At 74.3% G+C, this 113,907-nt stretch carries 98 protein-coding genes and 4 pseudogenes (2 of these 102 cut by a window edge); 66 read left to right on the forward strand and 36 right to left on the reverse strand.

The features are described from left to right. The 4 genes from BS72_RS29970 to BS72_RS29985 form a co-directional block, all read left to right on the forward strand. On the forward strand, positions 1-1,820 hold the 3' portion of the coding sequence (locus BS72_RS29970; RefSeq protein ID WP_037914987.1) for a CBM35 domain-containing protein. It extends 319 nt beyond the left edge of the window; 1,820 of the gene's 2,139 nt are visible here — the last part of the coding sequence; its start codon lies beyond the left edge, outside the window; it ends in the stop codon at positions 1,818-1,820. 491 nt (positions 1,821-2,311) lie between these two features. Continuing rightward, positions 2,312-4,225 (forward strand): alpha-galactosidase, encoded by a 1,914-nt coding sequence (locus tag BS72_RS29975; RefSeq protein WP_232792575.1) that lies wholly within the window; start codon positions 2,312-2,314, stop codon positions 4,223-4,225. 737 nt (positions 4,226-4,962) lie between these two features. After that, positions 4,963-5,199, forward strand: coding sequence for a DUF397 domain-containing protein (locus BS72_RS29980; RefSeq protein WP_037914988.1), 237 nt, complete (start codon positions 4,963-4,965; stop codon positions 5,197-5,199). Between the two features lie 111 nt (positions 5,200-5,310). Beyond that, positions 5,311-6,213 (forward strand): helix-turn-helix domain-containing protein, encoded by a 903-nt coding sequence (locus BS72_RS29985; RefSeq protein WP_063836168.1) that lies wholly within the window; start codon positions 5,311-5,313, stop codon positions 6,211-6,213. 90 nt (positions 6,214-6,303) lie between these two features. On the opposite strand, the gene BS72_RS29990 is transcribed toward BS72_RS29985, so the two are convergent. Then, entirely contained in the window at positions 6,304-7,677 is a 1,374-nt protein-coding gene (locus BS72_RS29990; protein WP_078901747.1) for a Dyp-type peroxidase, read from the reverse strand. Beyond that, a complete protein-coding gene (locus tag BS72_RS29995; RefSeq protein WP_051951830.1) occupies positions 7,674-8,873 on the reverse strand; it encodes an EfeM/EfeO family lipoprotein in 1,200 nt (399 codons plus the stop codon). Before BS72_RS29995 ends, BS72_RS29990 begins: the two co-directional genes overlap by 4 nt. A gap of 431 nt (positions 8,874-9,304) precedes the next feature. Here BS72_RS29995 and BS72_RS30000 point away from each other — a divergent pair, with 431 nt between their 5' ends. Beyond that, positions 9,305-10,189 (forward strand): alkaline phosphatase family protein, encoded by an 885-nt coding sequence (locus BS72_RS30000; protein ID WP_078901748.1) that lies wholly within the window; start codon positions 9,305-9,307, stop codon positions 10,187-10,189. 128 nt (positions 10,190-10,317) lie between these two features. Here the strand turns inward: BS72_RS30000 and BS72_RS30005 are convergent, their stop codons facing one another. The 4 genes from BS72_RS30005 to BS72_RS30020 form a co-directional block, all read right to left on the reverse strand. After that, the gene (locus BS72_RS30005; protein WP_037914990.1) at positions 10,318-11,133 is read right to left on the reverse strand and encodes an SAM-dependent methyltransferase; all 816 of its coding nucleotides are present in this window, start codon (positions 11,131-11,133) and stop codon (positions 10,318-10,320) included. Between the two features lie 140 nt (positions 11,134-11,273). Further along, positions 11,274-12,131, reverse strand: coding sequence for an LmeA family phospholipid-binding protein (locus BS72_RS30010; protein ID WP_037914991.1), 858 nt, complete (start codon positions 12,129-12,131; stop codon positions 11,274-11,276). A gap of 617 nt (positions 12,132-12,748) precedes the next feature. After that, positions 12,749-14,305 carry a hypothetical protein gene (locus BS72_RS30015; RefSeq protein ID WP_051951831.1) on the reverse strand — a complete coding sequence of 519 codons (1,557 nt, stop codon included), beginning with the start codon at positions 14,303-14,305 and terminating at the stop codon, positions 12,749-12,751. 715 nt (positions 14,306-15,020) lie between these two features. After that, positions 15,021-18,410 carry an ALF repeat-containing protein gene (locus BS72_RS30020; protein WP_051951832.1) on the reverse strand — a complete coding sequence of 1,130 codons (3,390 nt, stop codon included), beginning with the start codon at positions 18,408-18,410 and terminating at the stop codon, positions 15,021-15,023. Positions 18,411-19,011: 601 nt separating this feature from the next. On the opposite strand from BS72_RS30020, the gene BS72_RS30025 reads away from it, so the two are divergent. Together BS72_RS30025 and BS72_RS30030 are read left to right on the forward strand one after the other, a co-directional pair. Beyond that, positions 19,012-19,518: a hypothetical protein gene (locus tag BS72_RS30025; protein ID WP_051951833.1), complete on the forward strand. Its 507-nt coding sequence runs from the start codon at positions 19,012-19,014 to the stop codon at positions 19,516-19,518. Positions 19,519-19,573: 55 nt separating this feature from the next. Beyond that, positions 19,574-21,475: a trypsin-like serine protease gene (locus BS72_RS30030; RefSeq protein ID WP_232792576.1), complete on the forward strand. Its 1,902-nt coding sequence runs from the start codon at positions 19,574-19,576 to the stop codon at positions 21,473-21,475. 131 nt (positions 21,476-21,606) lie between these two features. On the opposite strand, the gene BS72_RS30035 is transcribed toward BS72_RS30030, so the two are convergent. The 4 genes from BS72_RS30035 to rhaI form a co-directional block, all read right to left on the reverse strand. Beyond that, positions 21,607-21,837 carry a hypothetical protein gene (locus BS72_RS30035; RefSeq protein ID WP_037914993.1) on the reverse strand — a complete coding sequence of 77 codons (231 nt, stop codon included), beginning with the start codon at positions 21,835-21,837 and terminating at the stop codon, positions 21,607-21,609. A 207-nt stretch (positions 21,838-22,044) separates the two neighbouring features. After that, positions 22,045-23,532, reverse strand: a complete 1,488-nt coding sequence (locus BS72_RS30040; RefSeq protein ID WP_037914995.1) for a rhamnulokinase — start codon at positions 23,530-23,532, stop codon at positions 22,045-22,047. A 182-nt stretch (positions 23,533-23,714) separates the two neighbouring features. Beyond that, on the reverse strand, positions 23,715-25,787 hold the full coding sequence (locus BS72_RS30045) for a bifunctional rhamnulose-1-phosphate aldolase/short-chain dehydrogenase (protein WP_051951834.1): 2,073 nt from the start codon (positions 25,785-25,787) through the stop codon (positions 23,715-23,717). A 224-nt stretch (positions 25,788-26,011) separates the two neighbouring features. Then, positions 26,012-27,178, reverse strand: coding sequence for an L-rhamnose isomerase (gene rhaI / locus BS72_RS30050; protein ID WP_037914996.1), 1,167 nt, complete (start codon positions 27,176-27,178; stop codon positions 26,012-26,014). A 318-nt stretch (positions 27,179-27,496) separates the two neighbouring features. Between rhaI and BS72_RS30055 the strand changes: the two genes are divergently transcribed. From BS72_RS30055 to BS72_RS30075, 5 genes and pseudogenes are all read left to right on the forward strand, one after another. Next, complete coding sequence (locus BS72_RS30055; protein ID WP_037914998.1) at positions 27,497-29,017, forward strand: sugar ABC transporter ATP-binding protein; 1,521 nt, start codon at positions 27,497-27,499, stop codon at positions 29,015-29,017. Next, positions 29,014-30,066 carry an ABC transporter permease gene (locus BS72_RS30060; protein WP_037915000.1) on the forward strand — a complete coding sequence of 351 codons (1,053 nt, stop codon included), beginning with the start codon at positions 29,014-29,016 and terminating at the stop codon, positions 30,064-30,066. Before BS72_RS30055 ends, BS72_RS30060 begins: the two co-directional genes overlap by 4 nt. Further along, positions 30,059-31,114, forward strand: coding sequence for an ABC transporter permease (locus BS72_RS30065; RefSeq protein ID WP_051951835.1), 1,056 nt, complete (start codon positions 30,059-30,061; stop codon positions 31,112-31,114). Before BS72_RS30060 ends, BS72_RS30065 begins: the two co-directional genes overlap by 8 nt. Before the next feature lie 197 nt (positions 31,115-31,311). Continuing rightward, a pseudogene (gene rhaS, locus BS72_RS30070) lies at positions 31,312-32,420 on the forward strand (rhamnose ABC transporter substrate-binding protein). A 172-nt stretch (positions 32,421-32,592) separates the two neighbouring features. Continuing rightward, positions 32,593-33,609, forward strand: coding sequence for a LacI family DNA-binding transcriptional regulator (locus BS72_RS30075; protein WP_107498916.1), 1,017 nt, complete (start codon positions 32,593-32,595; stop codon positions 33,607-33,609). Between the two features lie 73 nt (positions 33,610-33,682). Here the strand turns inward: BS72_RS30075 and BS72_RS30080 are convergent, their stop codons facing one another. Further along, complete coding sequence (locus BS72_RS30080; protein ID WP_037915004.1) at positions 33,683-34,492, reverse strand: helix-turn-helix transcriptional regulator; 810 nt, start codon at positions 34,490-34,492, stop codon at positions 33,683-33,685. A gap of 89 nt (positions 34,493-34,581) precedes the next feature. On the opposite strand from BS72_RS30080, the gene BS72_RS30085 reads away from it, so the two are divergent. Next, entirely contained in the window at positions 34,582-35,295 is a 714-nt protein-coding gene (locus BS72_RS30085; protein ID WP_037915005.1) for an SDR family oxidoreductase, read from the forward strand. A gap of 129 nt (positions 35,296-35,424) precedes the next feature. On the opposite strand, the gene BS72_RS38970 is transcribed toward BS72_RS30085, so the two are convergent. From BS72_RS38970 to BS72_RS30095, 3 genes and pseudogenes are all read right to left on the reverse strand, one after another. Further along, positions 35,425-35,688 carry an NUDIX domain-containing protein gene (locus BS72_RS38970; protein ID WP_232792577.1) on the reverse strand — a complete coding sequence of 88 codons (264 nt, stop codon included), beginning with the start codon at positions 35,686-35,688 and terminating at the stop codon, positions 35,425-35,427. Positions 35,689-35,761: 73 nt separating this feature from the next. Then, a pseudogene (locus BS72_RS39675) lies at positions 35,762-35,920 on the reverse strand (hypothetical protein); the annotation flags it as partial. Between the two features lie 45 nt (positions 35,921-35,965). Continuing rightward, on the reverse strand, positions 35,966-37,051 hold the full coding sequence (locus BS72_RS30095) for a hypothetical protein (protein ID WP_063836169.1): 1,086 nt from the start codon (positions 37,049-37,051) through the stop codon (positions 35,966-35,968). 373 nt (positions 37,052-37,424) lie between these two features. Between BS72_RS30095 and BS72_RS30100 the strand changes: the two genes are divergently transcribed. Together BS72_RS30100 and BS72_RS34905 are read left to right on the forward strand one after the other, a co-directional pair. Then, on the forward strand, positions 37,425-37,997 hold the full coding sequence (locus BS72_RS30100) for an NADPH-dependent FMN reductase (RefSeq protein ID WP_037915006.1): 573 nt from the start codon (positions 37,425-37,427) through the stop codon (positions 37,995-37,997). A gap of 204 nt (positions 37,998-38,201) precedes the next feature. After that, positions 38,202-39,100, forward strand: a protein-coding gene (locus tag BS72_RS34905; RefSeq protein ID WP_107498862.1) for an IS5 family transposase whose coding sequence is annotated in 2 segments (ribosomal slippage) — positions 38,202-38,556 and positions 38,556-39,100 — 900 coding nt in all. Because the reading frame shifts where the segments join, the coding sequence is not laid out codon by codon here. Here the strand turns inward: BS72_RS34905 and BS72_RS30110 are convergent. From BS72_RS30110 to BS72_RS30120, 3 genes are all read right to left on the reverse strand, one after another. Beyond that, entirely contained in the window at positions 39,097-39,579 is a 483-nt protein-coding gene (locus tag BS72_RS30110) for a hypothetical protein (RefSeq protein WP_037913361.1), read from the reverse strand. The genes BS72_RS34905 and BS72_RS30110 overlap by 4 nt on opposite strands. 284 nt (positions 39,580-39,863) lie before the next feature. Beyond that, on the reverse strand, positions 39,864-40,922 hold the full coding sequence (locus tag BS72_RS30115) for an RICIN domain-containing protein (protein ID WP_157856357.1): 1,059 nt from the start codon (positions 40,920-40,922) through the stop codon (positions 39,864-39,866). 223 nt (positions 40,923-41,145) lie between these two features. Continuing rightward, the gene (locus tag BS72_RS30120; RefSeq protein WP_051952072.1) at positions 41,146-42,231 is read right to left on the reverse strand and encodes an alpha/beta hydrolase; all 1,086 of its coding nucleotides are present in this window, start codon (positions 42,229-42,231) and stop codon (positions 41,146-41,148) included. A gap of 197 nt (positions 42,232-42,428) precedes the next feature. On the opposite strand from BS72_RS30120, the gene BS72_RS39345 reads away from it, so the two are divergent. From BS72_RS39345 to BS72_RS30160, 8 genes are all read left to right on the forward strand, one after another. Next, positions 42,429-43,394, forward strand: a complete 966-nt coding sequence (locus BS72_RS39345) for a hypothetical protein (protein WP_051951836.1) — start codon at positions 42,429-42,431, stop codon at positions 43,392-43,394. Between the two features lie 212 nt (positions 43,395-43,606). Then, positions 43,607-44,521 carry a hypothetical protein gene (locus BS72_RS30130; protein WP_157856359.1) on the forward strand — a complete coding sequence of 305 codons (915 nt, stop codon included), beginning with the start codon at positions 43,607-43,609 and terminating at the stop codon, positions 44,519-44,521. Further along, a complete protein-coding gene (locus tag BS72_RS30135) occupies positions 44,518-45,279 on the forward strand; it encodes a hypothetical protein (protein ID WP_037915012.1) in 762 nt (253 codons plus the stop codon). Before BS72_RS30130 ends, BS72_RS30135 begins: the two co-directional genes overlap by 4 nt. Positions 45,280-46,033: 754 nt before the next feature. Beyond that, complete coding sequence (locus tag BS72_RS30140) at positions 46,034-46,354, forward strand: DMT family transporter (RefSeq protein ID WP_037915014.1); 321 nt, start codon at positions 46,034-46,036, stop codon at positions 46,352-46,354. A 68-nt stretch (positions 46,355-46,422) separates the two neighbouring features. Continuing rightward, complete coding sequence (locus tag BS72_RS30145) at positions 46,423-46,890, forward strand: low molecular weight protein-tyrosine-phosphatase (RefSeq protein ID WP_037918344.1); 468 nt, start codon at positions 46,423-46,425, stop codon at positions 46,888-46,890. Beyond that, the gene (locus BS72_RS30150; protein ID WP_078901751.1) at positions 46,887-47,786 is read left to right on the forward strand and encodes a fructosamine kinase family protein; all 900 of its coding nucleotides are present in this window, start codon (positions 46,887-46,889) and stop codon (positions 47,784-47,786) included. The genes BS72_RS30145 and BS72_RS30150 overlap by 4 nt, the downstream gene beginning before the upstream one ends. Positions 47,787-48,011: 225 nt before the next feature. Continuing rightward, the gene (locus tag BS72_RS30155) at positions 48,012-48,263 is read left to right on the forward strand and encodes a DUF6400 family protein (RefSeq protein ID WP_037918350.1); all 252 of its coding nucleotides are present in this window, start codon (positions 48,012-48,014) and stop codon (positions 48,261-48,263) included. After that, complete coding sequence (locus tag BS72_RS30160; RefSeq protein WP_037915015.1) at positions 48,247-48,495, forward strand: hypothetical protein; 249 nt, start codon at positions 48,247-48,249, stop codon at positions 48,493-48,495. The genes BS72_RS30155 and BS72_RS30160 overlap by 17 nt, the downstream gene beginning before the upstream one ends. A gap of 44 nt (positions 48,496-48,539) precedes the next feature. Here BS72_RS30160 and BS72_RS30165 read toward each other — a convergent pair whose 3' ends face one another. Then, on the reverse strand, positions 48,540-48,968 hold the full coding sequence (locus BS72_RS30165; RefSeq protein WP_037918353.1) for a DUF2000 domain-containing protein: 429 nt from the start codon (positions 48,966-48,968) through the stop codon (positions 48,540-48,542). A gap of 212 nt (positions 48,969-49,180) precedes the next feature. On the opposite strand from BS72_RS30165, the gene BS72_RS30170 reads away from it, so the two are divergent. Continuing rightward, positions 49,181-49,987: a helix-turn-helix transcriptional regulator gene (locus tag BS72_RS30170; protein WP_037915017.1), complete on the forward strand. Its 807-nt coding sequence runs from the start codon at positions 49,181-49,183 to the stop codon at positions 49,985-49,987. Positions 49,988-49,997: 10 nt separating this feature from the next. Here the strand turns inward: BS72_RS30170 and BS72_RS30175 are convergent, their stop codons facing one another. The 3 genes from BS72_RS30175 to BS72_RS30185 form a co-directional block, all read right to left on the reverse strand. After that, the gene (locus BS72_RS30175; RefSeq protein WP_051951838.1) at positions 49,998-50,768 is read right to left on the reverse strand and encodes an SDR family oxidoreductase; all 771 of its coding nucleotides are present in this window, start codon (positions 50,766-50,768) and stop codon (positions 49,998-50,000) included. A 239-nt stretch (positions 50,769-51,007) separates the two neighbouring features. Continuing rightward, positions 51,008-51,751, reverse strand: a complete 744-nt coding sequence (locus tag BS72_RS30180; protein ID WP_157856360.1) for a hypothetical protein — start codon at positions 51,749-51,751, stop codon at positions 51,008-51,010. A 172-nt stretch (positions 51,752-51,923) separates the two neighbouring features. Beyond that, a complete protein-coding gene (locus BS72_RS30185; protein WP_037918355.1) occupies positions 51,924-53,222 on the reverse strand; it encodes a geranylgeranyl reductase family protein in 1,299 nt (432 codons plus the stop codon). A gap of 323 nt (positions 53,223-53,545) precedes the next feature. On the opposite strand from BS72_RS30185, the gene BS72_RS30190 reads away from it, so the two are divergent. The 3 genes and pseudogenes from BS72_RS30190 to BS72_RS34910 form a co-directional block, all read left to right on the forward strand. Continuing rightward, positions 53,546-54,256 carry an SDR family NAD(P)-dependent oxidoreductase gene (locus tag BS72_RS30190; protein ID WP_232792578.1) on the forward strand — a complete coding sequence of 237 codons (711 nt, stop codon included), beginning with the start codon at positions 53,546-53,548 and terminating at the stop codon, positions 54,254-54,256. 154 nt (positions 54,257-54,410) lie between these two features. Continuing rightward, positions 54,411-55,163, forward strand: a complete 753-nt coding sequence (locus tag BS72_RS30195; protein ID WP_051951839.1) for a FadR/GntR family transcriptional regulator — start codon at positions 54,411-54,413, stop codon at positions 55,161-55,163. Continuing rightward, positions 55,160-55,537 (forward strand): annotated as a pseudogene (locus tag BS72_RS34910) (galactonate dehydratase); the annotation flags it as partial. The gene BS72_RS30195 and the pseudogene BS72_RS34910, both read left to right, overlap by 4 nt. Before the next feature lie 137 nt (positions 55,538-55,674). On the opposite strand, the gene BS72_RS30200 reads toward BS72_RS34910, so the two are convergent. Further along, positions 55,675-56,214, reverse strand: a complete 540-nt coding sequence (locus BS72_RS30200) for a TetR/AcrR family transcriptional regulator (RefSeq protein WP_078901754.1) — start codon at positions 56,212-56,214, stop codon at positions 55,675-55,677. Between the two features lie 334 nt (positions 56,215-56,548). Between BS72_RS30200 and BS72_RS30205 the strand changes: the two genes are divergently transcribed. The 7 genes from BS72_RS30205 (at position 56,549) to BS72_RS39350 (ending at position 62,734) form a co-directional block, all read left to right on the forward strand. After that, entirely contained in the window at positions 56,549-57,574 is a 1,026-nt protein-coding gene (locus tag BS72_RS30205) for an aldo/keto reductase (RefSeq protein ID WP_037915023.1), read from the forward strand. A 29-nt stretch (positions 57,575-57,603) separates the two neighbouring features. Continuing rightward, positions 57,604-58,839, forward strand: a complete 1,236-nt coding sequence (locus BS72_RS30210) for an MFS transporter (protein ID WP_051951840.1) — start codon at positions 57,604-57,606, stop codon at positions 58,837-58,839. 309 nt (positions 58,840-59,148) lie between these two features. Beyond that, positions 59,149-60,426, forward strand: coding sequence for an inorganic phosphate transporter (locus tag BS72_RS30215; RefSeq protein WP_037915024.1), 1,278 nt, complete (start codon positions 59,149-59,151; stop codon positions 60,424-60,426). A gap of 198 nt (positions 60,427-60,624) precedes the next feature. Then, the gene (locus tag BS72_RS30220; RefSeq protein WP_037915025.1) at positions 60,625-60,855 is read left to right on the forward strand and encodes a hypothetical protein; all 231 of its coding nucleotides are present in this window, start codon (positions 60,625-60,627) and stop codon (positions 60,853-60,855) included. A gap of 236 nt (positions 60,856-61,091) precedes the next feature. Then, positions 61,092-61,799 carry an SDR family NAD(P)-dependent oxidoreductase gene (locus tag BS72_RS30225; protein WP_037915027.1) on the forward strand — a complete coding sequence of 236 codons (708 nt, stop codon included), beginning with the start codon at positions 61,092-61,094 and terminating at the stop codon, positions 61,797-61,799. A gap of 74 nt (positions 61,800-61,873) precedes the next feature. Continuing rightward, positions 61,874-62,518 carry a TetR family transcriptional regulator gene (locus BS72_RS30230; RefSeq protein ID WP_051951841.1) on the forward strand — a complete coding sequence of 215 codons (645 nt, stop codon included), beginning with the start codon at positions 61,874-61,876 and terminating at the stop codon, positions 62,516-62,518. A gap of 93 nt (positions 62,519-62,611) precedes the next feature. Beyond that, positions 62,612-62,734: a hypothetical protein gene (locus BS72_RS39350; RefSeq protein WP_265736814.1), complete on the forward strand. Its 123-nt coding sequence runs from the start codon at positions 62,612-62,614 to the stop codon at positions 62,732-62,734. 173 nt (positions 62,735-62,907) lie between these two features. Here BS72_RS39350 and BS72_RS30235 read toward each other — a convergent pair whose 3' ends face one another. Further along, a complete protein-coding gene (locus BS72_RS30235) occupies positions 62,908-63,831 on the reverse strand; it encodes an NADP-dependent oxidoreductase (protein ID WP_037915028.1) in 924 nt (307 codons plus the stop codon). 86 nt (positions 63,832-63,917) lie between these two features. Here BS72_RS30235 and BS72_RS30240 point away from each other — a divergent pair, with 86 nt between their 5' ends. Continuing rightward, positions 63,918-64,502, forward strand: a complete 585-nt coding sequence (locus BS72_RS30240) for a TetR/AcrR family transcriptional regulator (RefSeq protein WP_037915030.1) — start codon at positions 63,918-63,920, stop codon at positions 64,500-64,502. 220 nt (positions 64,503-64,722) lie between these two features. Further along, a complete protein-coding gene (locus BS72_RS30245; protein ID WP_037915031.1) occupies positions 64,723-65,487 on the forward strand; it encodes a dienelactone hydrolase family protein in 765 nt (254 codons plus the stop codon). 124 nt (positions 65,488-65,611) lie between these two features. Here BS72_RS30245 and BS72_RS30250 read toward each other — a convergent pair whose 3' ends face one another. Then, positions 65,612-65,974, reverse strand: coding sequence for a beta/gamma crystallin domain-containing protein (locus tag BS72_RS30250; protein WP_037915033.1), 363 nt, complete (start codon positions 65,972-65,974; stop codon positions 65,612-65,614). Between the two features lie 609 nt (positions 65,975-66,583). Here BS72_RS30250 and BS72_RS30255 point away from each other — a divergent pair. Further along, on the forward strand, positions 66,584-67,039 hold the full coding sequence (locus BS72_RS30255; protein WP_037915035.1) for a GNAT family N-acetyltransferase: 456 nt from the start codon (positions 66,584-66,586) through the stop codon (positions 67,037-67,039). A gap of 192 nt (positions 67,040-67,231) precedes the next feature. On the opposite strand, the gene BS72_RS30260 is transcribed toward BS72_RS30255, so the two are convergent. After that, positions 67,232-68,083, reverse strand: a complete 852-nt coding sequence (locus BS72_RS30260; RefSeq protein WP_051951842.1) for a sulfurtransferase — start codon at positions 68,081-68,083, stop codon at positions 67,232-67,234. A 94-nt stretch (positions 68,084-68,177) separates the two neighbouring features. Further along, positions 68,178-68,738 carry a GNAT family N-acetyltransferase gene (locus BS72_RS30265; RefSeq protein ID WP_037915036.1) on the reverse strand — a complete coding sequence of 187 codons (561 nt, stop codon included), beginning with the start codon at positions 68,736-68,738 and terminating at the stop codon, positions 68,178-68,180. 477 nt (positions 68,739-69,215) lie between these two features. Here BS72_RS30265 and BS72_RS32905 point away from each other — a divergent pair, with 477 nt between their 5' ends. From BS72_RS32905 to BS72_RS30330, 13 genes and pseudogenes are all read left to right on the forward strand, one after another. Beyond that, on the forward strand, positions 69,216-71,165 hold the full coding sequence (locus tag BS72_RS32905; RefSeq protein ID WP_078901755.1) for an amidase: 1,950 nt from the start codon (positions 69,216-69,218) through the stop codon (positions 71,163-71,165). Next, a complete protein-coding gene (locus BS72_RS30275; protein WP_037915038.1) occupies positions 71,162-71,341 on the forward strand; it encodes a hypothetical protein in 180 nt (59 codons plus the stop codon). The genes BS72_RS32905 and BS72_RS30275 overlap by 4 nt, the downstream gene beginning before the upstream one ends. Continuing rightward, a complete protein-coding gene (locus BS72_RS36870; protein WP_037915039.1) occupies positions 71,338-74,079 on the forward strand; it encodes an alpha/beta hydrolase in 2,742 nt (913 codons plus the stop codon). The genes BS72_RS30275 and BS72_RS36870 overlap by 4 nt, the downstream gene beginning before the upstream one ends. A gap of 292 nt (positions 74,080-74,371) precedes the next feature. Further along, positions 74,372-75,415, forward strand: a complete 1,044-nt coding sequence (locus tag BS72_RS30285; protein ID WP_037915041.1) for an NAD(+)/NADH kinase — start codon at positions 74,372-74,374, stop codon at positions 75,413-75,415. A 499-nt stretch (positions 75,416-75,914) separates the two neighbouring features. After that, on the forward strand, positions 75,915-76,262 hold the full coding sequence (locus BS72_RS30290; protein ID WP_051951843.1) for a PH domain-containing protein: 348 nt from the start codon (positions 75,915-75,917) through the stop codon (positions 76,260-76,262). Between the two features lie 194 nt (positions 76,263-76,456). Further along, positions 76,457-77,509, forward strand: a complete 1,053-nt coding sequence (locus BS72_RS30295) for a P1 family peptidase (RefSeq protein ID WP_063836217.1) — start codon at positions 76,457-76,459, stop codon at positions 77,507-77,509. Between the two features lie 937 nt (positions 77,510-78,446). Continuing rightward, on the forward strand, positions 78,447-79,709 hold the full coding sequence (locus BS72_RS30305; RefSeq protein ID WP_037915046.1) for an NAD(P)/FAD-dependent oxidoreductase: 1,263 nt from the start codon (positions 78,447-78,449) through the stop codon (positions 79,707-79,709). Positions 79,710-79,797: 88 nt separating this feature from the next. Beyond that, positions 79,798-80,511, forward strand: a pseudogene (locus tag BS72_RS30310) (DUF1365 domain-containing protein); the annotation flags it as partial. Between the two features lie 214 nt (positions 80,512-80,725). Continuing rightward, positions 80,726-81,964, forward strand: coding sequence for an SAM-dependent methyltransferase (locus BS72_RS30315; RefSeq protein ID WP_051951844.1), 1,239 nt, complete (start codon positions 80,726-80,728; stop codon positions 81,962-81,964). A 61-nt stretch (positions 81,965-82,025) separates the two neighbouring features. Beyond that, the gene (locus BS72_RS30320; RefSeq protein ID WP_037915049.1) at positions 82,026-82,829 is read left to right on the forward strand and encodes a DUF1295 domain-containing protein; all 804 of its coding nucleotides are present in this window, start codon (positions 82,026-82,028) and stop codon (positions 82,827-82,829) included. 416 nt (positions 82,830-83,245) lie between these two features. Next, positions 83,246-84,382, forward strand: a complete 1,137-nt coding sequence (locus BS72_RS30325) for an endo-1,4-beta-xylanase (protein WP_232792580.1) — start codon at positions 83,246-83,248, stop codon at positions 84,380-84,382. A gap of 525 nt (positions 84,383-84,907) precedes the next feature. Then, positions 84,908-85,036 carry a hypothetical protein gene (locus tag BS72_RS39355; protein ID WP_265736815.1) on the forward strand — a complete coding sequence of 43 codons (129 nt, stop codon included), beginning with the start codon at positions 84,908-84,910 and terminating at the stop codon, positions 85,034-85,036. Between the two features lie 104 nt (positions 85,037-85,140). Continuing rightward, positions 85,141-86,481 (forward strand): dicarboxylate/amino acid:cation symporter, encoded by a 1,341-nt coding sequence (locus tag BS72_RS30330; protein ID WP_037915051.1) that lies wholly within the window; start codon positions 85,141-85,143, stop codon positions 86,479-86,481. 114 nt (positions 86,482-86,595) lie between these two features. On the opposite strand, the gene BS72_RS30335 is transcribed toward BS72_RS30330, so the two are convergent. Continuing rightward, the gene (locus tag BS72_RS30335) at positions 86,596-87,564 is read right to left on the reverse strand and encodes an acetylxylan esterase (protein ID WP_322942547.1); all 969 of its coding nucleotides are present in this window, start codon (positions 87,562-87,564) and stop codon (positions 86,596-86,598) included. Positions 87,565-87,798: 234 nt separating this feature from the next. Next, positions 87,799-88,398 (reverse strand): TetR/AcrR family transcriptional regulator, encoded by a 600-nt coding sequence (locus tag BS72_RS30340; RefSeq protein WP_037915052.1) that lies wholly within the window; start codon positions 88,396-88,398, stop codon positions 87,799-87,801. An 85-nt stretch (positions 88,399-88,483) separates the two neighbouring features. Between BS72_RS30340 and BS72_RS30345 the strand changes: the two genes are divergently transcribed. Continuing rightward, on the forward strand, positions 88,484-89,311 hold the full coding sequence (locus BS72_RS30345; RefSeq protein WP_037915054.1) for a class I SAM-dependent methyltransferase: 828 nt from the start codon (positions 88,484-88,486) through the stop codon (positions 89,309-89,311). 10 nt (positions 89,312-89,321) lie between these two features. Here the strand turns inward: BS72_RS30345 and BS72_RS30350 are convergent, their stop codons facing one another. Together BS72_RS30350 and BS72_RS30355 are read right to left on the reverse strand one after the other, a co-directional pair. Next, complete coding sequence (locus BS72_RS30350; protein WP_078901758.1) at positions 89,322-90,170, reverse strand: SDR family NAD(P)-dependent oxidoreductase; 849 nt, start codon at positions 90,168-90,170, stop codon at positions 89,322-89,324. 358 nt (positions 90,171-90,528) lie between these two features. Beyond that, entirely contained in the window at positions 90,529-91,170 is a 642-nt protein-coding gene (locus BS72_RS30355) for a ScbR family autoregulator-binding transcription factor (protein ID WP_037915055.1), read from the reverse strand. 123 nt (positions 91,171-91,293) lie between these two features. Here BS72_RS30355 and BS72_RS30360 point away from each other — a divergent pair, with 123 nt between their 5' ends. Then, complete coding sequence (locus tag BS72_RS30360; protein WP_063836170.1) at positions 91,294-92,214, forward strand: ScbA/BarX family gamma-butyrolactone biosynthesis protein; 921 nt, start codon at positions 91,294-91,296, stop codon at positions 92,212-92,214. A 30-nt stretch (positions 92,215-92,244) separates the two neighbouring features. Here BS72_RS30360 and BS72_RS30365 read toward each other — a convergent pair whose 3' ends face one another. After that, the gene (locus BS72_RS30365; protein WP_037915057.1) at positions 92,245-93,231 is read right to left on the reverse strand and encodes a phosphotransferase; all 987 of its coding nucleotides are present in this window, start codon (positions 93,229-93,231) and stop codon (positions 92,245-92,247) included. Between the two features lie 517 nt (positions 93,232-93,748). Here BS72_RS30365 and BS72_RS30370 point away from each other — a divergent pair. Further along, on the forward strand, positions 93,749-94,444 hold the full coding sequence (locus tag BS72_RS30370) for an HAD family hydrolase (RefSeq protein ID WP_037915059.1): 696 nt from the start codon (positions 93,749-93,751) through the stop codon (positions 94,442-94,444). A 658-nt stretch (positions 94,445-95,102) separates the two neighbouring features. Here the strand turns inward: BS72_RS30370 and BS72_RS40105 are convergent. Next, the gene (locus BS72_RS40105; RefSeq protein WP_078901948.1) at positions 95,103-96,173 is read right to left on the reverse strand and encodes a DAK2 domain-containing protein; all 1,071 of its coding nucleotides are present in this window, start codon (positions 96,171-96,173) and stop codon (positions 95,103-95,105) included. Positions 96,174-96,274: 101 nt separating this feature from the next. After that, positions 96,275-97,300, reverse strand: a complete 1,026-nt coding sequence (locus BS72_RS30385; RefSeq protein WP_051951847.1) for a dihydroxyacetone kinase subunit DhaK — start codon at positions 97,298-97,300, stop codon at positions 96,275-96,277. Between the two features lie 493 nt (positions 97,301-97,793). Between BS72_RS30385 and BS72_RS30390 the strand changes: the two genes are divergently transcribed. Continuing rightward, complete coding sequence (locus tag BS72_RS30390; protein ID WP_037915062.1) at positions 97,794-98,447, forward strand: FMN-dependent NADH-azoreductase; 654 nt, start codon at positions 97,794-97,796, stop codon at positions 98,445-98,447. A 225-nt stretch (positions 98,448-98,672) separates the two neighbouring features. Here BS72_RS30390 and BS72_RS30395 read toward each other — a convergent pair whose 3' ends face one another. Together BS72_RS30395 and BS72_RS30400 are read right to left on the reverse strand one after the other, a co-directional pair. Then, positions 98,673-98,996: a hypothetical protein gene (locus tag BS72_RS30395; protein ID WP_037915064.1), complete on the reverse strand. Its 324-nt coding sequence runs from the start codon at positions 98,994-98,996 to the stop codon at positions 98,673-98,675. A gap of 335 nt (positions 98,997-99,331) precedes the next feature. Then, positions 99,332-102,769, reverse strand: coding sequence for a GH92 family glycosyl hydrolase (locus BS72_RS30400; RefSeq protein ID WP_037915067.1), 3,438 nt, complete (start codon positions 102,767-102,769; stop codon positions 99,332-99,334). A gap of 266 nt (positions 102,770-103,035) precedes the next feature. Here BS72_RS30400 and BS72_RS30405 point away from each other — a divergent pair, with 266 nt between their 5' ends. Continuing rightward, a complete protein-coding gene (locus tag BS72_RS30405; protein ID WP_037915070.1) occupies positions 103,036-103,536 on the forward strand; it encodes a DUF1990 family protein in 501 nt (166 codons plus the stop codon). A 125-nt stretch (positions 103,537-103,661) separates the two neighbouring features. On the opposite strand, the gene BS72_RS39680 is transcribed toward BS72_RS30405, so the two are convergent. After that, entirely contained in the window at positions 103,662-104,018 is a 357-nt protein-coding gene (locus BS72_RS39680; protein WP_322942550.1) for a transglycosylase SLT domain-containing protein, read from the reverse strand. 935 nt (positions 104,019-104,953) lie between these two features. Here BS72_RS39680 and BS72_RS30415 point away from each other — a divergent pair. From BS72_RS30415 to BS72_RS30465, 11 genes are all read left to right on the forward strand, one after another. Beyond that, a complete protein-coding gene (locus tag BS72_RS30415; protein WP_037915073.1) occupies positions 104,954-105,409 on the forward strand; it encodes a MarR family winged helix-turn-helix transcriptional regulator in 456 nt (151 codons plus the stop codon). Positions 105,410-105,466: 57 nt separating this feature from the next. Beyond that, on the forward strand, positions 105,467-106,036 hold the full coding sequence (locus BS72_RS30420) for an isochorismatase family cysteine hydrolase (protein ID WP_037915075.1): 570 nt from the start codon (positions 105,467-105,469) through the stop codon (positions 106,034-106,036). A gap of 168 nt (positions 106,037-106,204) precedes the next feature. Continuing rightward, complete coding sequence (locus tag BS72_RS30425; RefSeq protein WP_051951848.1) at positions 106,205-106,498, forward strand: hypothetical protein; 294 nt, start codon at positions 106,205-106,207, stop codon at positions 106,496-106,498. A gap of 259 nt (positions 106,499-106,757) precedes the next feature. Continuing rightward, positions 106,758-107,882, forward strand: a complete 1,125-nt coding sequence (locus BS72_RS30430) for an aromatic ring-hydroxylating oxygenase subunit alpha (RefSeq protein WP_051952074.1) — start codon at positions 106,758-106,760, stop codon at positions 107,880-107,882. A gap of 394 nt (positions 107,883-108,276) precedes the next feature. Then, positions 108,277-108,726, forward strand: coding sequence for a hypothetical protein (locus BS72_RS32910; protein ID WP_157856361.1), 450 nt, complete (start codon positions 108,277-108,279; stop codon positions 108,724-108,726). Positions 108,727-108,761: 35 nt separating this feature from the next. Next, on the forward strand, positions 108,762-109,415 hold the full coding sequence (locus BS72_RS36875) for a hypothetical protein (protein ID WP_157856363.1): 654 nt from the start codon (positions 108,762-108,764) through the stop codon (positions 109,413-109,415). Positions 109,416-110,212: 797 nt separating this feature from the next. Beyond that, the gene (locus tag BS72_RS30445) at positions 110,213-110,656 is read left to right on the forward strand and encodes a hypothetical protein (RefSeq protein WP_037915078.1); all 444 of its coding nucleotides are present in this window, start codon (positions 110,213-110,215) and stop codon (positions 110,654-110,656) included. 17 nt (positions 110,657-110,673) lie between these two features. Further along, positions 110,674-111,411, forward strand: a complete 738-nt coding sequence (locus BS72_RS30450; RefSeq protein WP_037918399.1) for a hypothetical protein — start codon at positions 110,674-110,676, stop codon at positions 111,409-111,411. 74 nt (positions 111,412-111,485) lie between these two features. Next, positions 111,486-111,878 (forward strand): roadblock/LC7 domain-containing protein, encoded by a 393-nt coding sequence (locus BS72_RS30455; protein ID WP_037915080.1) that lies wholly within the window; start codon positions 111,486-111,488, stop codon positions 111,876-111,878. Positions 111,879-112,266: 388 nt separating this feature from the next. Then, positions 112,267-112,641: a hypothetical protein gene (locus tag BS72_RS30460; protein ID WP_037915083.1), complete on the forward strand. Its 375-nt coding sequence runs from the start codon at positions 112,267-112,269 to the stop codon at positions 112,639-112,641. Positions 112,642-112,913: 272 nt separating this feature from the next. Next, positions 112,914-113,907, forward strand: the 5' portion of a protein-coding gene (locus BS72_RS30465) for an alcohol dehydrogenase catalytic domain-containing protein (protein ID WP_037915086.1). It continues 41 nt past the right edge of the window; only the first 994 of its 1,035 coding nucleotides appear in the window; it begins with the start codon at positions 112,914-112,916; its stop codon lies beyond the right edge, outside the window.

Genomic DNA, 113,907 nt, shown 5'->3' on the forward strand with positions numbered 1-113,907 from the left:
CGGACGTCCTCTCCGCCAAGCTCAAGCAGCACGGCTACGACTACGTCAACGTGGACGCGGGCTGGAACGTCGACAACGGCACCACCGTCTCCGACGCCTACGCCCGGCCCACCGCCGACACCAAGAAGTTCCCGCACGGCATGAAGTACCTCGGCGACCAACTCCACAAGAAGGGGCTGAAGTTCGGCGTCTACCTGGCCGTCGGCCTCTACCAGGACGCCTACAACGACGGGCGGACGCCGATCTACGGCGCCCCCGGCTGCACCACCAAGGACATCGTCTACCCCGACCTGCGCAAGACCAGCGGCTGGGACGACGTCTCCTACCAGCTGGACTTCTCCAGCCCGTGCACAGTCAAGTACATCGACTCGGAGGCCGACGAACTCGCCTCCTGGGGAGTGGACTTCCTCAAGATCGACGGGGTCGGACCCGGCTCCGGCCAGGGCGACGCCGCCCACGACAACGTCCCCGACATCAACGCCTGGCACGCGGCCCTGCAGGCCACCGGGCGCCCGATCCAGCTCACCCTGTCCTGGTCGCTCAGCCACACCCAGGCCGCCACGTGGCAGGCCGACGCCGACGGCTGGCGCGTCGACACCGACGTCGAGTGCTACTGCGACACCCTCGTCACCTGGGACAACTCGGTCAAGGGCCGCTGGGACGACGTCGTGCCCTGGATCGACGACGCCGGACCCGGGAACTGGAACAACCTCGACTCCCTCGACGTCGGCGTCGGGCCGATGGACGGCCTGACCGACGTCGAACGGCAGAGCTACGAGACGCTGTGGGCCATCGAGTCCGCGCCGCTCTACACCGGCGACGACCTCACCAAGCTCGACTCCTACGGCCTGAAGCTGCTCACCGACGACGAGGTCATCGCCGTCGACCAGGCCGGCCGCCCGGCCCGCCCGGTCAGCCAGGCCACCGACCAGCAGACCTGGTACACCCGCAACCCCGACGGCAGCTACACCGTCGCCCTGTTCAACCTCGGCGCCGGCTACAGCGACGTCACCGCCGACTTCTCCGACCTCGGCATCACCGGCCGGGCGGCCGTCCGCGACCTGTGGAGCCGCAAGGACCTCGGCACCGTGTCCGGCCACCTGACGGAGCAGCTGCCGCCGCACGGCTCCCGGCTGTTCACCTTCACCCCGGCCGCGCACGGCGACGCCCCCGGCACCCCGCTGGGCGTCCACGGCACCGCCTCCACGCCCGGCAGCGTCTCCCTGGCCTGGCAGCCCGTCAACACCGGCAGTGCCACGACCGGGTACACCGTCTACTCCGGCGGCCGGGCCGTCGCCACCACCAGCGGCACCACCGCCACCGTCGGCGGGCTCGCCCCCGCCACCGGCCACACGTTCACCGTCGTCGCCCATGACGCCAAGGGGCGCGCCTCCCAGCCGAGCGCGGCCGTCCCCGTCACCACCCCGGCCGCCGGCGGGCCCACCGCCTACGAGGCCGAGGCACCCGGCAACACCCTCGCCGGCTCCGCCGGTGTCGCGGGCTGCTCCGGCTGCTCCGGCGGCAAGAAGGTCGGCAACCTCGGCGGCAGCGGCGACTCCGTGACGATCAGCGACGTCACCGCCCCGGCCGACGGCACCTACCTGCTGCGGCTGGACTACGTCGACGGCGACTCCAGCCGCGTCGCCGTGCTCACCGTCGACGGCACCGCGGTCCAGGTCCCGGTGGCCGGCAGCAACGACAACGACTGGAGCACCGCCCAGTCCATGACCGTGGCCGTCCACCTCGACGCGGGCGTCAACACCGTTTCGGTCGGCAACCCGGGCGGCAACGCCCCCGATCTCGACCGAATCACCGTCTGACCTGGTACGGCCGGCCCGGCCGCCGGTCCGATCGCTGACGGGGTCGGCAAAGTTACTCGAATCCGCCGCCCTCGGAACGGTACGTTCCGAGGGCGGCGAACCCGCGAGCCGGCGCCGTCGCAGTTGCTTCCGCCTGGGCACCCCCGCCCGGGCCGCACCACGCTCCGGTCCGCTCGACGCGACCGTTGTGAAAGGGAGGACTCCCTCATGCCCACCACCTCCGCCCGAACCGTCAGCCTGCGGGCGGGCGGTACCTGCTTCGCCGTCGAACTGGCCGAGCCGGTGCCCCGAGTCCTGCACTGGGGAGCCGACCTCGGCGACCTCACCGACGCCGACCTCGCCGCGCTCGCCCGCACCGCCGACCCGGCCGTGCTCAACAACGCCCCCGACATGGCCCGCCGGTTCACCGTCTGGCCCACCGAGTCCGACGGCTGGTCCGGCACCCCCGGCCACCACGGCCACCTCGACGGCACCGCCGCCGCCCCCGCCCGGTGCTCACCCGCGCCGGCCACGAGACCGCCCCCGAGGGCGGCGGCCGGATCACCATCGAGCTGGCCGAGGACGGCGCCGGCCTGGACATCACCCTCACCTACACCCTCGACCCGCACGGGGTGCTCACCGCCGAGGCCGTCCTCACCCGCCGGCCGGACGCCGACCCGGGCCCCTACGACCTGGCCGGGGCGGCCCTGCTGCTGCCGCTGCCCCGCCGCGCCACCGAACTGCTGGACTTCACCGGCAAGTGGAGCCGAGAGCGCAGCCCGCAGCGCACCACCCTGTTCCACGGCACCCACGCCCGCGAGGTGCGCCGCGGCAAGCCCGGCGCCGGCTCGCCCTACCTGCTCGCCGCCGGCCGGCCCGGATTCGGCTTCCGCGACGGCGAGGTGTGGGCCGTCCACGTGGCCTGGAGCGGCGACCAGCGCTACCTCGCCGAGCAACTGCCCGAGGGCGCCGGGGTGCACGCCGCCGTCCTCGGCGGCGGGGAGCTGCTGCGGGCCGGCGAGATCCGGCTCGCGCCGGGGGAGTCGTACCGCACCCCGCGGGTCCACTTCGTGTGGTCCGCCGACGGCCTGGACGGTGCCGCCGACCGCTTCCACCAGCACCTGCGCGCCCGTCCCGGCCACCCGGCCGGCCCCCGCCCGCTGATCCTCAACAGCTGGGAGGCGGTCTACTTCGACCACGACCTCGACCGGCTGCTGGAGCTGGCCGAACGCGCGGCCCGGGTGGGCGTCGAGCGGTTCGTCCTGGACGACGGCTGGTTCTCCGGCCGCCGCGACGACACCAAGGGCCTGGGCGACTGGACCGTCGACCCGAAGGTGTGGCCCCGGGGCCTGGGCCCGCTCGCCGACCGGGTCCGGGACCTCGGCATGGACTTCGGCCTGTGGGTGGAGCCGGAGATGGTCAACCTCGACTCCGAGCTGGCCCGCGCGCACCCCGACTGGGTGCTGGCCCCGGCCGCCGGCCCCGGCTTCCCCTCCCGCCACCAGCACGTGCTGGACCTGGCCAACCCCGAGGTGTCCGGCTACCTGCTGGGCGCCCTGGACGACCTGCTCACCGCCTACCCGATCGCGTACCTGAAGTGGGACCACAACCGGGAGCTGCACGAGGCCGTGCACGGCCCGGCCGACCGGCCCGCCTCGCACGCCCAGGTCGAGGCCCTCTACCGGCTGCTGGACGCCCTCAAGGAGCGGCACCCGGCGCTGGAGATCGAGAGCTGCGCGAGCGGCGGCGGCCGGGTCGACCTCGGCATCCTCGCGCGGACCGACCGGGTGTGGGCCTCGGACTGCAACGACCCCGTCGAGCGCCAGGCGATCCAGCGCTGGACCGGCCAGCTGCTGCCGCCCGAACTCTCCGGCAGCCACGTCGGCGGCGCCCGCAGCCACACCACCGCCCGCGTCACCGTCGACACCTTCCGGCTGGCCACGGCGCTGTTCGGGCACGCCGGCGTCGAGCAGGACCTCACCGCCTGCTCCGAGGAGGAGCTGGAGCGGCTGACCGCCTGGGGCGCGCTCTACCGCGAGCTGCGGCCGCTGCTGCACACCGGCCGGACCGTGCGCGCCGACCTGGAGGACGAGGCGCGGCTGCTGCACGGGGTCGTCGCCCAGGACGGTTCGGCGGCGCTGTACTGCTGGGCCAGGACGGTCACCTCGGCCGAGGCGCAGTCCGGCCGGGTGACGCTGCCCGGACTGGACCCGGACGCCCGCTACCGGTTGCGGGTGCGCCGCGACTTCGGCCTGCCCTCGTTCCACCAGGCCGCGCACCCGAGCTGGCTGCCGTCGGCCCTGGAGGGCTGGACCGAGCTGCCCGGCGCGGTGCTGGCGACGGCCGGGCTGCCGATGCCCTCCCTCAACCCGCAGCAGGCGATCCTGGTCGAGGTGGAGCGGGTCGCGGCGGTCCACGCGGGCTGAACCGGGTGAACCGGCGGCCGGGCGGGCGTCCACTGCCCGCCCGACCGCCTTGCGCCGCCGGGACACGGCGGCCGGCCGGTGATCCAGCCCCCTGAGCCGGACCACCGGCCGTCCCGTCTGCGGCGGCCGGGCCGCCTGCCACCGGTCCCGATCGGCCGGCGCCCACAGGAACCGCGAACGCCCCTCTCCCGCAGCGCCGTTGGCCGGAAGTGGGACCAACGCCCCTGCGCGCGAGCGCCGTCGGCGGCAGGCGGACGGTGCAATTGCCGGCGGGCGACCGGGTGCTCGGGACACCGCTGGTCCGGCCGAAGCCGGGAGCGCCGCCCTTCTGCCGGTGCGCCCCGAGGGCCTCCGGCCGAACGCTTCCGGCCGAGGCCCGCGGGGGAACCCGCCCTTCGGGTACCCGGCCGCCGTGCGTCACACGTGCGGTGACGCCCCGTCCGACCAGGGCTTCTCCTGCCTGACGGTGGGGCGGTCAGCCAGGTGGTTCCCTCGTACGACGGGTGCCGACGCGTGGTGTCCGGACCCGGCACCTGAGGGAGCGCCAGGCCCGACGGGACCCGTGGTGCCCGTCAGGTCACGTCGCCACGACAGTACCGCCTCCGGAGTCTGCGCGTTGCAATTGCATGGGAAATTGCAGCAGCAAGTGCGCGGAGGGCGGCTGTGTCTCTATCGTGAATGGTGCGACGCAAGCGGAAGCTGGCGTTCAAGAGACACCCAATGAGGAGTGATCCCCCATGCAGCAGTTCGACAACGGCGTGCAGGCCAGTGCTATCCAGGGCGTCCGGTGGACCAAGAGCGGTCGCAGCAACCAGAGCGGCAACTGCGTCGAGGTCGCGCAACTGCCCAACGGAGACGTCGCGGTGCGCAACTCCCGTTTTCCGGACGGTCCGGCGCTCGTCTACACCAAGGCCGAGATCACCGCGTTCGTCGGAGGCGCCAAGGACGGGGACTTCGACCCGTTCACCGGCTGACGGCCCTGGGGTCTACGGAACGTGAAGTAGGCCCATAAACAACGTCGTTGGGCAGCCAATGCGGGCTCTCGGGTGCAATACTGACCCGTCCAGATTTTTTCGGGAGCCCGCATGTCCGCGTCGCCGCAGCTCATCTCACCCATACAGCTACTCGAACGCCGCCCGGACATGGGTGCGAAGGCCATGTCCAGGGTGCTCGGCAACTATCTGCGGGCGCTGCGCGAGAACCGCGGCCTGGTGCCCGTGGAAGCCGGCCGCCACATCAGGGCGCACGCGTCAAAGATCAGCCGCATGGAGACCGCGAACGTCACGCTCAAACCGCGTGACGTGGCGGACCTGCTGGAGCTCTACAAGGTCGACCCGCGTGAGCGCGAGGAGATCGTCGGCATGGCCGAGCGGTCGGCCCGGCCGGACTGGTGGCATCCCTACGGCGAGGTGGTGCCGGACTGGCTGCAGAACCTGATCGGCCTGGAGCGCGACGCCCATGTGGTCCGCACCTACGAGACCCAGTTCGTGCCCGGTCTGCTCCAGACCGAGGCGTACGCGCGCGCGGTGGTCCAGAGCGGCCACCGGCTGGCACCGCCCGCGGAGATCGAACAGCGCGTCGCCCTGCGCCAGGAGCGGCAGAGCCGGATGAGCGGGCCGGGAGCCCCGGTGCTCTGGGCGCTCATCGACGAGGGCGTGCTGCACCGCCCGGTCGGCGGCCGCGAGGTGATGCACGATCAGCTCGTCTACCTGATCGACGTCCTCCGCCGGCCCGGCGTGCGGCTGCAGATCGCCTCCTACACGGCCAGTGCCGCCGCCACCCCGGGCACGGCCGTCAGCTACCTGCGGTTCGCCCAGGGCTTCCTGCCCGACGTGGTCTACCTGGAGCACATGACCAGCGCCGTCTACCTCGACCGGCTGGACGACGTGGACCGCTACCGTGCCGCGCTGGACGAGCTCAGCGCGCTGGCCGCCACCCCGGCCGAGAGCCGCGCGATGCTGGAGGAGACGCTCAAGCGGTACACGTGACCGGTACGCCGCGCGGCGCGGCCCCGCCCGTGCCGGCGGTACGGCGCCGTGCGGCTGCCCCGCCGGTGACGCCGCCCCAGCCGCGCGTGCTCAGGCGAGCAGCCCGGAACCGAGGAAGTCCGCCCCCGGCCCGAACCCCGGCAGGGCGAAGAAGTAGCCGCCGCCGACCGGCGAGACGTAGTCCACCAGCGGCTCCCCGGCCAGCCGCTCCTGCGCGGCCTGGAACTGCCGCCGCACGTTGCGCTGGTAGCAGCAGAACAGCAGCCCGACGTCGAGGTTGCCGTCGGTGTCGAGCCCCCGGTCGTACGTGTAGCTGCGGCGCAGCAGGCGCTGGGCCTCGGTGGCGGCGGTGCGCGGGTTGGCCAGCCGGATGTGCGCGTCGAGCGAGGTGATCCGCCCCTCGGGGTCCTTGCCGTACGCCGGCTGGTCGGTCTCGCGGCGGCCGTCGAGCGGGGCGCCCGAGTCGCGGCGGCGCCCGATCATCACCTCCTGCTCGTGCAGCGAGACCCGGTCCCAGAACTCGACCAGGGTGCGGATGATCCGCACCACCTGGTAGGAGCCGCCGCTGGTCCAGCCGGGCTCGCCGCCGGTGCCGCCGGCGGTCCAGACCAGCTCGTCCGCCACCCGCTGGTCGGCCACGTCCGGGTTGGCGGTGCCGTCCTTGAAGCCCAGTGTGTTGCGGGGAGAGCCGGCCGGGCGGGCCTCCGGCCGGAAGCCGTCCGCCTTCCACAGCGGCACCATGCCGTCCCGGGTGTGCTTTGCGATGTCCCGCAGCGCGTGCATCACGGTGTCCCGGGAGTCCGCGCAGATCTGCAGGCCGAGGTCGCCGTGGAGCTCGGTGGAGCCGGCCACGTCGTCGTCGGGGAAGACCGGCATGGCCGTGAGCCGGGCGGGGCGGCGGGCGGCCAGCCCGTAGCGCGCGTCGAAGAGGGACGCGCCGACCGAGACGGTGACGGTCAGACCGTCGGAGGGCGCCGACGGGCCGAGGGTGGAGCTGTCGGCCGGGGGCGAGGCCAGGTCGGTGGCGGGCACCGGCCCGCCGGCGGTCAGTGCCCTGATCCGGCCGGTCAGGGTGCGCAGCAGCGCCTCCAGCGCGGCCCGGTCCGCAGCGGTGCAGGTCAGGGCGACGAAGGTGGCCGCGCTCTGCTGGGGGGTGGTGATCCCGGCCTGGTGCGGCCCCTCGCACGGGATGCGCCGGTCACGGCGGGCGCCGCCGGGCGACGCGGCCACGGCGGTGGCTGGAACGGCCAGCGCGGCGGCGCCGCCCGCGCCGGCCGCCGCGCCGCGCAGGAAGGAGCGGCGGCCGACGGGCCGCGCTCCGGCGGGTGCCGTCCTGCTGGGCGCGCCCGCGTCGGGCGAGCCTTCGACGGGGGCGTTCGCGTCGGACGGGCCCTCGGCGGAGGGGCTTCCGGGAGAGGGGTTCCCGGCAGGCGGGGTGGCGGCTGGCTCGGAGCCGGTCGTCATGCGGAGCTCCTGGAGGCGAGGAGGTCGGGGACTCTGGCGAGTTGTTCGAGGAGCCCGTCCAGCCGCGCTTCGAGCCCCGCGCGCTCGGCGGTGGGCAGCGCGGCGGGTGCGGGCCAGCCGCCGGCGCGGGCGCGGTCGGCGGCCAGCGCGGACCGCAGGGCGGTCAGCCCGGAGCGGGACCGTGCCAGCAGGCCCGGATCGCGCGGGGTGATGAGCGGGGCGAGGACGGCGAGCACCTCGCCGGTGCCCTGGGCGTTGGCGTCGAGGGTGGCCAGCACCGTGTGGCTGCCGAAGTCGCGGCGGCCGCTGAGCTGGAACTCCAGGGCGTTCTCCAGGATCTCGTGGGTGCGCAGCGGCAGGTTCCCCGGGTCGATGTCCTCGCTGGGGAAGTCCTTGGCCAGGGCTTCGGCGTCGCTGACCAGGCGCCGGCCGAGCGGCCGCAGCCCGGCGGCGGACTGGCCGTGCCACAGTCCGTACTCGATGCGCAGGAACCCGGTCCAGGACGGGTCGGCGGTGCCCTTCGGCAGCCCGCCCGGCGCCCCGTCCAGCGCGCCGTCGAAGTCGCCGAAGGAGCCGTAGGCGGCGCCGAGCCGCTCGTAGTCGAGGTGGGCCGGGAGCCAGTCGGCGCGGGCGGCCCGGAGGTCGCCGCGGTCCAGGTCGGCCGAGAGCGTCCGGGCCGCCCGCACCAGGCCGGGCAGCGCCGCGTCGACCCAGGCGCGGTACCGCTGCACCGCGGGCGTCAACTGGAGGTCCGGCAGGGGCCGGTAGCCGCGCAGCGCGCCCGTGGTGCGGCCGGTGACCTGGAAGGGCCGCGAGGTGCGGACGGTCCCGTCGCTGAGCACGCACCGCACCGCGTAGCGGCCGGCGCCGAGGGTGCCGGTCAGCGGCAGCGTGTGCGCCGACGCCAGCCACGGGATCTCGGCGTAGGCCAGCGCGCCGTCCTGGCTGACCAGGTAGACCTGCGCGAACCCGGGCGCCCGGTCGGTGACCTCGAACGCCACCGGACCCGCCGCCAGGTGCCGGGCCGGACTGCCGCAGGCCGAAGCGGTGACGGTCAGCGGGCCGCCGTGGCTGCCGCCGCCCTGGCCGAGGACGGTGGAGCCGGTGACCGACAGCAGTCCGGCCAGGACGGCGGCGAGGCCGCCCAGCAGCAGCCGGACGCGCCGGGTGGCGGGGCGGCGCGGGAAGGGGCGCATGGCGACTCCGGTGCGGGCGGGCGGGCGCGGACGGTCGGACGGGGCGGCGGTCGGACGGGGCCGCCGGGGGTCGGACGGGCGGCGGGCGGCGGGTGATCGTTCGGAGCCGGGCGGGGTGCGGGGTGCGGGGTGCGGGGTGCGGGGTGTCAGCCGCACGGTGCGGGTTCAGAACCGCCAGGCGATGGCGTGTCCATGACTCGCCGGTGAACAGGATGTGAGCCTTGCCGAATGCCGCTCCAACCCCGCTCACCAGGACGTTATTTGACCATCCCTTGACTGGCTGGCCCTTCCCGCGACCCCTTGGGCCGCCACACTTTGACCGCTCCACGCGGCACCCAGCACCACCTCCAACGGCCTTCCCGGCGAAGGCCGGCGAGTCCCCCGGGGGCCCGCCTTCCGGGCGCCCCCCTTCCCCCGAAGGACGAGGAACCATGGCAGTACGCAAACGCTGGTCCCTGCCCGCCGCGGCCGCCGCACTGGCGCTGACCGGCGCCGCGGTGGCGGCTGGTGTCGGGTTCGGCGGGTCCGAATCCGCGCAGGCGGCGACGACCGTGCCGACCCCCTCGCACGTCGTGGTGGTGATGGAGGAGAACCACTCCTACGCCGACATCATCGGCAACACCTCCAGCGCCCCCTACTTCAACAGCCTGGCAAGCCAGGGTGCCCTGCTCACCGGCTCGTTCGGCGTCACGCACCCCAGCGAGCCCAACTACATGGCCCTGTTCGGCGGCAGCACCGAGGGGCTCAGCGCCGACACCTGCCCGGTCAGCGAGGGCAACGCGGCCAACCTCGGCTCCGAACTCATCGCCGCGGGCAAGACGTTCACCGGCTACTCGGAGGGCCTGCCCTCGGCCGGCTCCACCACCTGCACCTCGGGCAAGTACGCGCGCAAGCACTCCCCGTGGGTCAACTTCAGCAACATCCCGGCCGCCGACCAGCAGCCGATGACCGCCTTCCCGACGGACTACTCCAAGCTGCCGACGCTGTCGTTCGTCATCCCCAACCTCAACGACGACATGCACGACGGCACCATCCCGGCGGCCGACACCTGGCTCAACTCGCACCTGTCCGCCTACGCCACCTGGGCCAAGGCCAACAACAGCCTGCTGGTGGTCACCTGGGACGAGGACGACTACACCGAGAACAACCAGATCCCCACCATCATCGTCGGCCAGGGCGTGAAGACCGGCCACTACAGCGAGACCGTCAACCACTACAACCTGCTCGCCACCCTTGAGTCCATGTACGGCCTCCAGGCCGTCGGCAAGAGCGCCGGCCTCGCCCCGATCAGCGACATCTGGAGCACCACCTCCTGAACGCGTCCGCCGGGCGGGTGGTACGCCCACCCGCCCGGCCGCGTCCGCCGGGGCGAACGGCCCGCCAGGACCCCTGGCGGGCCGTTGGCCCCGGCCCGTGCGGTGACGCCGTATCGCCGCCGCCGGTGTCAGACGATGCGGCCGACGCCGCCGAACTCGATCCACTCGTAACTGGGCTGCTCCAGCGCCAGATCGCTGTTCTGCTGCCAGGTGGAGACCTCCACCAGACCCGGTTCGAGCAGTTCGGTGCCCCGCAGGTAGTGGGCGACGTCGCTCTCCCGCCGCACCTGGCCCCAGTGGTCCCCGGTCTCCTGCGCCATGAACTCGGTGACCTGCCGGCGGACGTCGGGGTCCTCGCTGACGAGCTGGCAGACCACCAGGAAGCTCCCGGGCCGCAGCCGGTCGCGCACCCGCTGGATGACGGCGTCCGGGGCGTCGGCGTCCTTGATGCAGTGCAGCACCGACACGAACAGCGCCGCCACCGGCTCGTCGGGGTTGATGAGCCGCTTGACCTCGGGGCTCTCCCATATGCTCTTGGTGTCGCGGAAGTCGGCCTGCAGTACGGCGGTGTTCTCGTTCTGCTCCAGCAGGGCGCGGCCGTGCGCCAGCACGATCGGGTCGATGTCGGTGTAGACGACACGGGCGTCCGGGTGGACGCGCTGCGCGATCTCGTGCACGTTGTCCTGCGTGGGCAGGCCGGAGCCGTGGTCCACGAACTGCTTGATGCCGTACTCCTCGGCGAGCACCCTTACCACACGGCGCAGGAATTGGCGGTTGTTGAGCGCCAGCACCTTCATGCTCGGTACTGTCAGGAGCAGTTCCTCGGTCGCGGAGCGGTCGGCCGGGTAGTTGTCCTTCCCGTCCAGAAGGTAGTCGTACATGCGGGCCACGCTGGGCACCGTCACGTCGATCTTGTCGGTCAGCGATGCGTCCCCGTTCGGCATGGGCCCCTCTGGATATCTCGACTGCGCTTGATTCTGCGACTGTTGGACGCCCTTCATCCTAGGCAGCGGCAATCCCCTGGTCGAGACGGCTGTTCGATGTCGTTATGCAGGGGAGATCAGCTGACGGGTTGTCATGATCGTTATGCTGGGCACCCGTTGCTGCCGGAGTGAGCCGTGGTCCGGGCCATCGTCAGCGTCAGGTCGAGTCCGTCGGCCCCCGCCCGCGCGCCGGTGAGCGTCACACCGGAGGGCAGCGGCGGCACCTGGACGGTACGGGGGGCCAGCCGGCCGGCCAGCCCCTTGGTCAGCTCGTGCGAGGCCAGGGCCGCGACGGGGAAGTCCGAGCCGAACACGCTCACGTCGACGGGGGTCACGGTGACCGTGCCGGCGGCGGTGGTGATCCTCGTGCGCACCGTGACCGGCAGCGGCACCCCGGCGGCGGTACCGGTCAGGACCAGGTTGCCCTGGCCGTCCCCCGAGGGGCGCAGCCCGGCCGCCGCCGCGCCCATCCGGGAACGCAGGTCCGCGTAGGGCACGGTGGCCGTTGCGGTGCCGCCGCTCACGGCGCCCTTGGTGGTGACGCCGCGCAGGTCGACCGCCACCGCGATGTCCATGCCCTGACGGCGTACGTCGGCGGCCTCGATGTGCACCGACCCGACCCGCCCGGTCAGCAGCCGCAGCCCGGCAAGGTCACCCGACAGGCTCGCCCGCACCGGCCCGGACGGCCGCAGCCGGCAGGCCGCGGCCTGCGCGATCCGGTGCCGGGCGGTGTGCTCCAGCGCCACGTCGGCGACCAGCGCGAGCACGGTGGCCGCGGCGACCGCGCCGACCGCGACCACCAGGGGCCGGCGCCGGCACGGGAACGGCCGGCGCGCCGACCTGTCCGGGCCGCCTCCGCAGGCCCCGTCGACCGGGGTTTCGGCGAGGGCGTCGGCGGTGTCGGCGGGGGTGTCGACGGGGGTTTCGGCGGTGTCGGCGGTGTCGCCCGGGACGTCCACGGGGGCCCGCGCGGAACCGTCCTCGGGCGCGGGCCCGTGCGGAGGTATGGAGCGCGGGCGGTCGGGGCGCCGGTTCACCGAGCCGGTACCGGGGTGCGCGGGACGTCGGACATGCGCACAGCCTAGGCGCCCGAGGCCGCGGGGCCGCGCCCGCCCGCGCACGGCCCTGGTCGTGGCGGCTTCCCCGCGGCGGTGTGCGGGCGCCGGGAGCCGCCGACGCGGGGTCAGGCTGCCGTTTGCCCCCGCCTCCGTATGGCCGTCCGCGCCCGCCCACGCCCGCCCACGCCCGCCCACGCCCGCCCACGCCCGTCCGCGGCCGGTACCGGCGCCGGTGGCCGAAGCTGCCGCAGCGCGGGACGGGGCCGGCCCGCGCGGTGCCCCCTCGCATCCTTGGGCCACGGGTCAACCGGATGCATTCCGCGCCACGTTCGCCGGCACGGTGCCGGCGCCCGGGACGAGCCTGCCGTGGTCGTCGACCACGTGGTCGATCACGCTGTCCCCGTCGAGGGAGACGGCCAGCAGGTCGTGGAAGACCCCCCGGGCCGTTCCGGCGCCTCGAAGGAACGGGCGGTGCGGATCGGGGGATCGGTGCCGGAGCGGCAGAACGAGCCGAGGCCCTACGCCTCGTGGTGCCGCGCGTCCGCGCCCAGCGCGCCCACCGTCCACCCGGCCGTGCCGTCGGGGCGCCGGTACGCGGCCCGGTCCGGCGGATCGCAGGGCGGCTCGTTCCGGAACACCACGGTGCGGCCGCTCTCTCCGTTCCCCACCACGTCGTGCTGCTGGAAGTGCTCCGCGGACAGTCCGGTGGCCAGCACGCCGGCGCCGTGGACCACCACGCCGTCGGCCGCCGTGCCGACTGCCCGGCCCGCTCGGGCGCCGCGGTCGGCCCGCCACGCCCGGACGTGGTCGAGCAGGACGTTGTCGCTGTTGACCACCAGCGCCGCCGCCGTCAGGCCGGCGTCCGCGCCGCCCATCCGGAAGAACACGTCCTGCACCGAGGCCGGTTCGCGCGGATCGACGCGCCCGCCGCACCGGTCGCCGACCTCCAGCAGCGCCCGCGACCCGCACGGCCCGGCGTCGAAGAGCAGCCCCGCGATCCGCACCCCGCGCGCGTCGGCGACCGTCATCGCCACCACCCCGTCCTGCGGGACCAGCGTCGCGTAGCCGAGCCCCAGCACCACCGTGCCCGCCCACTTGACCCGGATGGTGTCGGCCAGCCGGTACACGCCCGGGGTGAGCAGCAGGTGCCTGCCCTGCGCCAGCGCCCGGTTGACGGCGCGTGCCGAGTCCTCCGGCCGCGCCACGAAGAACCGCTCCAGCGGCACCGACGTCCCCTCGGGCGGGCCGGCCGCCCACGTCGGCCCCACCCCGTCGCGGTGCGGCGCCGGCAGGAACACCCGGTAGGCGCCCGCGCCGTCCACGTACAGGAACGGCTTCTCGCGGCTGAGCGGGCTGGTGGGCAGCGTGCCGCACGGCGGGGCCGGGAGAGACCGCGCCGGCGCCTCCTCGACACCGGCGAAGACCTGGCCGACCGTCGCGTCGGGTTGGCCCGCCGCCGTGGTCGACCAATTCGCCACCGAGCTGTCCCGGAACAGCCACCGCTGCCCTGCCGCGTCGACGACCGGACCGTCCACCACCGAGTCCGCGACGAACCCGGCGCCGTCGCGGCCGCCCTCGCCGGGGGAGAGGCAAAGCCGCCCGCGGACGTGCACCCGGCGCAGCGGCGCCCCTTGCGAGGCCGCCCACAGGTGGTCGCCGCCGGCGGGCACCACCGCCAGGTTCTCGGCCGACCGCCAGGGGTTCGCCGGCGCTTCGTCCCCGTCGCCGGGCCGGTCCCGCCCCGCCGCCCGCACGGCGCCGTTGACGGTCACGTCGTCCGGGTGCGTGCCGAGCCCCGCCACCGAGGTGTAACAGCCGAGCCGGACGTCCACGTCGTAGCTGCCGGGCTTGAAGAGGAACGCGTACCGGCCGGTGCCGAACTCGGCGCCCGCCTGTTCGGCCGCGGCGTCCAGGGCCGCCTGGATCTCCTCGGCCGGGGTCCGAGGGTCGAACACCCTGACGTTCGGGCCGAGGTCCGGCTGCGCGGCCCGCCGGGCCCGGACGGGGGCGTCCGCATCCGCGGGGGCGGCCGCCCCGGCCGCGGGCACCGTGGTGGCCAGCGCGGCGGCGGTCATGGACCTCCGCCGGCAGAGCGCGCTCTGCGACCGGGCCGCGGGCGCGCCGCCCGGCTCCCGTGCTGCGGTGCCTGCGGCCCTGCTTGAAGACATGGCGGATGACCAACCTCTGTACGGACGGCACGGGCGTGCCACGGTGCGGGCGGGCGCTCGCGGGTGCGGCCGGGCGGTGCGTTCCCACTGCGCCGGAAGGCCGGTGGGGACCCGCTGAGAGCGCTCTCTGCGACGTACCCTGGGCTGCTCGGGGCTGCGTGTCAAGGCCCGGAGGGCAGCTGGTGAGAGCGCTCTCTTCCGGTTGGCGCGGCAGCGCTGGGCGGGGCTGGCGTGGCGGATGAGGTCACGGCGGGGTGACGCCCCGGTCAAGGCGAGGACGCGGCGGCGGGACCGGAGCCGCCGCTCCGCGCGCCGTACCGGTCCTGGCCGGAGCGGCGCCCAACGGGTTCTGGCCGGACAGGCGTTGTACCGGTCCTGGCCGAACGGCGCCCGGCCCGGTCGTCGGAGAAGGCCGGTCCCGGCGCTCGGACGGTGCGGGCGCCCGGTGCCGCACCGGTGCGGTCGCGGGAGGGACCGGCGAAGGGCTCCGGCCTGCTTGAGCGGTTGATCCCGGTGCGGCAGGCGTGTGCGGGTCCCATGGGACGCGGACGCGGGGGCCCGCGCGGAACGCGTTCCGCGCGGGCCCCCGGCTACAGCGGGGACGACCGGTCCCCGCGGCGTGTCACCAGTGCCAGCCGCCCGACAGCAGGTGGACGCTCGTGGACGCGAGGGTGTGCAGGCCGGACACGACCTTCGTGCCCACCGGAGCGACGTCCTTGAAGGCGTTTTCCACCGCCCGGCCCTGGCCGAAGGTGATCAGCGACAGGGCGGTCAACCCGGCGGAGTGGGCGAACTCGCTGCTGGTCACCCCGTACCCGATCCCGGTGAATATGGTGCTGGTGATGTCGCCCGCCACGGACGCCTCGTCCAGCACCTCCGCCGCTCCCACCAGCAGGAGGGCCCCTGGTTCGTCGCCGGTGAGGGCGGAGTAGCCGGCCATGCCGTAGCAGCCGAGGGCGCTGAGCGAGCCCGCCAGCGCGAGCGACTCCGACACGTCGGCGAACTCCCGTGAGTCCTCCTGCCACCAGGGCAGCTCGTCGGCGCTGGTCCCGTTCTCGTTGACCTGGTCGTTGACGGCGTTGTCGGCGGGGTTGGTGCCGTCCTGCCGGGCCTTCTGCGCCGCCGCCGCTGCCGCCCGCGCGGCCGCGGCCGCCTCGGCCTTCCGCTTGTCGGCGGCGGTGCGGCGGGCTGCGGTGGCCGCCGCCGCGGCGGTCTGCGCGTCCTGCCCCGCGGTGAGCGCGGACTGGCGTGCGCTGGACGCCGACGCCTGGGCGCCGGCGGCGGAGCTCTGGGCGCTGCGGGCCGAGTCGACCGCCTTGTTGGCCGAGTAGTTCGCCGAGCGGGCGGCGCCCTGCGCGGTGGCCGCCGCGGCCAGGGCCAGGTCCGCCGAAGCCTGCGAGGCCGCGGCGGACGTGTCCGCGTCATCCGCGTTCTGCCTCGCCTGCGTGGCGTACTGGGCCGCCTGGTTCGCCGACGCCTGCGCCTTGCTGGCCCAGTCGGCGGCCTCGGCCGCGTCGTCGCGGGCCTCCGCGGCCGCCTGCGACGCCAGCGCCGCGTCCTGCTGCGCGAGTTGGGCGACCTTCGCGGCGCCGGTGGTCGCGGCGGTGATCGCCGCGTTGTGGGCCGCGAAGTCGTGGTCGAGCTGTGCGGACTTGTGCTGGACCTGCTGGACGAAGTTCCGCCGCATCCACGTCGGGCCCTCCATCGCCACCGTGGCGAAGGCCTTGGTGTAGGGCCCGCCGGTGTTCAGGAGCTGAGCGGTGGCGACGCCGTCGTCGCCGCGGACGGCCACGGCGTAGTCGGTCGCGAAGAAGTCGTGCAGCGCCTGCGCGGTGGCCGCGTCGAGGGCGGACCGTGCCGCCGCCGTGACGGCCGTTCCGGGGCCGGCGGAGAGGACCTGCGCGATGCCGACGCGGTTGTCGTCCGCGGCGGCCTCGATCACTCCGGTGGTGAGGAAGGCCCCCACCGCCGCCGGATCGTCGCTCGACAGCGCGACCTGTGCGGCCTGGGCGACGTCGGGGGTCGAGACCTGTGCGAGGTAGAGCGCGGACTCCGCGTCGTCCTGGCCCTGGGCGATGGCCCGGTCGGCGCCTATCCAGGCGTGGAGGTCGCTGTCCGAGCCGGACAGGGCGAACTGGGCGGCCTGCCGCGTCCAGGAGCCCGGCGCCTCCAGGAGGCCGACGGCGGCCTTGCGGCCCAGCGCCGTCGCCGAATCCGGGTCGTTGCCCGCCAGCGCCTGTTCGGCCTGGGCGATCAGGTCCAGCAGAGCCTGCGAGGTCTGCTGTGCCTGGGTGCGGTTGGTCTCGTACGCCGCCTGCTGGTCCGCCTCGATCCTGGCCAGTTCCGCGGCCTCGCTCAGACCCTGCTGCTTGTCCGCCTCCACCCGCGCCAGCTCCGCGTCCAGCGCCGCCTGGGCCACCGTCATCGCGTTCTCGACGGCCTGGGTGGCGGTGTCGGCGGCCGCCAGGGCCGCGGTGGCGTGGGCGGTGGACTGGTTCGCGTAGTCGCGTGCCTGGCCGGCGTACTCCGCCGCCTCCTCGGCGGCGTCCGCCGCGGCGTCCGCGTGGTCCGCCGCGTCGTTGGCGGCGTCGCGCGCGGTGCGCGCGGCCGTCGCCGCCGTGTCGGCCTGGGACTGCGCGGCGGCCGCGGCGGTCGTGGCCTGGCTGGCGGCGGCGTCGGCGGTGGCGGCCTCGCGCCTGGCCACGGCCGCGTCCTCCTGGGCCGCGCCCGAGGCCGCGGCTGCCTGGGCGGAGGCGTCGGCGGCCGCGGCGGCGTCGCGGGCCGCGGCGGCGGCGGCCGAGCCGGCACCGGCGGCCTGCGCGGAGGCGGTCGCGGCGTAGTCGGCGGCCTGCGCGGCCGACCGGGCCTTCGCGGCGGCGTCGCGGGCGGCGACCGCGGCGTCCTTCGCGTCGTCGGCCTTGGAGGCGTCCTTGGACGCGGCGATGGCCGAGTTGTACGCCTTCGCGGCGGCGCCGCCGGCGGCCGCGGCCGCGTGCGAGGCGGAGTTGGCGGCGGTGGCGGCACGGCGGGAGGCGGCCACGGCGGAGGTGGAGGCCTTGATGGCGTTCCGGGCGGCGTTCGCCGCGCCCTTCGCGGCGGCGGCCGCCTTGCGGGCGGCCGCCCCGGACTTCTCGACGTCCTGCTCCGCCTCCTGTGCCTCAGCGGCCGCCGCCTCGGCGGCGGCCCTGGCCTCCGTCGCGGCGGTCGCGGCCCGGTCGGACGCCTCGACGGCGAGGACGGTCTGCGCCTGGGCGTACTTGCCCTCCCGGTCCACGACCTCGATCAGCTCGTCGATCGTCGCCAACTCCTGGTCACGGGCGCGGGCGATGTGCTGGCCGGTGTCGAGGAACCACTCGAACTCCTCCACGGTGTCGGCGGTGAGGGCCCGGCCCGCGTACTTCCTCACCTCGGGTCCGGCGCTGACCAGCAACTGGCTGATCTGCACCCGCATGTCGGACTGGCGGGCGGAGTACTGGCTGGTCAGGAGGAAGCCCTCGAAGGCCTCCTGGGTGTCGGTGCTGAGAGCGGCCGTGGCCGCCTTGGTGACGGACGTGCCCCCGGTGCTGGCGACGTTGACGGTGGCCACCCGCAGGTCCTCCACCACGGCGGACCGGTACCCGCCGGCGAGGAAGGCGGCCACGTCACCGTCGCTTCCGCCCAGGGCGTCGGTCGACGCCCGGCGCAGTCCCGTGCCCGCGACGGCGAGGTAGGCGAGAACGGCGCTGCGGTTGTCCTGCGCGGTCGCCTGCGGAAGGCCGGCGGCGAGGAAGGACCGGACGTCGGCGTCGGTGCCGTAGAGGGCGTCGGCCGCGGCGGCTCTGACGCCCTGTCCGCCCGCGGTCCAGGCCCGGACCGCCCGGGCCCGGTCGGTGTCCGGCAGCGGATCGGCCGTCCCGGCGTCCGTACCGTCCGCGCGGGCCACGGGCGCCAGCGCCAGAGGGGAGGCCGCGGCGGCCGTGACCGCCGCCATGGCGCCGAGGAACCGGCGCCGGCTCCAGAAGGTGGTCTGCATAAGCGTGTTGTCCCTGTCCTCGTCATGAAGGCCGGCGGGCGAGTCGGCGACCGGTGGCACAACTGTCGCCGGCACAACCGCCTGTTGGCGGACGGTTGAATTCCGCATTGCCGTTTGTTGAATCGGCTGTTCGAAGTGGCAGGGGATGCTCGCAGGGCCGATTCGGCAAGGTCAACGGGGTCGTTCGCTTTCCGCGTTTCCTGTTGTCGGTTCGAGCCAATTTCCTCCGGCCGGCTGATCCACCAGTTGGGATTTCCGCCCCCGGATGTGACATCCCGTGACGGCGGGACAGGAGATGGGGCGACTATGCCGATCCTTGGGAAAAAGTTGACGTTGTTCCGGTATCGCATGTGCCGGCGGCGGATTGGTGGTGCCTGTGTGGCAGGTGTGGCATGTGGTGCGGTCCGCGCCACCCGGACGGTCGACCGGCAGGCTGCCTCCGCCGGATTCCGGTGGCGCGGGTGGAGTGCTTCCGTGCGAGGGGGATCTGGCGGGTTTCCGATCTCCGGTGGTTGCCCGGCCGGGGGGCGTGTGCGAATTTCGCGTCTTTGAGAGGCCGGTGAGCCGTTCGCCCACCGGTGAGGCGAAGAACAGGACACTCATGAGATTTCTGACTCGTGCGCTGCTCACGGGCCTGGCCGCCGGCGCTGTCGCGCTCGGGACCGTGTTCGGCGCGGCGCATCGCCCGGGGGACGGTCCGGCCGTCGCACCGGCGGCGGCGGACGCTCCGGCGTACGCGGTGGAGGACTACGCGTATCCGCACGCGGACCAGGTCCTCGCGGAGCAGGGGATCGTGCTCAAGCGGGGCAACGGGCGCATCCTGCTGGCGGACTGCGGCAGCGAGACCGGACTGATGGAGGTCTGGTCCCGCGACCTGGCCCAGGAGGAGGTGTGTTTCCGGGTGACGCCCGGGCCGGGCTACCTGAGCCTGGAGGTCCCCTCGGTCTACCTCGTCAAGGGCGCGGGCGACACCTCCGGCACGGTCACGATGACCTATGACGGGGAGCAGAGCGCGTACGACGTTCCGCAGGACACCTATACGGCGGTCGGTGAGGGCGCCGACCCGGGGCACGAGTACGAGCTGCTGGAGATCGTCACCAGTGGCTGACCGGCCACCACGTCACCGACCCTCACCCCGTTCACTCACCGATAAGGAACCGGTTTTGAGAGCCGTACGCAAGGCCCGATCCGCCGCCGTGGCCGTCCTGACCGCGGTACTGGTGGCGGCGCCATCGACCTTCTTCGCCCTGCCCGCCCAGGCCGTCACGGGCACCGCGCAGCCGGACGACTCCTACGCGTTCACCGCGCAGCTGGCCGTCGGCCACTACCAGCACGGCTGCTCGGCCGTCCTGGTGGACCGGGACTGGCTGCTCACCGCGGCCGGCTGCTTCGCCGACGATCCGGCGGCGAGCCTGGCGGTGCCCGCGGGCAAGCCCGCGCAGCCGACCGTGGCCACCATCGGCCGCACCGACCTCACCGGCACCGGCGGCGAGGTGCGCGACGTGGTCGAACTCGTGCCGTACTCCGGCCGGGACGTCGTGCTGGCCAAGCTGTCCGCCCCGGTCCTGGACATCGCCCCCGCGGTACTCGGCGGCACGGCCCCCGTCGCGGGTGAGCAGCTGGTGACCGCCGGGTACGGCCGTACCGCGGACGAGTTGTCCCCGACGAAGCTGCACAGCGGCGTCTTCACCGTCGACGCGGTGAACGGGAGCGACGTGCGGGTCAGCGGCCAGGACGGCGCCACCGTGTGCACCGGTGACGCCGGCGGTCCGGTCCTGCGGACCACCGGCGGCAGGACCGAGCTGGTCGCCCTGGACAGCCGCTCCTACCAGGTGGGCTGCTACGGGGTGGATACCGCCGACGGCACTCCGGACAGCGCCGTCGACACCCGCGTGGACGACCTGGCCTCCTGGATCACCGGACAGACCGGGACCCCTCGCGCCAACGACTTCAACGGCGACGGCAGGTCCGACGTCTCCTACCTGTACGACTACGGCGCGCTCAGCGACGGTTCGCTGCACTCCGCGCTGTGGGTGCACTCCTCGAACGGCGCCGGCTTCGACGCTCCCGTCAAGGTGTGGGACACGGGTACCACGAGTTGGAACTGGGACCGTACCAAGATGGTCTCCGGTGACTTCAACGGTGATGGCAGGTCGGATGTCGGGGCCTTGTACAACTACGGTGCCAATGCGGATGGTTCGTTGCATTCGGCGTTGTGGACGTTCACTTCGACCGGTTCTGGTTTCAATGCTCCGGTGAAGGTGTGGGATACGGGTACCACGAGTTGGAACTGGGATCGCACCATGCTGGTTGCCGGTGACTTCAACGGTGATGGCAGGTCGGATGTCGGGGCCTTGTACAACTACGGTGCCAATGCGGATGGTTCGTTGCATTCGGCGTTGTGGACGTTCACTTCGACCGGTTCTGGTTTCAATGCTCCGGTGAAGGTGTGGGATACGGGTACCACGAGTTGGAACTGGGATCGCACCATGCTGGTTGCCGGTGACTTCAACGGCGACGGCAGGTCCGACGTCGGGGCCTTGTACAACTACGGTGCCAACGCGGACGGTTCGCTGCACTCCGCGTTGTGGACCTTCACCTCGACGGGGTCCGGCTTCAACCCGCCCGTCAGGCTGTGGGATACGGGTACCACCAGTTGGAACTGGGACCGTACCAAGCTGGTCGCCGGTGACTTCAACGGCGACGGCAGGTCGGATGTCGGGGCCTTGTACAACTACGGTGCCAACGCGGACGGTTCGCTGCACTCCGCGTTGTGGACCTTCACCTCGACGGGGTCTGGCTTCAACCCGCCCGTCAGGCTGTGGGACACGGGTACCACCAGTTGGAACTGGGACCGTACCAAGCTGGTCGCCGGTGACTTCAACGGCGACGGCAAGTCCGACGTCGGCGCGATGTACGACTACGGCGTCAAGGCGGACGGCACCACCAGCCGTTCCGGGCTGTGGACCTTCACCTCGACCGGTGCCGGATTCAACGCTCCCGTCCAGGTCTGGGACTCCGGCGCGGCGAGCTTCGCGTGGAGCGGGATGGCCATGGTGGTCTGACCTGAGCGCACGGGCGGCGGAGGCAGCCGGCGGCCTCCGCCGCCCGCCCGCCCCGGTCCGCGGGCGTCATCGGTGCCGGGCGGGCCGGGCGGGCCGGGTGGGCCGGGCGGACTGGGGTCGGGACGGTCCGGTCAGCCGCCGTCGGTCCAGGTGAGCTCCTTGAGCGCCATCCGGGCGGCGGGGGAGCTGTCCGGGAGCGTGGACCAGTAGGGGTGGGCGCTGATCCGGACGGACAGCCGCACCAGCCGGCGGCGCAGCGCGGTCGTACGGGAACCCGGGCCGCCGCCCGCGGCCAGCTCGCGGTAGGTGGTGTACCAGTCGCGCTGGGCCTGGACCAGGTCGTGGGGGAAGGAGTGGGGCATGGCTGGATTCTGGCATAGACTCGAACGTGTGTGCGATGAGGGTTCGCCGGGCGGGCGGCGACGGGGTTCGGGGCGCGCGGTGCCAGGGCCCTGACCGCACCCCTGCCGACCGGGCCCTGACCGGGGCCCGACCGGTCTTGACCGGCCCCGACCCGTTCGCGGGCCTGGCCGGGTACCCGCTGGCACGCGGCTGCGCGGCGGTCGGCGTCAGCTCGCGGTGAGGCGGGACTCGGCCGCGTCCCACGCGCGCGGGTCGCCCTGGGGGGTGAAGTGCCGCAGCGGCTGGGTGTCGGCGACCAGCCGCCGCATGCCCGCCAGGTCGCCGACCAGCCCGTGCGCCCGGGCCTGGACGAGGATGTTGCCGAGCGCGGTCGCCTCGGCCGGGCCGGCCGCGACCGGCAGCCCGGTGGCGTCCGCGGTGAGCTGGCACAGCAGGTCGTTGCGGCTGCCGCCGCCGACCAGGTGGACGCGCGTGATGTCGCGCCCGGCGAGCTCGGCGGCCTGCCGCAGCACCCGCCGATGGGCCAGCGCCAGGCTCTCCAGGACCGCGCGCACCAGCGCCGCCTGGCCGTCGGGCGGTCGCTGCCCGGTGCGGGCGCAGGCGGCGGCGATGGCGGCCGGCATGTCGTCGGGGGCGAGCAGGCCGGGCGTGTCGGGGTCGAAGACGGCGGCGAACGGCCGGGCGCGGGCCGCCTCGTCGAGCAGCCGCGGCAGCTCGGCCGGCAGCCCGCGCCCGGCCCACACCCGGCGGCACTCCTCCAGCAGCCACATGCCCATGATGTTGCGCAGGTAGCGGACGGTGCCGTCGATGCCGCGCTCGTTGGTGAAGTTGGCCGCCCGGGACGCCTCGGTGAGGACCGGCGCGTCCAGTTCGAGCCCGGCCAGCGACCAGGTGCCGCAGGAGATGTACGCGAATCCCGGCCCGGTCGCGGGCACGGCGGCCACCGCGGAGGCGGTGTCGTGCGAGGCGACGGTGGTGACCGGCGTGGACGCGGGCAGCCCGGTCGCGGCGGCCACGTGCGGCAGCAGGGTGCCCGCCGGGGAGCCGGGTTCGCGCAGCGGCGGCAGCAGGGCCGGGTCCACGCCGAACCGCTCGGCCAGGCCGGTGGCCCAGGTGCCGGTGCGGGCGTCGAGCAGGCCGGTGGTGGAGGCGTTGGTGGTCTCGGCGCCGAGGGTGCCGGTCAGCCAGTAGGCGAGCAGGTCGGGCACCAGCAGCAGGGCGCGGGCCGCGCCGAGCGCCGCCGAACCGCGGGCGGCGGCCAGCTGGAAGACGGTGTTGAACGGCAGGTGCTGCACCCCGTTGACCTGGTACAGCTCCCGTGCCCCGACGGCGTCCCGCTCCCGCTCGGCGATGCCCGCCGTCCGCGGGTCGCGGTAGTGGTGCGGCAGGCCGAGCAGGTGGCCGTCGGCGTCGAGCAGGCCGTAGTCCACGGCCCAGCTGTCGATGCCGACCGAGGCCGCGCCGCCGGCCCGCGCCGCCCTCCGCAGGCCGGCGAGGACCTCGCCGTACAGCCCGAGCAGGTCCCAGTGCAGGCCGCCGGGGAGCCGGACCGGGCGGTTGGCGAAGCGGTGCAGCTCGGCCAGGTCGAGCCGGCCGGGCCCGAGGTGGCCGAGGATCACCCGGCCACTGGTCGCGCCGAGGTCCGCGGCGGCGAACGCGGCGGTGGCGGCGGGCTGCGGGGCGGTGCTGGTCACGGTGGGGCGTCCTCGGCGGGGGAGGGGCGGCGCGCCGGGCGCCGCCGGGTACGGGCTCGTCCCGCCCGCCGGTCCGGCCCGGGGCACGGACCGGCGGGCGGGACGGCGGGGTGGGACACGGCGGTCGGGACCGCGGTCGGGACACGGCGGTCGGGACGGGTTGGGCGGGGCCGCCGCGGGCGTCAGCGCAGGAAGGCGGCGGCCACGCCCGCGTCCACCGGCACGTGCAGGCCGGTGGTGTGGGTGAGGTCGCCGCCGGTCAGCGCGAAGACGGCGTTGGCGACGTGCTCGGGCAGCACCTCCCGCTTGAGCAGGGTGCGCTGGGCGTAGAACTCGCCGAGCTTCTCCTCCGGCACCCCGTAGACCGCGGCGCGCTTGGCGCCCCAGCCGCCGGCGAAGATGCCCGAGCCGCGCACCACCCCGTCGGGGTTGACGCCGTTGACGCGGATGCCGTGCTCGCCCAGTTCGGCGGCCAGCAGCCGCACCTGGTGGGCCTGGTCGGCCTTGGTGGCGGAGTACGCGATGTTGTTGGGGCCGGCGAAGACCGCGTTCTTCGAGGCGATGTACACGATGTCCCCGCCCATGCCCTGCTCGGCCATCACCCGCGCTGCCTCCCGGGAGACCAGGAAGGAGCCGCGGGCCATGATCGAGTGCTGGAGGTCCCAGTCGCGGGCGGTGGTCTCCAGCAGCGGCTTGGAGATCGAGATGCCCGCGTTGTTGACGACCAGGTCGACGCCGCCGAAGGCGAGTGCCGCGTCCCTGAACGCCTCGGCGATCTGCTCCTCGCTGGTGACGTCGACGGAGACCGCGACGGCCCGGTCCGGCCCGCCGATCTCCTCCGCGACGGTCCGCGCTCCCTCGGCGTTCAGGTCGGCGACGACCACGCAGGCGCCCTCGGCGGCGAGCCGATGCGCGATGGCCCGGCCGATGCCGGACCCGGCCCCGGTGACCAGCGCGATCCTGGTGGCCAGCGGCTTGGGCGCGGGCATCCGGCGCAGCTTGGCCTCCTCCAGCTCCCAGTACTCGATGCGGAACTTCTCCGCCTCCTCGATCGGCTGGTACCGGGAGACCGCCTCCGCGCCGCGCATCACGTTGACGGCGTTGACGTAGAACTCGCCGGCCACCCGGGCGGTCTGCTTGTCCTTGCCGTAGGTGAACATGCCGACGCCCGGGATCAGGAAGACCGCCGGGTCGGCGCCGCGCATCGCGGGGGAGCCGGGCTCGGCGTGCCGCCGGTAGTAGGCCGCGTACTCCTCGCGGTACTCGGCGTGCAGCTCGCGCAGCCGCGCCGCGGCCTCCTCCAGCGGCGCGGTGGCCGGCAGGTCCAGGACCAGCGGGCGGACCTTGGTGCGCAGGAAGTGGTCGGGGCAGGAGGTGCCCAGGGCTGCCAGCCGCGGGTGCTCGGCGCGGCAGAGGAAGTCCAGTACCTCGTCGCCGTCGGCGAAGTGTCCCACCTGCGGGCGGTCGGTGGAGGCCAGGCCGCGCAGCAGCGGGGCCAGCGCGGCCGCCCGCTCGCGCCGTTCCGCCTCGGGCAGCGGCTCGTAGCCGGGCAGCACCGGGCCGAACGGCTCGGCCCTGCCGCGTTCGCGCAGGAACGCCTCGGCGGTGCGGATGACGTACAGCGAGTTGGCTTCGCACTCCTCGCTGGTGGCGCCCCACGCCGTGATGCCGTGCCCGCCCAGGACGCACCCGACGGCCTGCGGGTTGGCGGCCTTGACCGCGGCGATGTCCAGGCCGAGCTGGAAGCCGGGCCGGCGCCAGTCCACCCAGACCACGCGGTCGCCGAAGCACTCCTTCGTCAGCGCCGCGCCGTCGGCCGCGCAGGCCAGTGCGATGCCGGAGTCGGGATGCAGGTGGTCGACGTGGGCGGCGTCGACCAGGCCGTGCATCGCGGTGTCGATGGACGGCGCCGCGCCGCCCCGGCCGTGCAGGCAGTAGTCGAAGGCGGCCACCATCTCGTCCTCGCGGTCCACCCCCGGGTAGACGTCCGCCAGCGCGCGCAGCCGGTCCAGCCGCAGTACGGCCAGGCCCGGCCCGGTGAGGGTGCCGAGGTCCCCGCCCGAGCCCTTGACCCACATCAGCTCGGTGTCCGCGCCGGTGACGGGGTCGGGCGCCAGGCCCTTGGCGGAGGTGTTGCCGCCGGCGTAGTTGGTGTTGCGGGGGTCGGCGCCCAGCCGGTGCGAGCGCTCCAGCAGCGCTGCGACGGCCGGGTGCTGCTGGTCCTGGTGCTGGTCCTGGTGCGGGGTGGAGGCCATCGAGGTGTCCTTCGCGGGAGCGGTTCTACGGCGGCGGGTGCGGCGTGGGCGGCGGGATCGGGAGCGGGTGGCGGCGGGGAGCGGGTACGGGTGAGCGGTACGCGGAGACCCCCTCCGCGCAACGGGCGTGACCGACCTGGCGGCGGGCGCCCGGCCGGGGCGGGGCGGCCGGGCGGGAGAGCACGGGGGCGGGGCCCGAGCGGGGGCGGGGCCGGCCGGGTGGCTCAGGCGCCCCAGCCGGCCTGCTGCCCGCCGACCCGCTCCGCCCTGATCCGCTCGCCGTAGCCGGTGGCCCGGTAGGCCGCGACCGGATCGGCGGCGAGCCCCTGCTCCTCGCGGACCTCGGCCAGCAGCGGGCGGACGTCGGTGTTGTAGGCGTCCATCAGCACCGCGTTGGCGCCGAGCACGTCGCCGGAGGTCTGCGCGGCGCGCAGCGCGTCCTGGTCGACCAGCAGCGCCTTGGCGGTGGCCTCCTGGACGTTCATCACCGAGCGGACCACCGCCGGGATCTTCTCCTCGATGTTGTGGCACTGGTCCAGCAGGAAGGCCACTTCGGTCTCCTCCCGCAGGCCGCCGTTCTTGGCCACCTCGTGCATGATCCGGAAGAGCTGGAACGGGTCGGCGGCCCCGGCCATCAGGTCGTCGTCGGCGTAGAAGCGGGAGTTGAAGTCGAACCCGCCGAGCTTGCCCTCGCGCAGCAGCAGCGCGACGATGAACTCGATGTTGGTGCCCGGCGCGTGGTGCCCGGTGTCCACCACCACCTGCGCCTTCGGGCCCAGCCGGGCGCAGTGCAGGTAGGCGGTGCCCCAGTCCGGCACGTCCATGGTGTAGAAGGACGGCTCGAAGAGCTTGTACTCCAGCAGCATCCGCTGGCCTTCGCCCAGCCGCTCGTACACCGCGGACAGCGCCTCGGTCAGCCGTCCCTGACGTGCCGTCACGTCGTCCTGGCCGGGGTAGTTGGTGCCGTCGGAGAACCACAGCTTGAGGTCGCGCGAGCCGGTGGCGTCCATGATGTCGACGCACTCCAGCAGGTGCGCCAGGGCCTTGGCGCGCACCGCCGGGTCGGGGTGGGTGACGGAGCCGAGCTTGAAGTCGTCGTCCTGGAAGACGTTGGAGTTGATCGCGCCGACCGCCACGCCCTGCTCCTTGGCGTACGCCGCCAGGGCCGCGTAGTCGTCGACCCGGTCCCACGGGATGTGCAGCGACACCAGGGGCGCCGCGCCGGTGGTCGCGTGCACCTGCGCCGCGTCGGCCAGCTTCTCGTACGGGTCGCGCGGCACCCCGGCCTGCGCGAACACCTTGAACCGGGTGCCCGAGTTGCCGTAGCCCCAGGACGGGGTCTCGATCCGCTGGGCCTTCAGCGCCGCCTTCACGGCCGACAGGTCTGTCATGGCAACCTCTGTGAATCGTTTCATTTAGCGCGAACCCTATGGCGGGGGTTGTGCGCTGTCAATGTCCCCGGCGCGCGAGTGCGGCCGGGGCGCGGGGGCTGTTATTGAATCGTGTCATCGCCGCTCCAGGCAACCCTCAAGCACCTTTGAGTGAAGGGAAAATCCTCGGGTTGACGGGTTCGAGGCCAGTTCGGAGCGGTGCCGGGCCGGACCGGGCGTGCCGGAAGTCTTGACGGGCCGACGGGGCAGGGCTAACGTCCCGGCAAATCAATTGAAACATTTCACGGCTGATGCACACCGGGAGACCCAGGAGTGGCCATGACCGACCCCGCACCGGAACGGACTCCGGTCCTCGCGCTGGAGGGGGTGAGCAAGTCCTTCGGCGCGGTACGAGCCCTGCGCGACGTCTCCCTGCGGCTGTACGCGGGCGAGGCGCACGCCCTGGCGGGCGAGAACGGCGCCGGCAAGTCGACGCTGATCAAGACGCTGGCCGGGGTGCACCGGCCGGACAGCGGCAGCGTCCTGATCGACGGTCACCCCGTGGTCCTCCACGGGCCGGCCGACGCCCGCGACGCGGGAGTCGCGGTGATCTACCAGGAACCCACGCTCTTCCCCGACCTGTCGGTCGCCGAGAACATCTTCGTCGGCCGCCAGCCCCGCCGCTCCCTCGGCCGGGTGGACCACCGGGCCGTCCGCGAGGCCGCCGCCGCGCTGTTCGCCCGCCTCGGCGTCGACCTCGACCCCGAACAGCCCGCCCGCGGCCTGTCCATCGCCGACCAGCAGCTGGTCGAGATCGCCAAGGCGCTCTCCTTCGACGCCCGGGTGCTCATCATGGACGAGCCCACCGCCGCCCTCACCGGCAGCGAGGTCTCCCGGCTCTTCGGCGTGGTGCGGGCGCTGCGCGAGGCCGGCGCCGCGGTGCTGTTCATCTCGCACCGCCTGGAGGAGGTCTTCGCGCTGTGCCAGCGCGTCACCACCCTGCGGGACGGCGCCTGGATAGCCACCGAGCCCGTCGACGGCCTCACCGAGGACGACCTGGTGCGCCGCATGGTCGGCCGCGACCTCGACGAGCTGTACCCCAAGCAGGAGGCGCGCATCGGGGACGTCGCCCTCGGGGTGCGCAGGCTCACCCGCGAGGGCGTCTTCACCGACGTCTCCTTCGAGGTCCGGCACGGCGAGATCGTCGCGCTGGCCGGACTGGTCGGCGCCGGCCGCAGCGAGGTCGCCCGCGCGGTGTTCGGCGTGGACCGCTGGGACGCCGGCGAGGTGGAGGTCGACGGCCGCCGCCTGAAGCCCGGCGCGCCCAGTCTCGCCATGGCCGCCGGGCTGGCCCTGGTGCCCGAGGACCGCCGCGCCCAGGGCCTGGTGATGGAGATGTCCATCGCCCGGAACATCAACCTCACCGGTCTGCGCGCCACCAGCCGGGCCGGCGTCATGGACCGCGGCGCCGAACGCAGCCGCGCGGTGGACTGGGCGCTGCGCCTCCAGGTCAAGTACGCCCGGCTGGCCGACCTGGTGGGCACCCTCTCCGGCGGCAACCAGCAGAAGGTGGTGCTGGCCAAGTGGCTGGCCACCAGCCCCCGGGTGCTCATCGTCGACGAGCCCACCCGCGGCATCGACGTCGGCACCAAGGCCGAGGTGCACCGGCTGCTGTCCCAACTGGCCGCCGACGGACTGGCCGTCCTGATGATCTCCTCCGACCTGCCGGAGGTCCTGGGCATGGCCGACCGGGTGCTGGTGATGCACGAGGGCCGGCTCACCGCGGAGATCGCGCGCGCCGACGCCACCGAGGAGACGGTCATGGCCGCGGCCACCGGCCGGGCGAGGAGCGCAGCATGACCATGACCGCCAAGCCGGCCGCGGCGCCGGCCGGCCCCGCCACCGCCGGCCGCGGCCTCCTCGACCGGGTGCTCAAGGTCCGCGAACTGGCCATCCTCGTCGTCCTGGTGCTGATGCTGCTGGCCACCCAGCTGGACAACAGCGCCTTCCTGTCCGAGCAGGGCATCAAGGACCTGCTGCTCAACGCCACCATCCTGGTCCTGGTCGGCGTCGGCCAGTCGATGGTGGTGATCACCCGCAACGTCGACCTGTCGGTGGGCTCCACCCTCGGCGTCACCGCCTTCGCCGCGGGCGAGTTCCTGCGCGGCGGCGGCAACCCGGTGCTCGCGATCGTCATCGCCGTCGCCATCGGCGCCGGCTTCGGCCTCGTCAACGGCCTGCTGGTGAGCCTGGGCCAGGTGCCCGCCCTCGTCGTCACCCTCGGCACCCTCTACATCATCCGCGGCCTGGACTCCGTCTGGTTCGGCTCCCGCCAGATCACCGCCGCCGACCTGCCCTCGGGCTTCGTCGGGTTCGGCCACGACGGCCTCGGCGCCGTCCCCTACCTCGCCCTGCTCACCGCGGCCGTGCTCGTCGTCGCGGCCTCCTACCTGCGCGGCTACCGCAGCGGGCGCGACCTGTACGCGCTCGGCTCCAGCCCCGAGGCCGCGCGGCTGGCCGGCGTGGCCGTCCGCAAGCGGCTGCTGACCGCCTACGTCGCCTGCGGCGCCCTGGCCGGACTGGCCGGCGCCCTGTACCTCGCCCGGTTCGGCAACGTCGACTCCGGCACCGGCAACGGCTACGAACTGACCGTCGTCAGCGCGGTCGTGGTCGGCGGCGTCGCCTTCACCGGCGGTTCCGGCAGCGTCTACGGGGCCGCCCTCGGCGCCCTGCTGCTCACCTCGATCAACAGCGTGCTGCCCTCCATCGGCGTCAGCTCGGTGTGGGTGCAGGCCATCGACGGCGTCCTGCTGCTGCTGGCCATCGCCGTGGACCGGGTGGTCGCGCTGCGGGTCGCCGCACTGCTCCGCAAGAGGGCCGCACAGACAAGGAGTGCCCACCATGGCTGACCCGACCCCCGCGCCGGACGCCGGCCGGCACGGCTTCCACCTGCGGGACGCCGTCCGCTGGGACACCGCCGTCGGCGTGCTGCTCGTCGTCCTGCTGCTGTGCTCCTTCACCTTCGTGGACAACTTCGGCAACGCGCTCAACCTGTCGTTCCTCATCGGCAACACGCTGCCCATCGCACTGATCGCGCTGCCCATGACGATGCTGGTCGTCTCCGGCGAGATCGACCTGTCGGTCGGCTCCACCGTGGGGCTGTCCGGCGCGGTGATGGGCAAGCTGTGGAACGAGGGGATGTCGATCGAGACGATCATCCCGCTGTGCGTGCTGCTCGGCGTGGTCTGCGGCCTGGTCAACGGCCTGCTGGTGACCCGTCTCGGGCTGCCCTCGCTGGCCGTCACCATCGGCACCCTGGCCGCCTACCGCGGCATCGCGCAGATCGTGCTCGGCTCCAACTCCGTCACCGACTTCCCGCAGCAGTACCTCACCTTCTCCTCCGACCGGATCGGCGGCACCTTCGTCCCGCAGGCCGCGGTGCCGTGGGCGGTGCTGCTGGCCGTCGCCGTCCTGGTGCTGCACGCCACCCCGGTGGGACGCTCGCTGTTCGCGGTCGGCGCCTCCGAGGAGGCCGCGCGGTTCGCCGGGGTGCGGGTGAAGCGGCTGAAGCTGTCGATGTTCGTCGCCACCGGCACCGTCTCCGCCCTCACCGGCGTCTTCTGGGCCCTGCACTACGCCAGCGCCCGATACGACAACGCCACCGGACTCGAACTGTCCGTCATCGCCGCGGTGCTGCTGGGCGGCATCGACTTCGACGGCGGCCGGGGCACCCTCGGCGGCGCCGTCGCCGGGGTGTTCCTGCTCGGCGCGCTCCAGAACGTGATGAGCCTGGTCAACGTCTCCGCCCAGTCCCAGACCGTGGTCACCGGCGTGCTGCTGGTCGTCTCCGTCCTCGCGCCGCGGGTCGCCCGCCGGATCGGCGCCGCCCGCGCCCGCCGCACCACCGCCGCCTCCACTGCCCCGCCCGGCGCGACCCCGGTGCCCGCCGCCGGCTGACACCGCACCCGCTCCGCCCGCCCCGCCCCGCCCTGTTCTGTTCCGCTCCACGCTCCTCAGCTCCATCCCTTCACCGCCCGGGCCGGCCTCCCGGCCCCGGCGGCCTCCTCGCCCGGGCCGACCCGCCCGCCCGCGACCCTCCGAACCTCCACCGGCCCGACGGCCACCCTGCCGTGCGGCAGCGAAAGGAACCCCGCATGTCCGTCACACCCACGACCGCCCGCCGTACCCGCGCCCTCGCCGCGGTCGCCGTCGTCTCCCTGGTGGCGCTGGGCGCCACCGCGTGCGGCGGGACGACCAAGAAGTCCACCGACGCGGACAACGCGGCGGGCGGCGGCACCTCGGCGGCCGCTTCGGCGACCGCCGACCCGGGCGCCGCGCTGAAGAAGGGCCTGACCATCGCCTACCTGCCCAAGCAGGTCAACAACCCGTACTTCACCAGCTCCGACAGCGGCGGCAAGACGGCCGTGGAGGCGCTGGGCGAGAAGTACAAGGAGGTCGGCACCAGCAGCGGCACCGACACCGCCGGCCAGGTCTCGTACGTCAACACCCTCACCCAGCAGCAGGTCAGCGCCATCGCGGTGTCCGCGCAGGACCCGGGGGCGCTGTGCACCGCGCTCAACCAGGCGCGCAAGAACGGCGTCAAGGTCGTCACCTACGACTCCGACACCAACACCAACTGCCGCGACCTGTTCGTCTCCCAGGCCAGCGCCGAGGACCTCGGCCGCACCGAGGTGCAGCTGATGGCCAAGCAGATCGGGAACAAGGGCCAGATCGCGATCCTGTCGGCCGCCCAGACGGCCACCAACCAGAACACCTGGATCGGCTACATGAAGGACGAGCTGAAGAAGCCCGAGTACAAGGACATCAAGCTCGTCAAGATCGCCTACGGCAACGACGACCCGCAGGCGTCCTTCCAGCAGACGCAGGGGCTGCTCCAGCAGTACCCGGACCTGAAGGGGATCATCTCCCCGACCACCGTCGGCATCAAGGCCGCCGCGCAGTACCTGGCCGGCTCGAAGTACAAGGGCAAGGTCCAGCTCACCGGCCTCGGCACGCCCAACGACATGCGCGCGTACGTGACCAACGGCACCGTCCAGTCCTTCGAACTGTGGGACCCGGCCAAGCTCGGCGCGCTCGCCGGGTACGCCGCCGTCGCGCTCGCCTCCGGGCAGATCACCGGGCGCCCGGGCAGACCTTCACGGCCGGCGACATGGGCTCGTTCACCATCGGCCAGGACAGCGTCGTCAACCTCGGCAAGCCGACCGTCTTCGACAAGTCCGACATCGGCCAGTACCACTTCTGAACCCCCCCCGCGGAGCCGTCCCCGGCCCCTCCGGCTGGTGCGCGGCCCGCGCCCGGCCGGCCCGTGCTCCGGCCTGCGTCGATGTGAATCGATTCACGCCGGAGTGCGGAGATCATCGGGCACTGTGATTGAATACGTTCAATAAGCCCCGCTTCGGGCGGGTGGGACGAAAGTGGAGTCCATGGTCGGCATCAAGGACGTCGCCCAGCAGGCCGGCGTGTCGGTGGGCACCGTGTCCAACGTGATCAACCGCCCGGACCTGGTGTCGGAGGAGACCCGCACCCGGGTGCAGTCCGTCATCAACAAGCTCGGCTACATCCGCAGCGAGTCCGCGCGCCAACTGCGGGCCGGCGCCAGCCGGATCGTCGGGCTGCTGGTGCTCGACATGGGCAACCCGTTCTTCGTCGACGTGGCCAAGGGCGCCGAGCGGGCCGCCCGCCAGGCCGGCCTGGGCGTCATGGTCTGCAACAGCGCGCAGAGCACCGGCGAGGAGGCGGAGTACCTGTCGCTCTTCGCCGAGCAGCGGGTGCGCGGGGCGCTGGTCACCCCTGTCGACGCCAGCGGGCGCAGCCTGGACGCGCTGCGCCGCCAGAAGATCCCCTTCGTCCTGGTCGACCGCGTCTCGCAGGACGCCGCCGGCTGCTCGGTGTCGGTGGACGACGTGGTCGGCGGCCGGCTCGCCGTCCAGCACCTGCTCTCCGTCGGCCACCGCTCGATCGTGTACGTCGGCGGCCCCGGCGAACTCCAGCAGGTCCGCGACCGCCGGGCCGGTGCGCTGACCGCGCTGGCCGAGGCCGGCCTGCCCGCCGAGGCGCTCACCGAGGTGTCCGCCGAACGCCTCGACGTGGCGGCCGGCCGGGACGCCGGGGCCCGGCTGCTGGGCCTGTCCCCGCGCCCCACCGCCGTCTTCTGCGCCAACGACCTGCTCGCCCTGGGTGTGCTCCAGGCCCTGTTCGCGGCGCGGGTCAGCGTCCCCGAGCAGATGGCCATCGTCGGCTACGACGACATCGAGTTCGCCGCGGCGGCGGCCGTCCCGCTCACCTCGGTCCGGCAGCCCGCGGTGGCGATGGGGCGGCTCGCGGCGGAGCTGCTGCTGGAGGAGACCTCGGCGGCGGAGGGGCACGAGCACCGGCAGGTCGTCCTCCAGCCGGAACTGGTCGTCCGCGGCTCCAGCCTGCCGCCGCGCTGAACAGGGGCCGGGGAGCGGGGCGGGCGAGCGGGACGTCGAGCGGGCCGGGGAGCGGGGCGGGGGGTCGGCCTCGTCAGGCCCCCGCGAGGCGGCGGAAGGCCCGCTCCGCCGCCGAGCCGCGCTCGGCGGTGATGAAGACGACCTGCTGGTCGTCCTCGGGCAGCGGCAGCACGTCGCACTCGACCCGCAGCGGCCCCACTCCGGGGTGGTCCAGCGTCTTCACCCGGTGGCCGGGCGCGCGCACCGGGCGGGCCTCCCACAGCGACGCGAACTCACCGCTGCCCGAACGCAGTTCGGCCACCAGCCCGGCCAGCCGTGGATCGTCCGGGTACCGTTCGACGGACGTTCGGAGCCGGGCCACCGCGTAGCCGCCGAACTCCTCGGCATCGTCCGCCGGTTCGCGGGTCTGCCGGCCGCCGCCGCCCAGGAAGCGGCGCCGGGCCAGGTTCGGATGCCGGGCCAGGCCGCCCAGAAGGGCCTCCGCCAGCTGGTTGTAGGCCACCACGTCGTAGGCCGCGTCCGTGACCACCGCCCCGGTCCACGGCAGCCGCCGCAGCAGGTCCGCCACGTACGGCCGCACCTGCCGCGGCGGTCCCGGCGGGGGCGGCGGCACGACCCCCGCCAGCCGGAACAGGTGGGCCCGCTCGGCGGCGTCCAGCCGCAGCGCCCCCGCCAGCCCGGCCAGCACCCGCGCCGAGGGACGCGGACCGCGGGCCTGCTCCAGCCGCGCGTAGTGCTCCACGGACAGGTGGGCGAGCCCCGCCACCTCCTCGCGGCGCAGGCCCGGCGTGCGCCGCCGGCCGCCCGGGGGCAGCCCCGACTCGGCGGGCCGCATCCCCTCACGCCGCTCCCGCAGGAAACGGGCCAGCTCCTGCCGTGGCATCGCGCCACCTCCTCGCCCCCCGCCGCCGCACACAGCCGGGTACAGGTTGTGCCTGGCTGCCCCCGGCCGGCGGGGGCATCGTCGACACCATGAACACTTCCACAGCCCTGGTCACCGGCGCCAACACCGGCATCGGCAAGGAGATCGCCCGGCAGCTCGCCGAGGCGGGCCTGACCGTCCTGGTCGGCGCGCGCGACCCCGAGCGCGGCCGGCGGGCCGCCGCGGAGATCGGCCACGGCGCCCGCCCGCTGCTTGTCGACGTCACCGACGCGGCCGGCGTCGAGCGGGCCGCCGCCGAGGTGGAACGGCTCGACGTCCTGGTCAACAACGCGGGCGTGATGCTCGACGACGGCGCGCCCGGGGAGAGCACCCCGGACCTCTTCCGCCGCACCTACGAGGTGAACCTCTTCGGCGTGCTGGCCGTCACCAACGCCTTCCTGCCCGCGCTGCGCCGCTCGACCGCGCCCCGGATCGTCAACATCTCCAGCGGTACCGGCTCCCTGGGACGGAGCACCGGCCCCGACCCGGTCTTCGACGCGAACGGTCGGGGCGCCGCCTACCGCTCCTCCAAGGCCGCGCTCAACGCCCTGACCGTCTTCTACGCGCAGTCCCTGGCCGCGGAGGGCTTCAAGGTGAACGCCCTGGCTCCCGGCCTGCGCCGCACCGGCCTGAACCCGCGGGCCGCCGCGGCTGACGGGGACCCCGCCGAGGGCGCGGCCGGCGCCGTGCGGCTGGCCCTGCTCCCCGAGGACGGCCCCACCGCCGGCTTCTTCGACTGGGACGGCACCCCGGTCCCCTGGTGAGCCGGTCCCCTTGAGCGGGTCCCGGGGTGAGCCTGGCGCCGGACCGGGACGCGCCCGTGTCCGGCGGCGGGCTCTCGCGGTGGGCGGGTCCGGCGGCTGCTCGCTGTCGTCGGCCGGGCCTGCCCGCGGTCAGTCCGCGGCCAGCAGTCCGAGCGCGTCGGCGGTCGGCGGGGAGAGCAGGTCAGAGGCCAGCTCCGCCACGGGCGTCCAGGCGGCTTCGGCCGTCGTCCCGTCGCGTTCCTGCACGGAGAGTGGTCCCGGTGCCGGGCGCACCCGGTAGAACAGCGCCACGACGTGCCACTCGACCCCGCCGCGTACCTCCACGTAGCTGCGGGCGTCGGCCAGCCGGGCCTCTGCCACCTGGAGTCCGGTCTCCTCGCGCAGGTCGCGCACGAGCGCGTCCGCGGGCTGCTCGCTCGCCCGGGTCCACCCCGCCGCCGGGCAGGTGCCACAGGCCCGGCGCGAAGACGGTCGAGGCCGAGGACAAGCGGGTCAGTAGCAGCCGCCCCTCGTCCACGGCGACCGCGTACGCCGACACCCGCGAGCGCTGCTCCAGACCGCTGCCACCCACTCCGAACCGTTCACCGTCCACTGGTCCGCACCCTCCCGGAGGTGCCCGGAGCACCGCCCTTCGACAGCCGGGCCGTACGGCCCGGCCCGCCCGCCGACCCTACCGACGGGGGCCGTGGGGCCGGTGCCGCGGCTTGTCGGGGCCCGGACGGCTGCCCTCCCCGTCCCGGGGTCCGCCTGCGCGGACGTCGCGTCCGACGGGCCCGCCGCCGTACGAGTCGTCGTACGGATCGCCGTCGGGGTCTTCGCGCGGGTCGTCGGCGGCGCCGGGGCGGTCGTGCGGGCCGCCGTCCCGGCCGCCGAGGAGGCGGGCCAGCGGGGGCTCGGTGGCGAGGACCGCGCCCGCGGTGATGGTGAAGGTCAGCGCCGCACACACCGCGATCAGCCAGGACAGCACCGCGAACACCGCGCCGAGCGGACCGTACGTGGCCAGGCTGCGGTTGAGGGCGGTCGGCATGTAGACGCTGGCGGTGACCGAGGCCGCGGTCATCGCCGCGGCGGTGAGCACCGAGCCCGGCAGCAGCGGCAGCCAGCGCATCCGGCCGCCCAGCAGCAGGTGCTGCGTCCACCACCACACCAGGACGTCGGTGAGGAAGATCAGCGGAACGCCGAGCCACGGCCCCGCCCCGACGCCGCCGCGCAGCGGCCCCTGGAGCACCAGGACCGCCACCCACGCCAGAATCCAGACGAACCACCGCCACGCCACCAGCCGGGCGGACGCCCGGGGCAGCCGCCAGGCCCGCTCGCAGACCCGCGCCACCGCCCGGCTGGTCGCGGTCGCCGCCAGCAGCGCGGTGAGCAGTCCGATCCAGCCGGTGGCCTGCCGGACCGTCGCGGTGTCGGCGCCGCCCGCCTGGTAGACCTCGCGGAACTGCGTGGCGGAGGCCCCGCTCAGCCCGAACAGGTCCTGCGCGGAGTCGGCCAGGTGGGAGCGGACGTACTGGGGCGCGAAGGCCGCGGTGACCACGATGAACGGAACGGCCGTGAGGAACAGCTGGGCCGCCAGCCGGGTGGCGGCGTCCAGCACGTTCACCGACAGCAGCCGCGCGGTCAGCTCGGTGATCACCGGGAAGCGCCGCTCGGCGGTGTGCCGCGCCTCCTCCGCCCGGCTCCGCAACCGCCGCACCCGCCGCACCCGCCCACGGTCCGGCCTCCGCCCGTCGCCGGGCGGCACCGCTGTGGCCATGGGGACCTCCGCCGCGGACGAGGACACCGGGAAACGACACCGTTCACGGCATTATGCGGCGATGATCCCCGTCCGGTGGTGATTGTCCGCCTCGCCGCGCCTCACGGTGTCGCCGGCGCCGGCCGGCTTCCGGCCCGTCCTTCCCGGCAGCCCTCCCGTCCGCCTTCCGCCTTCCGCCTGCCGTCCCTTCGTCCGCGCCTCGTCCGGAGGCCGCGGGGGCCTCTGAGGCGGGCGGGAGCACTCGGTTATCCTGAGCGCGCCCGGGCTGGCCGGGCGTCCTGCCGTTTACGCCGTCAGGGCTTCACAGGCCCTGCGCGGTGCCGTTGGCCGCCGCCGGAACGCCGGGCAGGGCGGCCGCAGAAGGAGTGCGCGAATGTCGAAGCTCGGGATCATAGTGGCGAGCACGCGGCCCGGTCGGATCGGCCTGCCGATCGCCCAGTGGTTCGAGGGGGATGCCCGCGCCCACGGGGGCTTCGACGAGGTGCGGCTGATCGACCTCGCCGAGGTGGCACTGCCGTTCATGGACGAGCCGAACCACCCGCGCCTGGGCCAGTACACCAAGCAGCACACCAGGGACTGGAGCGCCCGGATCGCCGGCGTCGACGCCCTCGTGTTCGTGATGCCGGAGTACAACTACGGCTACAACGCCGAGCTGAAGAACGCCATCGACTTCCTGCACAACGAGTGGCTCTACAAGCCGGTCGGCTTCCTCAGCTACGGCGGGGTGTCCGCCGGCACCCGCGCGGTGCAGGCGATCAAGCAGGTCGTCACCACGCTGAAGATGACCCCGCTCGTGGAGGCCGTCAGCATCCCCTTCGTCCACCAGATGATCGACGACGAGGCGCAGTTCCAGCCCAACGAGGTGGTCGCCGCCGCCTCGAAGACCATGCTCGACGAGCTGGTCCGGGTCGAGGCGGCACTGCGTCCGCTGCGCCAGGGCGCCTAGCCGCTACCGCCGACCGGGCCCTACCGCAGCCCGGCCGTGCCCCCTTCGCGCCGCGGCCGGTCGCACCACCGGACGGGGGTCCGCGACCGGACGGGGGTCCGCGACGCCGACGCATCCCGCGGGGCGTGTCCCGGCGCCTTCCGGTCCCGGCCTCGTGAGGCCGGGACCGGAAGGCGCCGCTAGGCCGTGTCTGATAATGATCTTGTGACGGGTCGAGGCGAGCTGACGGATACAGCGTGGGAGCGGATAGAGCCGCTGCTTCCGGGCGCGGACGGGTGTGGACGCCCGTGGCGGGATCATCGGCAGGTGGTCAACGGGGTGCTGTGGCGACTGCGGACGGGTGCGCCGTGGCGTGATCTGCCGGAGCGGTATGGGCCGTGGCAGACGGTCTATGAGCGGTTCGCCCGCTGGGATGCGGACGGTACCTGGGCGAAGCTGCTGGAGCACATCCAGGTCCGTGATGACGCGGTGGGCGCGGTGGAGTGGACGGTTTCGGTGGACTCCACGATCAATCGCGCCCATCAACATGCGGCAGGCGCCCGCAAAAAGGGGAGGCCGACGGGGACAAACTGGAAGATCCGGAACGCTCGGCGGCACGGCAGGCCCTCGGCCGGTCCCGGGGCGGCCTGACCACCAAGGTCCACCTGGCGGTTGATGGCCGCGGCCTGCCGCTGTCGCTCGTGCTCACGCCCGGCAACGTCAACGACTCCACCCTGTTCGAAGCGGTACTGGACGCCGTCCGTGTCCCGCGCGCCGGGCGGGGAAGGCCACGCACCCGCCCGGACCGGGTCCTGGCGGACAAGGCCTATTCGTCCCGGGCGATCCGCGCCTGGTGCAGGCGTCATGGCATCGCCGTTACGATCCCTGAACGCTCTGACCAGGTCGCCAACCGGCTCCGTCGGGCCTCCCAAGGCGGCCGGCCTCCCGTCTTCGACGCAGAAGCGTACAAGCACCGCAACGTCGTCGAGAGGTGCTTCAACCGGCTCAAGCAGTTCCGCGCGGTAGCAACCCGCTTCGACAAGCTCGCGGACCGCTACCAGGCCGGACTCCGCCTCGCCTCGCTGATCCTCTGGCTCCGCGAGCCCGCGTCGGCACGCGTTTAGCGCGCGGGTGGCAGCACGGCGAGCACACCCGATGGGATCCCCAGCTGACCCAATCGGGACAGGAGCGCTGCTTCCTGTTCCTGCGTGACCTCAACCCACAGGGCCGTTCCCGAGTCGCTGGCGCTGAAGACCAGCCGGCCGTCCCGCCAGCCTTCGGCGTGGATTGTGTAGGGAGCCAAGTCCGACAGCACCCTGAAGTGCCCGTCGTCTCGGACATCAAGGTCGATCCCCATCCCAGGATCGGAGCGCCTGGACCGGGTACCGCTCACGACATCCTGCCGAGCCAGCGATAGCGCACGCTCATACGAGTGCAGGACTTCGACCGGCCAGAGGTCACCGCTATAGGCGTCGATGTGGGCTGCGTCGATGCTCGAACGCAGCACATGAAGCGCTTCGCGATGAACACGCGCAACGTCCGCAGGGCGAAACCCGTCCACGAGTACGAACTCGCGGACCCGGACACCATCCTGCCTGATCACATGCTGGATCCTCCCACAGGCAGCCAGCCCACTCCGCAGAGAAAGCCGCCACAACCTGGTCATTGTCAGACACGACCTAGGGCGTGTCTGACACATCCTGTCGGGTGGGCGGTGCCTGGCACGCACGCTTGCCGCGTTGCCGGTCGTCGGCGCAGCCCGCCGGGCTCCCTCCCCCTGGGCCTGGCGGCCCGGGAGGTACCCCCACTCTCCGCTGTGCCATCGCACGCACCAGGCACCGCCCACCCCGCCTATACGGGCGGACGACATCATGTGTCAGACAGGGCCTAGGCGGAGCAGGAGGTGAACGTCGGGCTGGTGCGGGCGACGTAGATGCTGGCCGCGCCGCTCGGGTCGGTGGTGAGCGGCACCGTGACGGTGTCGTCGGCGGTCCAGGGGAAGCCCTGGGTGTCGAACGTCCAGTCGCCGGTGATCTGCGTCGCCAGCTCCGACAGGGCCACCCATCCGTACTGGGCCGTCGGTACCGTCAGGGTCAGGCTGTTGCCGAGGGTCTGACTGATGTTCAGGGTCGTCGAACCGCTGACGGTGGTGCTGACCTTCGCCTGCAGGGCCGCGGCGGTGCCGGCGGTCAGCTCCGACGTCAGGCTGAAGCCGATGGTGCTCGCCCAGCCCGTGGTGTTGTTGATCGAGAAGGTCCAGGGCACGGGCGCGGAGGTGGCGTTGTACCAGACGGGCGAGACGCACACGGTCGGCAGCGGGGCGGCCGGGGACTGGGCCGTGGCCGTCCACGAGCAGGAGGACGGGGTGCCCTGGCACTGGGTGGCGGCGTGGTCCACGGCCAGGTTCCACGCCGACTGGTACGCCGTGGCGGGCAGCACCCACTGCTGCGCCGTCGAGCCGTTGCATCCGTAGCTGTCGGTCCACGCGTCGTCGTACTGTGCGTTGTACCACAGGTCCAGGCAGTTGCTGTCGCCCTCGTGCCGGATCATGAAGGCGTGCTGCGCGGACCCGGCGATCGGCTGGAAGTACCACAGTTCGCTCGCCCGGCCGTCGCACGGCTGCTGCCGGAGCGGGAGGCCGGAGTCGACGCACTCGCCGGTGGTGTTGTTGACGACGGTGAAGGACGCGTCGGACCCCTCGGCGCCGACGTGCCAGGACTCGTCGTAGCCGGGCGCCGAGTTGGTGACGAGGATGGAGCCGGCGCCCGGTGTTCCGTTCTGGACGTCCAGGGCGCGGCCGTTGCTGACGGACTGCAAGGTGATCTGGCCGAGGGTGGAGACGTCGGCCGCCTGCCGGGGCACCGCGGTGGCGGTGGAGGCCGCGAGCCCCAGCACGACGCAGGCCGCCGCGACCAGGACGGCGAGCACTCTCCTGGAGATCGTCACGTGCTTCCTCTTCCTTGAGGCGGGCATGGGAGGTCCCTTCATCGGGTTCCGGCTCGACGCCGGTGGCGGTGGCGGTGGCGGTGGTGGTGCGTGGCGCCGGGGCGCGGGGCCTCGGCCCTCCGTACGGCCGCGGACGGCTCTTGCGTCGGCGGCGCGTCGGCGTCCCCGGAGCTGCCCGCGCCGCTCGGGGCGGGGTGGCTCGGGCGGGGTGGCGATGTGCGGCTCAGGCGGCGGCGAACGCCTGCTCCAGGCGGGGTACGTAGTCCACGAGGTCCTGGGCCCAGCAGCCGGCGTCGTGGCCTCCGTCGCACTGGCTGCCCCAGGTGGAGCCGTCCCCGTAGTCCACGTAGCGGTAGGGCATGCCGAGGGCGTCCAGGTGCTCCTTGGCGTGGGTGTTCGCCCCCTCGACCCAGAACTCCAGGGAGGTGGGGTCGCCGCCGCCGTCGCCGGTGTAGATCGTGATGCCGACGCCGGACAGCCTGTCCATGTGGGTGGACGGGTCGGCGTCGTTCCACAGCCGGTCCGCGTCGAACACCGGGTAGGGCGACCCGAAGAGGGCATCACTCGACACCGCGGGGGTGTAGAGGCCGGTGCAGTCGCCGGAGCCGGAGAGCGGGGTCGAACCGCAGAAGCCGCCGACCGCGTTGGTCAGGGAGGCCACCACGGCCAGGCGCAGGTCCATGGAGTCCACCGACAGGTCGATGTCCCCCGACAGCGAGGCGACCTGGCCGAACAGGTCGGGGCGGTCCTGGGCGTAGTGCAGCGCGCCGAAGCCGCCCATCGACACGCCGGCGACGGCGCGGCCCTGCTTGGCGGCGATGGTGCGGAGGTTGGCGTCGATGAAGGGGACCACCTGGTCGAGGTGGAAGGTCTCCCAGTTCTGCGCACCGGCGGCGGTGTCCTGGTCGCGCCAGTCGGCATACCAGCCTCTCGGCCCGCCGTCCGGGATGACGGTGATCATCGAGTCGGTGCTCAGGGCCGGGTAGTTCTGGTAGACGGGGTCGTCGGGTGAGCCGTGCAGGAAGTACAGCACCGGGTAGCGCCTGGTCGGATCGGACCAGTAGCCGCTCGGCAGGATGATCTTGATGTGGTGCTCCTTGGCGACCTGGGGCGTGTCCACGGTGATCACGAAGTCGGTGGACGTGCCGGTGGCGTCGCCGACCTGGGTCAGGCCGAAGCCGTCCACCAGGGTCGGCGGGACCGAGGGGTCGGCGTGCGCGAGCGGGGCCGCCAGCAGGAGCGCGACCGTGGCGAGGGCGGCCGCCACCGCCTTCACCCGCGGGCGCACACCGGGCAGGAGAGAGCTCATCACGGTTCCTCTGGAGTCGGGATGGCGGACGGCGCGCACCGGTGCCGCGAACCGGGCGGTGACCATCTGACCCCAACAGCCCCGGTGGACGACAGCGTTCCGTCCCGGCCCAGTTGTGCCACGGCCCACACAGGCCACATACTCCCCAGGATGGGCGGGTCGAGCTGACCGGAGTCACCACGTCGATGGGGGTTGCCGTGCCCGGCGCGTTGGACCCCGACTCCGACGGCGGACGCGTGTACCGGGCCCTGGTGGAGCACCCGAACTCCCCGGCCGGCGCGCTGGCGGACCTGACCGGGCTGCCCCCGCGGAGGGTCCGGGCCGCGCTGGAGGAACTCGCCGCCGAGGAGGCGGTCGTCGCGGTGGGTGATGCCGACCGCACCTGGGACGCCCTGCCGCCGCCGCTGGTGGTCGAGGAGCTCCTGCGGTGCGACGCCGCCCGTCACGCCCGGCTGCGCCGTGCCGGGGCCGAGCTCGAACGCCTCTACCGCTCGGCCAGGCAGGACACCGGCCGCTACGGTGCCCTGGAGGTCGTCGCCGACGTGCCGCGTTTCCTCGCCGCCGCACGGCAGTTGCAGAGTTCCGCCCGGCACCAGGTACGGGTCATCGACATGCCGCCGTACTCCGGATCGCCGTCCTACCAGCTCACCCAGGAGGCGCTGCAGCGCGAGCGGATGGCCGCCGGCGTGGTCTACCGCACGATCTACTACGAGACCGCGTTCGACGATCCCGTCGCCGGGCCGGGCATGGCGCGCATGATCGAGGCGGGTGAGCACGCGCGGACCCTGGACGAGCTGCCGCTGAAGCTCGTCATCGGGGACGGCGACCTGGCGATCGTGACCCTCGACGCGGACGACCGCCCGGGGATCGTCAGCCTGCTGATCCGCCCGTCGAGCCTGCTCAGGGCTCTTTCGAACGTGTTCGAGATCGTGTGGCGGTTCGCCGTTCCGGTGTCGCCGGCGGGCGGCATGGCGCACGTCGAGGGCCGAGACCGGCAGATCCTCTCCCTGATGGCCAGCGGCGCCACCGACGACGCCATCGCCCGACGGCTGGGCGTCGGCAGGCGGACCGTCGTCCGCCGGGTCGCCGTCCTGCAGGCGATGCTGGGAGCCACCACCCGCTTCCAGGCTGGCGTCCAGGCGGCGCGACGCGGCTGGCTGTGAACAGGTCCCCGGGGACGGGTCCGTCGGGACGTCGGGCTCGGCCCCGATGAGGCCCCGGCCGGTCCGGCGATCCTGAGCGGCGCGCGTCGGCGCCGGGGCCGGTGCGCGGGCCTGGCCATCGAGGCCGGTGGTCCGGCACCCGGCCGTCGGGTCCTGCCCGGTGGCGGGCAGGACGCCGCGCGCGTCGTCACCCGCTGTGCTGTACTGGCCAGGTGGATCGCAAGCACAGAGGTTCCTCTGTCCTGCACCCCGGGCGCACCGGCGGCGCGGGAGCCGACGCCATCCGCCCGGCGCAGCTGGACGAGGTGCGTACCCGAGTGCGGCTGATGATCGAGATCACCGCCCGCGCGGGGGAGTACCGGAAGGGGCTGGTGGCCGCGGCCGAGGGCCTCACCCCCGAGGAGGCGGTGATCCTGGCCGACCTTGAGGGGCACGGACTCCAGGTTCCGCAGCTGCACGACGTCCTGTGCGGCGGCCATGTGCTGGTGGACGACCCGCGGCTGTACGACAGCTGGCGCTTCGACAAGGTCAGCTACCCGCGGCTGTCCAGCCACCACCACGACATCGACAAGAAGCGCTACCCCGACATCGGGATGCGCGGGCAGGTGGTGCGGGAGAAACTGCACGGGCGGACCCGACAGGGCACCTGGGTACAGCTGGAGAAGACCCCGGCGGCCTTCGGCAAGCGCAAGATGCCCAGCATGAGCGACGTCCGGCACCTCATGGACTACGTGGTGTACCGGGTCACCCGCAGCAACGTCGGCCCCTGGGGCCTGTCGCGGATGACCGAGCGGCGCCCGATGTACCTGTCGCCCAACGTGGCCGTCCCGACCTCGCTGACGCCCCCGGTGGCACGGTCGCTGACCGAGGCCCTGCGCAGGATCGAGGAGAACGACGACACGACGGCCGTCTCCCAGGACCTGGCGGCCAGGTTCCCGCCGCCCGACCGGGAGGACCTGTCCGGCGAGCTGGGCCAGGCGATGTCGGACGACCGAGCCGGGCGGGGCCTGTTCGGCAACTCCGAGGTGTGGGTCACCGAAACGCCGTCGCGCGGCGCGGCCCTGGTGCTCAGCGAGAGCGCGGAGCCGCCCGCGGTGGAGATGAAGCGGACGGGAGGTTCGCAGTGAGCGACGACCAGGGCAACGCACCCGGGCCCGCGCCCCAGAGCCCCGGCGAGGCGGCCGTACCCTCCGGTCTGGTCACCGCCGTGGTGGACCTGGTGAACACCGGGCCGGTACTGCTCGGCGCCTACACCATCGCCGAACTCACCGCCGTTGACGCGATCGTGGACTTCCTGGAGGCCCGGGTGTCCGACGAGGTGCTCGCGGAGGCCGTCCGCTCGCTGGCCGCCCGCCAGTTGCTGCTGGCGGGCTCCGACGGCGAGCAGGTCCAGGTGCGGGGGGACCTGGGCATCGCGGTCGCGTTCCAGCAGCGGGCCCGCATGGTGCTCGACGCCCGCGCGACCGGGACGGTGGCGGGGGAGCCGTGGCGCATCCTGCTGCTTCCCCAGCCCGAGCAGATCTGCATGATGGTCCGCATCGACGCGCTCGGCGTCCACCAGATCGGCCTGTACAAGCTCGACGATGCCCTGGACATGCTCGCCGAGTGGCTGCCGCGGGGCTCCTCGGCCGATCCGGACCGGGCGGTGGACACCGACGCGGTGCTCACCGACGCGGAGCGTTCGGCGCTGGTCACCGTGACCCAGTACACCGCCCAGGGCTCGGCCGAGATCGCCGGCGTCAGCACCGACCTGGTCCTCGCCCGCCACGACGGACGGTTGCACGTCCTCTCCCGCGACCCGGACGACCGGGACCGGCTGGTGCCGAGCCGGAACAGGGGCAGGGACGGGGTCCGCGACCGGCTCGACGACCTGCTGGCCGCCTGAGGGGTTCGCGCCGGGGGCACCGGGCGCCGGCTGGCGCGGAACGTTCGCCCGCCGCCGCCTGTCCTCGGGCGGACTCCGCCGTCGTCGTCCCCCCGGCCGGGGGGCGGGTTCGCGAGTGTGAACACCTGTGCCCGTGACGGCGGGCCGAGGATCGGGCCCGGGGCGCCGCGCCGGGGCCCGGCGGGGGAGGGCGGCGGAGCGATGGCGGCCGCCGGGGTTGAGGGCGCGAGAGACGGGTAGGAATGAACGTCCCGCACGAGTGGGCGGGTCCGGCGCTCCAGCGCCGGGGCTCCGACCGCTTCGCGGTGGGAGGTTCATCGTGTGATGTCCGGTTCCGGCGGCCGGACAGCCCCCTCCGCCGTCCGGCCGACGGACATCTATCCGGCCCGTATGCGAGGATGCTAAGGACAGTGCGTTGACGCTGTCAACATCTCATCTGATTTCCAAATGACTGCCATTTGACCTGTGTGCACGACCCCGTATCGGGGTCTGTCACGTTCAACTCCAGCCAATATGGCACCAGTTGAGCGCGCGAATGATCCGGTGGAGTGCTTCTGGAATCGCCGTGGGTCCTTACCGGGTCCGTCAAGCCGCCGTATGTGGCCGGTTCTGACCACGGCCCTGGAGAGAATCCGCCACGCGTTTCGCCGCAAAAAGACTGTTTGCTACCCTCCTCGCAACCCGACGAGCGCGCCGTACCGGGACCCTGCGAAGACGGTGCACCCCGTATCCCGAGAACTGCGGAGGTGCCGTCATGGCATGGGTCCTGATCGTCGTCGCCGGCCTGCTGGAGGTCGCCTGGTCGGTGGGCATCAAGTACACCGACGGCTTCACCCGGCCGCTGCCGAGCGTGCTCACCGGCGCCGCCGTGGTGGCGAGCATGCTGCTGCTCTCCCGCGCCGCCACCACCCTCCCGATCGGCACCGCCTACGGTGTGTGGGTCGGCATCGGCGCCGCCGGTGCCGCCGTGGTGGGCATGGCCGTACTCGGCGAACCCGTCTCGACCGCGCGGATATTCTTCGTCTCCCTGCTGGTCGTGGCGGTCGTCGGCCTCAAGGCCACCTCGGGCCGGTGAGGCGGCCCGCCGAGAACCGGTTCCGGCGGCCTGGTCCCCCGGGCGGAGGCGGGTCGTAGGCTGTGCTCGTGCACCTGTGCTTCGTCTGCAGCGGGAACATCTGCCGCTCGCCCTCGGCCGCCATCGTGGTCCGCGAACACCTGCGGCGGGCCGGCCTCGCCGACCGGGTCCGGGTCACCAGTGCCGGTATCGGCGACTGGCACGCGGGCGATCCGATCGACCGCCGGTCGGGCGAGGTGCTGAGGCGCCACGGGTACCCGGTCGAGCACACCGCCGCGCAGGTGGGCGCCGAGCACCTGGACGCCGACCTGTTCCTGGCCATGGACCGCGGCCACGAACGGGCCCTGCGTGCCCTCGTCGACGACCCCGCCCGGGTGCGGCTGATGCGCTCCTTCGACCCCGGGGCCGCCCCGGACGCCCCCGACGTGCCCGACCCGTACTACGGCGGCCCCGACGGGTTCGAGGAGGTCCTGGCCATGGTGGAGGCGGCCACCCCCGGCCTGCTCGACTGGGTACGCGACCACCTCGCCCCGTGACTCCGCCGCCGGGCGCCGGACCCGCCGGACCCGAGGGCGCGGAGGAGCCCGAGGCTGCCGCGGCCCGGCTGACCGGGCGGGCGGTGGGCGGCGCGCGGGCACTGGCCGGGACGGTCACCGCCGCCGAGTTCGACGACGGCACCGCCGTGGTGGTCAAGCGCGGCGAGGGTCCCGGCTCGGTCCGGGCGGAGGCCGCGGGGCTGCGCTGGCTGGCCGCGGCACGCGCGGTGGCCGTGCCCGAGGTGTACGGACACGACGAGCGGTGGCTGGTCACCGGCCGCGTCCGCGAGGGCCGCTCCGCCCCCGACGCCGCCGACCGGTTCGGCCGCGCCCTGGCCGCCCTGCACGCCGCCGGCGCCCCCGCCTTCGGGGCACCGCCGCCCGGCGGCCCCGAGGACGCCTGCATCGGGCTCGCGCCCATGCGCGACACCCCGGGTGCGGAGTGGCCGCGCTGGTACGCCGAGTACCGGGTGCTGCCGTACCTGCGCGCGGCGGTCGACGCCGGCACCCTCACGCGGGCGGAGGCCGCCGTGGTGGAAGAGGTCTGCGCGCGGCTGCCGGAGCTGGCCGGGCCGGCCGAACCGCCCGCGCGGCTGCACGGCGACCTGTGGAGCGGCAACGTCCTGTGGGGCGCCGACGGGCACGTGTGGCTGATCGACCCGGCCGCGCACGGCGGCCACCGTGAGACCGACCTGGCCATGCTCCGCCTCTTCGGCTGCCCCCACCTGGAACGGATCCTCGGTGCGTACCGGGAGGTCGCGCCGCCGGCCGAGGGCTGGACCGACCGCGTCCCCCTCCACCAGCTCTTCCCGCTGCTGGTGCACGCCGTCCTCTTCGGCCGCGGGTACGCCGCGCAAGCCCTGGCGGCGGCCCGATCGGCGCTGTCCGCCGGCTGACCCCGGCGTGAGACGCGCCACAGCGCCCCGGCGGACGCACGCGTCCGGACCGGGGCGCGGTACCGGCAACGGCCCACCCCCACCGGCCGAACCGGGGGCGAGCGGGCACCGGGCCGGACCGCGCGCCGACCACGGTCCGGGCCGGGCAACTTAGGTCACCCTTCCCTGTCACCGGAGCGCCTGGTACAGATGGTGGGGTTCCGCCACCACATCGGAAGTCTCGCCATGAACCAGGACGACACCCCCCATCTCGTGCCCTTCGCCATCGACCTGACCTTCGAGGAGGCCCGGCGCCGGGCCGAGGTCCTCGCCGCGCTCGGGCCCGACTGGGACCCGGTGGCCGCCCTCACGGGCGAGCAGGAGGCGTACGCCCTCCTCTACTCGAACCTGGACGCCGAGCAGCAGCGCACGTACGACCTGCTGGTGGCGGCCGGTGTGCTGCCGGGTGAGGAGCCGGGCCGTGCGGCTGCCCATTGACCCGCGGGCGGACGACGCCCGCCGCGCCTGGGTGGAGTGCCCCGTCTGCGACGACGCCCGCCACTGCGCGGCCTGCGCCGACGGCCGCAACTGCGCCGAGCACTGGCGGTACCTGATCTCCAACGACGGCCCGGTGGTCCACCTCCAGTGCCCGCGGTGCGCGCACCTGTGGTCGCTGAACACCCGGCCCGGGGTCGGCCCCCGCCCCGGCGGCTGCGGCCCCTGGGCGTAGCCGGCCAGGACCTCCGCGTCCCGCTCCGGAGGGGAGCGTCGGCCTCACGGATGCATCCGCGCGCCCTTGAGCACCTTGTCCACCGCGTTGCGCGGCCCGTAGACGGCCAGCCCCACCAGGTCGAGGTCGTCGCGGCGCACCGCCCGTACCGCCGCGCGGTTGTCGCGGTCGTTGCCGGTGCCGAACAGGTCCGCGGTGAACACCGACCGCGGCAGCGCCCGGGACAGCGCCTTGCCGTGCGCGGCGGTGAGGGTCGCGGCGCCGGCCTCGAAGACGAGCACCGGCTGCCGGAACATCGGCAGGTACGCCGTGTCGTCGGCGTCCGCGTACGGCTCTCCGACCACCTCGGGGCACACCGTGCCCAGGCCGCTGACCAGGAACGCCGTCACGTTCAGCCGCTGCCACGGCTGGAGGTCGTCGCGCAGCAGCACGGCGATCTTCGTGTCGAACCGGACCGGCGCGAGGGCGTCCAGGGTGCCCGCCTCCCCGTCGGGCGCGGCCCCGGCGCCGCCCGTCGTGCCCCCGGCGGTTCCGGCGGCGGCCGCCAGGGCGGTCCCGGCCGTGGTCCCGTCGGCGACGGTCCTGTCCACGGCGGTGCTGTTCACAACGGTCTCGTTCACTTCGGTGGTGGTCATGCCGCTCACCCTCGCTCCCGGCGGCGGCCGCGGTCTTGTACGTTTCTTGCATGACCAGCGCGCAGGAGACCACCGCCTGGCGGCCGCCGGTCACGGGCGTGACGGAGGTCTTCCACGCCCGGTTCACCGACCACGCCTACCCCATGCACGTGCACGACGCGTGGACGCTGCTCATCGTCGACGACGGCGCGGTCCGCTACGACCTGGAACGGCACGTACGCGGCACGCCGCAGGACACGGTGAGCCTGCTGCCGCCGCACGTGCCCCACAACGGCTCGCCCGCCACACCGCACGGGTTCCGCAAACGGGTCGTCTACCTGGACACCACGCGCCTCGACGCCAGCCTCATCGGGCCGGCCGTGGACGGCCCCGACCTCGCCGACCCGCTGCTGCGCCACCGGGTGGGGCTGCTGCACACCGCGCTGGCCCGGCGCGGCGAGGAGCTGGAGGCGGAGAGCCGGCTCGCGCTGGTGGTGGAGCGGCTGCGCGGCCACCTCGCCCGGCGCCCCGCCGCCGAACCCGACCCCGGCCCCGCTCCTCGTACGGCCCGTGACCTGCGGGACCTGCTCGACGCGCACCTGGGCGACGCCCCCACCCTCGACCAGGCCGCCCGCGTGCTGCACGTCCACCCGGCCCACCTCGTGCGGGCCTTCCGCGCCGCCTACGGGATTCCGCCGCACCAGTACGTGACGGCCCGCCGGGTCGACCTCGCCCGCCGCCTGCTGCTGGACGGCCTCGCGCCGGCCGCCGCGGCCACCGCGGCGGGCTTCTACGACCAGCCGCACCTGACCCGGCACTTCAAGCGGGTGGTGGGGGTCACGCCGGCGCGGTACGCCCGAGGCGCGCACCGCCGCTGACCGCACGGCGTCAGCCGGGGAGGAGCTGCTGGCCGCCGTCGATGTCGTAGACGGCGCCGGTGAGGGCGTCGTTGGCCATGATGTGCAGCGCCAGGGCCGCGACATCGGCAGGGCCGACGACACGGCGGATCGGCAGCGACTGCCGCAGCTCCTCGCGGCGGGCTTCGAGCCGGTCGCCGAGGAGCGACGCGGACAGCGGCGTGTCCACGAACCCGGCCGCGATGAGGTTCACCCGGACCGGGGCGATCTCCAGCGCCAGGTTGGCGGTGAGCGCGGGCAGCGCCGCCGTGACCGCGGCCGTGACGGACATCCCGACCGCGGGCCGCCGGCCCCCCGTACCGCCGACGAACAGCAGGGTCCCGCCCGCCCTGACCTTCTCGCGGCCCGCCCGGGCCACCGCCAGCGTCGTCGCGACCCGCCGCCCGAAGTCGTGCCCGGCCTCGGCCAGGTCCATCTCGGCCAGCGGCGTGTAGGAGGGGCTGCCCGCCGTGACCAGCACGTGGTCGACCGGCCCGGGCAGGTCACGGAAGAAGCGCTCCAGCGACGCGGTGTCCTGGGCGTCGAACGCGGCCGTGCCCAGCGGACGCACCTCCTCCGCCGCCCGCTCCAGCCGCTCGGCGTCGCGGGCCACCAGCACCACCTCACCGCCGGCCGCCCGAACCTGCCGCGCCGTCTCCAACCCGATCCCGGCGCTGCCCCCGAGCACCACGACCGTCTGCCCGGCCAGCACCGCGCCCGCGCGCCCGCGGCTGCGCCCTCGGCGCCGCTCACGCCGCGCCACCGCAGCGCACCAGCCGCCTCCGCGGCCACTCCGCCCTCGCCTTCTCGTTCGTCTGCTCCCTCGAATCCTTCGAACGGCAGCGCATGATCGCCTCCGTGCGTCGGTTGCTCCCCCTCCCGCCATTGTGGTGCCGCACCCACCGTCCCGCCTTCCGACGCCGACCGGCCTTTACCGCGACGGTCCCTGCGACGGCAGCCGCCTACGCCCCGGCCCGGCCGCCGAGGAAGCACGCGGACCGGTCAGGGCCGGGCTTCCCGCCGGTGGCCGCCGCGCAGCACGAACCCGGGCACGGCGTCGCCGTAGGCCCCGCAGGCCGACGCGGCCCAGGGCGAGAACTGGCGCGGCACGGCGAGGTAGGGCACCAGCACCGGCGCCGTACGCCGGCGTGAGACGCGCACCCGGACCAGCGCGGGCAGCACGTCCGGGGGCCGGCCCGCCAGCAGGTCGCGGTGGCAGGACTCGCACGCCGGCCACCGTTCTGCCGCCGCCTCCCGGGGGCCGAACCGGGCACGGCGCCCGCGGCGGCCGTCCTGCTTCTGCTCGCGCCGGGCCGGGGCGTGCAGCGGGTTGTAGGAGCAGCGCCGCTTCGCGGCGGGCGGCCGCTGCCCGGCCAGCCGCGCGTGCGCCGCCTCCAGCCGCTCCACCGCCCGCTCGGCCAGTACCACCGCGGCGGCCAGGTCGGGCAGGTCCGCCGCGTCGTCGAGCAGCCGGCCCGCCGCCTCGTACGCCTCCAGGGCCCACAGGTAGTCGCGCTCGGCGTGGCTGCCCGGCGGCGGTGCCAGCTCGCCGGCGCGCAGCGCGTCGCCGGCGTCGGCCACCCGCGCCGTGGCGACCCGCCGCAACTGCTCCAGCAGCGCCGCCCACTCGCGAAGGACCAGCTCCTGCCGCTCCTTCGCCATCGGGCCCGCCCGCAGGCGGCCGCGCGAGCCGGCCGGCCCTGCCTGCGGGCGCCGCAGCAGCGCCGCCCACCACCAGCGACCCACGTCCACGACCTCCTCCGGCGCCGTCCCCCGCGGGCCTCGTGCGCCCGCGGCGATGTCCTCGGGCGCCGATTCTCCCGTGCCCGGGCGCTGTTGTCCCGAAGGGGCCCGGTCTGCCGCCGGCCGGTGCCCTCCGAGCGGGGCGACGGACGGCGCGGGGCCGGTGGGCGGGCTCTCAGCGGGCCGGGACCAGGCGGATCAGGGTGTTCAGTACGGTGTCGATGCCGTCCTGTGACGGCTCGTCGGTGAGCTGGGTGAGCAGCCGGGCCATCGCGGCCAGCAGCAGCGGACTGTCCATCACCCGGTCGTGCAGCAGCGGGCCGTAGCCGACCCGGCCCAGGACCTGCGCTGCCACGAGGTTGCCCAGCCGGTAGTAGCGGCCCCAGCGGCGGCCGATCTCGTCGGGGTAGCGGCGCAGGGCCTGCTCCCGGCGCGGGCCGTGGGGGCGGGTGAGCGCCATCGCGACGGTCTCGGCGGCGATCTCGCCGGCCTCCAGCGCCTGGGCGATGCCCTCGCCGTTCCACGGGCTGATCATGCCGGCGCTGTCACCGACCAGGAGCAGCCCCCGGCCGTACTGGGGGCGGCGGTTGAAGCCCATCGGCAGCGCGGCGCCGCGCAGCGGGGAGTCGGCGTTCTCCTCGGTGATGCCCCACTCCTCGGGCAGCCGGGCCAGCCATCGCTCCAGCGTGCCGCGCAGGTCGACCGCGCCGTGCCGGCGGTGCGGCAGCGCGCCCAGGCCGACGTTCACCCGTCCGTCGCCCAGCGGGAAGATCCAGCCGTAGCCGGGCAGGTCGCGGTCGGTGCGCGAGCAGCGCAGGTCCGCCCACAGCTCCAGGTACGGGTCGTCGGCGCGGGCCGGGCTGCGGTAGTAGCGGCGGGCCGCGGTGGCCATCGGCCTCCGGGTGTCGCGCTCCAGCCCCATCGCCAGCGCGGTGCGGGCCGAGGCGCCCTCGGCGGCCACCACGAGCGGCGCGCGGAACACCGCGGGCCGCCCCTGCGGACCCACCTCCGCGTGCACGCCGGTGATCCGGCCGGAGCGGTCGAGCAGCGGCGCGGTGGCCTTGACGCCGGTGCGCAGCCGGGCGCCCGCGGCGGTGGCGTGCTCGGCGAGGAGCTGGTCGAAGTCGTAGCGGCTGCGGGTCAGCCCGAAGTCCGGGTAGCGGCCCAGCGACGGCCACTCGATGAGCACCTCACGGCCCCGGCACACCCAGCGCATGCCGCGCTGGCGCGTCCAGCCGGGCGCGTCGATGTCCACGCCCATCCGCACCAGCTGGTGGACGCCGCGCGGGGTCAGTCCGTCGCCGCAGACCTTCTCGCGGGGGAAGCCGCCCTTCTCCAGCAGCAGTACGTCCACGCCCGCCCGGGCCAGGTGGAGCGCGGTGGCCGATCCGGCCGGACCGGCCCCGACCACCACCACCTGGGCGTCCTCGCCGGCTCCGGTCTCCTCCTGGGACGGGGACGGGGACGGCCGCACGCTCTTCCCGCGCTCCCCGGACGGTGGGCCGCCCGCCGGCCGCGACGGTCCCGGGACGTTCTCGGACACGCCCTGCCTCCTCTTTCCCACGGCTGCGATCCGTCACTACAACCTCCCCAGCCCATCTGGACCGCACACCTGGGCACCGCCGGGACGGCCCCAACGGACCCTAGTTTTAGTTTATTAGGAATATTCGTTGACAGCCTCGACCGCCGCCCGCACAGTCTTCGGCGAGGCGAGGGCGCGGCGCCCCACCCCCCGAGGACGGCGCGCGCCCGGCACCCGTCTGACGCCCCGTCATTCCCAACTCCCGGGAGACCCACGTGACCCCACACCGTTCCCGTGCCGTGCGCGGGCGCCCGGCGGCCACCGCGGCCGCGCTCGTCGTCCTGGCCGCCGCCGCGCTGCCGGCCACCGCCACCGCCGTGCCGGCCGCCCCGCGGGCCGCGGCGACCGACCCGGCAGCGGGCGCCGACGTCTCCGACCCGGACGCCTGGCAGGAGATCGCCGAACAGGCCGCCGGCTTCGGCCCGGTGGGCGTCCTCGTCTCCAACGCCTACACCGTGGACGTCACCCCCGCCCACACCATGACCCTGGAGTCCTGGGAGCGGCAGCTCGCGGTGAACCTCACCGGCGCCTTCCTCGGCGTCAAAGCGGTGCTGCCCGCCATGCGCGAGCACGGCGGCGCCGTGGTGCTCACCTCCTCCGTCCACGCCCACAAGGGCGCCCCCGGCCATCCCGCCGACGCCGCCTCCAAGGGCGCGCCGCTGTCGCTGTGCGGCCAACTCTCCGTGGAGTGCGGGCCGGACGTCCGGGTCAACGCCGTGCTGCCCGGCCCGATCCTCACCGCCGCCTGGGACCGGGCCGGCCCCGAGGACCGCGCGCGGAGCGTCGCCGAGACCGCCGCGGGGCGCTTCGGCACCTCCGAGGAGGCCGCCGCCATCGCCTTCCTGGCCGCGCCCGAGGCCGCCTACATCACCGGTGCCGGCCTCGTCGTCGACGGCGGCTGGAGCGTCGTGAAGGCGTCCGCGTGACGGCCGCGCCCCGCACCCGCCCCGGAGCCGGCCCGCCGTCCGGCCTCCGGCCGTACCCCCTGCCCTCCCACCCGCCGCACCTCCCGTCGCACCTCCCGTCGACCCGCGGGCCGTACCTCCCGTCGACCGCACCGCAGAAAGAAGGCACCAGGACATGACGCCGTACGCGCGCCGCGGAGTGCACGGACAGACCGTGGAGACCCTCGCGCGCCGGGTGCTCAGCGGCCGCATCCCCGAGGGCGCGACGCTGGACCTGCCCGCGCTCCAGGCGGAACTCGACGTCAGCCTGACCGCCCTGCGTGAGTCGCTGAAGGTGCTCGCCGCCAAGGGCATGGTGGACGCCCGGCAGAAGCGCGGCACCTTCGTCCGCGCCCGCGCCGACTGGAACCTCCTCGACGCCGACGTGCTGCGCTGGCAGTTCGCCGAGGGCGCCGCCGGAACCACCGACACCGGGCTGCTGCGCGACCTCGGCGAGGTCCGCGCCATCGTCGAGCCGGCCGCCTCCCGGCTCGCCGCGCTGCGCCGCGACAACGGCGACCTCGCCGCCCTGGAGGCCGCGCTGGCCGCCATGGGCCAGGAGAGCGACGACGCCTCGCACGCCGTCGAGGCCGACCTCGCCTTCCACCGCGCGCTGCTGGCCGCCACCCACAACGAGCTGCTGGAGCGGATGGAGATGGTGATCGAGTCCGGCCTCGCCCGCCGCGACGAGATCGTCCACTCCTCACCCCACGGCGAGGACCCGGTGCCCAGCCACCAGGCCGTCCTGGACGCCGTCCGCGACCGCGACCCCGACGCCGCCGAACGCGCCGTGCGCGCCCTGCTGGAACAGGCCGTCCGCGACCTGGACCTGGCCCACGGCACCGGCCGCCGGGACGCGGCCCCCTCCGGCCCGAAGGAGAACTCGTGAAGATCGCCCGCGTCGAGACGTTCCTCGTCCCGCCCCGCTGGCTGTTCTGCCGGATCGAGACCGACGACGGCCTGGTCGGCTGGGGCGAACCCGTCGTCGAGGGCCGCGCCGAAGTGGTCCGGGCGGCCGTCGGGGTCCTCGCCGAGCACCTGGTGGGCACCGACCGCTGCGCGTCCAGGACCACTGGCAGATCCTCACCAAGGGCGGCTTCTACCGCGGCGGCCCCGTCCTGTCCAGCGCCGTCGCCGGCCTCGACCACGCCCTGTGGGACATCGCCGGCAAGGCCTACGGCGCGCCCGTGCACGCCCTGCTCGGCGGGCCGGTCCGCGACACCGTCCGGGTCTACGCCTGGGTCGGCGGCGACGAGCCCGGCCAGATCAGCGAGCAGGTCGCCGCTGCCGTCGCCGGAGCGGATCGCCGAGCTGCTGGCCGCGCCGGAGGAGCTTTGGCGCGCGCCGGGCGGCGCGCGTCCTTAGCCGGACGAGCCGGCCGAGCCGGACGCCGCATGTCCTCAGCGGAGCCCCTTCAGCAGCAGGGCGACCATGCGTGACGCCGTGTCGGCGTCGCTGCCCGGGTACGGGACGCAGAGGTTCGCGATCGCCCCGAGGATGTCCAGCGGCTCGGCCGCCGCACGAATCGCGCCGGCGCGGGCCGCGTCCTCCAGGAGCTTGCCGAGCACGGGCTCGGCATGGGACTGGAAGTACTCGGGAAGGGCGGCGTACGCCGGGTCGCCGGAGTGCAACGCGGCGGCGAGGCCCCGCTTGGTCTGCAGGAACTCCCGGTAGCGCTGCACCCACAGTTCCAGCGCCTCGCCGGGCGGGTGTGCCTCGGCGATGGGCGCCGCGGCGGCGACGCACTCGTCGAGCTCGCGCCGGAAGACCGCCGCGATGAGGTCGGACCGCAGCGGGAAGTGGCGATAGAGGGTGGCCGTGCCGACGTCGGCCCGCGCGGCGATCGCGCGCACGTTCACGTCGACCCCGTGCTCGGCGAACTCGTCCCTCGCGGCGGCCAGCAGGGCGTCGACGTTGCGCTGCGCGTCGGCTCGGGGCATCGGCGACTCCGTGGATCGGCGGTTGCTAAGCGGGACAGCGTCCCATATAGTCATTCGGGACAGTGTCCCACTTAGGCCATCCTAAGGCACCCGTCGGACGCCGGCAAGGAGACGTGAACCGGGCAGACGACCTCGTCGGCGTCGTCCCGCACGGCGATCGCGTCGCGTCTCCCCATCGGCGGTCGAGCCGTCGCGGGACACCGGGCGGCCAGGTCCCCCGAGCCGTCCGACGGCGGCACCATGCCAGCCGCAACCCGTGCCCCGGGGCCCGCCGATCCTGCGAACGACCAGATCAGACCCACGACCGACTCACGACCAAAAAGGTAGGACCACCATGCGGTACCGCACCCTCGGCAGCACCGGCATCCACGTCAGCTCCTACGCCCTCGGCGCGATGATGTTCGGCGCGATAGGCAATCCCGACCACGACGAGTCGATCCGGATCATCCACAAGGCCCTGGACGCGGGCATCAACCTCATCGACACCGCGGACGTGTACTCCCACGGCGAGTCCGAGGAGATCGTCGGGAAGGCGATCAAGGGGCGCCGGGACCAGCTGGTGATCGCCACGAAGTTCGGGATGCCGATGGGCGAGGACCCGAACCGGCGCGGCGGCTCGCGCCGCTGGATCATGACGGCGGTCGAGGACTCGCTGCGTCGGCTCGGAACCGACCACATCGACCTCTACCAGATGCACCGGCCCGACCCCGGCACGGACCTCGGAGAGACCCTCTCGGCACTGAGCGACCTCGTCCGCGCGGGCAAGATCCGCGCGTTCGGCACCTCGACCCTCCCCGCCTCCGACATCGTCGGCGCCCAGTGGATCGCCGAGCAGCGGGGGCTGGAGCCGCCGCGCACCGAGCAGCCCGCCTACTCGATCCTCAGCCGCGGCATCGAGCGCGAGGTCCTCCCCGTCGCCCAGCGTCACGGCATGGGCGTCCTCGTCTGGAGCCCGCTCGCCCAGGGCATGCTCACCGGCCGGGTGCGCAGGGGCCAGCCGACCGACCTGCGCCGCGCCAGGATCTTCACCCACCTCAGCGACGAGCGCCGGATCGACGCCGTCGAACAGCTCATCCCGATCGCGGAGCAGGCCGGCCTGAAGCTCACCCACCTGGCCGTCGCCTTCGCCATCGCCCACCCCGGCGTCACCTCGGCGATTCTCGGGCCGCGCACGATGGCCCACCTCGACGACTACCTCGCCGGCACCGACGTCGTACTCACCGACGACGTCCTCGACCAGATCGACGCGATCGTCGCACCCGGCACCGACGTGGGCCGGCTCGACATGGCCTACAACCCGCCGGCCGTCACGGACCCGCTCCTCCGCCGCCGCGACGTCACGAACCGCTCCGCCGTCTGACGGGCACCGGCGCCCGAGGAAGGACTGTCATGGCTGCCACCACCCGCGGCGTCTCGACGGTCGCGGCGCACGCCGACGGCTCCCGGCGTACGAAGCTGCCCGGCCCGGTCCGTCTGCTGGGGGCCGTCGCCTTCCTGATGGGCACGGCCGAGATGATCGTCTCGGGGCTGCTGCCGGAGGTCGCCCACGGGCTGCACGTCACCGACGGCGACGCCGGACTGCTGATCACGGCGTTCGCGGTCGGCATGATCATCGGCGCTCCCGTGATGTCGATGGCCACCCTGCGGCTGCCGCCTCGCGCGACGCTCGTGATCGCGCTGCTGGTGTTCATGGCCGGGCACGTTGCCGCCGCGCTGAGCGACGACTTCCGTGTGTGGCTGGTGGCACGCTTCGTCTGCGGCGCGGTCACGGGGACCTTCTGGGCCGTCGGGGCGGTGCTCGCCGCAGCCGCGGCGGGACCGGCGGCCAGCGTCAGGGCGACGGCCGTCATCGCCGGAGGGCTGACCCTCGCGAACGTGCTCGGCGTGCCGATCGGCACGGCACTCGGCCAGTGGCTCGGGTGGCGATCCCCGTTCTGGACGCTCGCCGCACTGGCCGTCACGGCCGCGGCCGTACTCGCCTTCACCCTGCCCGGCTCGGCACGCGGCGCCGCGAGCACCCTGACCGCGGAGATGGCATCGCTCCGGAAGAGACCGCTGTGGCTGGTCCACCTCGGCGCCGTGCTGCTGCCCGCGTCCTTCGTCTGCGTGTACGGCTACGTCGCACCGCTGCTCACCGACCGGGCAGGTCTTGCCGCCGCCGCGGTGCCGCCGGTCATGCTCGGTTACGGAACGGCCGGCATCCTCGGCGCGGTCGCGGGCGGCAGGTTCGGCGACCGCGGACCGTTCCGCGTCGCGATCCCGTCCGTCGCCATGATCGCCGTCGTCCTCGCGGCCCTCACCCTCTGGGGAGCCGACTCCGTCGCCGCCGTCGTGCTGTTCGTCCTGCTCGGCGCCGTCGCGATGGTGGCGCAGCCCGTCCTCATCGCCACGGCGGGCCAGCTCACGGCCCCGACGAACACGCTCGCCATCGCACTGACCGTCTCCAGCCTCAACGTCGGAATCGCTCTTGGCTCCTGGTCCGGGGGCGCGATGCTGTCGTCGCCGCTCGGTCTTCGAGGACCGAGCCTGCTCGGAACCGGCATAGCGGCACTCGCCGTCATCGCCTTGGCCCTCGCGGCCACGAGCGTTCGGCGGTCCGCGAGACCTGCTGCCCGGCCGCATTGACCCGGGAGGTCCGGGACGCGGCTGGGGGATGTGGCTGGGGAGAGGCACCCCACCCGTTCCCCACCCCGTCCCGGCCCGGTTCCGTTCCCGATCCGGCCGGTCCGGTGCCGTTGCCCGGTGCGCGCAGGGTCGCCGCGCGCCGGGTGCCTGCCCGCCGCTCGCGGGGCCGCCGACCCGGGCCCCGACCCGCCGGCGGCCTCCGGCAGGGCGCCGTCAGGGCGCCGGTACGGAGCGCGCGGCCGGCCGACCACCACAGAACCGCCACCCGTACGCCTCGCTGCGGCTGCCGACCAATGCTCTCCTAGTGACATGGACCACATCACATTCCTCGTGAGCATGGTCATCGTCACCGCCCTCGCGTTCGACTTCACCAACGGGTTCCACGACACCGCGAACGCGATGGCCACCTCCATCGCCACCGGGGCGCTGCGGCCCAAGGTCGCGGTCGCGATCAGCGGAGTGCTGAACCTCGGCGGCGCCTTCCTGTCCACCGAGGTGGCGAAGACGATCTCGGGCGGGATCGTCGACGACCAGCTGGTCACACCGGGGATGATCTTCGCGGGGCTGATCGGGGCGATCGTCTGGAACCTCACCACGTGGCTGCTCGGGCTGCCGTCCAGTTCCTCCCACGCGCTCTTCGGCGGGCTGATCGGCGCGGTGTGGGTGGGTGCCGGGCGGCACGGCGTGAACTTCGGCGAGGTGTTGGACAAGATCCTCATCCCGGCGCTCGCCTCGCCGCTGGTGGCGGGCGCGGCCGCCCTGGTGGCGACGTACCTCGCGTACCGGCTCACCGCGAAGGTGAAGGACGTCGGGACCGGCAAGGACGTGAAGGGCGTCGGGACCGGCAAGGACGTGAAGGGCGGCGTCGGCAAGGACGTCGAAGGCAAGGACGGTGAGAGCGGCGGGGGTGCCGAGGAGCCTCAGGGCGACAAGGACACCACGGTCACCCGGGGCTTCCGGGCCGGCCAGGTCGTCTCCGCCTCGCTGGTCTCGCTCGCGCACGGCACCAACGACGCGCAGAAGACCATGGGCGTGATCACCCTGGCGCTCATCTCCTGCGGCGCCCTCGGGCCCGGCTCCGGCCCGCCGGTGTGGGTGATCTTCACCGCCGGGGCGGCCATCGCGGCCGGCACCTACGTCGGCGGCTGGCGGATCATCCGCACGATGGGGAAGGGCATCGTGGACATCCAGCCGCCGCAGGGCTTCGCGGCGGAGTCCTCGGCCTCGGCCGTCATCCTCTCCTCGGCCTCCGTCGGCTTCGCGCTGTCCACCACGCAGGTGTGCTCCGGGGGCATCCTCGGCGCCGGAATGGGGCGGCGGCTGGCCGAGGTCCGGTGGGGCGTCGCCGGGCAGATCGCGCTGGCCTGGCTGGTGACCCTCCCGGCCGCGGCGGCGGTGGGCGCCGTCGCGGCGAGCGCGGTGGTCCACGGCGGCACCCTCGGCACGGTGCTCATCGCCGTGGCGGCGATGGTGGTCGCGACGGTGATCGTGCTCCTGTCCCGCCGCAACCCGGTCGACGCGCGGAACGTCAACGACCCCGTCGAGGTCCCGCGCCGGGAGGTCGCCGACGTGAAGGCCGGCGTGTGAGGCGGTCGGCGCGACGCGGTCGGTGCGACGCGGCGGTGCGGGGCGGTCGGTGCGACGCGGCGGTGCGGGGCGGTCGGTGCGACGCGGCGGTGCGGGGCGGTCGGCGCACCCGGTGGAGGCGCGTTCCGGAGGCGCGGGGGCCAGGGACGTCGGGCCGACGGCCGCAGGACCCCGGACGGACGGCAAGGAGGGATCGGCATGAACGTCAAATGGGGCTCGCTCGGCGAGGTCGCGCTGGTCGGCTTCGGCGCCACCGTGGGGGTGGTGCTCGTCTTCACGCTGGGCGTGCGGGCGCTGGCCGCCCGCGAGCAGGCCCGCGCGCACGGGGGAAGCGGAACCGGCCTGTTCCAGGCCGCGGCGGCCTGCTTCACGGTGTGCGGGCTCGCCGTGCTCTACGGGCTCTACCTGCTCGTCCCGCAGTTCCACTAGGCGCGGCTCCGGCTGGCAGGTGGACGCGGTTCCGGCAGGCGCGCGGTTCCGGCAGCCACCGGCCTTCGACGGGCGCGCGGCTTCGTCAGGCACGCGGCTGCGAGGCGCGCCGACCGGAGAAGTAACCAGTTGTTGACATGGGGCGCGGGCGGACGTACGGTGGTATCTATCCAGATGGTTACATGTCGGGTTGGGGCGGCACGGAGCCGCGAACCCGTCCTGCGGGAGGAACGACCATGACGACAACGCTCATCACCGGAGCCAACAAGGGCCTCGGCTTCGAGGCCGCCCGGCGGCTCCTGGCCGCGGGCCACACCGTCTATGCCGGTGCCCGGGACGCCGAGCGCGGCCGGGCCGCGGCCGAGCGGCTGGGGGCGCGGTTCGTACTGCTCGACGTCACCGACGACGCCTCCGTCGCCGCCGCGGCCAAGGCCATCGAGGCCGAGGGCGGGCTGGACGTGCTGGTGAACAACGCCGGCGTCGAACCCCGGAAGGCCGACGGAGGCTTCGTCCCGTTCGCGGAGGTGACCGCCGACTCGGTGCGCGCGGTGTTCGAGACGAACGTGTTCGGCCAGGTCCGGACGCTGCAGGCGTTCCTGCCGTTGCTGGAGCGGTCCACCGCCCCGGTCGTGGTCAACGTCAGCAGCGGGCTGTCCCTGACCCGTGAGCTCGCGGACCCCGAGTCTCCGACGCGCTTCTACCCCGACCTCGCCTACCCGTCCTCGAAGGCCGCGGTCAACATGCTGACCGTGCAGTACGCGAAGGCGTTCCCCGGTGTGCGGATCAACGCGGTGGACCCCGGCTTCACGGCCACCGACCTGAACCACCACGCCGGCACCCAGACCGTCGAAGAGGGCACCGAGGCCATCGTGCGACTGGCGCAGATAGGCGCCGACGGCCCCACGGGCGGCTTCTTCGACGCCAACGGACCTCTCGGCTGGTGAGGCCGCAGGGCTCGGCGGAGCCGCCACGTCCCGGTCCGACCAACCGATCCGTTACCTCTCTGTAGGGTGAGGCCATGTCCGAAAGTGCGGCCCAGCGCAAGCCCCGCCCCCGCGACGCCCAGGCCACGAAGGCGATCCTGCTGCGCGCCGCGACGGCGGAGTTCGCGGACCACGGGCTCGCCGGTGCCCGAATCGACCGCATCGCGGAGCGGGCGGGCGCGAACAAGCGGCTGCTGTACGTGTACTTCGGGGACAAGAACCAGGTCTTCGAGGCGGTCGTGCAGGACCAGGCAGAGGCCGTCCTCGCCGCCGCCCCGCTGGCCGACGGCGACCTCTGCGCCTTCGCGGCGGCCCGGTACGACTACGTCCTGGCCAACCCCGAGGCCCGGCGGATAGCCACCTGGCGCTCCTTCGAGCAGGCCGAACCCACCGAGGCCGAGGTCGACAGCTTCCGGGACAGGGTCGAAGCGGTCGCCGCGGCACAGCGGGCCGGGAAGCTGCGCGCCGACCTTCCCGCCGTCGACCTCTTCGCGATCGTGCTGCGGATGACCGAGAGCTGGCTGAGCGCGCCCCCGGCCCTCAAAGCCGTGGGCGGCGACCCCCTGGACGGCGAACGCCTCAGGGAGCACCGGACGGCGATGCTCGAAGCGGTGCGGAGCATCGTCGAGCCGCGCCCGGCGGCTGTGACCGATCAGCTGCCCGCACGCCGACCGCGCTGACCTCGCAGGTCAGCAGCCGAGCGCCGGTCGTCGAACCCGGGGATGGATCGGTCTCGGAGCAGGCATCGGGTCGGGGGGAGATGCTGGGGAGTCATGAGCGACCTGGGCCACCACATCGCGATCGTCGCCGTGCTGGACCCCGATGGCGTCAACGGCTTCCTCAACGCTCTCACCGGCGCGTCCGGGACCGGGGCCCTGCTGTGCCCTGGGGTGTGACGGAGCTCGACGCGTCGGCGGCCCGGTCGGCCGTGGCGCGCACCGCGGAACGTGTGCTGCTGAGGCGGGGCCGTGTCGGGCCCGCGGGATGCCCCTCGGCCCGTCGTGAAGGGTGCCCGCCCGTGCGGGGACGCGACGGCACGGGGCGGCTGCCGTGCCGGGCCGGACCGTTGTCAGTCGAACCGGAGGACGAGCTTGCCGCAGGCGCGTCCCGACAGGCTCAGCTCCGCGGCGGTGCGCCAGTCCTCCAGCGGGAAATGCCGGGCCACCGGCACTGAGAAGAGCCCATCGGCGGCCAGCTGTGCGTACTCGCCGAGCACGTCGTAGCGCAGTGCGTCCATGCCGCCGGCGGAGCCCACCCGCGCGCCCGGTTTCCCGGCCCTCGCGAAGCCGGTCAGCCTCAGCACCTGCTCCGACGCCTTGGTGCTGCTCCCGAGGGCCGACGCCGCACCCTTGGCCAGTGCGGTGTCGAGGGCGGGATCGACCGGCCCTCCCGCGAGCGCCGTCACCCGTTCGGCCATGCCCTCGCCGTGGCTGGTCACCTCGGCGCCGACCTCACGCAGGGCGTCGGCGTAGGTCTCCCCGGCCGTGGTGATGACCCGTGCCCCGCGCCGGAGCGCGATCTGCGCCGCGGCGTATCCGACGGCGCTCCCGGTGCCGTGGACGAGCACGGTCGCGCCCTCGTGTATGCCGAGTTCGTCCAGGCCCCGGTAGGCCGTCTCCACCGCCATCGGCAGGGCCGCGGCCCGGACCGGGTCGAGCCCCGCCGGGCGCGGGGTCCAGAAGTCGACGACGACCAGCTCCGACGCACCGGCGGTCGGTCCCGTGAAGGGAACCGGGGCGATCACCGGGTCGCCGACCTTGACGCCGGTCACCCCGTCGCCGAGCCCGTCGACCGTGCCGGACACCTCAAGCCCGATGCCGCGCGGCAGGTCCCCGCCGAAGAGCCCGCCGCACAACGCCCAGTCCGCCGGGGTCAGCCCGCACGCCTGGACCCTGACGCGGATCTGGCCAGGTCCGGGACGCGGCGGCTCGGTCTCGTCGACCCGCAGGACATCGAGTGCTGAACCGTACGAATGGAAACGAAGGGTACGCATCAGTCCTCCACATCAGTGACAGCAGTTGCTGTCATCACTGAGGTTAGCAGAGTGATGACAGCAACTGCTGTCGCTATACTCGTGTGATGGCACGCTGGGAAGGCAACACGCGCGGTCGGCTCGAACGGGCCGCGCTGGACCTGTTCGACGAGCAGGGCTACGACCGCACGACGGTCGCGCAGATCGCGCAACGCGCGAACCTCACCGAGCGGTCGTTCTACCGCTGGTTCGCCGACAAGCGCGAGGTGCTGTTCGGCGGCAGTGAGGACCTGGAGAAGCACCTCGTCTCCTTGATCGACGCCGCTCCCGCCGGTACGGCTCCGCTGCCGGTGCTGCTGGCCGCCTTCGCCACCGCGCCGAAGGTGTTCCGCCCCCGCGAATTCCTGCGGAAGCGGGTTGCGGTCGTGGCGGCCAATCCGCCGTTGCAGGAACGGAACCTGATCAAGATGGCGGTGCTCTCCGAGGCCGTCACCGCCGCCTTGCGCCGCCGCGGCTGCGACCAGCACGAGGCGCAGCTGACCGCCGACGTGGGCATGGCCGTCGTCCGCCAGGCCATCGAACGGTGGACGGCCGACGAGGAAGCCGACTTCGCCCGGCTGCTGTCGGCCGGCGCGGCGGAGCTGCTCGCCATCGCCGCCGACGGCGTCCCCGGTCCCAGCCCTTCAGCCTGACATGATGGCCGTTCGGAGCAGTGACCGAGCGGCTGGGAAAAGGTGCGGCGGGACGGTGCGCGGGCCGGTAGTGTCACGGCGACCGCGACATCGCCCGAGGAGGTGAGACCCATGAACGCTCTATCCCTGTGGGTGCTCCCCCTCCCCGTCACGGCCGGCGACTGACGTTGACGTCGCCGGGAGCGCCTCCTGACAAGGCACTCCCGAAAGGCAACAACTCATGCACCCCTTGCAGTTCACCGCGGAGTCGTCCTCGCACGGCATGGTCGGGCGCGACTTCACCGTGGGCGAGGTCCCTGGCGTCCTCTGGTCGCCCGCGTCCGGCACCGATCGAGCCCCCCTGGTGCTGATGGGGCACGGCGGCGGCACGCACAAGAAGGCGTCGGCGATGACGGGCCGCGCACAACTCCTCGTGAACGGTTGCGGCTTCCACGTCGCCGTCATAGACGCGCCAGGTCACGGGGACCGGCCGCGCACGGCCCACGACGAGCGGGAGATCGCCGCACTGTACGCGGCCAGGGCGGCCGGCGAGCCCGAGGGTCCGATCGTCGTCCGTTACAACTCCCACCTGGCGGAACTCGCCGTGCCGGAGTGGCGGGCGACCCTGGACGCCCTCCAGGAACGTCCGGAGATAGGCGCCCACGGACCGGTCGGCTACGTCGGCATCAACATGGGCACCGCGATCGGAGTGCCGCTGGCGGCCGTCGAACCCAGGATCACCGCCGCGGCCTTCGGCCAGCACTGGCCCGACGCCCTGGCCGAGAGTGCGCGGCGGATCACCATCCCGATCGAGTTCGCGCTCCAGTGGGACGACGAGCACATCCCGCGCGAGGCCGGTCTCGCGCTGTTCGACGCCTTCGCCTCGAAGGAGAAGACGCTGCACGTCAACGCGGGCAGGCACAAGGAACTGCCCAGGTTCGAGGCCGACAGCGCGACCAGGTTCCTTGCCCGGCACCTCGCCCGTCCACTTGCCGCGCAGGTCTGACCCGGCGTGTCGACCTGATGCGAGGGGCGTGCTCCCGACCTGAGCGGTGCGGCGTCCGTCCGGCAGGACGGACACCGCACCACGGCCCGGAGTCAGCACCGCCGTGCCTCCTCCGGCCCGTCGGTCAGTTGACGTGGATGAAGATGACGTCACCGCTGACGTCCACGTTCCGCTGGTCCTTGAGGAAGTTCACCTGCACGACGGAGCCGTTCCGGTTCACCCGGACGTAGCCCGCGTTGTTCCCCGAGTTGAGGTAGGTGACGCCGTACACGGCGACGGGGAGGTCTCCCGCGTTGGCGAAGCAGAGCTCCTCGCCGGACGGCTGCTTCCACAGTTGCAGGAAGTCCGTCCGGTTGTCACAGTCCACACGGTCGACGGCTGCCTTCGACGGCGCGGCCGTCGCCGTCACGGCCGATCCCGCGACCATCGCGGCGGCGAACGTGACGGCGACGGCCGCCTTGACGGTCTTGTTGACGTGGAAACGCATGCTGCTCCTTCGGGCTTTCGTGCCGGCGCACGACTTTTACCGTGCCCTCGAACGCACCGCTCCGGCAGGACCCGGGCGGAAACATGCGAGAGCTTGAGTGGGCGCAGAAGAATGCGCGTCGCCCCTACGGACTCAGCGGCCACCGCACAAGGCTGTCCGGCCGTGAAAAATGAGCACCGCAGCAGGTCGGAACGGCGTCGCCGACGTGCTTGGGCGGACGGAGGAGAAACGGAGGAGGAAGGGAAGAGGATGTGAACGCACAGCCCTTGGTACATCTGTGCGCACCATCACTTTAGCGTGGCGGATTGGGGAAGTCATTACTTTTTCCGCAAGGAATTCAGGTGATTCGATAAAGTGGGAAAATAGAATCAACCATTCCTCCGAAGAATGCCCTGCATTTCCGGAGTCCAGATGGAGCCTGTCCGGAGTCCGTCCTGACGGCGGCCCCGTCCCGCCGGGGGAGAGGGGTCGATGCGCGCGCCACGGCCTTCGCGCTGAGCTGCGGGGAGGCCGGATGGCCGGATAGGGAGAGCGGATAAACTGCCCGTCGGCCCCGGTGTGCGGGGGAGTGCCCCGGGGAGTACGGGGGGAGCAAAGGGCGGCGGCAGTATGCAGATCGCGGTGGACGACCTCTCCGGGCCGGAGATCGCCGGGTTCCTCGACGAGCACGTGCAGCAGATGCGGTCCATCTCGCCGCCGGAAAGCGTCCACGCTCTGGACCTGGAAGCCCTGCGGGCCCCCGGCATCACCTTCTGGGCGGTGCGCGACGACGGCGTCCTCGTCGGCTGCGGCGCGCTGAAGCGGCTGGACGACGGCCACGCGGAGCTGAAGTCGATGCGCACGGCGGCCGCCCGCCGGGGCGCGGGTATCGGGTCCCTGCTGCTGGGGCACATCATCGAGGAGGCACGCGGGGCGGGCGTCTCCCGGCTGAGCCTGGAGACCGGCGCCGAGGACTTCTTCCAGCCCGCCCGGCGACTCTACGAGCGGTTCGGCTTCGAGCGCTGCGAGCCCTTCGCGGACTACCGGCCCGACCCGCTCAGCGTCTTCATGACAAAGCGTCTCTGACGGCCGAGGCGCCGTGCGCCGGAACCGCGCCCGGTCCTCGGCGAGCACGGTGGACCCGGCGGCCGGGGTGGACCCGGCGAACCCGGTCGGGGTGGCGGCCGCGCGGCAGTCGGCCGGAGGCGGGGCCCGGCGGAAGCGCCGAGGGATGCTCGGAGCCCCGCTCGGCCGACGCCTCGGCCAAGCGGGGGAGTCTCAGCGAGCGGCCCCGGTCTCCACCGGGCGGGACTCGTCCCGGCTGTAGGCGGACCAGCCGCCGACGTAGAGCCGGCCATGGCCGAGGCCCGTGTGCTCCAGGGTCAGCAGGTTGTGGCAGGCCGTCACCCCGGAGCCGCAGTAGGAGACAACCCTCGACGCGGTGTTCTGGTCCACTCCCGCGGCGGCGAAGTTCTCCCTGATCCGCCGCGCGGGCAGGAGGCGTCCGTCGCCGTCCAGGTTCTCCCGGCACGGGACGTTCACCGCGCCCGGGACGTGGCCCGGACGCGGGTCGACCGGGTCCTGCCGGCCGACGAAGCGGTCGCGGTTGCGGGCGTCGACCGCCAGGACGTCCGGCCCGGTCACCTCGTCGGCCTCGGCCAGCAGCCGCGCCGGCCAGGGGCGGACGGAGAAGTCGCCGGCGGCGGGTACCGGCTCCTCCGCGGTCAGGGAGTCGGGGTGCGCCGCGAGGTAGGCGGTGAGTCCGCCGTCGAGGACCGCCGCGCGGCGTCCCGTGGTGCGGAGCATCCACACCAGCCGGGCCGCTATGACACCGCCCTGGTCGTCGTAGGCGACGACGATGTCGTCGTCGCCGACCCCCAGCGCCCGCATCCCTTCGGCGAACACCTCCGGCGACGGCATCGGGTTCCGGCCGCCTTCCAGCGTGGCGGGCCCGGTCAGCCAGCGGTCGAGGTCCACGAACACGGCGCCCGGCAGGTGTCCCCCCTCGTACGCGGCGCGCCCGGAACGGCCGTCCAGGTACCACCTCGTGTCCGCGAGAACCACTCGCCCCGGCAGGTCTTCCAGCTCCTCGGTCCGTGCGAAGGGCGGGATGTCTACGAGTTCACTCATGGGTCGACCTTAGCCACCTGTCCATTATGTGAGCCACAGAGTTCCGAACTGCGAGACGCTGGCCCGCCGGTCCGCCGTGCCGACGGGCGCGGGCTCAAGCGGACGGCGGGGCCGGGGACCAGATGCCCAGCCACTGTTCGGCGCCCCACTCCTCGTACCGTCGCACCTCGGTGAACCCCAGCTTCGCCGCGAGGCGCATCGAGGCGGTGTTGGCGGTCTGGGTGGTGAGCACCACCGGCTCGCCGGGAAGCGCGTCGGCGAACCAGCCGAGCGCCGCCGCGCACGCCTCGGCGGCGTACCCGTGTCCCCACGCCTCGGGCAGCAGCAGGTAGCCGAGCTCGGCCTCCCCGGCGTCCGGACGGACGCGGCTCCGGTGCTCCGCGTCACGCCGGTTGAGCTCGATGACGCCGATCATTGCCCCGTCGAGATCGACCACGAAGAGGCCGGGGCGCCCCTTGGGTGTCTCGGGCAACGCGCGTTCGAGCTCGGCACGCGGCCGGGGGCCGCCGACGTAGGTGCCCACCTCCGGTGAGGTGAACAGCTCGACGAACGCCGGGCGGTCCCGGGCCTCGGGCCCGCGGAGCACGAGCCGCTCGGTCCTGAGGGGGGTGGCGGGCGGCCAGGGCAGGGGCTCGGGCTCGGTCGTAGCGGTCACGGCGGGCAACCTACCGCGGCCCGTCGGGCCGGGGTCCCGGACGGTCGGCGGCGGTGGTGGCGGCTTCCGGTCGAGTGGACCCCGTTCCGGTCCCGCCGCCCCACCGTGAACGTCCGGCGCAGCCGTCACCTCTTGCGCATATATGCGGACGTCCTGTGTTGAGTTTTCGTTTCGCCCGCCTGTCGGGCGTCCGTTCCGCGAGACGGCGCGCGGCGGAAGCGGCGGGATTGCCCGGCGCCGGACGGATTGTCCGCGCCGGGCAATTAACCCGACCGGAACGCCAACGAAATGCAGGCGTGGATGTCCAATGGGCCCGATAATTCAAGGCGATCAACGTCTTTCGTTCGGCATTCCGCAGGTCGTAGGGTCGCGGTGCGCGGTCGTTCCCGGACCGGGAACGGAGCCGCGCGTGCCACTGGCTCCACCCATCCCCCCGCGTTCCGTATCCCGTTCCCGCACCGGACAGGACACCCGCGCATGCCGACAGACCTTCCCGTTCCCGCCGCACAGGCCCCCGGCGCCGGCCCCGAGCCCGCCGCCGCAACCGCCGCCCACGGGCCCAGCCGCCGTGCCCTCATCGGCGGTGCCGCCGCCGTGACCGGTGCCGCCGCCGTCTCCGTGGCGGTGGCCGGCCCCGCCTCCGCCACGCCCGCCACCCGGGCGGCCACTCCCGACGCCTCCGCCGCCGCCCGGCTGACCGCCGCCCTGCCGAAGGTGTCGGCGATCCCGCGCCGGGCGCGGCTGGTCGACTACGAGGTGGTGGAACTGGCCGCGCTGCTGCGGGCCCGCGTCGTCACCGCCGTGCAGGTGACCACCGCGTACCTGGATCGCATCGACCGCCTCAACGGCCCCTTCGAGACCTACGGCGACAACGGCCTCTACAACGCCTTCGTCCGTGTCGACCGCGACGGCGCCCTGGCCGCCGCCGCTGCCGCCGACGCCCGCTTCGCCCGCGCCCGGCACACCCGCGAGGAGCTGCCGCCGCTGCTCGGCATCCCCTTCGGCGTCAAGGACTCCGTCGCCGTCAAGGGACTTGAGGCCAAGGACGGCAGCCACGCCTTCGACGGCAACGCCGCCCTGCGCGACGCCACCGTGGTGAAGCGGCTGCGGGACGCCGGCGCGGTCATCCTCGGCCACACCGTCGCCTCGGCCTTCTCCGGCTCGATCACCGGCACGTTCGCCGGCAACGCCTGGAACCCCGCCTACGTGCCCGGTGGTTCCAGCCAGGGCTCCGGCGTCGCCCCGGTGGCCCGGCTGGCCGCCGCGGCCATCGGCGAGGAGACCGGCGGCTCGATCATGATGCCCTCGGCCGCCAACGGGGCCAGCGGCATCAAGCCCTCGCTCGGCACCACCCCGGTGGCCGGCCTGATGCCGCTGTCGCCCGGGTACGACGTCCTCGGCCCCATCGCCCGCTCGGTCCGTGACGCCTCGCTGATCCTGTCGGTGATCCTCGGCCCCGACCCCGCCGACGACCCGCTCAGCCTCTCCGCGCCCGACCCGTTCCCGGCGATGCCGCTGACCGCCCGCACCGGCCGCAGGCCGCTGGCCGGCACCACCATCGGCATCCCGCAGACCGACTGGATGCGCACCAGCCGCGGCGTGCAGTCCGGTACCTCCCCGCAGGACACCTACGACGCCGACCACCTGGCCGCCTTCGACCGGCTCAAGGAGCAGCTGGCCTCGCTGGGCGCCACCGTCAAGGAGTTCCCGGGCCTGGACGTCACGGTCGCCGCCAACGACCCGTACTTCTCCACCACCGACGTGCTGGCCACGGTCGACGGCTCCCCGGTCTCGCCGTCCTCCGCGGTGCTCAGCCCCAACCGGTACGAGATCCGCTACTGGGACGCCGTCAAGGACTTCGCCGCCACCCGCCCCGCCGACCAGGCCGCCGCACTGCTCGCCCAGTACGGCCGCAAGGCGCCCGGCGAGGCCGCCGCGTCCTTCGACTCCGCGACGCGCTTCGCCGGTCTGATACCGGCCTCGGTGCGGGCCGAGGGGGAGCACCGGCGCCGCACCCTCCAGGCCAACTACCAGGCGGCGCTGGACGCGGCCGGTGTGGACTTCATGCTGGTCTTCTCCATCGGCGCCCAGATCGGGCTGCGGGCCGGCGGCGGCTTCCCCGTCTACCGCGCCTACTACCAGCTGCCCAACGCGCTGACCTGGCCGATGGTCTCCTTCCCGGTCGGGTACGACAGCACCGTCGGGCTGCCGATCTCCGCCCAGTTCTGGGGGCCGCGCTTCAGCGAGCCGCTGATCGTCCAGGCCGCCCTCGACTACCAGGCGCACTACCCGCAGTACCACACCGCCGCGCCGCCCGACCCGGTCGCCGCCGCGCCCAAGCTCGCCCCGCGCGTCCTGCGGGCCGAACCCGCCACGCCGCCCGAGCTGTCCAACGACCCGCTGGTGGCCGAGGAGGCCCTGCGATGACGTTCCTCACCGTGGCCTGGCAGCCCGTCGTCAACGCCGGCCTGCCCCCGCAGCACCCGGCGGACGGCACCCGGCCCATCGCCACCGTCGGCTGGCTGCCCAAGCTCGGCACCGCCTTCTACCCCTACCCGAACGACGATCCCGACGCCCCCGCGAGCGAGGCCAGCACCGTATGACCACCACCCGGCGCCGCACCGGCGCCCCCGCACCCGCCCGCAGACGCGCCGCCAGAGGCGCCGCCGCCCTCGCGGCCACGGCGCTCTCCCTCGGCGCCGCCCTGGCCGCCGCGCCCGCGGCCTCCGCCGCCGCGCCCGGCGCCGACTCCGGCACCGTGGCCTCCGGGCACGACTGGTCCGTCACCCGCGCGGCCGGCGGCTACCTCGTCCGACTCCGCCTGGACCAGGCCCTTCCGGTCCGCGACGACGTGCCCGAACTCACCGTCGGCGGCACCGACCTGGGCCCGGCCGCGGAGTCCGCCGACGGCCGCACCCTCACCGCCGCCACCACCGACCCCGCGGCGGCCCGCGCCACCGCTGTGAGCTGGCACTGGTCCACCGGCGGCGACAGCACCGCTACCGGACCGACCACCCTGCCCTCGACGAGCGCCCAGCTCGCCGCCCAGCAGCGCACCCGGCAGCACGGCGGCGCGCGACCCGGCGGCACCGGCACCACCGCCGCCGACCCCACCACCGTCGGGCACGGCGCCTACACCGTCGCCGACTACGACTTCGGCGCGCAGTCGATCCCGCTCGCCGACATCGGCGGCATCCGCGGCGAACTCGAAGGCCGCGTCTACCTGCCGGCCGCGCCCGGCCCGCACCCGCTGGTCGTCTTCCTGCACGGACGGCACAGCTCCTGCTACAACACCACCACCCTCAAGGGCGCCAGCGGCTGGCCCTGTCCGGCCGGCACCGCTCCCATCCTCAGCTACGCCGGCTACGACGGCGCCGGCGACGCGCTGGCCGCCGACGGCTACACCGTGGTGTCCATATCCGCCAACGCCATCAACGCCAACGACAACCAGCTCTCCCCGGACGACGGCGCCGGCACCCGCGGCCAACTCGTCCTGGACACGCTGACGATGCTCAAGAAGGCCGACACCGGACGGCCCGTCAGCTACTTCGACGCCGCCACCGGCAAGGACACCACCCTCGACCAGGCCCTCGCCGCCGGCCGCACCACCTACCCGGGCGGCACCGTGACCGCCCGCCGGCTCGTCGGCACCATGGACTTCTCCCGGATCGGGCTGATGGGCCACTCCCGCGGCGGCGAGGGCGTCGTCACCGCCGCCACCCTCAACGAGAGCCTGGCGCAGCCCTGGGGCATCCGCTCGGTCTTCGCGCTGGCCCCGATCGACTTCACCCGCGCCACCCTGCCCGACGTCGTCACCACCACCCTGCTGCCCTACTGCGACGGGGACGTCTCCGACCAGCAGGGCCAGCACTACTACGCCGACTCCCGCGACGGCACCTTCGCCGACGACGTGCAGCGCTCGAACGTGTGGGTCATGGGCACCGACCACGACTTCTACAACTCGTCGTGGACGCCGCCCTACCCCGGCGCCTCCGACGACTGGTCCCGCTCCGACGACCCGGTCTGCGGCACCAGCGCCACCGCCCTGGCCTCCGGGCAGAACATCCGGCTCACCGCCGACCAGCAGTACCAGGTGGGCTCCGCGTACGTGGCGGGCTTCTTCGAGTCGACCCTCGGCCACCAGGACGCGTTCCAGGGCATGTTCGACGGCTCCGGCCAGGAACCGCCGTCCGTCGCCGGCTACGCCGACGTCCGCACCGTGGCCCAGCAGCCCGCCGCCGACCGCGCCGACATCGCCACCTTCAAGGCCGCCTCGCCCCTGGTGACGGCCACCGGCGCCACCAGCGCCGCCGTCTGCGCCAGCTACCCCGGCCGCACCACCGTGCAGGCGCTGCCGTCCTGCCCGGCCGACGGCAGCACCCTCGCCAAGCAGCAGGTGCCCTACTGGACGCCCGCCAACTACGCGCCCAACGTGCCGCTCAACCCCATGACGCACATGGCGTGGACAGACGCGGCCGGCGCGCAGGGCACCACGGGCGCCGGGGGAACGACCGGCGGTGCCGGCGGCGTCGCCGTCACCGTGCCGCCGAGCGCCCGCGACGCCTCCCGGTACGACGACCTCACCGTCGACATGTCGCCCGACGAGTCCGTCGCGACCGCCACCGACGTCCGCCTCAGCGTCACCGACACCCGGGGCCGCACCTGGAGCGCGCCGGTCTCCTCGCTCAACCCGTGGGGGGTGCGCCGGATGCCGGGCGCCGCCGGCACCACCCTGCTCAGCAAGATCGTCCTCCAGCAGGTGCGGGTGCCGGTGAGCACGCTGCGGAAGGCCGGCGTGGACACCTCCCGGCTCGCCCGGGTCGCGTTCACCCCGCTGGCGGGCCCGGACGGCACCACCGGCGGCGGAGTGTACCTGTCCGACCTCGCCCTCGAACGGTCCGACCAGGGCACCCCCGCCGCCCACCCCAGGACCGCCGTCGACGTGGCCTCCACCGAGGTCGAGGAGGGCGACGGCCCGGCCACCGACCACCTCGCCGTCTACCTCACCCGGCCCAGCGCCAGCCCGGTCACCGTCTGGCTGAGCGTGCTCGGCGCGGCCACCGGCCCCGTCGGCCCCGGCGCCCAGGAGGTCACCTTCCCGCCCGGCGCCACCTGCCGCGCCGTCGCCGTGCCCGTCACCGGCGACACCGCGCCGGGCACCGCCGCGACCACGGCCTACAAGGCCGCGGTCTCCGACCCCTCCGGCGCCGTCCTCGGCGGCCAGGACTTCGGCACCCTGACCGTCCGCGAGGACGACGGCGTGACCGGCACCGCCACCGCGGCTCCGCCGGTCGGCCCGCAGGGCGACGTCTGCGCCGGACACCAGGGGCGGGGGCACTGACCGCCCGGGCCCGGCGGACACCCCGCCGCGGGCCCGGCCCGCCCCCGCGCGCCGCGCCCGCCGCCACCCGGAGCACCCCGGGCGGCCGGCGGGGCGCGGCACGTCCCGCTCCGGCCCGGTGGCCCCGTGGCCCGGCGGCCGGGTGAGACGCGCCGGGCCGGAGGGGGAGCGCCACGCGCCGAGGCCCGCCGTACGGTAGGGATGAGAGCCAGGAAGGACGCTGCGGCGGCGCGCCGGCGGTGCCCGGACAGGACGCGGACGGCGCCGGGCGCACTCGGCAGGAAGGCACCCCATGCCCCTCAACCGGCTCGGCCTGGTGGTCCACGAGGCGCGGCCCGTCGCGGTCGCCACCGCCTACCTGGTGCACAACTGGTGCGAGGAGCACGGCATCCCCTGCGCCGACATCGACGTGTGGCGCGAACCCCGGCTCTCCGGCAGCGAGGAGGCCCAGGCGGCCGGCCACCCGGACGTCATCGTCACCCTCGGCGGCGACGGCACCTTCCTGCGCGGCGCCCGGATCGCGGCCCACGACGGCGCCGGCGTGCTGGGCGTGAACCTCGGCCGGGTCGGCTTCCTCACCGAGGTGGCCTGCGACGACATCATCCCCGCCCTGGAGGCGGTGCGCCGCGACGAGGCCCAGGTGGAGGAGCGGCTGACCCTCACCCTGCGCACCTCCCGGCCGCTCGCCGTCCCCGACGACATGGACGCGCTGCTGCGCGGCCGCGGTCCCGGCCTGCCCCCGCCGGCCCCGCGCACCGGCGACACCGGGTGGGGCGTCGCGCTCGACGTCGCGGCCCTCAACGACGTGGTCCTGGAGAAGCTCGCCCGCGACCGGCAGGTGGCCGTCGCCGTCTACGTCGCCGGCCACCTGCTGGCCTCCTACTCCGCCGACGCGGTGATCGTCGCCACCGCGACCGGCTCCACCGCCTACAGCTTCGCCGCCGGCGGCCCGGTGCTCTCCCCGCGCGTCGAGGGGCTGGTCTTCACCCCGGTCGCCCCCCACATGCCGTTCAACCGGACGGTGGTCGCCGCCCCCGACGAGCCGGTCGCCGCGAAGATCCTGCCGCACTCCGGCCAGGTCGCGGTGAGCATCGACGGCGAACTGCGCGGCGTACTCGGCCCCGGCGACTGGGTCGGCGTCTACCCGGCCCCTCGGCGGCTGCGCCTGCTGCGGCTGCGGCCGGCCGACTTCTACCAGCGGCTGCGGGAGCGGTTCCGGCTCTCCGACGCGCCGGCCACCGCCGCCGACGGGGTGGCGCCGGAGACCTTCCCCCCGCCGACGCCGGAGATCCCCGAGGACATGTCCTCGCTGCGCCTGCCGCCGCCCGCGCGGTGACCCGGCCCGCCCGGCCCGAGGCCCGGTGGGCCGGCGGTCCGGCGTGAAGCGGTACACGCCTGCCTGTGGCTGACGTGTCTACATGTCGTCAGTAACCCTTTTCGGGGATCGAATCGTCTGCCGTGCGACCCCCCGCGTCTCCGGCACCGGCCGCCGCACCGGCGTGAGCGGCACCCCGGCGCGCCGCCGGACCCGGCTGCGCGCTGCGGGAGTTCGCGGCCTCCATCGGCGGCGGCGTCACCGGTGCCGTCGCCACCCCGCCGACCCGGACCGCGCCGACCCGGACCGCGCCGACCTCGCGCCGGGCCGCGGCGTCACGGCGAGCTGAACCACCGCGCGGTATCCGGGCCCGGGGCGCGCCGGGCCGGCCCTCCGCCCCCGGCGGGCGCCGTCTCCTGACGGGCCCGTTCGGGGCACGCGTGCCGCAGATGGTGGCCGGAAACCGCTCCCGGGACCGGCCCCCTCGTGTCGCCCGATCCGGGAGGGGGAGGATAGAGCTATGGCCACCGCCTATCACGACCGTTGGATCACCTGCACCGAGGACGCCGTCCGCATCCGCGGGTACTACTTCCCGTGGGGCAGCAAGACCGTCCCCTACTCGGCCATCAAGTCGGCCACCCGTGTTCCCCTGGGCCCGCTCACCGGCCAGGCCCGGATCTGGGGCACCGCCAACCCCACGCTGTGGGCGAACCTCGACCCCCGGCGGATACGCAAGGGCAAGGGACTGGTCCTGGACCTCGGCCACACGGTCCGCCCGTTCGTCACCCCGGACGACCCCGACGCGTTCGAGGCCGCGCTGGAGGCGCACGCCGTGCCGGTCGGCGGCGGCGGTGGCAAAGTGGTGTGAACCCCTCCTGGGGCCCGGCCCCTGGGAGACAGGCCCCGGCGGCGCCCGGCCGCCCCGGTGGCGGCCGAGCGCACAGGCGGGAGGCGGGCGCGGTGGCGCGGACGGAGGGGCACGGGGACCGGAGCGGACCGAGCACCGGCTGGGGCGCGGGACCTCGCACCGGGTCGGCCAACGCGCTCACCGACGTCGCCGGCCTGCGGGTCGGCCACGCCGAGTACACCGGCCCGGGGCAGCTGACCGGCACCACCGTCGTCCTGGCACCGCCCGGCGGCGCCGTCTGCGCGGTGGACGTGCGCGGCGGAGGCCCCGGCACCCGCGAGACGGACGCGCTGGACCCGCGGAACCTCGTCCAGCGGATCGAGGCGGTGGTCCTCACCGGCGGCAGCGCCTTCGGCCTGGACACCGCGGCCGGAGTGGCCGGGTGGCTGGAGGAGCAGGGCCGCGGTTTCCCTGTGGGCGGCGGCCACGTGGTGCCGGTGGTGCCCGCCGCGGCCCTCTTCGACCTCGGCCGCGGTGGCGACTGGACGGCCCGCCCCGACCGCGCCCTGGGCCGCGCCGCCGTGGCCGCCGCCGCGCGCCGGCCGGAGGGCGCCCGGGTGCGGCAGGGCTGCGTCGGGGCCGGCGCCGGAGCCGTCGCGGGCGGCCTCAAGGGCGGCGTCGGCACGGCCAGCCAGGTACTGGGGTCCGGGACGGTGGTGGCCGCGCTGGCCGCGGTGAACTCCTCCGGCCGGCCCGCCGACCCCGCCACCGGCGCGCTGTGGGGTGCCCAGCCGCGCTGGGCGGCGGAGTTCGGCCTCGACGGCTCCCCGCTGCCCCCGGCGGCGCTGGAGCGGGCCCGGGCCTGGACGGCCGAGCCGCCGGCGCCCCTCAACACCACGCTCGCCGTGGTGGCCACCGACGCGGACCTCACCCGCGCCCAGGCCCACAAGCTGGCCGGCGCCGCCCACGACGGCCTGGCCCGCGCCATCCGCCCGGCGCACCTGCTGACCGACGGCGACACCGTCTTCACCCTGGCCACCGGGCGCCGCTCCCTGCTGCCCGAGGGCGCCGGCCGCGAGGATCTCGTCGACCCCGCGTTCGGCGTCCACCGGGCGGCGGGCGCGCTCGACGAGATCCTGGCGGCCGGCGCCGACACCCTCACCCGCGCCGTGCTGCACGCCGTCCTCACCGCCACCACCGTCCGCGGCCCCGGCGGAACCTTCCCCAGCTACCGCGACCTGTACGGCCTGCCCGGCCCCGGGACGTGACGATCATTCACTCGCGGCCGTTCGGACGAATGACGGACTGACGAGGCGTCATATCCTGTTTCCCCGGAGGCTGGTTGCCGTCCGGGCGGTGCCGGGCGGGCGCCGGTGCGGCCGACGGGCACCGCCCCTGGACGTCGCGGCGGCCCAGGCGCCGGCGGCGGGCCGGCTCCCCGGCGTGGCGGAGCCGCCCGCGGGGCCGTGTCCGCGTGAGACTCCCGGAAGGGGCGCCGCGCGGTTGACCGGCGCGCCGCCCGGCGCCCAAGCACCTGGGGCGGCGACAGACGGAGGTGTCCGCGCGCATGGCCGCACGTGAGGCGGCGCGTCCGCGAGCCTCGGCACGGGGGCGTGGGAGAAGCTGCCCGACCGCGTCTCGCGAGGCGGCCGGCGAGCGTCCGAGGCCGTCTACGCCGGGGCGGCGGCGCGGTGCTCGGCCTGGTGCGGCGGATGCCGGTGCGCCGTGCCAGGCCGAAGAGGCCGCCCGGGAGGTGCTGATCGAGGCGTGGCGCGGCGGGGCCCGCTTCGCCCCCGGTCGCGGCAGCGCGGCCCATGGCGCTCGCGTACCGCCGGGCCGTGGACCGGGCGCGCTCCGCGCGGCGCCCGGCTCCTGCGCCGGAGCGTCACGGCGGCCCTGCCGGACGTCCGACGGCTCCCCCCGGACGCCGTCCCGGGCCGAGGCGGACCGCCCAGGACGGCGTCATCCGGTACCGATCGGGTACCCGGAAGGCGGTCCGGTACGGGTCGGGGACTCGGAAGGCCGTCCCGTACCGGTCAAGGCCGCCGACGGCCTGCCGGCGCCCGTCCGGGACCAGGAAGGCGGCGCCGGTGCCGGTGCCGGCCCCAACCGCCCCGCCGCCGGCACCGAACACCGGGGGACGGGGCCCCGCGCCCGGCCGTAGGACCGGGGACGGAGCCCGCCACACCGAACGGAGGAGTCCGGTTGCCGGAACGACGGATCGCGGTCGTGGGCTCGGGGGTCGCCGGCCTCAGCGCGGCCTACGTGCTGAGCCGCGCCCGCGCGGTCACCCTGTACGAGGCGGACGGCCGGCTCGGCGGCCACGCCCACACCCACGAGGTGACCGGCCCCGACGGGCGGCGCGTCCGCGTCGACAGCGGCTTCATCGTGCACAACACCCGCACCTACCCGCTGATGCTGCGGCTCTTCTCCGAGCTGGGCGTGGCCACCCAGGGGTCCGAGATGAGCCTGTCGGTCAGCTGCGGCGGGTGCGGGCTGGAGTACGCGGGGGCCCGCGGCCCGGGCGGCCTCTTCGCCCGCCCGAGCAGCCTGCTGCACGGCCGCCACCTGAGAATGCTGGCGACGGTGCCGGTCTTCCACCGCGCCGCCCGCGCGGCGCTGGCTTCCGGGCGCGCCGAGCGGCTCACCCTCGGCGGCTTCCTCGCCGAACGGCGCTTCCCGCCCTACTTCACGGCGCACTTCGTGAAGCCGCTGGTGGCGTCGGTGTGGTCGTGCTCCCCGGAGACGGCGATGCGCTACCCGGCCGCCTACCTGTTCCGCTTCCTGATCCACCACGGACTGCTGTCGGTCACCGGATCACCCCACTGGCGGACCGTCGTCGGCGGCTCCGCCTCCTATGTCGAGCGGATCGGCGAGCACGTCGACACCGTGCTCGCCTCGACCCCCGTACGGGCGGTGCGGCGGCTGCCCGACGGCGCGGAGGTCACCGCCGCCGACGGCACGGTCCGCCGCTACGACGGCGTGGTCGTCGCCGTCCACCCCGACCAGGCACTGCGGATGCTCGCCGACGCCACCCCCGAGGAGCGGCGGCTGCTCGGCGCGTTCCGCTACTCACGCAACGAGGCGGTGCTGCACACCGACGCCTCCGTGCTGCCCCGCGCGCCGCGCGCCCGCGCCTCCTGGAACTACGCCATGCCCTCGTGCCAGGCCCCGGCCGACCAGGTGCGGGTCAGCTACCACCTGAACCGCCTCCAGCGGCTGGACACCGCCGGGGACTACGTGGTCACCCTCAACGCCGCCGGCGCCGTCGCCCCGGACCGGGTGCTGGCCCGGATGGTGTACGAGCACCCGGTGTACACGCCGGAGTCGGTGGCCGCCCAGCCGGGCCTGCGCGGGCTGGACACACCGGTGTGCGCCTTCGCCGGCGCCTACCGCGGCTGGGGGTTCCACGAGGACGGCTGCCGCGCCGGGGTGGAGGCCGCCGCGACGCTGGGGGTGGCGTGGTGAGGGCGCCCGGCGGCCCGGGCCACCGCTTCCGGGGCCGCCCCCGGGCCAGGCCGGAGTCGCCCGTTCGGGCCAACCGCCCGCCGCCTGGCTCTACCGGTGCACGATCGCGCACGCCAGGGCCGCCCCCGTGCGCCACTCCTTCCGGCACCGCACCTACCTGTGGCTGGTGGACGTCGACCGGCCCCCGGTGCTGCCGCGCGGCCTGCGCCCGCTGGCCCGGTTCGAGCCGCGCGACCACTTCGCGGGCACGGCGCCCACCCTGCGGGCCGGACTCGACCGCTTCCTGGCCGCCCGGGACGTCGACCTGGACGGCGGACAGGTGTGGATGCTGGCCGCCGCCCGGGTGCTCGGGTACGTCTTCAACCCGCTGACGGTCTACTGGTGCCACGACCGGACGGGCGCCCTGCGCTGCGTCGTCGCCGAGGTGCACAACACCTACGGGGAGCGCCACTGCTACCTGGTGCGCCCCGACGCGCGGGGCCGCGCCGAGGTCCGCAAGGAGCTGTACGTCTCCCCGTTCAACCCCGTGGACGGCGCCTACCGGATGCGGCTGCCCGAACCCGGCGAGAGCCTGGACCTGACGGTCCAGCTGGTCCGGGACGGCGCGCCGCCGTTCACCGCCATGGTCCGGGGGACGCGCCGCGCGGCCACGCTGCCCGCGCTGCTCGCCGCGGCGGCCCGCCACCCCTGGCCGACGGCGGCGGTGGCGCTGGCCATCCGCGGCCACGGCGCCTACCTGTACCTGCGGGGCCTGCCCGTGCGGCCCCGCCCGCACCATCGCACCCAGGAGGGCATGGGATGAGCCGAACCGCCGTACACGGCCCGACGGACCCGGCCGCGGGTCCGGACGACGGCCAGGCAGCCCCGCCCTCCGGCACGGCCCCGCTCGTCCCCCGTCCGCGGACTCGCCCGCTCCCGGCCCCGAAGCCGCGCCCGCCCTCGCGGGCAAAGCCGCACCCGCGCCCGCACCCTGCCCGTCGTCCGCCGGGCAGGACCGCCCGTACGGCCGGGCCGCTGTGGACGCCGCCGCCTGGCCCGACGTGGCCCGCCTGCCGCGCGGCTCCCGTGCCCGTACGGCCGTGGCCCGGGCGCTGGTGGGCCGCGCGCTGGCCCGGCTGCCGCTGCGCGTCCAGTACCCGGACGGCTCGGTCACCGGCGGGCGCGGGCCGGTGCTGGTGCTGCGCGACCCGGCCGCCTTCCACCGGCGGATCGGCGCCGACGGCCTCATCGGGTTCGGCGAGTCGTACATGGCGGGGGAGTGGGGCGCGGACGACCTCACCGCCGTCCTGACCGCCATGGCCGAGCAGGTCGCCGAGCTGGTGCCCGGCGCCGTCCAGCGGCTGCGCGGCCTGTGGGAGCACCGCCGCCCGAGCGCCGAACGGAACACCCCCGGCGGCGCCCGCTCCAACATCCGCCGCCACTACGACCTGTCCAACGACCTCTTCGCCGCCTTCCTCGACCCCACGATGACCTATTCCGCCGCTCTCTTCGAGGAACTGCCCGGCAGCCGTGACGGGCTGGCCGCGGCACAGCGCCGCAAGATCGACAGGTTGCTCGACCTCGCCGGGGTGGGCGGGGGGACCCGGCTGCTGGAGATCGGCACCGGATGGGGCGAACTGGCGGTGCGTGCCGCCGCCCGCGGTGCCCGGGTGCGGACCGTCACCCTCTCCGCCGAGCAGCGCGCGCTGGCCGAGGCCCGGGTGGCGGCCGCCGGCCTGACCGACCGGGTCGCCGTGGAGCAGCGGGACTACCGGGAGGTGGACGGCCGGTACGACGCGGTGGTGAGCGTGGAGATGATCGAGGCCGTCGGCGTGGAGTTCTGGCCGGACTACTTCGCCGCGCTGGCCCGGCTCACCGAGCCCGGCGGACGCGTCGCCCTCCAGGCCATCACGATGCCGCACGCCCGGCTGCTCGCCACCAAGGACGCCCGCAGCTGGATCGGGAAGTACGTCTTCCCCGGCGGTGTCATCCCCTCCGTGGAGGCGATCGAGCGGACGGCCCGCGCCCACGGTCTGCGGATCGCCGACGACACCGCCTACGGCCCGCACTACGCCGAGACGCTGCGGCTGTGGCGGGAACGGTTCACCGCCGCGGCCCCGGAGGTCGCCGCGCTCGGCTTCGACGCCGTCTTCCGCCGCATGTGGGAGTTCTACCTGGCCTACTGCGAGGCCGGGTTCCGAGCCGGCTACCTGGACGTCCACCAGACGCTGCTGCTGCCCGTCGAACCGCGCGCACCCCGGACGGTCCTTCGGTGACACCCCGTCATACGCCTTCTCCAGGAGGTCAGTTCGGTCTGGGCGCGGGGGGCGGCGCGCCGTGAACGGCTACCCCTGGGCCGACCTCGCCCGCAACCTCGGCTGGGCGGCAGCGGCCTCGCTGGCCGTGATGGGGGCGACGTTCGCCGTCGGCACGGCCAAGGGTGTCCACCGGGTCGTCGACACCGCCTGGGGGCTCGCCTTCGGTGCCGTCGCCGGCGCCACCCTCGCCGCGTCGGCCGGCCACGGCGACGCCGGGCGGCGCCTGCTGGTGACCCTGGCCACCGCCGTGTGGGGGCTGCGGCTCGCGGTCCACATCGCCCGCCGCGGCCGCGGCCACGGCGAGGACCCCCGGTACGCGAGGATGCTCGCGCGGGCCCGGGGCAACCCCCACCTGTACGCGTTGCGGAAGATCTACCTCACCCAGGGCGCCCTGGTCTGGCTGGTCTCGCTGCCGGTGCAGGCCGCCGCCTACGCGCCCGGACCGCTCGGCGCGGCGGACGCGGTCGGCGGCGCCCTGTGGGCGGCCGGACTGGCCTTCGAAGCCGTGGGCGACCACCAGCTCGCCGCGTTCAGGGCCGACCCGGACAACCGGGGCAGGCTGATGGACCGCGGCCTGTGGTCCTGGACGCGGCACCCGAACTACTTCGGCGACTTCCTCGTCTGGTGGGGCCTGTACGCGGTGGCCTGCGCCTCCTGGCAGTCGGCCGCGGTCGGGGCGCTCTCGCCGCTGCTGATGGGGTATCTGCTCGTCTTCGGCAGCGGCAAGCGGCTGTTGGAGGCCCACATGGCCGACCGTCCCGGGTACGCCGCCTACCGCGCGCGGGTCAGCGGCTTCTTCCCCCGGCCGCCGCGCCGCGCCTGAACGCGCGCGCCGCGCCTCCGCCGAAACACCTGCGCGAAGGGCTCTGCCGCACCCGGGGTTTCGGCAACATCCCAGCATCATTCGGCGGTTCGGCGGTTCGGCGGTTCGGCGGTTCGGCGGTTCGGCAGTTCGGCGGTTCGTCGCGGCCGCTCGCGCGGGCGCGGTGGAGCGCGGTCCGGACCGGGGTGCGCACGTCGCGGCGCCTTCGTCCGACCTGGCCGGGGCCGGTCGCCGCGTCGACGGCGGAACTGCGGGGGCAGGGCGGGGGCGAGGCGTTTCGGGAGCCCGTTCAGGCGCCGGAGCGGATCTGTGCGCGAAGGGTTGACCGGCCGGTTGCCAGGCCCTAGGTTCACGGCAACTTGCGGGGCGTGGTTCGAAACATTCGGTCGCGCCTGGGAGCTGAAAGGGACACCTTAGTGATCAAGATGACTCGCGCCGCCACGCTGGGCGCGGCGGCCGCCGCTCTGATCGTCTCCGCGTTCGCCATCCCGTCGGCGACGGCCGGCACCCCCGGGGCGAAGCACGCGGGGGCGGCTCTCCCCGGAGCCGGTTCCCACGGGCAGCCCCGTGTGAGCACCGCCGCCGCGGACAGCCTGGGCGCGCTGGGCCTGAAGGCCGGGGTCCGCGTCGGCACCGCCGTCAACTCCGACGCCCTGGCCGCCGAGTCCGACTACAGCGGCGTCGTGGGCTCCCAGTTCACCTCCGTGACGCCCGAGAACGTCATGAAGTGGGACACCGTCGAGCCGCGGCAGGGCACGTACGACTACCAGCAGGCCGACCAGCTGGTGGCGTACGCCCAGGCCCACGGTCAGCTGGTGCGCGGCCACAACCTCGTCTGGTACAACCAGCTGCCGTCCTGGCTGACCAGCGGGAACTTCACCTCCGACCAGCTGCGGACGATCCTGCGCCAGCACATCACCAGCGAGGTCTCGCACTTCAAGGGCAAGATCTGGCAGTGGGACGTCGTCAACGAGGCGTTCAACGACGACGGCACGCTGCGCGACGACATCTGGCTGGAGAAGCTCGGCCCGGACTACATCAAGGACGCCTTCGTCTGGGCCCACGAGGCCGACCCGAAGGCCAAGCTCTACATCAACGACTACAACATCGAGGGTGTCAACGCGAAGAGCACCGCCCTCTACGACCTGGTCGGCTCGCTGCGCAAGCAGGGCGTGCCGATCCAGGGCGTCGGCATCCAGGGCCACTTGGACGTCCAGTACCCGGCCCCGCACGACATCGCGGACAACATGGGCCGCTTCGACAGGCTCGGCGTGGAGACCGCGATCACCGAGGCCGACGTACGCATCCCGCTGCCCGCCGACAGCACCAAGGTCGAGGCGCAGAACGAGGCGTACCAGACGCTGCTGGAGGGCTGCCTGCTCACCAGCCACTGCACCGACTTCACTGTGTGGGGCTTCACCGACAAGTACTCGTGGGTACCGAGCACCTTCTCCGGTGAGGGCCAGTCGAACATCTACGACGAGAACTACCAGCCGAAGACCGCCTACACGGTCCTCCAGCAGGACCTGAAGCTGGCCGCCGGCCGCCGCTGACCTCGCGGAACGCAGCCGCTCCCCGGCCCCGTACGCGCCACCTCGCGTGCGGGGCCGGCGCCTGCCGGCGGCCGAGGCGGGGCCGGGCCCGCAGCGGTCGGCCGGCGGGGAGCGGAGCCCGAGGCGGAGCCCAAGTCCGCTGGTGGCGTGTCCACTTCGACGCCGGCGCGGCCGCCCCGCTCGCCGGCGCGGCCGCGCCGGGGTCCTGGGCGGGCGCCGACTGCCCTCGTACGACGCCGGGTTCGTGGGGACGGCCGCTCCGGGGGGCGACGAGTTCCGCGTCGACCCGAAGGAGTCCCGCGGCATCGACGACGTCGGCCGCACTGCTCCGCGCTGGGTGCACCATTGCTCCAACTACCGTACGCGGTAGGGGTGTTAGCAGATTCGAGGCTCGTGGTCGAACCGGAATGGCGTCGTCAGCCGACCGGTCGAACCGCTGATCGCCGTGGCGCCTGATCGGATTCGCAACAGGTCGCCCAAAGAATGGCTTTGATCTTCTCTAAGCGGAAGTGTTAGCTTTCCGCCATGAACAGAGCAACCTCGCGCATCGTCGAGGTCCCTTCGCGCGACGGCCGCGCCGTTCTGGGCGTTCTGCTCGTGGCGCGCCTGCACGTCGATCTGTGTCGCCGCGTTTCCGCGGCCTGTCGCGCCTGACCGCGCCCCACCTCGACGCAGCGCGCCGCTGTTCTCTCCGCACGGCCGCGTCTCCCGTACGTCCTCGTCCACTTCCACCCGCGCGCCCCTACTGGAGTGTGTCCGTGTCCGCGAACACCGCCCAACCGCAGCCCGCGAAGCCCGGCTTCCGCATACCCGTGCCGTTCTGGGCCCAGGTCCTGATCGGCCTCGCCGTCGGCCTGGTCCTCGGCTTCGTCGCCCGCACCTACGACGTCGCCTGGCTCGCCACCACCCTCGACAAGGTCGGCAGCATCTTCGTCCAGCTGCTGAAGCTGGCCGTGGCGCCCATGGTCTTCTTCGCGATCATGGTGTCCATCACCAACCTGCGCAAGGTCAACAACGCGGCCCGGCTGGCCGGCCGTACCCTGCTCTGGTTCATGATCACCTCGCTGATCGCGGTCGTCATCGGCCTCGCGATCGGCCTGATCTCCAACCCGGGCTCCGGCTCCCACCTCACCCCGGCCGACGGCGCCAAGCCGCAGCACACCGGCAGCTGGCTCGACTTCCTGACCGGCATCATCCCGACGGACGTCGTCACCCCGTTCACCGAGCTGAACGTCCTGCAGATCGTCTTCATGGCGGTCGCCGCCGGCATCGCGATCCTGAAGATCGGCTCCAAGGCCCAGCCGATCCTCACCCTCTCCGAGTCCGTCCTGGAGCTGCTGCAGAAGGCCCTGTGGTGGGTGATCCTGCTCGCCCCGATCGGCTCCGCCGGCCTCATCGGCCGCGCCATCGTGCAGTACGGCTGGGACCTGCTCGACAACTACGCGACCTTCACCGCCGACATCTACATCGGCTGCGCCCTGGTCCTGTTCGGCGTCTACCCGCTCCTGCTGGCCACCGTCGCCAAGCTCAACCCGCTGCAGTTCTTCAAGGGCGCCTGGCCCGCCATCCAGCTGGCGTTCGTCTCCCGCTCCTCGGTCGGCACCATGCCGGTCACCCAGCAGTCGGCGATCCGCCTGGGTGTCCCGAAGGAGTACGTCTCCTTCGCCGTGCCGTTCGGCGCGACCACCAAGATGGACGGCTGCGCGGCCATCTACCCGGCCATCTCCGCGATCTTCGTGGCGCAGATCTTCGACGTCAGCCTGGGCGTCAAGGACTACCTGCTCATCGCCTTCGTCTCGGTGATCGGCTCGGCTGCGACCGCCGGCCTGACGGGCGCGACGGTCATGCTGACGCTGACCCTCTCCACCCTGGGCCTGCCGATGGAGGGCGTGGGCCTGCTGCTGGCGATCGACCCGATCCTGGACATGATGCGCACCGCCACCAACGTGGCCGGCCAGACCCTCGTCCCGGTCCTCGTCTCCGCCCGCGAGAACATCCTGGACCGCGCGAAGTACGACAACGCGACGGCCTCCCCGGCCGACGAGGTGGAGAGCGTCTACAGCGAGCCGCAGCGGGAATCCACCCCGGTGGCCGCCTGATCCCCCGGCGGCCTCCCGTACGGCCGCCGCTGCTCCACCTCCGCCCCGCCGGGTTCAGCCCGGCGGGGCGGAGTGCCGTCCGGGCGCCCCGCCGGGGACGGCGCCGGGCGGCGGTCAGCCGAACAGGCCGGCCAGGAAGCGGAACTGCTCCTCGGTCTGGAAACCGCCGCCGCCCTCATGGCCGTTGAACGTCCACACCGTGATGTCCTTCTCGCCCCGCCACCGGTTGTAGGCCGCGAAGACGGTCGACGGCGGGCAGACCGAATCCATCAGCGCCACCGAGAACAGCGCCGGGGCGGTCGCCCGAGCCGCCAGGTTCATCCCGTCGAAGTACTCGAGCGTGCCGAACGCCTCCTGCTCCCGGTGGCGTTGGGTGCGGCAGAAGGTGGGCAGCTCCGAGTACGGCGCCGCGGCGGTGATCTCCGCCGCCCGCCGGAAGTGGCACAGGAACGGCACGTCCACGAGCGCCGCGGCGACCTCCTGATGCAGCGCCGACGCCGCGATCGCGATGCCGCCGCCCTGGCTGGCGCCCTGGACCACGACCCGTTCGCGGTCGACCCGGGGGTGCGCCAGGGCGGTGTCCACGGCCAGCACCGCGTCGGTGAACACCCGGCGGTAGTAGTACGTCCGCGGCGACTCGATGCCACGGGTGAGGTAGCCGGCCGTGTGCGGCGCGCCGGCGGGGGCCGGGTCGGGCGTCACCGCGTGGGTCCAGCCGCCGCTGCCCTGGCCGCGGGTGTCCATCACGAGGTTGGCGTACCCGGCGGCCGACCAGGTCAGGTTCTGGTGCGGCAGGCCGCGCCCGCCGTTGTACCCGACGAACTGCACCACGCAGGGCAGCGGCCCCTCGACGTTCCTGGGCAGCAGCAGCCAGCCGCGCACCTCGTGGCCGCCGTACCCGGAGAAGGACACGTCGAAGACGTCCACCGTGCGCAGCCCGCTCTCGCACGGCTCGAACCGGGCGGGCCCGGCGAGCGCGCGGGACTCGGCGAGCGTCTGCCGCCAGAAGTCGTCGAAGTCGGCGGGCTCGCTGGGCGTCGGCCGGTAGGCGCGCAGATCGGTCAGGGGCATGTCGACGAACACGCGTGGTCCTCTCGCTTCTCGCTGTGTCGTGCTTCTCGCCGTGTCGTGGTGGGCGCGGCGGGGTGCGGCGGGCGGTCGGCAGCGCGTCCCGGCGTTTCCCGGCGGGCCGTGCTGCCGCCCCCGGTGATGGTGCCACTCATGTGCGCGGCGCACGGTCCGGGCGGCGTTCCGGTCTTCCGCAGGCGCGCGGCGCGCCGCCCGCCAGGCCCGTCGCGGCCGCGCGCGGCCGTCGGTTCAGTTCCCGGTGCCGGGCAGCGCCGGGCCGAGGACACCGGCCACCACGCGGGTGACGGCGGCCTCGTCCGGCGGCCCGGCGGTGCGGTCGGCGAACAGCAGGTGGGCGGCGCCGACCAGCGAGGGGGCCAGGGCTCCGGTGTCGGCGCCGGACGCGATCCGGCCCGCCTCCCGCTCGGCGGTGAGGTAGCGGGCGAGGGCCCGTGCGGCCTCGGTGAGGACGGGGACGCCCTTCGGCGTGGTACGGCGCAGCCGGGCGCGCACCTCGTCGCGGAAGACCACCAGGGCGACGACGGCGACGGCCACCGTGTCGAAGAGCTCGGTCAGCGCGCCGGCCACGTTGCCGACCACCGTGCCCGTTCCGGCGGCGGCGAGCAGTTCGGCGCCCCGGACCTCGGTCCGGGCGACGCGGTCCAGCACCAGCTCGGCGAGGAAGGCGTCGAAGTCGGGGAAGTGCCGGTGCAGGACGCCCTTGGCGCAGCCCGCCTCCTCCGTGACGGCGCGGCTGGTCAGCGCGCCCGGCCCGGCGCGCAGCAGGAGGCGTTCGGCCGCCGCGAACAGCTGCTCCCGTACGTCGCGGATGGCGACTCCGGTCGGCACGTGTGCCGTCCCTCCCTCCCGGCGCGCCCGTCCACCGGACCGCTGGGCTTTGACGAGTGGGCGCTCGCCCACTCATAGTGGGCGTATGCCCACCCTACCGTCGGGAGAGGACGCGCCCCACCGGCACCGGCGGATCGCGGAGTCCTTCGGCGCGGACGCGGCCCGCTACGACCGCGCCCGCCCCCGCTACCCCGACGCCCTCGTGGCCGCGGTGGCGGCCGCCGCGGCCGGCCGGGACCTGCTCGACGTCGGGTGCGGGACCGGCATCGCGGCCCGCCAGTTCCAGCAGGCCGGCTACCGGGTGCTCGGCGTCGAGCCGGACTCCCGGATGGCGGAGCTCGCGCGGCGCACGGGCGTCGAGGTGGACCTCGCCCGCTTCGAGGAATGGCGCCCGGGCGGGCGGTCGTTCGACGCGGTCACCGCCGCGCAGGCATGGCACTGGGTGGACCCGGTCGCCGGAGCCGCGGCGGCTGCCCGGGCACTGCGGCCCGGCGGGGTGCTCGCCGTGTTCTGGAACGCCTTCCAGCCGCCGCCCGGGGTCGCCGCGGCCTTCGCCGACGCGTTCGCGCGGGAGGCGCCCGACTCGCCCTTCGCCGCCGGTGCCGCCGGTGCCGCCGACCAGCGGGCCGCGGAGCCCTATCGGGCACTCGCCACCAAGGCGGTCGACGGCATCCGTGCGGCCGCGGCGTTCGAGGAGCCGGTCGAACGGCGCTTCACGTGGGAGTGGACGTACACCCGCGACGCCTGGCTGGACGTGCTGCCCACCCAGGGTTCCCTCACCCGGCTCGGCGCGGGACCGAGAGCCCGGGTGCTGGACGCGGTGGCGGCCGCCGTCGACGCGATCGGCGGCGCCTTCACCATGCCGTACACGACGGTGGCCGTCATGGCGCGCCGCTTCGGCGCGGGCGGGTGATGAGGGACGCTCACCAGGTGGGGACGAAGCCCCCGTCGATCAGGAAGTCGCTGCCCGTGACGTTGAGGGAGGCGTCGCCGGCGAGGAAGAGGACCAGGTCGGCCACCTCCTCGGGCCGGCTGAAGCGCCCGGTCACCGTGGCGGCGGCGGCCTGCGCGACCACGTCGTCCGGGCTCCCGCCGGTCGCCGCCGAGACCGTCCGCGCGACCCCGCCGCCGCCCAGCCACAGATCGGTCTCCACCGGCCCCGGGCTCACCGTGTTGACGCGGACGCCGCGCCCGCCCACCTCCTTCGACAGCGCCTTGCAGAACGCCACCAGAGCCGCCTTGCCGGCGCTGTAGTCGACCACCAGCGGGTCCGGGAGGCGGGCGTTGACCGAGCCGATGGCGACCACCGAGCCGGCCCCGGCCGCGAGCATCAGCGGCAGGGCCGCGCGGGTCACGCGGACCGCCGCCATCAGGTTCAGCTCCAGCGACGCCCGCCACGCGTCGTCCCCGACCTCCAGGAAGCCGCCCGGGCGCGGCGGCGCGGTGCCGACGTTGTTGACCAGGACGTCCACCCGGCCGCCCGCGGCCTCGACCAGCTCTGCCGCGCCCTCGGCCCGGGCCAGGTCCACCGGCACCCACACCACCCGGCCGCCGCTGCGGTCGACCAGCTCGCCCAACGCGTCGGAGCGGGTGCGCGAGCCGGCCAGCACGGTCGCCCCCGCACCCGCCAGCGCGGCGGCGACGGCCAGCCCGATGCCCCGGCTGGCGCCCGTCACCACGGCGGTCCTGCCGTGCAGCCCGCCGCCGGCGCCCGTACCCGTCTCCGCCCGCTCAGGGCCCCGCTCGTCCGTACCCGTGCCCGTGCCCGCCATGACCGCTGCCCGCCTTCCGCGGCCGTGCCGCGCCGTTCCGGTGTCCGTCCGTTCGCGGTATCCGTCCTGCTCGCATCCTGGGTCCCGCCGTGGCCGCCCGCCGCGTGCCGGGCTCCGTCCGGGGGAACGGCGGGCACGGCTCCGGGCACCGGCCGGGCGAGTCCCGCGGTCGGCCACCGGAGCCGTTGATACGTTTCATCCGCACGGTGGGCCGCTTCGACGGCGGGTCGAGAGCGAGCCGAGAGAGCTGGCGGAGAGCAGGCCGACGGAGTTGACGGACGGTCAACTACGGTCCTGTAGGCGGAATGTGACCCCATGGCTGCGGTGGATGGCGGCCAGAGGGGGGAGCGGGCCGGGATCAGGCCGGGGCGGGTTCACCCGCCGCGGCGGCCGCGCGGCCCAGCACCCCGGCCGGGTCCGGATCGGCCTGCAGCGCCCGCAGGAGCAGCAGCCACATGTCCCGCAGCCGCTTCTCGATCAGCGCCCGCCCGTCGAGCGCGTCGGAGATCGTGTGCAGGCCGAAGAAGGCGTAGACCACGGTGAGCGCCGCGGCCTCCGGTGCCACGTCCGCGGCCAGTTCGCCCTCGGCCGCCGCCTCCCGCAGCAGCTCCGCCACCGTGTCCGTCCAGGCGCCGAAGGGCCCCGGCACCGGGGCGTCGATCGCCTTGCGCTCCATCCACAGGCGGGACCCGGCGCGCACCACCACGTCGTCGCGGAACGCCCGCGCCACGCTGAAGCTCAGGGCCACGAGCTTCTCCAGCGCGGAGCCGCGCGCGGCCCGGACGCCGGCGATCATCTCCGGCCAGGTGCCCAGGGTGGCCTCGACCACGGCCAGCGCCAGCCGCTCCTTGTTGGCGAAGTGGAAGTAGATCGCGCCGCTGGTGCGGCCCGAGCGGGCGCTGATGTCACTGATGCTGGTACCGGCGTACCCGCGTTCCTCGAAGAGCTCCGCCGCGGCCTCCACCAGAAACCTGCGCGTCGCCTCGGCCCGTTCCTGCACGTCCACTCCGCCTGCCGCCGCTGTGCCAACGGGCAGACAATCTAGCGCCTCCGTCGGGGGTGTCGGGCCGTAAGTCGGGACAATCCGGGTGCGTATCAGCCGAATGCGGGTTTCTCTGGTCGTATGACGAATACGGTCGGCGCTCCACCCGCCCCGGGCCGTCGGAAGGGCCTGAGCTGGTCCCGCACGGTTCCCCGCGAACTGGTGCACCGCACCTCCGTGGCGGAGGTCCTGCTCACCGACGTACGGCGTACGGCGGCCGGGATGTTCGAGGCGGCCGCCTGCTGGCCGCGTTCGCACAGCACCTTCCCCGCCGACGGCAGCGACCTGCACAGCCCGCTGCTGGTGGTGGAGACGCTACGCCAGCTCGGCATCTACCTGCCGTTGCGCTGGTTCGGCGTGTCACCGGCCGCCCACATGGTCATCGCCGACGTGTTCTTCGCCCTGATGGCCGAGCGGGAGCCGCGAGCCGGGCACGGCGGCAGCGAGGTGGCCTGCACGGTGGCCGTCGGCGGCGTCCGGCGGCACGCCGACGGCTCGCTCGCCGGGCTCCGCCTCGACGTGGAGTTCCGCGCCCACGGACGCGCCTTCGCCCGGGCCGGGGGCGGCGCCCGGTTCCTCGCCCCGGACCGCTACGCCGCCGTGCGCGCAGGCCGGTTCGGCGCCCTTCAGCCGCCGCCAGGTGCCGGCGGCCGGCCCCACCCGGACCTGCTGGCCGTCTCCCGCCGGGCCGACGTGGTGGTCTCCCGGCGGGCCGGGGTCCTCGTCGTCGACCCGGCCGACCCCCGCCACCCGTTCTACTTCGACCACCCGAGCGACCACGTCCCGGGCATGGTGCTGCTGGAGGCCGCACGGCAGGCGGCGGCCGAGGCCAGCGGCGGAACGCTGCTGCGCCCCACCTCCGGCAGGCTGGTCGCCGAACACTTCACCGAATACCTGCCGGCCGCCCGGGTCGAGGCCGTACCGCACCACCACACCTGCGTCTTCCGGGTCCGCCAGGGCACGGCCCGCACCGCCTACGGGGTGCTGGGGTACGGGTTCTGACCGCGCGGCGCCGGGCCCGGGGCGCACCCGCTACGGGAGCAGCGCCAGAGCCTCGGCCAGGTTGTGCTCCACGATGCCGCGCATGAACGCGCGGTCGGGGAAGTCGCCGTCCAGCAGCCGCAACGGCCCGGCCACCAGGGACAGGCGCATCGCCAGCATGTAGAGCTCCGTCCGCCGCGGGTCGAGACCGGGCACAGCGAGGGCGGCGTAGTGGGGGCCGAAGCGGATACGCAGGAAGACGTGCTCCCACTCGCTGTCGAAGTACATCAGGTTGTCGATGTCGATGAGGACGGCCCGCCCCTCGTCGTCCACCAGCACGTGGTCCGGGCCGAGCTCCCCGTGCGCCAGGCCGTACCGGGCGCGGGGCACCACCCGGCCGCGCGACTCCCGCAGCAGGGCGTCGAGCCGGTCGCGGACGGCGGCGATCCGGGGGTCGCGACCGGCCGCCTCCGCCAGGTCGCCCAGGGCGCGGTCGAACACCCGCTGCTCGCACGACTCGGCGCGCGCCGCGCCGCCCCGCTCCACCAGGTCCACCCGGCCGAACCGGGGTGCGGTCCGACCCCGCATCAGGTCGAGGGTGCGGGCCAGGTCCGCCAGCACGGAAGCGGCGCGCTCCGGGTCCGCGGTGAGCAGCCGCTCCAGGGTGCCGCCCCGGATGTCCTCGACGACGGCGGTCTCCACCGGGCCCCGCACTCCGGCGCCGTCCGCCGACAGCAGCTCCGGCATCCGCGCCCCGGCCTCCTCCAGGGCGCGCCGGGCTGCCAGGTACGGGGCCAGCCCCGAGGCCGCGGCGAACGGGTCCGACGGGTCGTCAACGTTCCCGCCCGGCCAGAAGTTCTCCTCGTCGGCCCACCGGTAGACGATCACACTGCGCGGTCCCGACCCGTCGAGGCGGACCCGGTAGACGCCCTTCTTGCTCCCGGCGGGCAGGCGTTCGACCCCGGCGACGACACGCCCGGTGCCCAGCGCCTTCCGCACCGTCTCCGACAGTTCCCCGTACTCCGCGAATGTGCGCATCCGGGGACCCTACCGGCGTCCCGTCCGCTCCCCGCGCCGGATTCAGGCGCGCGTCCGCCCGCTGCCGCATCACCCGTTCGGCCGAAGCGCGCGGCTGATTCTTCGAGCGCTTCGCGAGCCGCGGCGGAGCTGCTTCGGCGTACCGAGCGGCAGTGCGAACGAAACAAGGCCCACCAGGGAGTTTCGTGGGTGTTGCGGCGGCTTTTCGGGGGCGGCTTGGGGGCGGACGGCGTGCTCGGCGCGCGGGGGCGCGCGCCACCAGTACGCCATGTGACATTGCGCGGTTGCTTGACCACGCGGCGTCGCGGTCAATACCGTAACGATCGTTACGTTCTCGGTGGACGCCGGGGAACGGCGCCTTCCGGGCGGCCGCCCTCCGGCCGCGCCCACCGGGAGCCCGCCGCCGCTCGGCCCCCGAGGGCCAACCCCGTGGAGCCGCGCGCACGCGGGCCATTCGCCGCCGGGTCGCGCCCGTCCCCACCCGCGCGTCCGGCACTCTCGAACGGACCTCCCCCCAGTGACTCACTCACCCCTTTTCTCCTGGACCCCGGCAGCGGTCGTCTTCGACTGCGACGGCACCCTGATGGACACCGAACGGCACTGGCAGGACGCCCGCGAGCGGGCCCTGCGCGAGTACGGCCTCACCGCCGCGCCCGGCTTCGCCGAGCGCGCCAAGGGCCTGCACTACACCGAGTGCGGCGAGATGATGGCCGCCGAGTCCGACCGCCCCGACCTGACCACGGAGCTCACCTCCGCCCTGCTCGCCCACTTCCGCGCCCTGGTGTCGGCCCACCCGCGCACCATGCCCGGGGCGCCCGAACTGGTCGCGGAGGCGGCCACGTCCGCACCGCTGGCGGTGGCCAGCAACTGCCCGCTGGAGGTGGTGGAGGCCTGCCTGTCCACCGCCGGGCTGCTGGCCTACTTCGACCACATCGTGGTGCCCGACGGCGGCGCCGTCCGCCCCAAGCCCGCCCCGGACGTCTACCTCACCGCCGCGCGGCTGTGCGGCGCGGAGCCGGCCGACTGCCTCGCCGTGGAGGACTCGGCGTGCGGGGTACGGGCCGCGGTGCAGGCGGGCCTGCGGGTGCTCGGTGTCGGGCCCTGGCCCGGCGAGGACCTCGCGGAGAGCGTCGACCTGTGGGTCGAGCGCCTCGACGACCCGGCGGTCACCGCGTGGGCCTGCCGGGGCGAGGCCATCGAGCTCGCCCACTGACACCCCGTCACACGCGTCGGACCAGCAGCCGGTCCACCTCCCTCCCCACGGCTCCTTCGACTGTCGCACGGCTTCGCCGTCTGCCCAGTGCGCCCGCCGAAGGACACCAGGCCCGAGCCGCACCCCGGCTCGGGCCGCCACCCGGGGCTGCGGGGCGGCACGGCGCACGGGCCGACCAAGGACGGACCCGGGCCGGTCCGCGCCCGGGTCCCGCGAGGGCGCGCCGCCGCGTCCGGTTCCCCCGGCCGGACGTCGACGGTGTGCCACCCCGGCTCTCCGGGGCCGACACCGGAGAGCCGGGGGGCGGCCGCCGCCCCCGGCGGCCGATGCCCGCACCGACCGGCCCTGGAGCGGGCACCCCGTACCGGTCCAGGGTCTGCCGGGCATCCCGGTTCTGGTTCACGCGCCCGACGACGTCGCGGGCCGGCGAACCGGCACCGGCCCCGGGCGCCCGCCCGGGGCCGCGCGGTCCGGCCGACCGCCGTGAGGCGCCCTCTGCCGGGCGGCCTCGCGGGACCGGCCCGGCGGCGGCCCCTGCCGGAGCCGCCGCCCTGCCGGGCCGGGGGACCGGCGTCCGCTCCGCCCAGGACCCGACCCGCGAGGGTCGGACTTCGGGAGGGGCGGACGCCCTGGTTCCCGGACCGCCGAACGGGTCAGCTCAGCAGCTGCGCCAGCGTCGTGACCGGCCCCCGGCGGCGGTGAAGAGCAGGCCCACGCCCATGGCGCCCGGGTCGGGCACGCCCGCGGCCCGGTCGCCCAGGTAGCTGGCCCGCCCCCGGCGCGCGGTGAGCCGGGCGGTGCTGCGCACGCCCTCCCAGGCGGCGTCCGCGGCCCGGCCCAGCGCCTCGCGGGGATCACTGCCGGCCGGCTCCGCCTGGAGCGCGGCCGCCGCCGGCGCCAGCGCGTCCACCAGCGTCTTGTCTCCCACGGACGCCTCGCCCACCCGCTGTATGGCCGCGAGCCCGCGGCCCACGCCCAGGGCGAGCGCGGCCGTCGGGTCCGAGCCGCCGGAGCGGTCCCCGCGGCCGTCCGTCGCGGCCACCGCCAGCGCCAGCTCCTGGAAGAGCAGCCCGAACAGCGGCCCGCTGGTACCGCCGACCTCGTCGAGGAACGCGGACGCGGCGGCGTTGAGCGGCCAGGCCGCGGCCGTGGGAACGTGCGGGCCGCCGCCCGGGCTCGGGCTGTCCGCCCCGACGGTGCCGCCGCCCCGGGTGAGGAACGACCGGGACTGCGAGGCCCCGCCGCCGCGGTCAGGCCCTGGCTGTCGCCGGTACCGGCGACAGCGGGCCCCGGTGCCGCGACGCCGACCGCCGCGGCACCGCCGGCGCCCGCCTCCGTGAGCAGCCGCAGCGCCGCCTGCACCCCGGCCAGCAGGTTCGCGCCGAAGTCGCCGTCGCCGACCCGCTGGTCCAGCGAGGTGAGCTCCGCCTCCGTCGAGGCGGCACTGGCCGCGAAGGCACGCACCCACGCGTCGGTGAAGTCCGCGAAGCCGCAGCCCTTCCGCGTCGCCGACACCGGCCTGGAACGGCGTGCGGAGGAGGCCGGCCCGGCGGCCGGCAGCGACACCGGGCCCGTCACGCGGCCCCCCGCCGTTCCGGACAGCGGTTGGGCCGAGGATCCGGTCAGGGGTTCGGGCACGGGTTCGGGCAGCGGCTGTGACATGCGCTCGGACATGGCGACTCCCGTCGTCGGGCGGTACCCCGCAGGGCGGGGCGGCGCCGGTGGGCATCACGGATGCCGGTCTCGGGGACGGCCCCCGGCCTGGCCGGCCGGGGACGGGAAGGGGCGCGCCGCCGCGGGCGGCGGCACGGTCGCCCCGCGCCGGACCGCTCAGCGCGGCCCGGCTGCCGGGGCCTCGGCGGCGCACCAGCCGGGCGCGGCGGCGGGCGCGTCGTAGAACCGGAGGACGGTGTCGTCCGCGTCCATCAGGGTGAGCGAGAAGCCGCGCATGTCCAGCGCGGTGACGAAGTCGCCGACCAGGGTGCGCACCGTGGCGGCGCCGCGCTTGTCGAGCAGGGCCACCACCTCGTGCAGCGCCGCGTACAGCTCCATGCGGGTGGTGCCGCCCAGTCCGTTGACCAGCACCACCAGGCGCGAGCGGGGCCCCACGTCCAGCGCGTCGGCCAATGCGCCGACCATCTCCTCGGCCAGTGCCCGCAACGGGCGCTCGGGCAGGGTGCGGCGGGCCCGCTCGCCGTGGATGCCGACGCCGTACTCCAGCACACCCGGCGGCAGCTCGAAGGCGGGCAGGCCCGTCGCGGGGGAGGTGTGGGCGGCCGAGGCCACCGCGATGCTGCGGCAGCGGGCGGCCAGCGCGGTGCCGTACTCCGCCAGCTCGGCCAGGCCCATCCCGGAGTCCGCCGCGGCGCCGAGCACCTTCTCCACCAGCACGGCCGCGCCGGTGCCGCGGCGGCCGGTGGCCGCGTCCTCGATGTCGGTGGCGACGTCGTCGTCGATCAGTACCCGGGCGCATTCGATGCCCTCGTGGGCGAGGCGCTCGGCCGCGATGCCGAAGTTGATCCGGTCACCGGTGTAGTTCTTCACCAGGTGCAGCACGCCCTCCGGGCCGGCCACCGCGCGGGAGGCGGCGAGGATCTGCCGGTTGTGCGGCGAGGCGAAGACCCGGCCGGGGCAGGCGGCGTCCAGCATGCCGGTGCCCACGTAGCCGATGTGCAGCGGTTCGTGGCCGGAGCCGCCGCCGGACACCAGCCCCACCCGGCGGGACGGGGCGGTCCGCCGGGCGCGCAGATAGCCGTCGCGCTCGTCCCACGTGACGGTGTCCGCGTGGGCGAAGGCGAAGCCGGCCAGCGCGTCTCCCACCAGATCATCCAGAGCATTGGCGAAGTACAGGCCCATGGCACGACCTCCTGAACCCTCATGCTGAGTGCTCCCGCCCACCCCGGCAACCGCACCCCGGACGCACCCGCGGTCCCGCCGCGCAACCGGTCCGCCGCCGGCCTGCCCCCGGCCGGCGTCCGCTGACACCTCGCCGCCCCTGTCGCGGCGGCGGGAGCCCTTCGGGCCCGGCGCCGTCGGCGGTCCCGTCCGCTCCGGCCGCGCACCCGGTCCTGCCCGTCGTCCGCCGCTGGCCCGATGCCGTCCTGCCGCGCTCCCGACGCCGTCCTGCCGCGCTTCCGGCGCTGTCCCGCGCCGTCTCCTGTCTCCGTCTCCGTCCCCGGTCCCGGCCCGTCCGCCGACCCACCGAGGCGGCCGGGCCTGTCCGCCATCGGGGTGTACGGGACCGTCGGCCGGGCGGCCGGGATGATGCTCAAACATAACTTGACTTCTCAACTAAGCCGCTCCTAGGGTGTTGATTGAGACTTGAATTTCTTTCCCCTGAGGAGCACCTATGACCACTCTGTTCCGGCTCGACGCCAGCATCAGCATCGAGGGCTCGCACAGCCGCGGGCTGGCCGACGTAGTCGAGGCCGAGTGGACGGCGGCGGGGTCCGGCGACACCGTCATCCGGCGTGACCTCGGTCGCGCCCCGCTGTCCGCGACGACCTGGGCGACCGCTGCCTTCGCCGGTTACACCGCTCCCGAGGCGCGTACCGCCGAGCAGCAGCAGGCGCTGGCCGTGGCCGCCGAGCTGGCCGACGAGCTGATCGCCGCCGACGCCTTCCTCTTCGCCGTGCCGCTGTACAACTTCAACGTCTCCTCGCACTTCAAGGCGTGGGTCGACACCGTGCTCACCGACCCGCGCTTCGCCCCCGGCGGCGAGCAGGTGCTCGCCGGCCGTCCGACCGTGCTGGTCACCAGCCGCGGCGGCGCGTACGGCGAGGGCACCCCGCGGGCCGGCTGGGACCACGCCACCCCGTGGATCCAGCGGATCCTGTCCGACGTGTGGGGCCTGGACGTCGTCACCGTCGAGAAGGAGTTCACCCTCGTCGGCGTGAACCCGGCGCTCGACCAGTTCGCCGAGCTGGCCGCGAAGATGCACGCGGCCGCCGAGGCGGACGCCCGTGCCCAGGGCCAGGCGCTGGGCGCGCGCGTCAGCGCGTAACACCTCCGGTGCCACCTCGGCCCGCGCCGGTTCCGTCCGGCGCGGGCCGACGTGCGTCCGCGGGCGACATCCGGGCGGCCGTGTCGGCACGGCCCGCGTCGGCCTGTCCGTGTCGGCACGGCCCGCGTCAGGCTGTCCGCGTCGGCCGACCCGCGTCCGCCGGCCTGCGCGCCCGCGGCGCGGACCGCTCCGGCCGCTGACCCGCGCCACCCGGGGCGCGGCGGGTCAGCGGCCCAGCGCGCGGGCCAGCTCGTCCTTGCTCATGTGCGAGCGTCCCTCGACCCCGCGCCGGCGGGCCTCGTCGTAGAGCTGGTCGCGGGTCGGGCCGCCTGTGCCGGTGTGGGAGCGCAGACCGCCGCGGCGCCCGGAGGACAGGTCCTGCGTGGACGTGCGACTCGCGCTGCGGGACTCGCCGCTGCGCGCCCGCTCCTTGTTCACGGTGCGCGCGGCGATCTCCTCAGCCCGCTCCCGCGACCCGCCGCGCGACGCGACACTCTCCTTGATGTGCTCGTACTGGCGTTCCCGCTTGGCGTCGGAACCCCTGGGCATGCTGAGCGCCTCCCGTCCCCGAGCCCGTGTGCCGTCGTGGCCGAGGACGCGCGGGCCCCGGCCGACGTGATCCGGGCGCTCGCCCGGGGCGTCCGGCGCCGCGCCCTCCGCTCCTACGCGTGCCCGTCCGCGCGGCCGCCATACGTCCGCGCTCTGCCGCATCCCCCGTCGCACGCGAAGGTCCCCCCGTGCGCACGACGGCCCGAGGCCGCGCGGGAAAGGGCCGCCGCCCGCACCTCGACGGGTGCGGGCGGCGGCCCGGGCCGGGGGAGGGAGTCGGGTCCGGTCCCTGCCGGACCGCGGCCCCCTCGCCGCTCTCGTGGAGCTCTGCCCGGTCAGCCGCCCACGGTCATGGCGAAGACGTGGGCCGTGCCGGACGCGCTGGTCACCGGCAGCGTCACCGACGCCACCGTCTTCGACGCGTCGAGCGGGACCTTCACGGAGAAGACGTACGCCTTCACCGTGTCCTTCCCGCCGCTACCGGTGTTCCGGTAGCTGGTGGTGGCGGCGGTGGTGTCGCCGGCCACCGGCTTGGTGGAGTTGCCGTTGAGCGTCCAGTCCGAGAACGTCACCGTCGCCTTGGCGGTGGTGCCGTCGGTGTACGCGACGGTCAGCTGGCCCGGGACGCCGCTGCCGTCGGTCGGCGCGTTGGCCGCCGAGCCCAGCAGGCCCAGGTAGTTGCCGGAGGTGCCGGCCGGCTGCGGGATGGTCTGCCCGGAGAGCTCCAGGTTGTCGGGCTTGCCGGAGCCGGTGGCCGGCCAGGCGTAGGTGAGGCCGTCCGTGGTCACCGTGCCGCCGCTGGTCACGCCGGCCGAGGCCAGCGCGTTCTGCGAGTAGGCCCAGCCGCCGTCGTCGAAGCCGCCGGAGAACTTGGCCCCGTCGGCGTAGACGCCCTCGTTGGACTCGTACGGCCACAGTTCGCCCGGCTTGGCCACGGCGACCCGCATCGAGGCCGAGGTCAGGGCGGAGCCGTCGGTGTGGTCGGTGATCGCGAAGTCCACCGAGTACGTGCCCTCGTCGGAGCCCGCCGTCACCGGCACGTCGGCCGTCGCGCTGCCGCCGGCCGGGACGGTCAGCGAGCCGGCGGAGGCGCCCAGGCTCACGCCGGAGGCCGGCGTCGCCTTCCAGTCCGCGGTGACCGCCTTGGTGCCGAGGTTGGTCACCCGCAGCGACGCCTTGTCCGACGCGCCCGGCTGGAGCACCAGCCCGTCACCGTTCGCCCCGGCCGCCGCCGCCAGCACCCGCGAGGTGCCGATGGTGTCCGACGGCGGAGCCGCCTTCGCCGACGACGCCCAGGACGTGTTGGGCACGGTGTTGAGCGAGTAGTCCAGCGTGCCGGCCTTCTCGAACTGCGCGTAGCTCAGCCACGAGTCGTTGTACGCCTTGCCGTTGACGTCCAGCGCCTGCACGTACGGGGCGTCGGGGGCCGCCTGCGGGGCGTTGACCGAGACGGTCTTGCCGTTGCCCAGGGTGATCTGCGCGACGGGGAAGGCGGGGCTGCCCAGCACCAGCGTGTCCGTGCCGGGCGTCTCCGGGTACATGCCCAGCGACGACCACACGTACCACGAGCTCATCGCGCCCAGGTCGTCGTTGCCGAACGACCCGACCGGCGCGTTGAAGTACAGCTGGGTCTGCGCCTGCCGGACGGCCTCCTGCGTCTTCCACGGCTGCCCGACGTAGTCGTACTCCCAGGGGATCTCCAGGCTGGGCTCGTTGCTCAGGTCGGCGTCGGTCCCCGACGGGTCGGTGATGTTGTCCAGCAGGCTGTCCAGGTACGACGACCACGCCGCCGACCCGCCGCGCGCGGTGGCCAGCTGCTGCACGTCGAACGGCACCATCGGCGTGTACTGGGCGGAGGTGCCCTCGACGAAGCCGTTGGAGGTGCCCGGAGTGAAGCCGGCGGCCCACTGCCCGTCGGCGTCGCGGGCCTGGAGGTAGCCGCTCTGCGGGTTGAAGACGTTCAGCCAGTCCTGCGCGCGGGTGGCGAACTTGCGGTAGTCCGCGGTCTTGCCCAGCGACTTCGCGAACGACGCCAGCGCGTAGTCGGCGCTGTCGTACTCCAGCTGCGTGGACACCGGGCCGTAGAAGTTGCAGCAGCCGTAGGTGCCGTCCAGGGGCAGGTAGCCGTCGGCGTCCCGGGTGGCCTCGCCCGGGCGGTCGTTGTTCGGCACGGTGGCCTCGTGGACCATCGCCTCCAGCGCGTGCGCGGTGTCGAAGTCGCGCACCCCGAACGCGTAGGCGTCGGCGATGATCGAGGTGGCCGGGTCGCCGACCATCACGTAGCTCTCGCCGTTGTTCGACGCCCACTTGGGCAGCAGGCCGGTCTGGTCGTACCCGTTGAGCATCGAGGTGACGATGTCACCGGTCTGCTGCGGCGCGACCATCGACATCAGCTGCGTCTGCGACCGGTAGGTGTCCCACCCGGAGTAGTTGGCGTACTGCGCCTGCTGCCCCTTGGCCAGCTGGTGGACCTGGTCGTCCATGCCCATGTACTGGCCGTTGTCGTCCGAGAAGACGTTCGGGTGCAGCAGCGCGTGGTAGAGCGCGGTGTAGAACTCGACCTGCTGGTCGTGGCTGCCGCCGCCGATCCGCACCCGGCCCAGGAGGTCGTTCCACTCCTTGCGGGCGGCGGTGCTCAGCGCGTTGAGGTTCCAGCCGCTGATCTCCGTGGAGAGGTTGGCGGCCGCGTTGTCGTCGGAGGTGTACGAGATCCCGACGGCCGCCTTCACCGTGGCGGACGACGTGGTGTCGAAGGTCAGGTACATCCCGTTGGCGCCGGTGACCGGGGCGCTGTCGGCGGCGCTGCCCGCGGCGGCGCCGGCCGTGGCGCCGTCGGCCTTCGGGGCGGCCGAGGCGGAGGCGGAGCCCGAGGAGCCCGCCGCCGCTCCCGACCCGGCGGAGGTGCCGCTCGGGTGGACGGTCGGCGCGGTCCTGGCCGGCACCGTGAAGTGCTGCTCCTGGTGCGCCGCGGTGTCGGGCGTGGCCAGGGTCTGCTGGGCCTTGCCCTTGCTGAGCGACTTCACACCGGGGTTGATCGTGCTGCCCACCCACGTGCCGCTGGCGGTGAAGGGGCGGTTGAACTTGATGTCGAAGTGCAGGGTGTAGCGGTTGTTCGCGCCGCAGAAGTGGCCGCTGTCGACGGCGCCGACCACCTCGCGGTCGCCGACCACCTTCACGCGGGTGCCGTCGACCGTCGACGCGCCGCCGCTGAGCTTCAGCAGCAGGTTGGACTGCTGCCCGGCCGGGAAGGTGAACTTGCCCAGGCCCGCGCGCGCGGTGTCGGTCAGCTCCGTGGTGACGCCGTCGGCGCCCTTGACGGTGTAGGAACCGATCCCCGTCGTCTCGTCGGAGTGGCTGAACGTCTCCGCGGTGTTCGACAGGTTCCCGCTCAGTGCCCCGGACACCGGGAGGATGGGCACGTCGCCGGCCACGTCGCAGCCGGGGCCGGACACGTGGGTGAGGCTGAAGCCGGAGATCTTCGTGCTCTTGTACTCGTACCCTCCGCCCTGCGTGCGGCTGGGGGTGGTGTCGGGTCCCCACTGCATCATGCCGAACGGCACGTCGGGGCCGGGGAAGGTGTTCACGGCACCGGAGGTGCCGATCAGGGGGTTGACCAGTGCGGCCGGGTCCTTCACCGGCTGCGGCCCCGCCGCGGCGCCGGCCGCCGCGAAGGACTGGAGCGACAGCGCCGTGACACCCGCGGCGGAGAGTACCGCCAGGCGCCGGCGGAGTCTGCCGGCCCGGGGCGCGCTTTCACGCCTCCGAACGGTCATCGGTTGCCTCCAAGGCTCGTCGTTGTGCCTGAGGGTGGGACGGCGCGGCACGCACCCGTGCGGACAACGTTGTCAGGGATCTGACAACGTTGCCACACCGTCAGCCGTCGAGTAGACCCCCAGCGGGCAGCGCGGTCAAGGGATCTGACGAGGTTTTGGGGACGTGTGGTGCCAGTGGGCGGGTGCGCGGGCGCGGGTTCGGCCGTGCGTTCGGCGTCCGGCGGCGGTGTCCTCCCGGGGGCGGCTGCTCGCGCTACCGTGCCCGCGTGGCCGACCTCACCTACCCGTTCGCAGGCGTCACGTCCGACGAGGCCCTGCGGGTCCCCGACGGGTTCCGTGCGCTGCGGGTCCGGACGGTGCTCGCTCCGGGCGCGTTCGAACCGGCCGCCGACGCGCTCTTCGCCTGGCGGATGCACCAGGGCGTACCGCTGCTTCGGATGTCCGCGGAGCAGCCGCGGGCGGTCCCCGGAGTCCGGGTGGTGCTGAGGCTGGGCCCGCTGGCGGCGCCCTGCCGGGTGGTCTGGGCCGTTCGCGAGGGAGGCCGTGCCGGATTCGGCTACGGAACCCTGCCCGGGCACCCCGAGTGCGGCGAGGAGTCGTTCGTCCTGAGGCGCGACCCGGCGGGCCCGGTCACCTTCACCGTCCTCGCCGTCAGCCGTCCCGCCGCCTGGTACGCCCGCGCCGCCGGTCCGGTCGGCCGCCGCGTCCGGCGAGGGATCGCGCTGCTGTACGCGAGGTCCCTGGCGGCGGCGATCCGCACCCCCTGACGGCCTCGGGCGCCGCGGCCGCAACGGCCCCCGCCCCGCCGCCCTCCCTGCGGGGAGGAGCGACGGGGCGGAAAGGGACGGCGGACGGCCCGCGGGTGTTTCTAGCGGACGGCCCGCGGGTGTTTCTAGTAGGGGCCGTTGACGTTGTCGATCGAGCCGTACACGTGGAACGCGTAGTTGCACGCGGCGGTGATGTTCGCGACCGGGTCGTAGATGTCGGTCGAGGTACCCGCCACGTGGTAGGCGTCGAAGGTCGGCTGAATGACCTGGAGCAGGCCGATGGACGGGGTGCCGGCGGCCGCGTTGGAGTCCCACAGGTTGATGGCGTCGGGGTTGCCGGAGGACTCCCGCATGATGTTGCGGTGGATGCCGTCGTAGCTGCCCGGAATGCCGTCCTGCTTCATGATGGCCAGCGAGTGGTTGATCCAGCCGTCCAGGTTGTCCGGGTAGGTCTGGGCGGCGGTCGTCGTGGTGGCCGACACGGCGGTCGCCGTGGTGGCCGTCGTGGTGCTCGCCGTCGCCGGGACCGCCTGCGCGGTCGTGGACGCGGCCGCGGCGGGCTGCGCGCCGGTGCTGCTCTTGGCGGGAAGGGCGAGGACCTGGCCGGGGTGGATGATGTACGGGCTGCTGATCCTGTTGGCCCGCGCGATGACCTGCCAGCCGCCCGGGTCTTGTGGGCGCGGGCGATCGCGGCCAGGGTGTCGCCGGTCTTGACCGTGTACGTGGCGGTCGGGGCCTGAACGGCGCTCGCGGCGCTCGGCGCGGTGCCGGCCGCGGCCGGGGCGGCAGCCTGGGCGGTGCCGGCCACGGCGACGCAGGTCAGAGCGGCGAAGGTGCCGGCGACGATGGCGCCACGGGCGGAGATCCGGCGCTTCTTCGCCGGGCTGTTCTGGACGTGCTTGGGCATGGTGCGGACCTCTTCCACGATTGCTTGTCCGCAGTGACCGGCCCTTTGGCCGGCCCCCCTCGTCATTCCGACCCGCATTTCGAGTAGCGGCGTTCTGCGGAGACCACATTGTTAGCAGCCGATAAAAGGCCGCACAATTACCCCTTGCACTAAGGCGCGTAGTAGGCGCTTTGCCTTTGTTTCCACGCGGGCCCGGGATTCGGGGAGAGCGGCGGATCGGGAATGCACTAAACGGCTTCGTAGGTGATGTGCGTCCTATGCCGTGCATCACCCCGGGGGTCTTGATCGAGAAACTCGGCGTAAGGGAACGGGGGCGGATGGTGGCGGCGCGTTTCATTCTTAACAATGTCTTAGTGTGCATAGCGGATAAATGCCGCATAGCTGGATCGAAGCGGACATACAGGGATGATTTTCTGCGTTCCGTGCGGTCCGGCCGGGGGGAGGGGGTGGGTGGTGGAGAAAATAGACAGCTAGATGTGCAGCTGGCTGTCTATCTGCTACGTTGGGGCTATGAGCGAACGGCAGGTGGAACCCTCCGAGGGGGCCGCTTCGGGTCTCGCGGTGGAGCTGCGGGCGGCCCTGGGCCAGCTGGTGAGAAGACTGCGCGAGCAGACGGACAGGGACGACCTGACCAAGTCCCAGACCTCGGTCCTGCTCCGGCTGGAGCGCGAGGGGCCGGCGACGGCGGCCGAGCTGGCGGTTGTACAGGGGGTGCGTCCGCAGTCCATGGCCAAGATCGTCCGGGCGCTGGAGGACGCCGGCCTGGTGGTGGGGGAGCCCGACCCCGCCGACGGCCGCCGCACCCGGCTCAGCCTGTCCGACGCCGCGCGCGAGCAGTTCCGCACCGGGCGGCGTGCCAAGCAGGACTGGCTGACGCGCGCGGTCGAGGACACTCTCACCCCCGAGGAGATCGAGCAGCTCTCCGGCGCCGTCCACCTGCTGCGCCGCCTGGCCCAGTCGCCCTGACCCCGCCCCCTTTCGGGAACCGCCCGACCGGACACCGTCTCCAGTGAAGGAAGCACCATGCCCGTCACCACCCTCGACCCGACGACCGCGCTGATCGTCGTGGACCTCCAGAAGGGGATCGTCGGCCGGCCTCTGGCGCACCCCGTTGACGGCGTCATCGAGCGCACCACCGCGCTGCTCGCCGCGTTCCGCGCGTGCGGGCTGCCCGTCGTCCTCGTCAACGTCGCCGGCGGCCCGGCCGGCCGGACCGACCAGCGCGACGGCGCCCCCCGGGTCCGCGACCTCCCCGAGGGCTGGACCGACCTCATCCCCGAGCTGGACGCGCGGGCGGACGACATCCTCGTCACCAAGCACGCGCGCAGCGCCTTCACCGGTACCGGACTGGCGGAACGGCTGCGCGGACTGGGCGCCACGCAGGTGGTCGTCACCGGCATCGCCACCAGCAGCGGCGTGGAGTCCACCGCCCGCGACGCCCACGAGCTGGGCTTCAACGTCACCCTGCCCACCGACGCGATGACCGACTCCGGCGCTGACCGGCACGAGCACAGCGTGGCCCGGATCTTCCCGCGCATCGCCGAGACGGGGACCGCGCGGGACGTGCTGGACCTCCTCGCCGCCCGTTCCTGAGCGCCCCGTCCCGGCGCCGAGGCGGCCGCCCGGCCCGCGGCTGCCGTCTCCCCGGCCGTTTCCGCTTCCCCGGCCGTTCCGCCTCCGCGTAGTCCGCGCCGGCCCGCGCGTTTGGCCGCCGCCCGGGCGGGCAGCCGAGCCGTTGGCTTCCCATGAGGTGATGAGACGGTGTTCGACGACGTGACCCCCGGCCCCACGACCGAGGAACTTCCCATACCGGACTACCGGCACCTGCCCGCTCAGGCGATCGAGGGCCGGATTCTCGAGCTGGACGGTGACGAGGTCGAGACCGTCCTGCGCTACGAGTGCGAGCACCGCGAGCGCACCCCGCTGATCCGCGTGCTGACCGCGCGCCTGCGCGGCCTGCGCGAGCGCTCCTCCGTCCGGCAGCCGCCGTCCGTCCCGGAGCCGCCCTCCGTCCGGGGGCCGGGAGCCTCCCGCACCCCCCGTCCCTCCGGCTGAGCCGCCGGGGCGCGCCCGGGACGGGTGTGCGGCCGGGCCGGACGACGGGTAGCCCGAGTGGCACGCCGGAGTCGACACCCGGCCCGGCCGCGCCGAGGCTGGGTCGGGACGGCCTCCGCGGCTGACGCCGCACGGCCCCGGCCTGGACGTGGCCGTCGCCGCCGCGGCCAGCCACGAGGAGGAGCCCGTGACCGACGCCCCCGCCGCCCTCGGCGCCGAGTCCGCCGACGACCGCCCCGGTGCCGGCCCCCTCGACCCGCTGGGCCGCGCCGCGGCCGGCTCCGCCCCGGTCGACCTGCGGCGCGTCGGCATCCACCCGGACTTCTGGTACCCGGTCGCGGCCTCCCGCGACATTCCGCCGGACACGGTCAGGCCGGCGTCGTTCGCCGGGCGGCGGATCGCCCTCTTCCGCACCCGCCGCGGCGGCGTCCACGCGCTGGAGGACCGCTGTGCGCACCGGCAGGTGCCGCTGAGCATGGGCGTCGTCGAGGGGGAGGCGCTGCGCTGCTGCTACCACGCCTGGGCCTACCGGGGCGACGGCCGCATCTCGCAGATCCCCTACCTCCCCAAGGGCGCCGAGCGTCCGCCGCGCGGGGTGCTCGCCTACCCGGTGCGGGAGCGGTACGGGCTGGTGTTCGTCTTCCCCGGGGACCCGGCGAAGGCCCCGGCCACCCCGCTGCCGGAACTGCCCGAGTACGGCTCGCCCGCCCACCGCGCCATGCGCTTCTCGCGGACGGTGCGCTGCCACTACTCGTTCATGCACGAGAACCTGCTCGACATGAACCACCAGTTCCTGCACCGGGGTGTGCTCGGCCGCATCCAGCCGACGCTGCTGGACCGCAGGACGGACGGCCGGTCGGTCGAGGCCCGCTACCGGTTCACGCCGGAGGGCGGGCGCAAGGACCGGGGGGCGGGGCTGCTGTCGGCCGAGGGCCTCGGCGGGCGCGGCGCCCCGGACGTCCTCACCATCCGCACCGAATACCCGTACCAGACACTCCAGTTGGTGCCGGACGGCGAGGAGCGTCCGGCCTTCAGCCTGTGGGTGGCCTATGTGCCGCGGGACGCGGAGCAGCGCACCAACCACGTGCACGGACTGCTGATGATCCGCAAGCCCCGGTTCGGCGCGGCGCTGAACCTGGCGTGGCCGCTCATCCGGCGGTTCACCGAGCGGGTGTTCGCCGAGGACCGGATGGCGGTGGAGGCCGAGCAGCGGGCCTGGGACGAGCAGGGTGCGGACTGGAACCAGGAGGTCTTCCCGCTCATCCTCGACCTGCGCGAGATGCTGCGCCGCAACGGCGTCCCCCTCGAACCCGCCGGCGCCCTGTGCGGCTCCCGTGTCGGCTGTGCCGACGGCTCCAACGGCGCTGCGTGCGGGAATATGTGACGTTGCGTCAGCGATGGGGAGGGTGTGTCCGGCCACCAGTGACCGGTTGCCGGCGTGAGGCTTCAGCGACCGCCCGCTGGGTGCGCGTGGGGCGGCCGAGCCTGTCGAATCGGCTGACGCCCGTGCCGCGTCCTCGTGGAGTCCCGACGCCGGAAAGCGTACGAATCGTCTCATATCCGGCGTGGCCGCAGTGCCGCCCTGAAGGGGAGGGCCGGATGTCCGGTCGTGGACGAGGCGGGCACGGCGGGCGGGTTTGCCGCCCGCGACCACCCCCGGCACGTGGTCGGCGGCGGAGTGCCCGGCTTCGGCCGGCGGACGTCAGAGAATCGTGGGAGATGGCCTCATGCTCCCGGCGCCGTGCCTAGCATCAAGGCATGACCTGGGTGGGCGCAGCGTGGTGGGGGTTGTTCGGGGCTTCGCCGTCGAGGCGTTGGAGTTCTGGACGGCCGTGCGCCGCCATCACCACTGGCCCTGGGAGAGTCCGGGTGACGGGCCGACGCTGGGACTTCTGGCCTACGTCATCGCCACCGTCTTACGGCTCGGTGTCGGGACCGGTGTGGCCGTCGCGGCGCGCGCGTCCGGGCACAGTGCCACCGCCTGGCTGGCGATGTTCGTCGGGGCCGGGGCGCCTTCGCTGCTGGAGAGGGTAACGGCCCTGATGCCGCTCGTCGTTCACGCCGGTGTCACCGCGCTGGCCGCCAACACCCCGAGCACGGGAGAGAGCGGCCGGCCCGCGCTCCTCGTCCAGCCCTCGGGCCCGCGCTCCACTGGGAGCAACCGCCTCGACGCGCCACCCCCGGACGGCGAGGGCATGTGGTCCGACAGCGAAGGCCAGGGGAGTTGATGGCCGTGCGCGCTGAATCCCTCGCAGGCAGGGTCGTGGCCATCGTCTCTCGCCGTGCTCCCGCGTTCCAGCCGCTTCCGGGCGAACGGCCTGGCCTGGCCTGGGCCGTGCGGGCGGCATTGCCGGGTCCGCGCCGCCAGGAGCGGGCCAAGGCCACCGCCGCGTCCGATCCGCCACCTGCGGTTCCGGCAACCGACCCCGTCGTGACGGTCGAGCCATGGCGCTGGAGTCAGGTCCGGGCCGCCTCCGTCGCCGTCGGCAGCGCGCGGTCAGCCAGGGTCATGCCGTCCCTCGTCGGGTTGGTCGCCGCATGTCTCCTGGCTGCGGGCGGCTTCGCGCTGACGACGCTGGCGCCCGGCGAGGTTTCAGCGCCGGCCGGCCCGCCTCCGTCGTCCACCGCGGCCCTCGGCCCTCAGCAGACGGTCGAGCGGTACTTCGAAGCGATCAACGCGAAGGACTACCGGACTGCCTGGAATCTTGGCGGCCGCAACTTCCACCAGAGCTACAGCACCTTCGCCGCGAGCTTCGCAACCACAGCGACGACCTCCGTCACCATCCAGTCCATCACAGGCGACGTCGTCGCCGTGATACTGAACACCCAGGACACAGAAGGCAAAACGCACGACTACCACGGCACTTACACCGTCCACGACGGCGTCATCACAGCAGGCAGCCTGAAGGCCGGCTAGGGACCGTCTCCTTGAAAGGTTGTGGGCGCCTTTCCTGCTGGTAGGCGGGGTGTTCGGCCAGGGCGCCACCAGCTCCTGGGAGAGCGGACCTGCGCCTCCGCCCTGGAGACCCGCGACCGCGCCATGTTCGCCGGCGTCAACGCCTCCCTCTCCACCCGGCTCGGCGGCACCAGCCCACCGGGCCCGGGTACCGGACGATGACCATCGCCCCGCAGGTGCCGCCGGGGCCGCGGTACGCCGCGGCCACCCAGGAACCGTGCGCGGCGCCGCGGCCAGCTCCTGGACCCGCTCCGGCGGCCGCGGCCAGCTCCTGGACCCGCTCCGGCGGCCGCTTCACCCTCGACGCCACCGCCCCGCGGGGAGCGGAGCCACCGTGCGCCTGCCCGACCTGGGCACGGCCGGGGCCCGGGTGCCCGCCACCCACGGCGCGGTCCGCGGGTCCGGCGGCGCCTACACCGTCGGCTCCGGGGCGCCGGACCTTCACCGTCGCCACGGCAGGCTGAACGGTCATGTCGGAGAGGGTCGTCGGCGCCGCGCGCTGTCAACGACCGTCCGGCACAAGGCCGATGGGTGCACTCCCAGCGGGTGCGCCCATCGGCCCCGCCGTCCTCCGACCGCCGCCCACCGCTGGGCTGCGTACGGTTTCGGCCACTGCGGCGAGCACTTTAGCGGAACGCCGGGTTGTGCCGATGGAATTTGCCAGAACGCCCTCCGCAGCGTCCAAACCATGCGTAACGTCACGTTGACGCGCAGGGCCGCCGGTTGGCCGTGCCGCGGATGACATCAAGGGGAGCGGTGTGTCCGGGATCGACGAGTGCCTGCTCGAAGCCATGGCCCTGCCCGGTGCCAGGGGAGCCGCGCTGGTCGAGTGGATCAGCGGGCTGGCGCTGGGTCGGATCGGCGAGGCGCCCGACGGCGACCACGAGACGATGGCCGCGCAGATCGCCGAGTTCGCCCGCCACGCCATCGAGCACCCGGTCTTCGCCGGCGCGGCCGAGCCGGGCAGCGGCACCCACCGCGGCCCCGGCCGGCCCGGCGACTCCCCACCGCCCGGGGCCAAGGGGCCGGCCGTGCAGGACGTCATCGTGACCGCGGCCTCCGGCTACCACCTGCTGCGCTTCCTCGACCTGCCCTACGAGGGCGGCGTGTTCCTGCACCTGTGGCTCGACCGCGACATCGCCAACCTGGCGTTGGCCATGATCCGCCTGCGTGACCTGGCCGAACGGCTGGTGCTGGAGTGAACGCCACCGTCTCCCCGATGCTGCTGCGGCTGGCCGAGCGCGGCGCCACCGGTGCCCTGCTGCGGGACACCGGCGCGCTCTACCTGGTCGACGGCGCCGTCGTGCACGCCGAGAGCCCGGCAGCGCCCGGCATCGGCGAACTCCTCACCAACGGCGGGCGGTTGCCCGCCGAGCGGTGGCGGGAGGCGCTCGACAAGGCGGGGCCGCGCGGCCAGACCGCCCGCTACCTGCTCGACCACGGCTGCCTGTCCGGCGGCGAGTTGGAGATCCGCCACCTCGGCGCCCTCTACGACGCCGCGTACTTCGTGCTCGCGCCGGGCGGCGGCCCCACCCGGTTCCGGCACGGCGTCGCCCACTGGTTCGGGCGGGTCCGGCCGGTGGGCGTGGCGGACGTCGAACGGGAGAGCCTGCGCCGCCGCCGCTACCTCGCCGACCTGTGGCCGCACCCGCAGCTGGACGCCGCCCCGCCGCGCCGCCGGGCGGCGACGGGACTGCCGGCCGTCACCCGCCGGCAGCAGGACGTCCTGGACCTCGCCGACGGGCGGCGGACGCCGAGCGGGATCGCCGCCCGGCTCGGCCGCCCCGCCTTCCACACCCTGGTCGACATCCGGCGGCTGGCCGCCGCGGGCCACCTGGAGACCCCCGACACCGCCCTGCCCCCGCCCACCGCCCCGGCGTGGGTGCGCGACGTCGGAGACACCCCGGACGTGGCCCTGCTGCGGCGGTTGCGGGACGCGCTGGAGGCACACCTGTGAGCCCCCCCGAGCGGAGCGCGGCCCGCAGCACCGTACGCAGGGGGCTGAGAAACCGTGCCGAAAGGAGGAAGCTGATGGCGCACGAGGCCGAGGTCCGCGACGAACTGGCCCGGCTGCGGGCCCGTACCGCGGAGGTGACGGCGGTCGTCGCGGCGAGCACGGACGGCCTGGTCCTGGCCGCCGATCCGCCGCTGCCGGGTGCGGAGGGCGTCGCCGCGCTCACCGCCGCGGCTCTCGGTGTCGGGCTGCGGCTCGCCGAGGCGACCGGCAGCGGTACGTTCCGCGAGCTGCTGATCCGGGGTGAGCACGGCTACGTCGCCACCTACGCGGCCGGCACCGCCTGCGTCCTGACCGTCCTGGCCGGTCCGCGCGCCAACGTCGGACGGATGCACATGGAGGCCCGCCGCGCCGGCGCGCGCGTCGCCGAACTGCTCGACGGCACCGCCGTACGACTGGAGGACGCCTGACCGCCATGGACACGCCCCGCCAACCCCGGCCGCGCGGCGCCGCAGCGCGGGCCCCGACCCGGCCGATCCGTCCGGGCCGCCGTCCTCCGCACCACCCGGGTCCGGGGCCTCCGCCGAGCCGGGCGAGGCGCGGCCCCCGGCCCCGGCTGAGGGGGCCGCGCGGGAAGCGGGGCCCGCGGCCGACCCGCCGCCGGCGCGGCAGCCCGCACGGCGGACCGCGCACCGGAGCACGGCGCCGGCGGCGCGGACACCGCACCAGGCACCACGTCAGACCACACGCCGACCCGCGGGCCAGGCAGCAGGCCAGCCCGCAGGCCAGACCGCACCCAAGCCCGTCCGGCACGATCCGTCGGACGGTGCAGACATCCAGCAAGGGAGCACCCTCACCGTGGCGAACACAGAAGCCGTCCTCAAGGACGCGATGACCTCGATCGAAGGCGTCATAGGCGTCGCCCTGGTCGACTACACCAGCGGCATGGCGCTGGGCACCATCGGCGGGGGCAAGGAGCTCGACCTCAACGTCGCCGCGGCCGGCAACACCGACGTGGTCCGGGCCAAGGCCCGCACCATGGAACTGCTCGGCCTCAAGGACGAGATCGAGGACATCCTCATCACCCTCGGCACCCAGTACCACCTCATCCGCCTCCTCAAGGGGCGGGGCAAGAACGGCCTCTTCCTCTACCTCGCCCTCGACAAGAACCGGGCGAACCTCGCCATGGCGCGCCACCAGCTCCGCTCGATCGAGTCCGACCTGGAGCTGTGACCCGGGCGCGCCCGCGCCGCCCGTCGTGCAGGCGCGGCGGCGCGGCTCGCCCGGACCCGTCGGCGGGCCCCGTGTGACGGGGCCCGGACGGCGCGGGGCGCGGCTGTGCTGCGTCCGGGGGAAGTCGGGCGCGCCGTGGCCGCCCGGGGCCGGTGGAGCCCGGCCGGGGGCGGGTCCACGGGTGAGACTGGCCGGAAACGCCCATCCGCCGGCGGACCGGAGGAGGCCGCCGCGCGGTCCCGGCCCGCCGCCCCACCGGCAAAGGAAGACCCATGGCGCGCCACCGAGTAATGCACGTGCCGACTCCGGGCGGCGACCTCTCGCCCGCCGAGGCGGAGACGGTCCCGCCGGGCCCGGGGCAGGTGCGGATCGCCGTCGAGGCGTGCGGCATCTGCAACTCCGACCACATGATCATCGCCGGCCTGCTGCCCGGTGCCGACTTCCCCCGCGTGCCCGGCCACGAGATCGCCGGGCGGATCGCCGTCCTCGGCGAGGGCGTGGCGGGCTGGAACGTCGGCGACCGTGTCGCCGTCGGCTGGTACGGCGGCAGTTGCGGGCACTGCGACGCCTGCCGCACCGGCGACGGCGTGCTCTGCCCCGAGCTCCAGGTGCCCGGCGCCGCCTACCAGGGCGGCTACGCCGAGTCCGTGACCGTGCCGGCCGTCGCGCTGGCCGCGATCCCCGACGAGCTCAGCAGCGCGGAGGCGGCGCCGCTGGCCTGCGCCGGGGTGACCGTCTACAACGCGCTGCGGCGCAGTTCGGCGCTCCCCGGGGACACCGTGGCCGTGCTGGGCCTGGGCGGGCTGGGCCACCTGGGGGTGCAGTTCGCGGCGAAGATGGGCTTCGACACCGTGGCCGTGGCCCGTGGCGAGGAGAAGGCTTCGCTGGCACGGCAGTTGGGGGCCCGGCACTACATCGACAGCACGCGTGAGGACGTCGGACAGGCGCTGCGGGAGATGGGCGGCGCGAAGGTCGTACTCGCCACGGTCAACAACGCGAAGGCGATGGCGGCGGCGGTCCCGGGCCTGGGACGGCGCGGTGAGCTGGTCGTGGTCGGTGCCGCCACCGAGCCCCTCGACCTGCCGCCGCTGGCCCTGCTGACCGACTGCCGGCGGATCTACGGCCACGCGTCCGGCGTCGCCGTCGACACGCAGGACACGCTGCGGTTCGCCGTGCAGACCGGGGTGCGGCCCTGGATCGAGGAGGCGCCGCTGGCCGATGGGGCCGCGGCCTTCGCCAAGATGGCTTCGGGCGGTGCCCGTTTCC

This window comes from Actinacidiphila yeochonensis CN732, assembly GCF_000745345.1.
Classification (GTDB): Bacteria; Actinomycetota; Actinomycetes; order Streptomycetales; family Streptomycetaceae; genus Actinacidiphila; species Actinacidiphila yeochonensis.

Excerpts from the sequence above, each read along its gene's own strand:
- BS72_RS30350 (WP_078901758.1), bottom strand. The coding sequence starts at position 90,170 with ATGGCGGGCACGGGCACGGGTACGGACGAGCGGGGCCCTGAGCGGGCG.
- BS72_RS30005 (WP_037914990.1), bottom strand. The coding sequence starts at position 11,133 with ATGCCGAACGGGGACGCATCGCTGACCGACAAGATCGACGTGACGGTG.
- BS72_RS30225 (WP_037915027.1), top strand. The coding sequence starts at position 61,092 with ATGACGACAACGCTCATCACCGGAGCCAACAAGGGCCTCGGCTTCGAG.
- BS72_RS30245 (WP_037915031.1), top strand. The coding sequence starts at position 64,723 with ATGCACCCCTTGCAGTTCACCGCGGAGTCGTCCTCGCACGGCATGGTC.
- BS72_RS30060 (WP_037915000.1), top strand. The coding sequence starts at position 29,014 with ATGACCATGACCGCCAAGCCGGCCGCGGCGCCGGCCGGCCCCGCCACC.
- BS72_RS30155 (WP_037918350.1), top strand. The coding sequence starts at position 48,012 with ATGAACCAGGACGACACCCCCCATCTCGTGCCCTTCGCCATCGACCTG.
- BS72_RS30365 (WP_037915057.1), bottom strand. The coding sequence starts at position 93,231 with ATGCGCACATTCGCGGAGTACGGGGAACTGTCGGAGACGGTGCGGAAG.
- BS72_RS30230 (WP_051951841.1), top strand. The coding sequence starts at position 61,874 with ATGTCCGAAAGTGCGGCCCAGCGCAAGCCCCGCCCCCGCGACGCCCAG.
- rhaI (WP_037914996.1), bottom strand. The coding sequence starts at position 27,178 with ATGACAGACCTGTCGGCCGTGAAGGCGGCGCTGAAGGCCCAGCGGATC.
- BS72_RS30045 (WP_051951834.1), bottom strand. The coding sequence starts at position 25,787 with ATGGCCTCCACCCCGCACCAGGACCAGCACCAGGACCAGCAGCACCCG.
- BS72_RS30015 (WP_051951831.1), bottom strand. The coding sequence starts at position 14,305 with ATGACCGCCGCCGCGCTGGCCACCACGGTGCCCGCGGCCGGGGCGGCC.
- BS72_RS30390 (WP_037915062.1), top strand. The coding sequence starts at position 97,794 with ATGACCACTCTGTTCCGGCTCGACGCCAGCATCAGCATCGAGGGCTCG.
- BS72_RS30085 (WP_037915005.1), top strand. The coding sequence starts at position 34,582 with ATGAACACTTCCACAGCCCTGGTCACCGGCGCCAACACCGGCATCGGC.
- BS72_RS29990 (WP_078901747.1), bottom strand. The coding sequence starts at position 7,677 with ATGACGACCGGCTCCGAGCCAGCCGCCACCCCGCCTGCCGGGAACCCC.
- BS72_RS30020 (WP_051951832.1), bottom strand. The coding sequence starts at position 18,410 with ATGCAGACCACCTTCTGGAGCCGGCGCCGGTTCCTCGGCGCCATGGCG.
- BS72_RS39350 (WP_265736814.1), top strand. The coding sequence starts at position 62,612 with ATGAGCGACCTGGGCCACCACATCGCGATCGTCGCCGTGCTGGACCCC.
- BS72_RS29985 (WP_063836168.1), top strand. The coding sequence starts at position 5,311 with ATGTCCGCGTCGCCGCAGCTCATCTCACCCATACAGCTACTCGAACGC.
- BS72_RS30260 (WP_051951842.1), bottom strand. The coding sequence starts at position 68,083 with ATGAGTGAACTCGTAGACATCCCGCCCTTCGCACGGACCGAGGAGCTG.
- BS72_RS30285 (WP_037915041.1), top strand. The coding sequence starts at position 74,372 with ATGCCCCTCAACCGGCTCGGCCTGGTGGTCCACGAGGCGCGGCCCGTC.
- BS72_RS30210 (WP_051951840.1), top strand. The coding sequence starts at position 57,604 with ATGGCTGCCACCACCCGCGGCGTCTCGACGGTCGCGGCGCACGCCGAC.
- BS72_RS39355 (WP_265736815.1), top strand. The coding sequence starts at position 84,908 with ATGAACAGAGCAACCTCGCGCATCGTCGAGGTCCCTTCGCGCGACGGC.
- BS72_RS30255 (WP_037915035.1), top strand. The coding sequence starts at position 66,584 with ATGCAGATCGCGGTGGACGACCTCTCCGGGCCGGAGATCGCCGGGTTC.
- BS72_RS30450 (WP_037918399.1), top strand. The coding sequence starts at position 110,674 with ATGCTGCTGCGGCTGGCCGAGCGCGGCGCCACCGGTGCCCTGCTGCGG.
- BS72_RS30215 (WP_037915024.1), top strand. The coding sequence starts at position 59,149 with ATGGACCACATCACATTCCTCGTGAGCATGGTCATCGTCACCGCCCTC.
- BS72_RS36870 (WP_037915039.1), top strand. The coding sequence starts at position 71,338 with ATGACCACCACCCGGCGCCGCACCGGCGCCCCCGCACCCGCCCGCAGA.
- BS72_RS29995 (WP_051951830.1), bottom strand. The coding sequence starts at position 8,873 with ATGCGCCCCTTCCCGCGCCGCCCCGCCACCCGGCGCGTCCGGCTGCTG.
- BS72_RS30455 (WP_037915080.1), top strand. The coding sequence starts at position 111,486 with ATGGCGCACGAGGCCGAGGTCCGCGACGAACTGGCCCGGCTGCGGGCC.
- BS72_RS40105 (WP_078901948.1), bottom strand. The coding sequence starts at position 96,173 with ATGCCCACCGGCGCCGCCCCGCCCTGCGGGGTACCGCCCGACGACGGG.
- BS72_RS30205 (WP_037915023.1), top strand. The coding sequence starts at position 56,549 with ATGCGGTACCGCACCCTCGGCAGCACCGGCATCCACGTCAGCTCCTAC.
- BS72_RS30025 (WP_051951833.1), top strand. The coding sequence starts at position 19,012 with ATGAGATTTCTGACTCGTGCGCTGCTCACGGGCCTGGCCGCCGGCGCT.
- BS72_RS30290 (WP_051951843.1), top strand. The coding sequence starts at position 75,915 with ATGGCCACCGCCTATCACGACCGTTGGATCACCTGCACCGAGGACGCC.
- BS72_RS30250 (WP_037915033.1), bottom strand. The coding sequence starts at position 65,974 with ATGCGTTTCCACGTCAACAAGACCGTCAAGGCGGCCGTCGCCGTCACG.
- BS72_RS30170 (WP_037915017.1), top strand. The coding sequence starts at position 49,181 with ATGACCAGCGCGCAGGAGACCACCGCCTGGCGGCCGCCGGTCACGGGC.
- BS72_RS30235 (WP_037915028.1), bottom strand. The coding sequence starts at position 63,831 with ATGCGTACCCTTCGTTTCCATTCGTACGGTTCAGCACTCGATGTCCTG.
- BS72_RS30200 (WP_078901754.1), bottom strand. The coding sequence starts at position 56,214 with ATGCCCCGAGCCGACGCGCAGCGCAACGTCGACGCCCTGCTGGCCGCC.
- BS72_RS30100 (WP_037915006.1), top strand. The coding sequence starts at position 37,425 with ATGTCGAAGCTCGGGATCATAGTGGCGAGCACGCGGCCCGGTCGGATC.
- BS72_RS30095 (WP_063836169.1), bottom strand. The coding sequence starts at position 37,051 with ATGGCCACAGCGGTGCCGCCCGGCGACGGGCGGAGGCCGGACCGTGGG.
- BS72_RS30240 (WP_037915030.1), top strand. The coding sequence starts at position 63,918 with ATGGCACGCTGGGAAGGCAACACGCGCGGTCGGCTCGAACGGGCCGCG.
- BS72_RS30360 (WP_063836170.1), top strand. The coding sequence starts at position 91,294 with ATGACGAATACGGTCGGCGCTCCACCCGCCCCGGGCCGTCGGAAGGGC.
- BS72_RS30055 (WP_037914998.1), top strand. The coding sequence starts at position 27,497 with ATGACCGACCCCGCACCGGAACGGACTCCGGTCCTCGCGCTGGAGGGG.
- BS72_RS30080 (WP_037915004.1), bottom strand. The coding sequence starts at position 34,492 with ATGCCACGGCAGGAGCTGGCCCGTTTCCTGCGGGAGCGGCGTGAGGGG.
- BS72_RS30420 (WP_037915075.1), top strand. The coding sequence starts at position 105,467 with ATGCCCGTCACCACCCTCGACCCGACGACCGCGCTGATCGTCGTGGAC.
- BS72_RS30000 (WP_078901748.1), top strand. The coding sequence starts at position 9,305 with ATGGCAGTACGCAAACGCTGGTCCCTGCCCGCCGCGGCCGCCGCACTG.
- BS72_RS30275 (WP_037915038.1), top strand. The coding sequence starts at position 71,162 with ATGACGTTCCTCACCGTGGCCTGGCAGCCCGTCGTCAACGCCGGCCTG.
- BS72_RS30345 (WP_037915054.1), top strand. The coding sequence starts at position 88,484 with ATGCCCACCCTACCGTCGGGAGAGGACGCGCCCCACCGGCACCGGCGG.
- BS72_RS30395 (WP_037915064.1), bottom strand. The coding sequence starts at position 98,996 with ATGCCCAGGGGTTCCGACGCCAAGCGGGAACGCCAGTACGAGCACATC.
- BS72_RS30385 (WP_051951847.1), bottom strand. The coding sequence starts at position 97,300 with ATGGGCCTGTACTTCGCCAATGCTCTGGATGATCTGGTGGGAGACGCG.
- BS72_RS30035 (WP_037914993.1), bottom strand. The coding sequence starts at position 21,837 with ATGCCCCACTCCTTCCCCCACGACCTGGTCCAGGCCCAGCGCGACTGG.
- BS72_RS30065 (WP_051951835.1), top strand. The coding sequence starts at position 30,059 with ATGGCTGACCCGACCCCCGCGCCGGACGCCGGCCGGCACGGCTTCCAC.
- BS72_RS30400 (WP_037915067.1), bottom strand. The coding sequence starts at position 102,769 with ATGACCGTTCGGAGGCGTGAAAGCGCGCCCCGGGCCGGCAGACTCCGC.
- BS72_RS30195 (WP_051951839.1), top strand. The coding sequence starts at position 54,411 with ATGACGCCGTACGCGCGCCGCGGAGTGCACGGACAGACCGTGGAGACC.
- BS72_RS30120 (WP_051952072.1), bottom strand. The coding sequence starts at position 42,231 with ATGAGCTCTCTCCTGCCCGGTGTGCGCCCGCGGGTGAAGGCGGTGGCG.
- BS72_RS29980 (WP_037914988.1), top strand. The coding sequence starts at position 4,963 with ATGCAGCAGTTCGACAACGGCGTGCAGGCCAGTGCTATCCAGGGCGTC.
- BS72_RS32905 (WP_078901755.1), top strand. The coding sequence starts at position 69,216 with ATGCCGACAGACCTTCCCGTTCCCGCCGCACAGGCCCCCGGCGCCGGC.
- BS72_RS30140 (WP_037915014.1), top strand. The coding sequence starts at position 46,034 with ATGGCATGGGTCCTGATCGTCGTCGCCGGCCTGCTGGAGGTCGCCTGG.
- BS72_RS30220 (WP_037915025.1), top strand. The coding sequence starts at position 60,625 with ATGAACGTCAAATGGGGCTCGCTCGGCGAGGTCGCGCTGGTCGGCTTC.
- BS72_RS30415 (WP_037915073.1), top strand. The coding sequence starts at position 104,954 with ATGAGCGAACGGCAGGTGGAACCCTCCGAGGGGGCCGCTTCGGGTCTC.